The 115,343-nt window shown below is 58.8% G+C and carries 102 protein-coding genes and 1 other RNA gene (2 of these 103 cut by a window edge); 74 read left to right on the top strand and 29 right to left on the bottom strand.

The window, feature by feature from the left end:
- From ACRCJM_RS03350 to dnaE, 18 genes are all read left to right on the top strand, one after another.
- Window positions 1-155, top strand: partial view of a peptidoglycan D,D-transpeptidase FtsI family protein gene (locus ACRCJM_RS03350; protein ID WP_431463797.1) — the final stretch only. The gene continues 1,699 nt to the left of window position 1, outside the view; the window shows 155 of its 1,854 coding nt (coding positions 1,700-1,854); its start codon lies off the left edge, out of view; the stop codon is at window positions 153-155.
- A gap of 69 nt (window positions 156-224) precedes the next feature.
- Window positions 225-1,919: a UDP-N-acetylmuramoyl-L-alanyl-D-glutamate--2,6-diaminopimelate ligase gene (locus ACRCJM_RS03345; RefSeq protein ID WP_431463796.1), complete on the top strand. Its 1,695-nt coding sequence runs from the start codon at window positions 225-227 to the stop codon at window positions 1,917-1,919.
- A gap of 15 nt (window positions 1,920-1,934) precedes the next feature.
- On the top strand, window positions 1,935-3,530 hold the full coding sequence (locus ACRCJM_RS03340) for a UDP-N-acetylmuramoyl-tripeptide--D-alanyl-D-alanine ligase (protein ID WP_431463795.1): 1,596 nt from the start codon (window positions 1,935-1,937) through the stop codon (window positions 3,528-3,530).
- Between the two features lie 21 nt (window positions 3,531-3,551).
- Window positions 3,552-4,670, top strand: a complete 1,119-nt coding sequence (gene mraY / locus ACRCJM_RS03335) for a phospho-N-acetylmuramoyl-pentapeptide-transferase (RefSeq protein WP_431463794.1) — start codon at window positions 3,552-3,554, stop codon at window positions 4,668-4,670.
- Window positions 4,670-6,205, top strand: coding sequence for a UDP-N-acetylmuramoyl-L-alanine--D-glutamate ligase (murD, locus tag ACRCJM_RS03330; RefSeq protein ID WP_431463793.1), 1,536 nt, complete (start codon window positions 4,670-4,672; stop codon window positions 6,203-6,205). The genes mraY and murD overlap by 1 nt, the downstream gene beginning before the upstream one ends.
- Window positions 6,206-6,319: 114 nt before the next feature.
- Window positions 6,320-8,101: an FtsW/RodA/SpoVE family cell cycle protein gene (locus ACRCJM_RS03325; protein ID WP_431463792.1), complete on the top strand. Its 1,782-nt coding sequence runs from the start codon at window positions 6,320-6,322 to the stop codon at window positions 8,099-8,101.
- A gap of 102 nt (window positions 8,102-8,203) precedes the next feature.
- A complete protein-coding gene (murG, locus tag ACRCJM_RS03320; protein ID WP_431463791.1) occupies window positions 8,204-9,301 on the top strand; it encodes an undecaprenyldiphospho-muramoylpentapeptide beta-N-acetylglucosaminyltransferase in 1,098 nt (365 codons plus the stop codon).
- The gene (gene murC / locus ACRCJM_RS03315) at window positions 9,298-10,788 is read left to right on the top strand and encodes a UDP-N-acetylmuramate--L-alanine ligase (protein ID WP_431463790.1); all 1,491 of its coding nucleotides are present in this window, start codon (window positions 9,298-9,300) and stop codon (window positions 10,786-10,788) included. The genes murG and murC overlap by 4 nt, the downstream gene beginning before the upstream one ends.
- A complete protein-coding gene (locus ACRCJM_RS03310; RefSeq protein WP_377126336.1) occupies window positions 10,788-11,681 on the top strand; it encodes a cell division protein FtsQ/DivIB in 894 nt (297 codons plus the stop codon). The genes murC and ACRCJM_RS03310 overlap by 1 nt, the downstream gene beginning before the upstream one ends.
- Window positions 11,682-11,876: 195 nt before the next feature.
- Complete coding sequence (ftsZ, locus tag ACRCJM_RS03305) at window positions 11,877-13,085, top strand: cell division protein FtsZ (RefSeq protein WP_237185432.1); 1,209 nt, start codon at window positions 11,877-11,879, stop codon at window positions 13,083-13,085.
- Window positions 13,086-13,208: 123 nt separating this feature from the next.
- Window positions 13,209-14,045, top strand: a complete 837-nt coding sequence (locus ACRCJM_RS03300) for a polyphenol oxidase family protein (RefSeq protein ID WP_431463789.1) — start codon at window positions 13,209-13,211, stop codon at window positions 14,043-14,045.
- Window positions 14,046-14,074: 29 nt separating this feature from the next.
- Complete coding sequence (locus ACRCJM_RS03295; protein ID WP_431463788.1) at window positions 14,075-14,887, top strand: YggS family pyridoxal phosphate-dependent enzyme; 813 nt, start codon at window positions 14,075-14,077, stop codon at window positions 14,885-14,887.
- A 375-nt stretch (window positions 14,888-15,262) separates the two neighbouring features.
- On the top strand, window positions 15,263-15,760 hold the full coding sequence (locus tag ACRCJM_RS03290) for a cell division protein SepF (protein WP_431463845.1): 498 nt from the start codon (window positions 15,263-15,265) through the stop codon (window positions 15,758-15,760).
- Between the two features lie 6 nt (window positions 15,761-15,766).
- A complete protein-coding gene (locus ACRCJM_RS03285; protein WP_431463787.1) occupies window positions 15,767-16,069 on the top strand; it encodes a YggT family protein in 303 nt (100 codons plus the stop codon).
- A 305-nt stretch (window positions 16,070-16,374) separates the two neighbouring features.
- Window positions 16,375-17,067 carry a DivIVA domain-containing protein gene (locus tag ACRCJM_RS03280; protein WP_431463786.1) on the top strand — a complete coding sequence of 231 codons (693 nt, stop codon included), beginning with the start codon at window positions 16,375-16,377 and terminating at the stop codon, window positions 17,065-17,067.
- Between the two features lie 160 nt (window positions 17,068-17,227).
- A complete protein-coding gene (gene lspA / locus ACRCJM_RS03275; RefSeq protein ID WP_431463785.1) occupies window positions 17,228-17,800 on the top strand; it encodes a signal peptidase II in 573 nt (190 codons plus the stop codon).
- Window positions 17,800-18,753, top strand: a complete 954-nt coding sequence (locus ACRCJM_RS03270; RefSeq protein WP_431463784.1) for an RluA family pseudouridine synthase — start codon at window positions 17,800-17,802, stop codon at window positions 18,751-18,753. The genes lspA and ACRCJM_RS03270 overlap by 1 nt, the downstream gene beginning before the upstream one ends.
- 26 nt (window positions 18,754-18,779) lie before the next feature.
- The gene (gene dnaE, locus ACRCJM_RS03265; RefSeq protein WP_237185425.1) at window positions 18,780-22,316 is read left to right on the top strand and encodes a DNA polymerase III subunit alpha; all 3,537 of its coding nucleotides are present in this window, start codon (window positions 18,780-18,782) and stop codon (window positions 22,314-22,316) included.
- Window positions 22,317-22,415: 99 nt separating this feature from the next.
- Here dnaE and ACRCJM_RS03260 read toward each other — a convergent pair whose 3' ends face one another.
- The gene (locus ACRCJM_RS03260) at window positions 22,416-22,844 is read right to left on the bottom strand and encodes a winged helix-turn-helix transcriptional regulator (RefSeq protein ID WP_431463783.1); all 429 of its coding nucleotides are present in this window, start codon (window positions 22,842-22,844) and stop codon (window positions 22,416-22,418) included.
- A gap of 121 nt (window positions 22,845-22,965) precedes the next feature.
- Between ACRCJM_RS03260 and ACRCJM_RS03255 the strand changes: the two genes are divergently transcribed.
- The 5 genes from ACRCJM_RS03255 to nrdR all read left to right on the top strand — a co-directional run bounded on the left by ACRCJM_RS03255 (window position 22,966) and on the right by nrdR (window position 26,631).
- Entirely contained in the window at window positions 22,966-23,574 is a 609-nt protein-coding gene (locus tag ACRCJM_RS03255; protein WP_431463782.1) for an NAD(P)-dependent oxidoreductase, read from the top strand.
- A 31-nt stretch (window positions 23,575-23,605) separates the two neighbouring features.
- Window positions 23,606-24,208 carry a DsbA family protein gene (locus tag ACRCJM_RS03250; RefSeq protein WP_431463781.1) on the top strand — a complete coding sequence of 201 codons (603 nt, stop codon included), beginning with the start codon at window positions 23,606-23,608 and terminating at the stop codon, window positions 24,206-24,208.
- An 83-nt stretch (window positions 24,209-24,291) separates the two neighbouring features.
- A complete protein-coding gene (locus ACRCJM_RS03245; protein ID WP_237185421.1) occupies window positions 24,292-24,726 on the top strand; it encodes an MmcQ/YjbR family DNA-binding protein in 435 nt (144 codons plus the stop codon).
- Window positions 24,727-24,762: 36 nt separating this feature from the next.
- A complete protein-coding gene (gene hisD / locus ACRCJM_RS03240) occupies window positions 24,763-26,133 on the top strand; it encodes a histidinol dehydrogenase (RefSeq protein ID WP_431463780.1) in 1,371 nt (456 codons plus the stop codon).
- 21 nt (window positions 26,134-26,154) lie between these two features.
- Window positions 26,155-26,631, top strand: a complete 477-nt coding sequence (gene nrdR, locus ACRCJM_RS03235) for a transcriptional regulator NrdR (protein WP_135011358.1) — start codon at window positions 26,155-26,157, stop codon at window positions 26,629-26,631.
- A gap of 91 nt (window positions 26,632-26,722) precedes the next feature.
- On the opposite strand, the gene ppgK is transcribed toward nrdR, so the two are convergent.
- The gene (ppgK, locus tag ACRCJM_RS03230) at window positions 26,723-27,568 is read right to left on the bottom strand and encodes a polyphosphate--glucose phosphotransferase (protein ID WP_185173136.1); all 846 of its coding nucleotides are present in this window, start codon (window positions 27,566-27,568) and stop codon (window positions 26,723-26,725) included.
- 26 nt (window positions 27,569-27,594) lie between these two features.
- Window positions 27,595-28,500 (bottom strand): type I methionyl aminopeptidase, encoded by a 906-nt coding sequence (map, locus tag ACRCJM_RS03225; protein WP_237195367.1) that lies wholly within the window; start codon window positions 28,498-28,500, stop codon window positions 27,595-27,597.
- Window positions 28,501-28,623: 123 nt separating this feature from the next.
- On the opposite strand from map, the gene ACRCJM_RS03220 reads away from it, so the two are divergent.
- Window positions 28,624-28,824, top strand: coding sequence for an SPOR domain-containing protein (locus ACRCJM_RS03220; protein ID WP_237195370.1), 201 nt, complete (start codon window positions 28,624-28,626; stop codon window positions 28,822-28,824).
- A gap of 169 nt (window positions 28,825-28,993) precedes the next feature.
- Here the strand turns inward: ACRCJM_RS03220 and panB are convergent, their stop codons facing one another.
- On the bottom strand, window positions 28,994-29,878 hold the full coding sequence (gene panB, locus ACRCJM_RS03215; protein WP_431463779.1) for a 3-methyl-2-oxobutanoate hydroxymethyltransferase: 885 nt from the start codon (window positions 29,876-29,878) through the stop codon (window positions 28,994-28,996).
- 216 nt (window positions 29,879-30,094) lie between these two features.
- On the opposite strand from panB, the gene glnA (ACRCJM_RS03210) reads away from it, so the two are divergent.
- Complete coding sequence (gene glnA / locus ACRCJM_RS03210; protein WP_237185416.1) at window positions 30,095-31,438, top strand: type I glutamate--ammonia ligase; 1,344 nt, start codon at window positions 30,095-30,097, stop codon at window positions 31,436-31,438.
- A gap of 69 nt (window positions 31,439-31,507) precedes the next feature.
- Complete coding sequence (locus ACRCJM_RS03205; RefSeq protein WP_431463778.1) at window positions 31,508-34,678, top strand: bifunctional [glutamine synthetase] adenylyltransferase/[glutamine synthetase]-adenylyl-L-tyrosine phosphorylase; 3,171 nt, start codon at window positions 31,508-31,510, stop codon at window positions 34,676-34,678.
- Window positions 34,679-34,693: 15 nt separating this feature from the next.
- On the opposite strand, the gene budA is transcribed toward ACRCJM_RS03205, so the two are convergent.
- Both budA and glnA (ACRCJM_RS03195) read right to left on the bottom strand, forming a co-directional pair.
- Window positions 34,694-35,446, bottom strand: a complete 753-nt coding sequence (gene budA, locus ACRCJM_RS03200) for an acetolactate decarboxylase (protein ID WP_431463777.1) — start codon at window positions 35,444-35,446, stop codon at window positions 34,694-34,696.
- A gap of 109 nt (window positions 35,447-35,555) precedes the next feature.
- Entirely contained in the window at window positions 35,556-36,980 is a 1,425-nt protein-coding gene (glnA, locus tag ACRCJM_RS03195) for a type I glutamate--ammonia ligase (protein WP_237205045.1), read from the bottom strand.
- A gap of 286 nt (window positions 36,981-37,266) precedes the next feature.
- Here glnA (ACRCJM_RS03195) and ACRCJM_RS03190 point away from each other — a divergent pair, with 286 nt between their 5' ends.
- Window positions 37,267-37,728 (top strand): RDD family protein, encoded by a 462-nt coding sequence (locus tag ACRCJM_RS03190; protein WP_185173129.1) that lies wholly within the window; start codon window positions 37,267-37,269, stop codon window positions 37,726-37,728.
- 12 nt (window positions 37,729-37,740) lie between these two features.
- Window positions 37,741-38,442: a hypothetical protein gene (locus ACRCJM_RS03185; RefSeq protein ID WP_431463776.1), complete on the top strand. Its 702-nt coding sequence runs from the start codon at window positions 37,741-37,743 to the stop codon at window positions 38,440-38,442.
- 66 nt (window positions 38,443-38,508) lie between these two features.
- Here the strand turns inward: ACRCJM_RS03185 and ACRCJM_RS03180 are convergent, their stop codons facing one another.
- From ACRCJM_RS03180 to lipB, 3 genes are all read right to left on the bottom strand, one after another.
- Window positions 38,509-39,258: a DUF4191 domain-containing protein gene (locus tag ACRCJM_RS03180; RefSeq protein WP_431463775.1), complete on the bottom strand. Its 750-nt coding sequence runs from the start codon at window positions 39,256-39,258 to the stop codon at window positions 38,509-38,511.
- Between the two features lie 126 nt (window positions 39,259-39,384).
- Window positions 39,385-40,392 carry a lipoyl synthase gene (gene lipA, locus ACRCJM_RS03175; protein ID WP_185173127.1) on the bottom strand — a complete coding sequence of 336 codons (1,008 nt, stop codon included), beginning with the start codon at window positions 40,390-40,392 and terminating at the stop codon, window positions 39,385-39,387.
- A 67-nt stretch (window positions 40,393-40,459) separates the two neighbouring features.
- Window positions 40,460-41,137 carry a lipoyl(octanoyl) transferase LipB gene (gene lipB / locus ACRCJM_RS03170; RefSeq protein ID WP_431463774.1) on the bottom strand — a complete coding sequence of 226 codons (678 nt, stop codon included), beginning with the start codon at window positions 41,135-41,137 and terminating at the stop codon, window positions 40,460-40,462.
- Between the two features lie 195 nt (window positions 41,138-41,332).
- Between lipB and ACRCJM_RS03165 the strand changes: the two genes are divergently transcribed.
- Window positions 41,333-43,000 (top strand): protein kinase, encoded by a 1,668-nt coding sequence (locus ACRCJM_RS03165; protein ID WP_431463773.1) that lies wholly within the window; start codon window positions 41,333-41,335, stop codon window positions 42,998-43,000.
- A 92-nt stretch (window positions 43,001-43,092) separates the two neighbouring features.
- On the opposite strand, the gene ACRCJM_RS03160 is transcribed toward ACRCJM_RS03165, so the two are convergent.
- The 4 genes from ACRCJM_RS03160 to ACRCJM_RS03145 form a co-directional block, all read right to left on the bottom strand.
- Entirely contained in the window at window positions 43,093-43,476 is a 384-nt protein-coding gene (locus ACRCJM_RS03160; RefSeq protein ID WP_135011345.1) for a hypothetical protein, read from the bottom strand.
- 160 nt (window positions 43,477-43,636) lie between these two features.
- Window positions 43,637-45,331: a 2-oxoglutarate dehydrogenase, E2 component, dihydrolipoamide succinyltransferase gene (gene sucB, locus ACRCJM_RS03155; protein ID WP_431463772.1), complete on the bottom strand. Its 1,695-nt coding sequence runs from the start codon at window positions 45,329-45,331 to the stop codon at window positions 43,637-43,639.
- A gap of 99 nt (window positions 45,332-45,430) precedes the next feature.
- Window positions 45,431-46,825 carry a dihydrolipoyl dehydrogenase gene (gene lpdA, locus ACRCJM_RS03150; protein ID WP_431463771.1) on the bottom strand — a complete coding sequence of 465 codons (1,395 nt, stop codon included), beginning with the start codon at window positions 46,823-46,825 and terminating at the stop codon, window positions 45,431-45,433.
- Between the two features lie 177 nt (window positions 46,826-47,002).
- Window positions 47,003-48,517 (bottom strand): leucyl aminopeptidase, encoded by a 1,515-nt coding sequence (locus tag ACRCJM_RS03145; protein ID WP_431463770.1) that lies wholly within the window; start codon window positions 48,515-48,517, stop codon window positions 47,003-47,005.
- Between the two features lie 294 nt (window positions 48,518-48,811).
- Here ACRCJM_RS03145 and ACRCJM_RS03140 point away from each other — a divergent pair, with 294 nt between their 5' ends.
- The 3 genes from ACRCJM_RS03140 to ACRCJM_RS03130 all read left to right on the top strand — a co-directional run bounded on the left by ACRCJM_RS03140 (window position 48,812) and on the right by ACRCJM_RS03130 (window position 52,994).
- A complete protein-coding gene (locus tag ACRCJM_RS03140) occupies window positions 48,812-49,777 on the top strand; it encodes a proteasome assembly chaperone family protein (RefSeq protein ID WP_431463769.1) in 966 nt (321 codons plus the stop codon).
- Between the two features lie 221 nt (window positions 49,778-49,998).
- Window positions 49,999-51,405, top strand: coding sequence for a DUF4192 family protein (locus ACRCJM_RS03135; RefSeq protein ID WP_431463768.1), 1,407 nt, complete (start codon window positions 49,999-50,001; stop codon window positions 51,403-51,405).
- A gap of 188 nt (window positions 51,406-51,593) precedes the next feature.
- On the top strand, window positions 51,594-52,994 hold the full coding sequence (locus ACRCJM_RS03130; RefSeq protein WP_272878322.1) for an RNA polymerase sigma factor: 1,401 nt from the start codon (window positions 51,594-51,596) through the stop codon (window positions 52,992-52,994).
- 124 nt (window positions 52,995-53,118) lie between these two features.
- On the opposite strand, the gene ACRCJM_RS03125 is transcribed toward ACRCJM_RS03130, so the two are convergent.
- Both ACRCJM_RS03125 and ACRCJM_RS03120 read right to left on the bottom strand, forming a co-directional pair.
- The gene (locus ACRCJM_RS03125) at window positions 53,119-53,622 is read right to left on the bottom strand and encodes an Rv3235 family protein (protein ID WP_237223063.1); all 504 of its coding nucleotides are present in this window, start codon (window positions 53,620-53,622) and stop codon (window positions 53,119-53,121) included.
- A gap of 20 nt (window positions 53,623-53,642) precedes the next feature.
- The gene (locus tag ACRCJM_RS03120) at window positions 53,643-54,392 is read right to left on the bottom strand and encodes a LysM peptidoglycan-binding domain-containing protein (protein WP_237198443.1); all 750 of its coding nucleotides are present in this window, start codon (window positions 54,390-54,392) and stop codon (window positions 53,643-53,645) included.
- Between the two features lie 212 nt (window positions 54,393-54,604).
- Here ACRCJM_RS03120 and ACRCJM_RS03115 point away from each other — a divergent pair, with 212 nt between their 5' ends.
- Window positions 54,605-55,162 (top strand): hypothetical protein, encoded by a 558-nt coding sequence (locus tag ACRCJM_RS03115; protein WP_237207165.1) that lies wholly within the window; start codon window positions 54,605-54,607, stop codon window positions 55,160-55,162.
- A gap of 10 nt (window positions 55,163-55,172) precedes the next feature.
- On the opposite strand, the gene ACRCJM_RS03110 is transcribed toward ACRCJM_RS03115, so the two are convergent.
- Window positions 55,173-55,403: a helix-turn-helix domain-containing protein gene (locus ACRCJM_RS03110; protein ID WP_135011335.1), complete on the bottom strand. Its 231-nt coding sequence runs from the start codon at window positions 55,401-55,403 to the stop codon at window positions 55,173-55,175.
- Window positions 55,404-55,616: 213 nt separating this feature from the next.
- On the opposite strand from ACRCJM_RS03110, the gene ACRCJM_RS03105 reads away from it, so the two are divergent.
- The 3 genes from ACRCJM_RS03105 to ACRCJM_RS03095 are packed head-to-tail and all read left to right on the top strand — an operon-like array spanning window position 55,617 to window position 59,219.
- Window positions 55,617-56,264: an SAF domain-containing protein gene (locus ACRCJM_RS03105; RefSeq protein WP_431463767.1), complete on the top strand. Its 648-nt coding sequence runs from the start codon at window positions 55,617-55,619 to the stop codon at window positions 56,262-56,264.
- Complete coding sequence (locus ACRCJM_RS03100; protein ID WP_431463766.1) at window positions 56,264-57,646, top strand: AAA family ATPase; 1,383 nt, start codon at window positions 56,264-56,266, stop codon at window positions 57,644-57,646. Before ACRCJM_RS03105 ends, ACRCJM_RS03100 begins: the two co-directional genes overlap by 1 nt.
- Before the next feature lie 31 nt (window positions 57,647-57,677).
- Window positions 57,678-59,219: a sensor histidine kinase gene (locus ACRCJM_RS03095; protein WP_272878829.1), complete on the top strand. Its 1,542-nt coding sequence runs from the start codon at window positions 57,678-57,680 to the stop codon at window positions 59,217-59,219.
- Window positions 59,220-59,303: 84 nt separating this feature from the next.
- Here the strand turns inward: ACRCJM_RS03095 and ACRCJM_RS03090 are convergent, their stop codons facing one another.
- Complete coding sequence (locus tag ACRCJM_RS03090; protein WP_135013289.1) at window positions 59,304-59,552, bottom strand: WhiB family transcriptional regulator; 249 nt, start codon at window positions 59,550-59,552, stop codon at window positions 59,304-59,306.
- 287 nt (window positions 59,553-59,839) lie between these two features.
- Between ACRCJM_RS03090 and ACRCJM_RS03085 the strand changes: the two genes are divergently transcribed.
- Window positions 59,840-60,223, top strand: coding sequence for a hypothetical protein (locus ACRCJM_RS03085; protein ID WP_377126150.1), 384 nt, complete (start codon window positions 59,840-59,842; stop codon window positions 60,221-60,223).
- A 4-nt stretch (window positions 60,224-60,227) separates the two neighbouring features.
- Here the strand turns inward: ACRCJM_RS03085 and ACRCJM_RS03080 are convergent, their stop codons facing one another.
- Window positions 60,228-63,938 carry an FtsK/SpoIIIE domain-containing protein gene (locus ACRCJM_RS03080; RefSeq protein ID WP_431463765.1) on the bottom strand — a complete coding sequence of 1,237 codons (3,711 nt, stop codon included), beginning with the start codon at window positions 63,936-63,938 and terminating at the stop codon, window positions 60,228-60,230.
- Window positions 63,939-64,276: 338 nt separating this feature from the next.
- On the opposite strand from ACRCJM_RS03080, the gene glf reads away from it, so the two are divergent.
- The 15 genes from glf (at window position 64,277) to ssrA (ending at window position 76,904) form a co-directional block, all read left to right on the top strand.
- The gene (gene glf / locus ACRCJM_RS03075) at window positions 64,277-65,464 is read left to right on the top strand and encodes a UDP-galactopyranose mutase (protein WP_431463764.1); all 1,188 of its coding nucleotides are present in this window, start codon (window positions 64,277-64,279) and stop codon (window positions 65,462-65,464) included.
- 18 nt (window positions 65,465-65,482) lie between these two features.
- Entirely contained in the window at window positions 65,483-67,486 is a 2,004-nt protein-coding gene (locus tag ACRCJM_RS03070) for a glycosyltransferase (protein ID WP_431463763.1), read from the top strand.
- Window positions 67,483-68,364 (top strand): ABC transporter permease, encoded by an 882-nt coding sequence (locus ACRCJM_RS03065; protein ID WP_237207159.1) that lies wholly within the window; start codon window positions 67,483-67,485, stop codon window positions 68,362-68,364. The genes ACRCJM_RS03070 and ACRCJM_RS03065 overlap by 4 nt, the downstream gene beginning before the upstream one ends.
- A gap of 5 nt (window positions 68,365-68,369) precedes the next feature.
- Window positions 68,370-69,146 (top strand): ABC transporter ATP-binding protein, encoded by a 777-nt coding sequence (locus tag ACRCJM_RS03060; RefSeq protein WP_431463762.1) that lies wholly within the window; start codon window positions 68,370-68,372, stop codon window positions 69,144-69,146.
- Between the two features lie 315 nt (window positions 69,147-69,461).
- Window positions 69,462-70,706, top strand: coding sequence for a CpaF family protein (locus tag ACRCJM_RS03055; RefSeq protein WP_135013296.1), 1,245 nt, complete (start codon window positions 69,462-69,464; stop codon window positions 70,704-70,706).
- On the top strand, window positions 70,703-71,557 hold the full coding sequence (locus ACRCJM_RS03050) for a type II secretion system F family protein (RefSeq protein ID WP_237199760.1): 855 nt from the start codon (window positions 70,703-70,705) through the stop codon (window positions 71,555-71,557). Before ACRCJM_RS03055 ends, ACRCJM_RS03050 begins: the two co-directional genes overlap by 4 nt.
- Window positions 71,554-72,489 carry a type II secretion system F family protein gene (locus tag ACRCJM_RS03045; RefSeq protein ID WP_237199759.1) on the top strand — a complete coding sequence of 312 codons (936 nt, stop codon included), beginning with the start codon at window positions 71,554-71,556 and terminating at the stop codon, window positions 72,487-72,489. The genes ACRCJM_RS03050 and ACRCJM_RS03045 overlap by 4 nt, the downstream gene beginning before the upstream one ends.
- Window positions 72,490-72,552: 63 nt before the next feature.
- Window positions 72,553-72,750: a hypothetical protein gene (locus ACRCJM_RS03040; protein WP_237185563.1), complete on the top strand. Its 198-nt coding sequence runs from the start codon at window positions 72,553-72,555 to the stop codon at window positions 72,748-72,750.
- A gap of 9 nt (window positions 72,751-72,759) precedes the next feature.
- On the top strand, window positions 72,760-73,146 hold the full coding sequence (locus tag ACRCJM_RS03035; RefSeq protein ID WP_431463761.1) for a TadE/TadG family type IV pilus assembly protein: 387 nt from the start codon (window positions 72,760-72,762) through the stop codon (window positions 73,144-73,146).
- The gene (locus tag ACRCJM_RS03030; protein WP_431463760.1) at window positions 73,127-73,585 is read left to right on the top strand and encodes a pilus assembly protein TadE; all 459 of its coding nucleotides are present in this window, start codon (window positions 73,127-73,129) and stop codon (window positions 73,583-73,585) included. The genes ACRCJM_RS03035 and ACRCJM_RS03030 overlap by 20 nt, the downstream gene beginning before the upstream one ends.
- Window positions 73,582-74,073, top strand: coding sequence for a pilus assembly protein TadG-related protein (locus ACRCJM_RS03025; protein ID WP_431463759.1), 492 nt, complete (start codon window positions 73,582-73,584; stop codon window positions 74,071-74,073). Before ACRCJM_RS03030 ends, ACRCJM_RS03025 begins: the two co-directional genes overlap by 4 nt.
- Before the next feature lie 81 nt (window positions 74,074-74,154).
- The gene (gene prfB / locus ACRCJM_RS03020; RefSeq protein ID WP_431463758.1) at window positions 74,155-75,279 is read left to right on the top strand and encodes a peptide chain release factor 2; all 1,125 of its coding nucleotides are present in this window, start codon (window positions 74,155-74,157) and stop codon (window positions 75,277-75,279) included.
- On the top strand, window positions 75,276-75,770 hold the full coding sequence (smpB, locus tag ACRCJM_RS03015; RefSeq protein WP_135012007.1) for an SsrA-binding protein SmpB: 495 nt from the start codon (window positions 75,276-75,278) through the stop codon (window positions 75,768-75,770). The genes prfB and smpB overlap by 4 nt, the downstream gene beginning before the upstream one ends.
- Window positions 75,771-75,796: 26 nt before the next feature.
- The gene (locus tag ACRCJM_RS03010; protein ID WP_237185387.1) at window positions 75,797-76,378 is read left to right on the top strand and encodes a DUF4190 domain-containing protein; all 582 of its coding nucleotides are present in this window, start codon (window positions 75,797-75,799) and stop codon (window positions 76,376-76,378) included.
- 150 nt (window positions 76,379-76,528) lie between these two features.
- Window positions 76,529-76,904, top strand: a transfer-messenger RNA (tmRNA) gene (gene ssrA / locus ACRCJM_RS03005).
- A gap of 64 nt (window positions 76,905-76,968) precedes the next feature.
- Here the strand turns inward: ssrA and ACRCJM_RS03000 are convergent.
- Window positions 76,969-78,345: an MFS transporter gene (locus ACRCJM_RS03000; RefSeq protein ID WP_377129599.1), complete on the bottom strand. Its 1,377-nt coding sequence runs from the start codon at window positions 78,343-78,345 to the stop codon at window positions 76,969-76,971.
- 478 nt (window positions 78,346-78,823) lie between these two features.
- On the opposite strand from ACRCJM_RS03000, the gene ACRCJM_RS02995 reads away from it, so the two are divergent.
- From ACRCJM_RS02995 to ACRCJM_RS02970, 6 genes are all read left to right on the top strand, one after another.
- Window positions 78,824-79,693 carry a PucR family transcriptional regulator gene (locus ACRCJM_RS02995; RefSeq protein ID WP_431463757.1) on the top strand — a complete coding sequence of 290 codons (870 nt, stop codon included), beginning with the start codon at window positions 78,824-78,826 and terminating at the stop codon, window positions 79,691-79,693.
- A gap of 167 nt (window positions 79,694-79,860) precedes the next feature.
- Entirely contained in the window at window positions 79,861-80,352 is a 492-nt protein-coding gene (locus ACRCJM_RS02990; RefSeq protein WP_431463756.1) for an aromatic ring-opening dioxygenase LigA, read from the top strand.
- Between the two features lie 158 nt (window positions 80,353-80,510).
- Window positions 80,511-81,032, top strand: coding sequence for a DUF4190 domain-containing protein (locus ACRCJM_RS02985; RefSeq protein ID WP_431463755.1), 522 nt, complete (start codon window positions 80,511-80,513; stop codon window positions 81,030-81,032).
- Between the two features lie 137 nt (window positions 81,033-81,169).
- Complete coding sequence (locus tag ACRCJM_RS02980) at window positions 81,170-83,998, top strand: GNAT family N-acetyltransferase (RefSeq protein WP_431463754.1); 2,829 nt, start codon at window positions 81,170-81,172, stop codon at window positions 83,996-83,998.
- A 72-nt stretch (window positions 83,999-84,070) separates the two neighbouring features.
- A complete protein-coding gene (locus tag ACRCJM_RS02975) occupies window positions 84,071-84,694 on the top strand; it encodes a DUF5998 family protein (protein WP_431463753.1) in 624 nt (207 codons plus the stop codon).
- Window position 84,695: 1 nt separating this feature from the next.
- A complete protein-coding gene (locus tag ACRCJM_RS02970; protein WP_431463752.1) occupies window positions 84,696-85,928 on the top strand; it encodes an alkaline phosphatase family protein in 1,233 nt (410 codons plus the stop codon).
- Window positions 85,929-85,961: 33 nt separating this feature from the next.
- Here the strand turns inward: ACRCJM_RS02970 and ACRCJM_RS02965 are convergent, their stop codons facing one another.
- Together ACRCJM_RS02965 and sepH are read right to left on the bottom strand one after the other, a co-directional pair.
- Window positions 85,962-86,957 carry a hypothetical protein gene (locus ACRCJM_RS02965; protein WP_431463751.1) on the bottom strand — a complete coding sequence of 332 codons (996 nt, stop codon included), beginning with the start codon at window positions 86,955-86,957 and terminating at the stop codon, window positions 85,962-85,964.
- 253 nt (window positions 86,958-87,210) lie between these two features.
- The gene (sepH, locus tag ACRCJM_RS02960; RefSeq protein ID WP_431463750.1) at window positions 87,211-88,545 is read right to left on the bottom strand and encodes a septation protein SepH; all 1,335 of its coding nucleotides are present in this window, start codon (window positions 88,543-88,545) and stop codon (window positions 87,211-87,213) included.
- Between the two features lie 424 nt (window positions 88,546-88,969).
- Between sepH and ACRCJM_RS02955 the strand changes: the two genes are divergently transcribed.
- Window positions 88,970-89,269, top strand: coding sequence for a DUF4193 domain-containing protein (locus ACRCJM_RS02955; protein WP_083091691.1), 300 nt, complete (start codon window positions 88,970-88,972; stop codon window positions 89,267-89,269).
- A 111-nt stretch (window positions 89,270-89,380) separates the two neighbouring features.
- On the opposite strand, the gene ACRCJM_RS02950 is transcribed toward ACRCJM_RS02955, so the two are convergent.
- A complete protein-coding gene (locus ACRCJM_RS02950; protein WP_431463749.1) occupies window positions 89,381-89,848 on the bottom strand; it encodes a DUF3093 domain-containing protein in 468 nt (155 codons plus the stop codon).
- 133 nt (window positions 89,849-89,981) lie between these two features.
- Between ACRCJM_RS02950 and dut the strand changes: the two genes are divergently transcribed.
- From dut to ACRCJM_RS02935, 3 genes are read left to right on the top strand one after another with little or no spacing between them, the layout of a single operon-like run.
- A complete protein-coding gene (gene dut, locus ACRCJM_RS02945; RefSeq protein ID WP_237199541.1) occupies window positions 89,982-90,425 on the top strand; it encodes a dUTP diphosphatase in 444 nt (147 codons plus the stop codon).
- Between the two features lie 34 nt (window positions 90,426-90,459).
- Entirely contained in the window at window positions 90,460-91,290 is an 831-nt protein-coding gene (locus ACRCJM_RS02940) for a DUF3710 domain-containing protein (protein ID WP_431463748.1), read from the top strand.
- Between the two features lie 5 nt (window positions 91,291-91,295).
- Window positions 91,296-91,832, top strand: a complete 537-nt coding sequence (locus tag ACRCJM_RS02935; RefSeq protein ID WP_237211986.1) for an asparaginase — start codon at window positions 91,296-91,298, stop codon at window positions 91,830-91,832.
- 81 nt (window positions 91,833-91,913) lie between these two features.
- On the opposite strand, the gene ACRCJM_RS02930 is transcribed toward ACRCJM_RS02935, so the two are convergent.
- Both ACRCJM_RS02930 and ACRCJM_RS02925 read right to left on the bottom strand, forming a co-directional pair.
- Entirely contained in the window at window positions 91,914-92,567 is a 654-nt protein-coding gene (locus ACRCJM_RS02930; protein WP_237185374.1) for a potassium channel family protein, read from the bottom strand.
- A complete protein-coding gene (locus ACRCJM_RS02925; protein WP_237199538.1) occupies window positions 92,558-93,250 on the bottom strand; it encodes a potassium channel family protein in 693 nt (230 codons plus the stop codon). The genes ACRCJM_RS02930 and ACRCJM_RS02925 overlap by 10 nt, the downstream gene beginning before the upstream one ends.
- Before the next feature lie 188 nt (window positions 93,251-93,438).
- Here ACRCJM_RS02925 and ACRCJM_RS02920 point away from each other — a divergent pair, with 188 nt between their 5' ends.
- The 6 genes from ACRCJM_RS02920 to ACRCJM_RS02895 all read left to right on the top strand — a co-directional run bounded on the left by ACRCJM_RS02920 (window position 93,439) and on the right by ACRCJM_RS02895 (window position 99,748).
- The gene (locus tag ACRCJM_RS02920; protein WP_431463747.1) at window positions 93,439-95,391 is read left to right on the top strand and encodes an APC family permease; all 1,953 of its coding nucleotides are present in this window, start codon (window positions 93,439-93,441) and stop codon (window positions 95,389-95,391) included.
- Between the two features lie 34 nt (window positions 95,392-95,425).
- Window positions 95,426-96,880 (top strand): class I SAM-dependent RNA methyltransferase, encoded by a 1,455-nt coding sequence (locus ACRCJM_RS02915; protein WP_431463746.1) that lies wholly within the window; start codon window positions 95,426-95,428, stop codon window positions 96,878-96,880.
- Window positions 96,881-97,384: 504 nt separating this feature from the next.
- Window positions 97,385-97,567 carry a hypothetical protein gene (locus ACRCJM_RS02910; RefSeq protein WP_431463745.1) on the top strand — a complete coding sequence of 61 codons (183 nt, stop codon included), beginning with the start codon at window positions 97,385-97,387 and terminating at the stop codon, window positions 97,565-97,567.
- Window positions 97,568-98,338 carry a hypothetical protein gene (locus ACRCJM_RS02905; RefSeq protein WP_431463744.1) on the top strand — a complete coding sequence of 257 codons (771 nt, stop codon included), beginning with the start codon at window positions 97,568-97,570 and terminating at the stop codon, window positions 98,336-98,338. It begins immediately after the preceding gene.
- Between the two features lie 33 nt (window positions 98,339-98,371).
- The gene (locus ACRCJM_RS02900) at window positions 98,372-99,337 is read left to right on the top strand and encodes a DUF4365 domain-containing protein (protein WP_431463743.1); all 966 of its coding nucleotides are present in this window, start codon (window positions 98,372-98,374) and stop codon (window positions 99,335-99,337) included.
- 12 nt (window positions 99,338-99,349) lie between these two features.
- Entirely contained in the window at window positions 99,350-99,748 is a 399-nt protein-coding gene (locus tag ACRCJM_RS02895) for a hypothetical protein (RefSeq protein ID WP_431463742.1), read from the top strand.
- Window positions 99,749-99,994: 246 nt separating this feature from the next.
- Here ACRCJM_RS02895 and ACRCJM_RS02890 read toward each other — a convergent pair whose 3' ends face one another.
- The 4 genes from ACRCJM_RS02890 to ACRCJM_RS02875 all read right to left on the bottom strand — a co-directional run bounded on the left by ACRCJM_RS02890 (window position 99,995) and on the right by ACRCJM_RS02875 (window position 102,114).
- Window positions 99,995-100,789 carry a dihydrodipicolinate synthase family protein gene (locus tag ACRCJM_RS02890; RefSeq protein ID WP_431463741.1) on the bottom strand — a complete coding sequence of 265 codons (795 nt, stop codon included), beginning with the start codon at window positions 100,787-100,789 and terminating at the stop codon, window positions 99,995-99,997.
- A gap of 107 nt (window positions 100,790-100,896) precedes the next feature.
- Complete coding sequence (locus ACRCJM_RS02885; protein ID WP_431463740.1) at window positions 100,897-101,490, bottom strand: hypothetical protein; 594 nt, start codon at window positions 101,488-101,490, stop codon at window positions 100,897-100,899.
- Complete coding sequence (locus tag ACRCJM_RS02880; RefSeq protein WP_431463739.1) at window positions 101,487-101,723, bottom strand: helix-turn-helix domain-containing protein; 237 nt, start codon at window positions 101,721-101,723, stop codon at window positions 101,487-101,489. Before ACRCJM_RS02880 ends, ACRCJM_RS02885 begins: the two co-directional genes overlap by 4 nt.
- A gap of 193 nt (window positions 101,724-101,916) precedes the next feature.
- A complete protein-coding gene (locus tag ACRCJM_RS02875; RefSeq protein WP_237189203.1) occupies window positions 101,917-102,114 on the bottom strand; it encodes a DUF7455 domain-containing protein in 198 nt (65 codons plus the stop codon).
- A 223-nt stretch (window positions 102,115-102,337) separates the two neighbouring features.
- On the opposite strand from ACRCJM_RS02875, the gene ACRCJM_RS02870 reads away from it, so the two are divergent.
- From ACRCJM_RS02870 to ACRCJM_RS02845, 6 genes are all read left to right on the top strand, one after another.
- Window positions 102,338-104,431, top strand: coding sequence for a DNA gyrase/topoisomerase IV subunit B (locus ACRCJM_RS02870; RefSeq protein WP_431463738.1), 2,094 nt, complete (start codon window positions 102,338-102,340; stop codon window positions 104,429-104,431).
- An 86-nt stretch (window positions 104,432-104,517) separates the two neighbouring features.
- Complete coding sequence (locus tag ACRCJM_RS02865; RefSeq protein WP_431463737.1) at window positions 104,518-105,534, top strand: malate dehydrogenase; 1,017 nt, start codon at window positions 104,518-104,520, stop codon at window positions 105,532-105,534.
- Between the two features lie 284 nt (window positions 105,535-105,818).
- Window positions 105,819-107,390 (top strand): cytochrome ubiquinol oxidase subunit I, encoded by a 1,572-nt coding sequence (locus ACRCJM_RS02860; protein ID WP_431463736.1) that lies wholly within the window; start codon window positions 105,819-105,821, stop codon window positions 107,388-107,390.
- Window positions 107,391-107,407: 17 nt separating this feature from the next.
- Entirely contained in the window at window positions 107,408-108,487 is a 1,080-nt protein-coding gene (cydB, locus tag ACRCJM_RS02855; RefSeq protein ID WP_431463735.1) for a cytochrome d ubiquinol oxidase subunit II, read from the top strand.
- Window positions 108,488-108,670: 183 nt separating this feature from the next.
- Entirely contained in the window at window positions 108,671-112,372 is a 3,702-nt protein-coding gene (gene cydC, locus ACRCJM_RS02850; RefSeq protein ID WP_431463734.1) for a thiol reductant ABC exporter subunit CydC, read from the top strand.
- Between the two features lie 230 nt (window positions 112,373-112,602).
- Window positions 112,603-113,100 (top strand): hypothetical protein, encoded by a 498-nt coding sequence (locus ACRCJM_RS02845; RefSeq protein ID WP_431463733.1) that lies wholly within the window; start codon window positions 112,603-112,605, stop codon window positions 113,098-113,100.
- Between the two features lie 189 nt (window positions 113,101-113,289).
- Here ACRCJM_RS02845 and ACRCJM_RS02840 read toward each other — a convergent pair whose 3' ends face one another.
- On the bottom strand, window positions 113,290-115,343 hold the 3' portion of the coding sequence (locus tag ACRCJM_RS02840) for a DNA gyrase/topoisomerase IV subunit A (protein WP_431463732.1). It continues 514 nt past the right edge of the window; 2,054 of the gene's 2,568 nt are visible here — the last part of the coding sequence; its start codon lies off the right edge, out of view; the stop codon is at window positions 113,290-113,292.

Below are 115,343 nucleotides of genomic sequence, written 5' to 3'. Positions count from 1 at the left end.
CGAAAACCACGGCATCGGCTGTTGGCCTGGCAAATACCACAGCCCAGTTTGCAGAAATTATGGAGAAAACCCTGCACATCTATAATGTGCCCCGCTCCACAACGGAGCCGCAGGAGACCCCTAAATTCGCTGAGGGACATGACGAAAACGGCTAAAGTAGACCCTATTAGCACTCGCGCCACACCGCGCACCTTAACATAGACCGCCCATTGGAGGGAAAGCCCGTGACACAAAACCGAGCACTTGATGGCAGCGCCCAGACGCTGCGCCCCCGCCAGGTTACCGAGCGCACCTGCGCTGAGGTTGCCGACTGGCTGGCCGAGGTGGGGTTAGGAGCGCAGCTGGTGCAGGCGTCCGTCCGCCCCATCACGGGTATCACCATGGACTCTCGCGAGGTGCAGCCCGGCGACCTCTACGTTGCCCTGGGCGGAGCTAAGGTGCACGGGGCTACCTTCCTGCCCGCAGCTGTTGAGCTGGGAGCGTCCGCCCTGCTGACCGATGAAGCGGGCCTTGAGATTGTGCGCGAGCTGGGGCTCCCAGAGGGGCTGGGCCTTGTAACCACCGACCAGGTACGGGCCGCTGTGGGGCCGCTCTCTGCCCGCATCTACGCCTCCCAGCCCAGCAGCGGGGGAGCGCCCCGTCTCCTTGCGGTGACCGGCACCAACGGCAAGACCACCACCACCTACATGACCAACTCGATCATGCAGGCCCTGGGCCACACCACCGGCCTGATTGGAACTATTGAGATTCTTGCCGGCGGGCAGGCTATTCCCTCTAAGCTCACCACCCCTGAGTCCCCCCACGTGCACTCCCTCATTGCCCTGATGCGCGAGCAGGGTATTACCAGCGCCGCGATGGAGGTGTCATCGCATGCCCTGGACTACCGCCGCGTCGATGGCATTCGCTATGACGTTGCGGGCTTTACCAACCTCACTCAGGACCACCTGGACCTGCACGGCACCATGGAAAGCTACTTTGATTCCAAGGCCGAGCTCTTCACCCCGGCCCGTACCCGTCGCGCCGTTATCACTGCCGATGACCACTGGGGTCTTGACATGGCAAAGCGCGCGGTTCAGGCTTTGGGGGCCCGCGCTGTGGTTCGCCTCTTTACCAACTTCGGTGCCGGTTACGAGCCGGGGGAGGACGCTCTCACCTCCCTTGCTGCCCAGGACTGGGCCCTGGTGCAGGTAGAGCGCTCCGGTATTGGCCACTCCTTTACCCTGCGCCGTGGCGACGGTTTTGAACTGCCCAGCGCCACCTTGCTTCCAGCTGATTTCAATGTCTCGAACGCTGCGCTGGCCGCCGTGATGGTTTTTGAGAGCGCCCGCGACGGGCTAGAGCGCGAGCGCATCACCGAAGTGCTGGCTCGCACCGAGACCCTGACCCCCGTTGTGCCCGGTCGTATGCAGCTGATTTCCACCGAGCCCACCGCCCTGGTGGACTTCGCCCACAACCCCGATGCCCTGAAACGTGTGCTTGAAGCAATCGAGCCGGCAGATGAGGACGGCAAGATCATTATTGTTTTCGGTGCAACCGGTGAGCGTGACCAGACCAAGCGCCCCTTGATGGGCGAAATCGCCGCCACCTATGCCGATATCGTGGTAGTGACCGACGACGACCCCCATGGCGAAGACCCTGCCCCTATCCGCGAGGCTGTTGAGTCTGGTGCGCTCGCGGCTCTTGAAGCCGGGGCCCGCGCCCAGCGGGTGCTCAACATTGAGCCCCGCGCCGCTGCCATCGATGAAGCTATCGCCCTGGCTGGACCCAAGGACTCAATTCTGATTGCTGGCCGCGGCCACGAGGTAGCCCAGGACGTTGCCGGTACCGATATCGAGCTTGACGACCGTGTAGAGACCGCTCGCGCCCTGCAGGCTGCCGGTTTCAGCGTGCTCCCGGCCTATCAGAACCGCCAGAAGTAACCTAAAGGTAAACCTATGATTAAACTTTCAGCACTAGAGATTACAGAAGCTGTCAGCGGTACCCTGTTAGGGGTAGACGCTGCCGATTCTGCTGCTCTGACCTGCACTTCTGCTACTACAGACTCCCGCGAAGTTGACGCCGGCTGTCTCTTTATCGCTAAGCCCGGTGAGGTGACAGACGGCCATAACTTCCTGGCTGCAGCCTTCGAGCGGGGGGCTTCTTTGGCTCTTGTTGAACGCGAGGTTCAGGATGCTGACGGCCAGCTATACCCCTCAATTCTGGTCGACGACGTTGTGCTGGCTATGGGACGACTGGCCTCTTACATCGTGGCCCGCCTGCGTGAGCGCGGCGACGTGACGGTTGTGGGTATCACCGGTTCTGCGGGTAAGACCACTACCAAGGACCTACTGGCAGCTATCTTCGGTGCAGAGGGCAAGACCGTGGCCCCCATCGGGTCTTTCAACGGTGAAGTTGGTGTGCCGCTGACCGTCTTCCGGGCCGAGGAAGACACCCGGTACCTGGTCATTGAGATGGGCGCTGACCGGGTGGGTAACATCAAGTACCTGACCGACATGATTTCTCCGGATTTCGGCGTTGTGCTCAAGGTGGGCACCGCCCATGCCGGTGAGTTTGGCGGCGTCGATAACATCGAAGCGACCAAGGGCGAGATGGCCGAGGGCGTCCGCCTGGGACTGGGCCTGAACATCGATGATTATCGGGTGCGCCGTATGATCAACAGGGCCTCTACCCCTGTCACTTACTTTGGTGTGGAGGGCCGCGAAGCTGAGCTGACCCACACCAGCAACCCCGGGGTAGCAGAACACCGGATGACGGCGTCCAACCTCACCACCACCGATGAGGGCAAGCCGGCTTTTACCCTGACCTTCCCCGATGGGCAGGCCTATGAGATTAGCTCCCAGCTCATCGGCGAACACCACGTCTACAATCTGTTGGCGGCAGCCACCGTCGCATACCAGGCCGGTATCGCACCCGAACGCATCGCCCAGCAGCTCAACACTGCCGGGGCTGCCTCCAAATGGCGTATGCAGCGTACCGATCGCCCCGATGGCGTCATCGTTATCAACGACGCCTACAACGCCAATCCCGAGTCCATGACCGCTGCCCTACAGACCCTAGCCCAGCTAGGCCGTCTGCCCTCCACCAACCGCACCTGGGCCGTCCTAGGTGCCATGCTGGAACTGGGCGACCAGACCCTGACCGAACACGACCGTATCGGTCAGCTAGCCGTACGCCTCAACATCTCCAAACTCATTGCCGTTGGCGATATTGCCAAGCCCATCTACAACACCGCCCACCTTGAAGGTTCCTGGGGCAATGAAGCAACCTGGGTTTCCAGCACCGACGAAGCCTTCGAACTCCTGCGCGGCGCCCTAGAGCCGGGCGATATCGTCCTTTTCAAGTCCTCAAACGGGGCTGGCCTGGGCCTTCTCGGCCAAAAAGTTGCTGACTATGAGGGCAACCTCACCCACACTGAAGGTGATAGTGGGCAATCACAGCCCTGGTTAAGTGCCGGTGACTTTGTTCAGGCACTAAACTCAGACAGTGGCGCCCAGCCCGATGCTGCCGCCAAGACCACAGATAACTCATAACCGGGAAGGCACAGACACCACATGATTTCCATCCTGTTGGCTGCCGCTTTCGGCTTGATCATCTCGATCACCGGAACCCCGCTCTACACCAAATGGTTGGTGAAGCAGCAGTTCGGCCAGTTCATTCGCGAAGACGGCCCCACCTCACACCAGACCAAGCGGGGCACCCCCACCATGGGCGGTGTCATGATGATGGCAGCAACCGTCCTCGGTTTCTTCCTGGCGCTGGGTCTCTCCGCCCTGCTCACCGGGACTAGCCTGGCTCCGTCCGCCTCGGTTCTTTTGGCTATGTTCCTCATGCTGGGTATGGCTGGCGTTGGCTTCATCGACGACTTCCAGAAGATTTGGAAGAAGCAGAGTGAGGGCCTGACTCCCAAGGGTAAGATTGTGCTCCAGGGGCTCATCGGTACACTCTTTGCGGTTGGTGCGCTGCTGATTAAGGACGAGCGGGGCTGGTCAGCTGCCTCCTTCAACCTCTCCTTCACCCGCGATATCTCCTGGCTGGATTTGGCCTTTGCCGGGCCTGTGGTGGGTATTATCCTCTTCATCATCTGGGCCAACCTGATTGCCACCGCCACCACTAACGCCGTGAACCTGACCGATGGGCTGGACGGTCTGGCCACCGGTGCAGCCATTATGGTTTTCAGCGGCTACCTACTGATTTCTATGTGGCAGCAGCAGCACCTGTGCGCCCCCGGCTCCCTGGATAACGTCTGCTACGAGGTTCCTGACTCAGGCCAGATGGCTATGCTGGCAGCCTCCCTGATTGGTGCCCTGATCGGCTTCCTCTGGTGGAACACATCACCGGCTACTATCTTCATGGGCGATACCGGTTCCTTAGGTTTGGGCGGTGCCCTGGCGGCCTTCGCCATCATCACCCGCACCCAGATGCTTCTGCCGATTATCGCAGGCCTCTTCGTGATGATTGCCCTCTCCGTCATTATTCAGGTGGGCTACTTCAAGATGAGCGGGGGCAAGCGCGTCTTCCGCATGGCCCCCCTGCAGCACCACTTTGAGCTCAAGGGCTGGACCGAAGTCAACGTGGTCATCCGCTTCTGGATTCTCGCTGGCCTGTTTGTGGCTATCGCATTGGGCATCTTCTACGGTGACTGGCTACTAAGCAACGGAGGTGTTTTCTAATGCAGGCAAGTAACGCAAACCCCGTCTACGGTTATGAGCGTCTGGAAGCGCTGACCAGCTGGGAGTCTGACTGGGCCGGTCTGCGCGTGGTCGTAGCTGGCCTGGGTATCTCTGGTTTCTCAGCCGCTGACACCCTGATTGAGCTGGGTGCCCGCGTGGTCGTGGTGGACGGTAACGATAACGAAGTTACTCGTGGTAAGGCCGATACTCTCAAGATTGTGGGTGCGGCTGGTTCGGTGCTGGGCGCCGGAGCCATGGACGCCCTGCCCCTGGTCGAGGGGCAGCCCGCTGACCTTGTGGTCACCTCACCCGGCCTAGCCCCCACCATCGGCATTCTGGCCGATGCGGTAGCCCAGAAGATTCAAATCTGGGGCGATGTAGAGCTAGCCTGGCGCCTGCGCCAGCGCGAAGGACGCAAGGTCGCCCCCTGGCTGGCCATTACCGGCACCAACGGCAAGACCACCACCGTAGGCATGACCGAATCTATCCTGCAGACCGCAGGCTACAAGGCCATTGCCGTGGGTAACGTCGGCACCCCCATCCTGGATGCCCTACGCGACCCCGTTGACTACGATTTCTTTGCCGTTGAGCTCTCAAGCTTCCAGCTGCACTGGACCTACTCCATGTCACCCCTGGCGTCCGTTGTGCTCAACGTGGCAGAAGACCACGTTGACTGGCACGCGGGCTATGATAACTACCTGGCCGATAAGGCCCGTATCTACGAAAACACTCAGGTCGCCTGCATCTTCAACGCTAACTACCCAGAAATCGTGCAGATGGTAGAAGAGGCGGACGTCGTTGAGGGCGCTCGCGCCATCGGCTTTTGGGCAGACACGCCCGGTCTTTCCATGCTGGGGGTCATCGATGGCCTCCTCATCGACCGGGCCTTCCTTGACGACCGCCGCAACCAGGCCCTGGAAGTGGCTGAGGTAGCAGACACCGGCCAGCTTCCGACCAAGCACACCGTCGAGAACGCCCTGGTTGCCGCAGCCCTAACTCGCGCTGCCGGTATTGAACCGGAACAGGTCAAGGCCGGTTTGCAGAACTACGAGCCCGGTGCCCACCGTATCCAGCTGGTAGCCAATACCCACGGGGTGCTCTGGGTCAACGACTCTAAGGCCACCAACCCCCACGCAGCCAACGCTTCTCTGGCCTCCTTCAGCCCCGTCATCTGGGTAGCCGGCGGCCTGTCGAAGGGCGTGACCTACGACGAGCTGGTTGCTGAACACAAGGACCGCCTCAAGGCCGTGGTCATGATTGGCACCGACACCGCAGCCCTGGTATCTGCCCTGGCTGAGCAGGCCCCTGATGTGCCGGTCTACAAGATCAGCGAGAGCTCCCTTCTGGCCGATGCCAGAGACGGACGAGCCGTTATGAAACTGGCGGTCGCCAAGGCCCACGAGATTTCGGAACAGAACGATACCGTGCTCATGGCCCCTGCAGCAGCCTCAATGGATCAGTTCACCTCGTACGCAGAGCGCGGCAACGCCTTCATCGACGCGGTGGCCGACCTGGTCAATCAGATCAATTCCTAAAACCTATCTGTGCGGAGGGCGGGCAATCAGTAGCTACTGGTTCCCACCCTCCCTCACCTTTAACCGCACCTACGGTGGGGCGTCCTCACCCGAGAGAAGAGAAGCGAAAAGACTATGAGCCTGGCAGCAGAACCCCGGTCACAGCAGCGTCCTGGCTTGATTCGGCGTGCGTGGGAGAAGTCCCGAACCACCTGGGAGAACGCCCAGGTACGTTTGGGCTCTATGGTGTTGACCGACGTACCGATTGTGCTGGTAGTGACCGCCACCGTGCTCACCCTCTTTGGTGTGATGATGGTGCTCTCTGCCTCAAGCGTGGAGCAGATTTCATCGGGCGCAGGTGCCTTCAGCCAGGCCCGCTCCCAGGGTATGTTCGCGGTACTGGGTCTCGTTTCAATGGTGCTCGTGGGTTATCTGGTGCCGGTCACCTGGTACCGACGGCCCTGGGCAGTGCACTCCCTGCTGGGAATCGCAGCCCTGCTGCTCATCGCCGTAATTTTTGTGGGTACCACCGTCAACGGTAACCGTAACTGGATCAACATCGCAGGTTTCTCGATCCAGCCTTCAGAGTTCGCCAAGCCCATCATGATTCTCTGGCTGGCCTCGGTCTACTCCCGTCAGGGGCACATCGACCGCGGGACCCTGGCCCAGACCTCCTACAAGGGGCTCGTTCCTGCCTTCTTAGGCTTTGGCCTGATTGTCACCCTGATCCTGGCAGGCCACGACGTGGGCACGGTGCTCATCTACGCCCTCTTCTTCAGCGCAATCTTCCTGGCAGCCCGCCCCTCCCGCGGGCTAGTGACGATTAGTGCGGGCCTGGGTGCTCTGGCCGCCATCATGATGGTAGCCATCAGCCCCAACCGCATCGAGCGCCTCTTTAACACTTTTGCTTTCTGGCGCGACTGCGTTGAGGCGACCTGCGACCAGGCCAACTCTGGCCTGGCAGCGCTCGCTACCGGTGGCCTCTGGGGTGTGGGCCTGGGCCAGTCCCGGCAGAAGTACAACTACCTGCCTGAGGCCCACAACGACTATATTTTCGCGGTGGTCGGTGAAGAACTGGGCCTGATCGGTGCTATTGCCGTGCTGCTACTCTACGCAGCCCTGATCTACTGCGCTATGCGCATCCTGCTGCGCTCCTCTGACCTCTTTATCCGCTACGCCACCATTGGCATCATCACCTGGATCGCCGGCCAGGCTCTGCTCAACATCGCTATGGTGGTAGGGCTGATGCCCGTCATCGGTGTGCCCCTGCCCTTTATTTCTGCCGGTGGTTCCGCCCTGGTGTCGTCACTGACCGGTATCGGAATTCTGATCGCTTTTGCCCGGCAGACCCCCCTTAACCCGATTGTGGGGGAGCGTACCGGCATTGCCAATAGTAAGATGCAAAAGGACGCCGCCCGTCGCGTTGCCCTGGCCCGTATCGCTGAACGGGAGCAGGCTGTTATCGCAGCTGACCCAGACGGCACCGGCTGGACTCTTGATAAGCTCACCACCCGCCTGGGTGCCCTCGTCGATGGGCGTGGCTCTGCCCAACCTGCGGCGTCCGCCCCTCAACGCGCCCAGGGGGGTGCGCGCACCGTTCGTCCCTCGGCAGCTACCGCGCGTCCGTCCGCCCAGACCGTCCGCCGGTCAAGCCCCCTGTCAGCTGAAGCCAGCGCCGAGGCCGCTATGGCCCGACGTTCCAGCTCGGCCAGCGGAGCCCGCCCCTCTGCGAGCGTGCAGCAGGCTCACACCCGCACCACTGCGGCTCAGCCCAAGCACCCTGCCCGCCCGGCTGCGCCCGCCACCGCAGCTAAGCCGCAGACCACCGAGCCGCAAGCTCCTGCCCCCAAGGAGCAAAAACTGCCCGCTGGCCTGCGCACTATCCGCAAAGCCCGCAAGCTCCCCGAGGAGCACTAAGGGGGGGGTAAGGTGGCTCACGGCCAGGGGGCTCAAGATGTGTCTGTGGCCCAATCCGCGTAAACTAAGGGGCGAAACAGAACACTAAGGGAGTGAAACCTGATGACCCACGCACCCACTGTCGTGCTGGCAGGCGGCGGCACAGCCGGGCATATTAACCCCATGCTGGCTATCGCCCGAGCCCTGCAGGAGCGCGAGCCTGACGTCACCATCATGACCGTCGGCACTGAAAACAGCATGGAGGCCCGGCTCGTACCGGCAGCGGGCTACGACATCAGCTTTATCCCTAAAGTGCCCTTCCCCCGTCGCCCCAACCTGGACGCCATCAAGTTCCCCAGCCGGTTCCGGGCCTCGCTCAAGCAGGCCGAGAAGATTCTGACCGACACCGGGGCGGACGTCCTGGTGGGCGTGGGCGGTTACGTGTGCACCCCCATGTACCTGGCAGCCCGTAAGCTGGGCGTGCCCGTAGTAATTCATGAGGCCAACGCCAAGCCCGGCCTCGCCAACAAGGTGGGTGCGAAGAATGCAGCCCTGGTAGCTACCGCCTTCCCAGATACCCCAATTGCTGGCGCCCGCACCGTGGGTATGCCTATGCGCCAGAACATCGCCGACCTCGACCGCGCCTCTGAACAGGGCGCTGCCCGGGAGCGTCTGGGCCTTGACCCGGCTCTGCCCACCCTGGTGGTCACCGGTGGGTCTCTGGGAGCCTTGAGCCTTAACCGGGCAGTTGCCGAAATCATCGACGAGATTGGCCCGGCAGGCTACCAGCTACTGCACATCACTGGCCGTGACAAGGCGGTTAAGGACGAGTCTGGCCAGCTCCGCTCCGCCCCCGGCTACCAGCAGGTTGAGTTCATTACCTCTATGGAAGATGTCTACGCGGCTGCTGACCTTATGATTGTGCGCTCTGGTGCGGCAACCGTCAGCGAGGTCGCTGCCGTGGGCCTACCGGCTATCTTTGTTCCCCTACCCATCGGCAACGGCGAGCAGGCACTCAACGCCCGCTCTCTGGTGGCTGCCGGGGCAGCCCTGCTGGTTGACGACTCCGATTTCACCGCTAGCTGGTTCCGCCAGAATGTACCGGCCCTGCTGGCAGACACCGATAAACTTACCGACATGGCAGAAAAGTCCTACCGGCACGGCATCCGCGATGCTGCGCAGGTTATGGCAGACGAAGTACTGAAGGCGGCCCGCGTATGAGCACCTCACTAATGGATCTTTCAATCGACCTTCCCGCACCCCTCAACCCTCCCTTCCCCGAGCGTCCGGCCCTGGCCGACCTGGGCCGGGTGCATTTTGTGGGTATTGGCGGGGCCGGCATGTCGGCTATCGCCCGGCTGATGCTGCGCGCTGGCATGACCGTGAGCGGGTCTGACCAGGCTGAGAGCGCCGCTGTAGATAGCCTGCGAGAGCTGGGTGCCCGGGTATCGGTGCCCCAGGCTGTCGAGAATATCGAGGGCATCGATACCGTGGTGATTTCAACCGCGATTCGCGAAGATAACCCCGAACTCGCTGCTGCCCGGGCCCGCGGCCTGCGCGTGATGCACCGCTCTGAAGCTCTGGCGGCGACCATGCGCGACTCCAAGGTGATCGCGGTTGCCGGTACCCACGGCAAGACCACCACCTCATCCATGATTTCGGTGATGCTAGACGGCCTGGGGCTGGACCCCTCTTTTGCGGTCGGCTCTACCATCGCCGGCTATAACACCAACGCCCACCTGGGGGCGTCCGGCCCGAACTCCTGGTTCGTGGCTGAAGCCGATGAATCCGACGGCTCTTTTGTGCGCTACCGCCCCGAGATTGCGGTTATTACCAACGCTGAGCCCGACCACCTGGACTTCTACGGCACGAACGAGCGGGTCTTCGAGGCCTTCAACCGCTTTATCGCCTCTATGGCGCCCGGCGGTGTCTTCGTGACCTGCTCTGACGATGCCGGTGCCGCCACCCTCGCTGCTCAGGCCGCGGACGCCGGTGTGCAGGTTGTCACCTATGGTGAGGGGGAGGGTGCTATGGTTCGCCTGACCGGTATCACCTCTGAAGGAACCGACTGCTCTTCAAACCTGGTCTGGGACTTCACCGTAGGCGGCCAGCAGTTCGCGGGGCAGATTACCCTGACCCTGCCGGTACCCGGCATTCATAACCAGCTCAACGCTACGGCGTCCTTTGTCTGTGCCCTGCTGGCAGGTGCCAGCCCCGAAGAGGCTGTGAAGGCGCTGGCCCACTTCTCGGGTACTGACCGCCGCTTTACCCTGCGCGGTGAAGCTGCCGGGGTCAAGGTCTTTGATGACTATGCCCATCACCCCACCGAAGTACACCGCGCCCTGGAAACCGGCCGTACGGTCGCTGCCGGGCATAACCTCTACGTGATTTTCCAGCCCCACCTCTTCTCCCGCACCAAGGAGTTCGCTACCGAGTTCGCTGAATCGCTGTCTCAGGCTGATCGTAGTTACGTGCTCGATATCTACCCTGCCCGCGAGAAGCCCATGGAGGGGGTGACCAGCCATCTCATTACCGAGGCCGGTTTCTCCGAGGTGCACTACGCTGAGAGCACCGACCAGGCGATTGACGCTGTCGTAGTCGCCGCCCTGCCCGGCGATATCATCATGACGGTTGGTGCCGGTGACGTGACCGCCCTGGGCCGGGTGCTGGTAGAGAAGCTTTCTGCCCGTGAAGGTGCTGCGCTCTAGTGGCCGATGAAAAGAAGCCCCGTATTCGCCTGAACTCCGCTAAGGTGAGCCAGCTACCAGAGGCTGGCGATAACCTGGTGGATATCTCTGAAAACAGCCGTTTTGCCCAGTGGCGCCAGGCCCAGGAAGAGGAGCGGCAGAGCGGGCAGAGCGAGCCTCAGAGTCTGCCTTCTGCTCCCGTGCAGCTGCGCCCCAAGCGTCGGGCAGCCGGTAGCTGGAAGAAGTGGGCCTACGGGGCGGGCGCTCTGGTGCTCGCTACCCTGATTTTTGTGGGGGTTGTTTTCTTCTCGCCCCTGCTGGCTACCCGGACGATTACGGTAGAAGGCGCTTCTTTGCTGGATGAGGCTACTGTGCAGCAGCAGCTGAGCCAGCTCCAGGGGGTGCCCATGACCCGCATTAGCGAGTCTGAGGTTGCTTCTCTGATTGGTAACGAGAACGTACTCTACGGGGTGACCCTGCAGGCGAATCCGCCCCACGAGCTGGTAGTGCAGTTGCATGAGCGGGTGCCCGTGGCTGTGGTGGAGAACGAGGGTAGCTTCGTGCTGGTCGACAATGAGGGTGTGCAGCTGGGCACTGCAGCGTCGGTTGAGGACGCCGGCGTTCCGCTGGTTGCCGGAGGTCTGGATATTCTGGGATCGGCTGCTTTTAGTACCGTAACCGGTGTGCTGGCGGCCCTGCCGACCTCGATTTTGTCTCAGGTATCTGAGGCTAAGGCTGACTCTGCATCAACCATTACCCTAGAAATGGTGGACGGGACGCAGGTAGTCTGGGGAACCCCGGAAGACAGCGACCTTAAAGCTAAGGTTCTAGTCCAGCTTATGGACTCGGTGGGCAGCCAGCAGGCCGTAGAAACCTACGATGTCTCAAGCCCCCTCGTCCCCACCGTAAAATAGTTTCAACTTCTACCTGAAGTTCCTTCTTGACCTTGATATTTTCTGAGAAAAATAAGGTCATGGGTGAAACGAGGGCGACATTGCAAGGTGAAGTTGATACTCTTTCATTGATTGAAACAATAGGTTTACTCCAATCTCAACTTTCACTCTAAGGTTGAGTTGGTTTGAAACAAGGCACAAATTAGTAGGGAATCCATGGATACAGCAACTCCCCAGAACTACCTGGCAGTCATTAAGGTCGTCGGTATCGGCGGCGGTGGCGTCAACGCTGTCAACCGCATGATTGAGGTTGGTCTGCGTGGCGTTGAATTCATTGCGATCAACACCGACGCCCAGGCTCTGCTCATGTCTGATGCAGACGTCAAGCTCGACGTAGGTCGCGAACTGACCCGCGGCCTGGGCGCAGGCGCTAACCCCGACGTTGGACGCCAGGCAGCAGAAGACCACGAACAGGAAATCGAAGAGGTACTTAAGGGTGCCGACATGGTCTTCGTGACCGCAGGTGAAGGTGGTGGCACCGGTACCGGTGGCGCTCCCGTCGTTGCCCGCATCGCTCGTTCTCTGGGCGCACTGACCATCGGTGTTGTTACCCGTCCCTTCACCTTCGAAGGTCGTCGCCGCTCCAACCAGGCAGAGACCGGCATCGCCGCACTGCGCGACGAGGTCGACACCCTAATTGTTATCCCCAACGACCGACTGCTCTCCATCTCAGACCGCAACGTCTCCATGCTCGACGCCTTCAAGTCAGCAGACCAGGTTCTGCTTTCCGGTGTCCAGGGCATCACCGACCTGATCACCACCCCCGGCCTGATCAACCTCGACTTCGCAGACGTCAAGTCCGTCATGCAGGGTGCAGGTTCAGCTCTCATGGGTATCGGCTCAGCCTCCGGTGAAGACCGCGCCGTCAAGGCAGCCGAACTGGCTATCGCCTCACCCCTGCTGGAAGCATCCATCGACGGTGCTCATGGCGTCCTGCTCTCCATCCAGGGTGGTTCAGACCTGGGCCTCTTCGAAATCAACGAAGCTGCCCGCCTGGTTCAGGAAGTTGCCCACCCCGACGCCAACATCATCTTCGGTGCCGTCATCGACGACGCTCTGGGTGACGAGGCTCGCGTGACCGTTATTGCCGCAGGCTTTGACTCGGTCAACCCCGAAACCAACTCCAACAACACCAACCCCGCCGCTAACCAGGCTGCTCGTACCCAGCAGAACTTCGGTGGCGCTTCAGCAGCTCCCGCCGCAGGCGCTGGCTTCGGTTCAGCACCCGCAGCAGGTAACAGCTGGAACAAGGGCGGCAATGACGTTCCCACCAACGCCGGCTTCGACGTTGACCTGCCCCCCGTTGTTGAGGACTCCCAGTCAGCACGTCGTGACACCCTCGATGTGCCCGACTTCCTGAAGTAAAAACTTCAGACCCACACCCTAGACGGAAAACTACCCGTCTAAAGGCCGAGAGGGGGTGAAAGCTAGATCTAGCTTTCACCCCTTCAGCATTTCCCGCACTTTTTCGAAAGGTAGGCAAGGCCCATGGGCGACGCTCTTTTCTCCCACCGGCTAGTAACCCTGGCGAATGGTGCCCGGGTCAATGTAGCCTTCACATCGGCTGCTGCCGGTAACCTGGGTCTGCACGTGGGCGATGACCTTGACCAGACCCTGGCCCACCGGCAGACCCTTGAAGAAGCGCTGCTGGGGGAAGGCGCGTCCTGCGGCTTTACCTACCTCAACCAGGTGCACGGCACCGTGGTCTTTGATGCGGACGCCTCAGACCGGCTTAGCACCGAAACCGAGAAGGATCTTAACCCTCAAGAGATTCTCGATACTGCACCGGTCGCCGATGCTGCCGTCTCTTGTGAGGGGCGGCCCCTGGCCATTATGGTGGCTGACTGCATTCCCTTGGTCTTTGTGGGGGAGCACGCTGTAACGGGCCAGCCGGTCTTGGGCGTGGCCCACGCCGGGCGGCGGGGCCTGCTCGATGGAGTGATTCAACGCCAGGTTGAGGCCATGGCACAGAACGGTGCCGAGAATATTCAGGCCTGGATTGGCCCCTCAATCTGCGGACGCTGCTACGAGGTTCCTGAGGCCATGCGGCAGGAATCTGCTGAGCTGATTCCTCAGGTCTATTCCAGCACCTCCTGGGGTACCCCCGGCCTTGACCTGCCTGCTGGGGCCCGCGCCGTCCTCGCTTCGCTGCCGCAGGTAACCCGCGTGCATAGCGACCTTGCGGCCTGTACCTTTGAACATGAGCACCTCTTCTCGCACCGCGGCCATACCCAGAAGCAGGAGCCTGCCGGGCGCATAGCTGGCCTGGTCTGGGTAGAAGCTGGCCCTTTGGCCACTGAGGTGCCCTGCCCCTCCCACCTGTAACCCAGATGCCCGCTCTAAGGAATGAAAATATGACCCTGACCTACAGCCCCGAACGCCGTGCAGAACTGAGCGAGCGCCTGTCTGAAGTGCAGGCCCGCATTCAGGACGCTGCGGAAGATATGAGCGGCGCCCGATCTGCCTCGTCCCCCCTGCCCGAGCTGATTGTGGTTACTAAGTTTTTCCCGGCCTCAGATGCCGCCGCCCTGTACGATTCGGGTGTGCGCGCTGTGGGCGAGAACCGCGACCAAGAGGCCGCTGGCAAGGCTCGTGAGTTGGCCGCTTACACGGGCAGCGATGACCCGCTGCGCTGGTCCTTTATCGGCCAGTTGCAGACCAACAAGGCTAAGTCTGTGGTGCAGTACGCGCACGAGGTGCAGTCGGTTGACCGCCCCCAGCTTGCCGATGCCCTCTCTAAGGCCTACGTCAATCGCGTGGCCCGCTATGAGAACGGCGAGGCGGACGCCCCGGCAGCACTGGCACAGGGTGGTCTGCGCTGCCTTATCCAGGTAGGGCTCGATACCACCGTTGAAGCTACCGCCGGGCAGGCTGCCCTGGGCGCGCGCGGGGGAGTAGACCCCACCGAGATTTTGGCCCTTGCCGACCATATTAGCTCCCTGCCGGGCCTCACCCTGGGCGGGCTCATGGCGGTTGCCCCGCTGGGGCAGGACGCCGCAGTCGCCTTTGAGAGACTGCACGGCTACTCCCAGCAGCTGTTGGAACACTACCCCGAGGCCACCACTATCTCAGCGGGTATGAGCCACGACCTGGCTGAGGCCATACGCTGGGGAGCTACCTCGGTGCGGGTTGGCTCCTCGATTATGGGATCCCGCCCGGCCCACTAAGGGCAGACGCTCATAATTCACCGGGAATACTGAAGTTTCCCTTGGGCTTGTCTTCGAGAAAGACAGGCAACTTTTTGGTACCGTAAAAGGTTGATAGGAACAGAGGTTTGTAAGCCCCGTCAACCGGCGGACAGGCTACTCAAAGGGAGGGTAAAAATGGCTCGCACACTACACCAGGCAATGGCCTACCTGGGCCTTGGCCAGGTTGAAGATGAAGCCCAGCACACAGATCGGCCCCAGCGCCGCCCAGAGACGATTTATGAAGAAACCGTTTTTGAGGCAGATGATCAGTACGATGACTACACCGATGAGCTAGCTCCTGCCGAAGGTCGCGCTCACATCTCATCAACTGCTGACCGTGACATCCTGCTGGGAATTACCCCCGATGCTTCCCGCCGTCCGTCCGCTCCCGAAGCAGGTTCCGGCAGCGTTTCTGTAGCCGAGGCTGACGACCAGCTTCTTGAGCAGGCCGAAAGCACCAGCACCGACTGGGACTTCCCCGGTACCCGCCAGCAGGCACCTAGCTATACCTCAACCGCCCTGACCCCCTCCTTCTCCGAAGAAAGCAGCGAAGAATTGCGCCGTATCACCACCATTCACCCCCGCTCCTACAACGACGCCAAGATTATCGGTGAGTCCTTCCGTGAGAACATCCCCGTGATTATGAATGTCACCGACATGGGCGATACCGACGCCAAGCGTCTCATCGACTTCTCTGCCGGCCTGGCTTTTGCCCTGAACGGCCACATCGAGCGCGTGACCGACAAGGTCTTCCTGCTGACCCCCGCTAACCTTGAGGTTCTCGGTGCTGAGGGTACCGAGGTTCCGGTAGCTCTGGACAGCGACGACGTCACCCCCTTCAACCAGGCCTAAACCGCAGTGGGCTATCTCTTTGCACTGCTGGCCATCGCGGCCTACCTGCTGATTGTTGTGTTCATGATTCGCCTGGTGCTCGACTGGGTGCAGATGTTTGCCCGCTACTGGCGGCCCAAGGGTCTAGTGCTGGTAATTGCATCGTTTGTGTATGCGGTCACTGACCCGCCCATGAATGCTGCCCGCCGCCTAATTAAACCCATTAACCTGGGCGGTATCTCCCTGGATCTGGGCTTCATGATTCTGTTGATGGCTCTTTGGTTTGCTTATTCTATGCTGACCAGTCTGGCATATAACCTTTCAGTGTAGTGCCGGTGGTGCGGACGCCTGCCCGTGGGTGAGTGCTTCCCCTGGCTTTTGGAGCCTGCTCGTCAGTAGGCTGGGAATTGTCCCCTCAAGTGGTGACGTGACCAGTGGCTCACACATAACTCGCTCTAGAGTGTTGCGTAGTGCCCCTTTGCCAGGTAATTTTGTGTTGTAGTAAATAGGGGACTACCCGAACTTTTAGCGCGCTGAAAGTTCGAGCTTCATGCGCCTGACTCCAGCACATACTGCGCACCGGGAACACTACGGGCCAAAGCATAAAGATTTTTAGAAAATAGAGGTGAATGATCGTGGCACTCACGCCTGAGGAAGTAATCAATAAGCGCTTCCAGCCGACTAAGTTCAAGGAAGGCTACAACCCTGAAGAGGTTGACGATTTCCTTGACGAGATTGTCATTGAACTGCGTCGTCTGAACGCCGAGAATGCTAGCCTCAAGCGCCAGCTTGAAGAGGCAGAGGCGAAGATTTCACTGGCTCCTGCCCAGCAGCAGGGCGGTGCCCTGGCCGAGGCTGAAATCGTCGTTGATTCTCAGCCCGCTGCGGCAACTCCTGCTCCGGCAGTAGCACCTGCCGCCGCTGAGCCCACTCTGTCACCCTCTAGCGCCACCGGCCTGCTGGCTATGGCCCAGAAGGTTCACGATGACTACGTCTTCGAGGGCAAGCGCGAGCGTGAACGCCTGATTACCGAAGGTCGTGACGAAGCCGCCAAGCTTGTTTCTGAAGCTGAGCAGAAGTCGACCCAGGTGCTTGGCGATCTGGAAAAGACCAAGAGCGACCTCGAGGTTTCTGTTGCCAAGCTGCGTTCCTTCGAGAACCAGTACCGCACTTCCCTGCGCGATTACCTGAACAAGCAGCTGACCACCCTCGAAGAGACCCCCGCTCTTGAACCCAAGGCTGAGGGCGCTCCCGCCGCAGCGGCAGCACAGTCCCAGGGCTTCGGCGCGTTTGGCCAGCGTAACGGGGTTTTCAGCAACAACTCCTAGGCTTTCCTAGTGTTTAGGCGGTAGCCTCAATACGCTCAGGCGGCTCCTCGGTAAGAGGGGCCGCCTGAGATGTTTAAGATACCGCCCCGCGGTACCGGCTGGGTGCCGAACGCGATAAGCTGGTGTGTGCAGTTTTTGATGTTTGAAGGCAGGGAGTACGGTGGCTAAAACCCAGCAGGAGGGCACAGTTTTGGTGCCGGTTCGTACGATTTCTGGGGTGGCTAAGGCCCTGCTAGCCCTGGCCCTCTTTGCCCTGGTATACGGGGCTGACCAGTGGGTCAAGCACCTGGTAGAGACCACCATGACCGTGGGGCAGACCATCACCGTGATCGACGGCTTGCTTTGGCGGCGTTATTACCTGAACCCGGGTGCCGCTTTCTCTATGGGTGAGGGGTCGACCTGGTTATTTACCCTGATCTCAACGGTGGGCGCCCTGGTGGCGCTGACCCTGGTGGTGCGGGCTAAGACCCTACCCTGGGTTATTCTGCTGGCAACTCTGGCAGGGGGCATTGTGGGCAACCTGCACGACCGCCTCTTCCGGGAACCTGGCTTCGGCATCGGGCATGTGGTCGATTATATTTCTGTACCGAATTTTGCGATTTTTAATATTGCCGATGCCGCTATCTGTGTATCAATGGCGGCGATTGTTCTGCTGACTTTTCTGGGCTACCGCATGGACGGTCAGCGTGAAGTACGATCCGATAAGGCAAAGAAGAACGAGGTGGGGGTCTAGTGTCTCAGAAGATTGAACTGACATTTGTGGTAGGAGCCGACCAGGCCGGTACCCGGCTTGATGCCCTGCTCGCTGAGCTGAGCGGCCAGTCGCGCACAACGGTGAGTAGCTGGGTTAAGGACGGCGAGGTTCAGCTTCTCGATGCCAAGGGCAGGGGAGTGAAGGCTAAGGCTTCGTCCAAACTGCTTGAGGGAATGACCGTGCAGGCTGCGGGCGCCCCGCCGCGTGATCTAACGCAGATTGAGGCTGAGCAGGTTGATGGCTTTTCGATTGTCTACCAGGATGACGACATCGTGGTGGTTGATAAGCCCACCGGTGTTGCTGCCCACCCGTCGATGGGCTGGCACGGCCCTACGGTTGTCGGGGCGCTGAAGCACGCAGGGATTGATATTGCCACCAGCGGTGCTGCTGAGCGTCAGGGGATTGTGCATCGCTTAGACGTAGGCACCTCGGGGCTGATGGTTGTGACCAAGAACGAGCGAGCCTACTCGGTCATGAAGAACGCCTTCAAGGACCGCACCGTCACCAAGGTCTACCACACCCTGGTGCAGGGGCTACCCGACCCGCTCAAGGGCACTATTGATGCCCCCATCGGCCGCCACCCCGGCAGCGAATGGAAGTTCGCGGTCAACGAGGACGGTAAGACGGCCATTACCCACTATGAAGTACTTGAAGCCTTTGGCCCGGCTTCCTTGGTTGAAGTACACCTTGAGACCGGCCGCACCCACCAGATTCGTGTGCATTTCTCGGCCTTGCGTCACCCCTGCACCGGTGACCTGACCTACGGGGCCGACCCCACTCTGAGCGCCCACCTGGGGCTGACCCGTCAGTGGCTGCATGCCCACCGGCTGGGCTTCACCCACCCCACCAGCGGCGAGCAGGTGGAGTTCGAAAGCCCCTACACCCCTGACCTTCAGTACGCTCTCGATACCCTGCGTGAGGGCAACTTCTAGAGCCCGACGCTAAGGACGCAACCCGCATGGCTAACACCGACTTCACCCACCTGCACGTGCACACCGAGTACTCCATGCTCGATGGTGCTGCCCGTCTAACCGACCTCTTTGAGCACTCGAAGCAGCTGGGCATGAATGCCCTGGCAACCACCGACCACGGCTTCCTCTTTGGTGCCTTCGATTTCTGGAACAAGGCCAATAACGCCGGGGTTAAACCCATTATCGGTGTGGAGGCCTACCTGACCCCGGGTACTGCCCGTCAGGACCGCACCCGCGTGAAATTTGGTGAGGGCGGGCGCGATGACGTCTCCGGTGGTGGTGCTTATACCCATATGACCATGTGGGCAGAGAACACCCAGGGCATGCATAACCTGTTCCGGGCGTCCTCTCTGGCTTCGCTTGAAGGGCACTTCTATAAGCCGCGTATGGACCGGGAGCTACTCCAGACCTACGGTAAGGGCCTAATCGCCACCACCGGCTGCCCCTCGGGTGAGGTGCAGACCCGCCTGCGCCTGGGCCAATACAAGGAGGCCATGCAGGCAGCCAGCGACTTCCGCGACATCTTCGGCAAGGAAAACTTCTACTGCGAGCTCATGGACCACGGGCTTGATATCGAGAAGAACGTCATGGCCGACCTGCTCAAGCTGGCCAAAGAACTGAACCTTCCCCTGGTTGCCACCAACGACCTGCACTACACCCACGCAGAGGACGCCAAGGCCCACGCCGCGCTGCTGTGCGTGCAGTCAGGCTCCACCCTGCAGGACCCCAAGCGCTTCAAGTTCGATGCCGATAACTTCTACCTCAAGTCGCCGGCTGAGATGCGCGAGCTCTTCCGCGACTACCCCGAGGCCTGCAACAACACCATGGAAATCGCCGAGCGCTGCTCCGTGGAGTTCAATACCAAGGCCAACTACATGCCCAACTTCCCCGTGCCCGAGGGCGAAAACGAGGAATCCTGGTTCGTCAAAGAGGTTGAGCGCGGCCTGCACTACCGCTTCCCCAAGGGTGTGCCCGATGAGGTGCGCAAACAGGCCGAGTACGAGGTGGGCATCATCTCGCAGATGGGCTTCCCCGGCTACTTCCTGGTGGTTGCTGACTTTATCAACTGGGCCAAGGAGAACGGCATCCGTGTGGGCCCGGGTCGTGGCTCGGGTGCAGGTTCCATGGTTGCCTACGCCATGCGTATTACCGACCTGAACCCGCTGGAACACGACCTGATCTTCGAACGCTTCCTCAACCCCGACCGCGTCTCCATGCCCGACTTCGACGTGGACTTCGATGATCGCCGCCGTTCTGAAGTGATTCACTATGTGACCGAGAAGTACGGCGAAGACAAGGTGGCAATGATCGTCACCTACGGCACCATCAAGGCTAAGCAGGCCCTCAAGGACTCCTCTCGCGTGCTGGGCTACCCCTTCTCCACCGGCGAGCGCCTGACCAAGGCCATGCCCGAGGACGTCATGGGCAAGAACATTGCCCTGGCCAACGTCTACAACCCCGAGGACAAGCGCTATAACGACGCCCAGGAGCTGCGAGACCTCATCGAGTCTGATGCCGATGCTTCGAAGGTCTTTGAGACCGCGAAGGGTATCGAGGGTCTGAAGCGCCAGTGGGGCGTGCACGCGGCGGGCGTCATCATGTCGAGCCACGACCTGATTGACGTTATCCCCATCATGCGCCGTGAGCAGGACGGCCAGGTTATCACCCAGTTCGATTACCCCACCTGTGAAGGGCTAGGGCTCATTAAGATGGACTTCTTGGGCCTGCGCAACCTGACCATCATCTCGGATGCGATTGAGAACATTAAGCTCAACCGCGGCGAAGACCTGGACCTTGAAACCCTGGAACTGGATGACGCCGAGTCCTATAAGCTCCTGGCTCGCGGTGATACTCTGGGTGTCTTCCAGCTCGATGGTGGGCCCATGCGCCAGCTTCTCAAGCTCATGCAGCCTGACCACTTTGAGCACATCTCAGCGGTCTTGGCGCTCTACCGCCCCGGTCCCATGGGTGCGAACTCCCACACCAACTACGCCCTGCGTAAGAACGGTCTGCAGGAGGTCACCCCCATCCACCCGGAGCTCGAAGAGCCCCTGGCGGAGATTCTCGATACCACCTACGGCCTGATCGTGTATCAGGAGCAGGTTATGGCGATTGCCCAGAAGGTCGCTAACTACTCCCTGGGTGAGGCAGATATTTTGCGTCGCGCTATGGGTAAGAAGAAGAAGGAGGAGCTGGATAAGCAGTATGCCACCTTCCACCAGGGCATGCTCGATAACGGCTACTCCGAAGGGGCGGTGAAGGCCCTCTGGGATATTCTGCTACCCTTCTCTGACTACGCCTTTAACAAGGCCCACACGGCGGCCTACGGTCTGGTTTCCTACTGGACGGCCTACCTGAAGGCCCACTACCCCCAGGAGTACATGGCAGCGCTGCTGACCTCGGTGGGCGATGACAAGGACAAGCTCGCCCTCTACCTGAACGAGTGCCGCCACATGAAGATTACGGTGCTGCCGCCCGATGTGAACGAGTCGGCCCTGAACTTCACCCCTGTGGGCGACGATATCCGCTTCGGCATGGGCGCTATCCGTAACGTGGGTGCCAACGTGGTCTCTGCTATGGTCGATGCCCGCGAAGAAAAGGGCCGCTACGAGAACTTCAACGACTTCCTGGCCAAGGTGCCGATTGTCGTCTGTAACAAGCGCACCGTGGACTCCCTCATCAAGGCCGGTGCCTTTGACTCGCTGGGGCACGACCGGCGTCCGCTTTCCATGATTCACGAAGAGGCTATCGACGCGACCGTCTCGGTTAAGCGTCAGGAGGCTGCCGGTCAGTTCGACCTCTTCGGCGGGCTGGGGCTGGACGACGATAACCCGGCGAACGAGCTGGCGGTACAGATTCCGGACGTCCCCGAGTGGGAGAAGCGCGATAAGCTCAACTTTGAGCGCGAGATGCTGGGCCTCTACGTCTCTGACCACCCCCTACGCGGTCTCGAAGATGCCCTTGATGCGCTGTCAGACTCTACGATTCAGGGGCTGGTCTCTGAGGATTCGGTCAAGCCTGATGGGGCGATCGTAACTATCGCGGGCATGATCACTAGCGTCTCCCGCCGTATCGCGAAGAACTCGGGCAACCCCTACGCCCGTATCGAGATGGAAGACCGCACCGGTTCTATCGAGGTCATGTTCTTTGGCCGCGCCTATGAGCCGATTGCCGGTGTGCTGGCCGAAGACCTGATTTGTACCATCAAGGGCCGCCTGCAGCGCCGTGATGACGGGTCGGTGACCCTGAGCGCCCAGGAGCTGAATATCCCCGAGATTTCAGCAGACGGCACTGGCGGTCCGGTCACTATCGCTATTCCCGAGTACAAGGCGACCGAGGAGACCCTGGGCCAGCTGCGCGATATTTTGCGGAATCACAAGGGTGAATCAGAGGTGCGCATCGCGATGACCACCCGCACCAAGCGCCTGCTTATTAGGCTAGGTGCAGACCTTCGGGTCAACCCCAACCCGGCCCTCTTTGGTGATCTTAAGGTGCTGTTGGGCCCGGCCTGCCTGGACCTCTAGGTAGCTAAGAAGCACCGGATGTGCCGCCTGTTATCGAGCGGGGGAGTAAGACTCCTTCGCTCGGAATCGGGCGGCACATTCTTTGTTAAAGGGTGTTTGTTAGAGAGCCTGGGCGGCGTCGTAGCGCTCGCGGTTGGCCTGCACCTCTTCCAGGTGGGTTTCTGCCCAGAGGCGGACGGCGGTGAGCGGCTCAACGGTGGTCAGCCCCAGGTCGGTGAGCTGGTAGTCCACGCGCGGGGGAACGCTGGCGGTGATGTGTCGGGTGAGTAGCCCATCGCGTTCCATGGAGCGTAGGGTCTCGGTGAGAACCTTGGGGGAGATGCCCTGGATGGTGGTTTTGAGGTCCTTGAATCGTACCGGCGCACCGTCTGCCAGTACGGTGACAATCAGGGGAGTCCAGCGGTCGGTGAGATGGCGCAGTACGGTGCGTGAGGGGCAGTTCTGGTCGAGGACGTTGGCGGGCAGCTGCTCTGCTGCCGGCTGGGAGGTGGGGCGGACGTCCGCGCTGACCTGGGTCGATGATGCCACGGTGGGCCTTTCTGAAAGTTTTTTTAAAAATCTTCTAATAGTTACCTTGAGGTAATTGGTTTCTAAAACATACTATAGAACTGTTCGATACAGAAAACCAACTCTTCAAGGAGAAAACCCCATGAACATCTCAGTGATCGGCGCAGCAGGTATGGTCGGCTCAGCAATCGTTGCAGAAGCACAGAACCGCGGCCACCAGGTAACCAGCTACACCCGCAGCGGCTCAGCAGGCACCCTGCCCCTCGACCTGGCCAACACCGAGGCCCTGGTAGAGGTCATCAACTCATCCGAGGCAACCGTCATCTCCGTTGCTAGCCGCGACGACTACTCCGCAGCTATCGCCGCCCACCGCGCCCTCATCGCAGCAGCCCCCACCGGCCGCTTCCTGGTTGTTGGCGGTGCCGGTTCCCTGAATGCCGGGGAAGGCCTGCTGCTGGAGAGCCCCGACTTCCCCGAAGAGTACCTGCCCGAAGCCAAGACCTTCGCTGAGATTCTGGGCGACTACCGTGCAGCGTCCGACCTGAACTGGACCGTCCTGGCCCCCTCACCCATGATCGCCCCCGGTGCTCGCACCGGTGACTACCGCACTGAGCTAGATGTACCCGCCGGCATGTTCGTCTCAACCCAGGATTTCGCCGTCGCCACCATTGACGAAATCGAAAACCCTGCCCATGTTGGCACCCGTTTCACCGTCGCCTCCGCCGACGAAGCTGCAGCCCAGGGCAAGTAGGCTAGCAGGCGCGAGAAGGGAGAGGAACGGTATGCGCGAACTCGTTTATGTGCTCGATACCTACTGCGGCTGGTGCTACGGCTTTGGTCCGACCGTGCGGGAGCTGGCGGCTGACCCAGAGGTAAGCCTAACTGTGCGTCACGGTGCTCTTTTCACCGGCGACCGCAGCGTCCCCATCGGCCAGTACGGCCATATCCCCGCCGCTAATGCGCGTATTTCGGCCCTGATCGGGGTGGAATTTGGGCAGGGCTACGAGGCTATGCTGGCGGAAGGGTCAACCGTCATGGACTCGAACGACGCTGCCCGCGGGCTCATGGCCCTGCGCCAGGTAGCAGGTGAAGACCGCGCCCTGGAAGCTGTCTCGGCCCTGCAGGCCGCTTTCTACGGGGAGGGGCTGAGCCTCTCGAACGAGGCTGCCTATGATTTTGCCGCTGAGCGCCTAGGTGTGGATGCTGAGTCCGTCCGGGTGGCCCTGAAGGACGCGGACGTCGCTGCCCGCGCCGCTGCCGAGCAGCAGCAGGTGCTGGGGCTGGGCGTGGACCATTACCCCACTCTGTTGGCGGTAACCGAGCGCGGCCTGGTCGAGGTAGGCTCACCGACGGCGAGCGCAGCTGAGATCAAGGCTGCCCTGTAAGGTCGCTGCCATCGGAAAAGTGCATGTGCCGTTGCTTTTTGCAGCGGCACTTGCACTTTAACGGGGGTACTAAACTGGGGTCCATGCCCCTTTCCACCTCCCGCGCCCTCTACGAGGCGGCGTCCGCGTCCGCCCTGGCTCTGCCCGCAACCGAGCTCTACCGCTTCACCTCCCGCAGCGACGCCGAAGCTGCCCGCGTGGGCGGCAAGTGGTTCATGGTGCTAGCTGAGAAGGACGGCACCCAGCTGGTCAACCTCAAAGCCCACCCCGCCGACGTTGCAGCTATCATCGAAACCCACCCGGCGGCGTGCCCTGCCTGGCATATGAACAAAACCCACTGGTACAGTCTCGTACCCCACCCAGATGTGGCTGGTGAGCTGCTAGCCGAGCTCATCGCGGAGTCCTATCTCACCGTGGTTGAGTCCCTGCCTGCTCGTAAGCGTTCGCCCGGCTGGCAGGCCGTGGCAGAAAAACTCAAGGCGGCAGAATCTCACCAGCCGGAAAACCCACTAGCCTAACCCGCTGCGGCTTGACGGCCGCGTTAAAATCAAAGAGTGAGCACAACAGACAGCACCCAGAACTCAACTGCATCTGCAGACTTCACCCTGCGCACCATCGACCTGCGCGGCAGCAACCACTCCTACGCAGAGTTGCGCCGTATCGTCCCGCGCCAGACCACAGAGTTCGTGGGCAATGCGCTCACCACCGTGCACGAAATCCTCGAGAACGTACAGGACCGCGGCGCTGACTACCTGCGAGAACTCTCCGCCCGTTTCGATGGAGTAGAGCAGGGCGCCCTGCGCGTACCGCAGAGCGCTATCGACCGGGCGGTCGAGAACCTTGACCCGGGCGTCCGCAAGGGCCTAGAAATCGCCATCGAGCGCACCCGCGCTTTTGCCGCCGCCCAGCGCCCCGCCGATCAGACCATCGAAGTTGCCCCCGGGGCCGTCCTCACCAACCGCTGGACCCCCGTGCGCCGCGCCGGCGTGTACGTGCCTGGCGGCCTGGCTGTCTACCCCTCATCGGTCATCATGAACACTGTACCCGCCCAGGCAGCGGGCGTCGGCTCTATCGTGCTCTGCACCCCGCCCCAAAAAGAATTCGACGGCCTGCCCCACCCCACCATCCTGGGTGCAGCCGGGCTGCTGGGCATTACCGAAGTCTGGGCCATCGGCGGCGCCGGTGCCCTGGGTGCTATGGCCTACGGACTGGATGACGCCGGTGAGGTTCTTGAACCCGTCGACACCATCACCGGCCCCGGCAACATCTTTGTCGCCATGGCCAAGCGGGCCCTGCAGGGCGTCGTGGGTGTGGACGGCGAGGCTGGAACCACCGAAATCGCCGTCATCGCCGACGACACCGCCAACCCCGACTACGTTGCCGCCGACCTGATCTCCCAGGCCGAACACGACCCCAACGCCGGGTCCGTCCTCATTACTCACAGCCCAACCCTCGCCGCCGCCGTGCAGGACGCCATCAACCAACGAGCAACTGCGACCAAACACAGCGAGCGCGTGGCCACTGCCCTGACCGGCCCCCAGTCCGGCGTGGTGCTCACCGACAGCCTCGAAGCCTCAATCGCGGTAGCCGACGCCTACGCAGCAGAGCACCTCGAAATCCATACCGAGAAGGCAGAAGAGGTGGCCGGTCGGGTGCGCAACGCCGGTGCTATCTTCATTGGCCCCTACTCCCCGGTGCCCCTGGGCGACTACGCGGCCGGCTCCAACCACGTCCTGCCCACCGGCGGTTCAGCTGCCTACGCATCGGGGCTGAACACCACCGTCTTTATGAAGGCTGTTCAGCTCATCAACTACAGCGAAGGTGCCCTGGCTGAAATTGGCGATGCCATTGTTGCTGTTGCCCAGGACGAAGACCTACCCGCCCACGGTGAAGCCATCACCGCGCGTACCGGCCAGACCAAATAAGGTACCCACCGGAGGAACCACATGAACTGCCCCTTCTGCCGTAATTCCACCTCAAAGGTAGTTGACTCGCGCACTACCGACGACAACTCAGCAATTCGCCGCCGCCGCCAGTGCAGCAACTGCGGCAAGCGGTTCACCACCGTCGAAACCACAGCTGTTTCGGTAATCAAGAGAAGCGGCGTGACCGAACCCTTTGACCGGGCCAAGATTGTCTCTGGCGTGCGTAAGGCCTGCCAGGGGCGCCCCGTGGGGGAGGACGACCTGGCTAAGCTAGCGCAGGAAGTCGAAGAGGCGATTCGTGCGAAGGGTATTGCTGAGATCGACGCCCATGAGGTAGGGCTGTCTATTCTTGAGCCCCTGTCTAAGCTTGATACCGTAGCTTACCTGCGTTTTGCTAGCGTCTATCAGGCTTTTGAGTCGCTCGATGACTTTGAGCGGGCTATCGCAGCGCTGCGCGAGGCGGGGGCGGACGAGGGGGAGCAGCCTACCCTGCTCTAGCTCCAGAAAAAAGGACGCCGCCCACCCACCTTCTGCCTTACGGCAAGAAAGGTGCGCGGGCGGCGTCCTTATTTTTAGGAGCTAGCGGCGCCTAGCCCTGGGCGGCGGCGCGGCGCTCGTGTTCGCTGGGGTGGCCAGCAGCCCACAGGGCAGCACCCACAATGCCAGCGTTGTTCCGCAGCTGGGCCATGACCATGGGGGTGCGGATTTCATCCTCAAAGTAGGGCATGAACTTCTCGGGGTTCTTCGAGATGCCACCGCCGATGATGAACAGGTCGGGGGAGAAGAGGAACTCCACGTGGGAGAAGTAGCGCTGCAGACGCTTACCGTACTTCTTCCAGGACAGCTCGTGAATTTCACGGGCACGGGCTGATGCACGAGATTCGGCGTTGTGGCCGTCAATCTCAAGGTGACCCAGCTCGGTGTTCGGAATCAGCTGGCCGTTGATAATGAGGGCTGAACCGATACCGGTGCCCAGAGTAATCACGGCAATCAGGCCGTCCTTGTCCTTACCCTGGCCGTAGGTAGCCTCGGCCAGGCCGGCAGCGTCCGCGTCGTTCAGGGCGTAGACGGTACGTCCGCCCAGGGCCTCGCTCATGATGCCCTCAAGGTCAGCACCAATCCAGGACTCGTGCACATTCGCAGCAGAAAGGGTAACGCCGTTCTTCACGATGGCGGGGAAGTCGATACCGATAGCCGCATCGGGCAGGGGAGCAAGCTCACGGCCCTGCAGCTCATCAACGATTTCACGGACCACAGATGCGCAGGCCTCGGGGGTGGCAGGCTGCGGGGTGGGGATGCGGAAGCGCTCGCCCACCAGCTGGCCGGTGCGGATATCAACGATACCGCCCTTCATACCGGTGCCTCCGATATCGATACCGATAACCAGGTCAGCTGCGGTAGGTGCCGGGACCTCGGGGGTGACTGCGTCAGTCATGAGCGCTCCTTTGAGAGTGATGGTGTTTAGGGCAGGGTAAGGATGTCCACGCCGTCGGCGGTGACAACCATGGTGTGTTCAAACTGGGCGGTACGCTTGCGATCGCGGGTGACGACGGTCCAGTCGTCCTCCCACATATCCCATTCGATGGTGCCCAGGGTGAGCATGGGTTCGATGGTGAAAATCATGCCCTCTTCGATGACGGTGTTGTAGGCAGGGGCCGCATCGTAGTGGGGGATAATCAGGCCGGAGTGGAATTCACGGCCCACACCGTGACCGGTAAAGTCACGCACCACGCCGTAGCCAAAGCGGGCGGCGTACTTTTCGATGACGCGCCCGATGACGTTGATTTCGCGGCCGGGGCGTACCGCCTTCATGGCGCGGTTCAGGGCCTCTTCGGTGCGCTCAACCAGCAGGCGGGACTCTTCGTCCACATCCCCAACGAGCAGGGTGCGGTTGGTGTCACCGTGCATATCGTGCAGGTAGGCGGTTACGTCGAGGTTGAGAATATCGCCGTCTTCAAGCACGGTGGAGTCGGGGATACCGTGGCAGATGACCTCGTTCAGCGAGGTACATACGCTCTTGGTGAAGCCGCGGTAGTCAACGGTTGAGGGGTAGGCCCCGTGGTCGCAGATGTATTCGTGCACCAAGACGTCGATGTCGTTGGTGGTGGTGCCGGGAACAGCGATCTTTTCAGCTTCAACGATGGCTCCGGCGGCAATTTTGCCGGCCGCCCGCACCTTTTCTACTTCTTCGGGGGTGTAGAAGTTTGAGCCCTGACCCTCATTGGCTTCGGGCTTGCCCACGTATTCGGGGCGGACGATGTGCGCCGGTACCGGGCGCATGGGGGCTACAACGCCGGGCGTCAGGTTACCCACGGGGGCTTTACCCGGCTCAGCGGGGAGGTTGTGGCTGTTAGATGATGTCGACATGCCTTCTAGCTTATCCGCTGCGCACCGGCTGGCCCGCCTAGGAGCGTTGCCAAAAGCTGTATCTTTTGCCTAACCGGGCGTAAAGTGGTGCGTGCAACATCAATCAACTACAAAGGAGACCCTGTGTCACTGAACGACTACACCCCCGGCCCCCACGACACCCAGTACTGGTACAACCTGAGCACCGGCCAGGTCGAAGAGGGCCAGCAGTCCAAAATCACCGAGCTCTGGGGCCCCTTCGCTACCCGTGAAGAAGCAGAGCATGCCATGGAGAAGGCGAAGAAGCGCAACGAAGAATGGGACGAGGGTAAGGACGCCTGGTAGGGAAGGAATTTTTCACTAGCGTTGAGAAAGCTGACCCGGGCTCGCAGCGAAGCTGATGGCTCGGGGCTGGCGTGAATCACGTGTGAGCGCTAGCGAACCCGTGAGAGGGTCGGCAGCGAGCGCGAGCCCCGGGTTAGCTACCTCCCCAACTCTTGGCAACGCAGAATTTTTAACTGTCGAACCTGTGTTCCGCTGCCGGGTAGGCGCCTGAGCGCACGTCTGACCGGTAGGCGGCTGCTCCTTCGAACAGAGTGTCGTAGAGGTTGGCGTACTGCTTGACGAAGCGGGCCATCTTGCCCTGCCGCAGCCCGAAAGCGTCCTGCCAGACGAGCACCTGCCCACTGACGTCCGCGCCCGCCCCGATACCGATGATGGGGATGCGCACTGAGGCGTCGATGTCGGCGGCAACGTCGGAGCGGGTCATTTCCATGAGCAGGCAGAAGGCACCGGCTTCTTCGAGAGCCAGGGCTGTGTCTTTGAGCGCCTGACCGCCGTCGCGGCCCTGCACCCGGTAGCCGCCGAGGGCGTGTTCAGACTGGGGTGTGAAGCCGATGTGAGCCATCACGGGTATGCCCGCTGCAACCATGGCGCGCACGTGGTCTACGTGGTGGGCGGTGGCTTCCATCTTGACAGCGTGCGCTCCGCCTTCTTTCATGAAGCGCACGGCGGTTGCTACGGCCTGGACGGGGGATTGCTCGTAGGAGCCAAAGGGCAGGTCAGCGACGACCATAGCCCGCTTGGCTGCGGTAGAAACAGCTTTGACCAGGGGGATCATCTCGTCAACGGTAATGGTGAGGGTTGATTCGTGCCCCAGCACATTGTTGCCCGCAGAGTCGCCAATGAGCAGCAGTTCGATGCCGGCCCGGTCGAAGATGGTGGCGGTCAGGGCGTCGTAGCTGGTGAGCATGGCGAACTTTTCACCGGCGTCCTTGGCCTGCTGCAGGTGCACGGTGCGCACCTTTTTGACGGCGAGGACGCTTGCCTCAGCGTCCTGAGGAGTGCTGGCGGGGGTGGGGTTTGAGGACCCGTAGGGTGCTGTTTCTTCGTTGAGCATGCTTTAACTCTAGTAGCCTGCAGGCGCACCGCAACCGGAGCGGGCCCGCTTTATCTCAGTCGGTGAAAGAAATGTTTAAAACACGTTACTGTTACCGGGGTCAGAGCGTGCCAGGTGGGCACGCAAGGCGGTTACGTTCTAGAGTTGATGCTAAGGATTCGTTTGCCCGCCCACCGGGGTGCGGGCACCACCTTTAGACATGAACGGATAGGTCACATGGATCGTCAGCAAGAATTCGTTTTGCGCACCATCGAAGAGCGCAACGTGCGTTTCGTCCGCCTCTGGTTTACCGATGTGGTGGGCCAGCTTAAGTCTGTTGCTATTGCACCGGCTGAAGTTGAGAGCGCCTTTGACGAGGGCATCGGTTTTGACGGTTCATCGATTGAAGGTCTGTCCCGCGTCTACGAGTCAGATATGCTGCTGCAGCCTGACCCCTCTACCTTCCAGGTGCTGCCCTGGCGCGGGGATGAAGAGCCGACCTCCCGTATGTTCTGCGATATTCTCACCCCCGACGGGGAGCCTAGTGCCTCAGATACCCGCGGCGTGCTCAAGAACGTGCTGTCTAAGGCAGCGGGTATGGGCTTTACCTGCTACACCTCACCCGAAATTGAGTTTTACCTGCTCAAGTCAAAGGAACTGGGCCCCAGCGGCTTCCCCGAACCGGTCGACTCCGAAAGCTACTTTGACCACACTCCCGGCGGCGTGGTGCAGGACTTCCGCCGCAAGGCAGTGACCACCCTGGAAGAAATCGGCATCTCGGTGGAGTTCTCCCACCACGAGACCGGCCCCGGCCAGAACGAAATCGACCTGCGCCACGCCGATGCCCTGCAGACCGCCGATAACATCATGAGCTTCCGCACCGTGATCAAGGAAGTCGCCCTCTCCCAGGGTATCTACGCCACCTTCATGCCCAAGCCCTTCACCGAGCACGCAGGCTCCGGCATGCACACCCACTTCTCCCTCTTCGAGGGCGACACCAACGCTTTCTTTGAGGCAGGGGCTGAGTACCAGCTCTCCCGCACCGCCAAGCACTTTATTGCCGGCGTCCTGCGCCACGCCCCCGAGTTCACCTCGGTCACTAACCAGTTCGTCAACTCCTACAAGCGTCTGTGGGGCGGCGGTGAGGCCCCCTCCTACGTCTCCTGGGGTCACAACAACCGCTCCGCCCTGGTTCGGGTTCCCCTCTACAAGCCCAACAAGATGCAGTCAGCCCGTATGGAGTACCGCGGCATCGACTCAGCTGCCAACCCCTACCTGGCCTACGCCGTCATCCTGGCAGCTGGCCTCAAGGGCATCGAAAACGAGTACGAGCTGCCCAGCGCCGCCGTCACCGAAGACATCTCAGCGATGACCAGCGCAGAACGCCGCGCCATGGGCTACCACGCCCTGCCGTCCTCTCTGCACGACGCCATCCACCGTACCGAAGAATCAGAGTTCATGGCCGAAACCCTCGGCGAGCAGGTCTTTGAGCAGTTCCTGCGCAACAAGCGCCGCGACTGGAACGCCTTCCGCGCCGAAGTAACCCCCTACGAACTCAAGAACAATCTCGGTATCCTCTAGTGCCCGTATGCAGGCGCAACACCACAGGCGGTGTTGCGCCTGCTGTAATTAATACCCAAGGAGACAGCGGTGACCCAGACCCCGCAGAACGAAACCCCCGAAGAAGCTGCCCGCCGCGCTGAAGAAGAACGCAAGGCCCAGGTGCGTCTGCTGAGCGAGATGGCATCGCTGGGGTTCTACGATGCGGCTAAAAGCGCCCGCTGGCTTGCCTCCCGGGAGCTCGAAGGTCTAGACCGCGCCAAACTGTTTGAGGGCCTGCGCCTAGCCCCTTCTCCCGATATCGCGCTTCCTGCCCTGGTCAGACTCATTGAACGCGCCCCCAAGGTGGCGCAGCTAGCTGCGCGGGGAGCGGACGCCGAGGCCCTCTACCGCTTACTGGGCGGCTCCGAGGCGCTGGGGGAGTTCTTGGTTCGCCACCCCGAGCACGCAGACCTGCTAGAGATTGACCCTAGGGCTTTTGACGGCCAAGATTTTCCCGTCTCGCTACTGCCCGAGACCGACGGAGAATACCTCACCCCTATCGCTCCGCTCGATACCGTCTACCGCCGCGACCTGCTAACGGCTGTGGGAGCCGACCCGGCTGCGTCCGCCCCGGTCGCCCAGCTCACCGGCAAAGAAGCCTACACTGCCCTGCGCGTTGCCTACCGCCGTCACCTGACCGAACTCGCGATCTACGACCTCACCAGCTTCGCACCGGTACAGTTCATGCCCACCGTTGGCCGTCTTCTGGCAGACCTGGCCGCAGCTGCCCTCGAAGGGGCCCTGGCAATCGCCCGCGCCGAAGTAGCCCAGAACCGCAGCGAACAGACCGTAGCCGCTGTAGAACTTGCCATTATCGGCATGGGCAAATGCGGTGCCCGCGAACTCAACTACATATCAGATGTGGACGTGGTCTACGCTGTCGCCCACAAGCCCCTGGCCGACCTGCCCGAAGATTTTGCCCCCCTCGACGAAAATACCCTGACCCAGATCGGTACCGAGCTGGTCATGGCCCTCTCCAAGGCCATCATGGCCCCGGCCCCCGAACCAGCCCTCTGGGAAGTCGACGCCAACCTGCGCCCCGAAGGTAAGGACGGCGCCCTGGTACGCACCGTGGAGTCCTACACCACCTACTACAAGCGGTGGGCCGAAAACTGGGAATTCCAGGCCCTGCTCAAAGCCCGCCCCATCGCAGGTACCCCCGAGCTGGGCGTCCGCTGGGCCCGAGCCATGCGCCCCTTCATCTGGGAATCTGCCGCCCGCGATTCCTTTGTAGAGTCAGTGCAGGCCATGCGCCAACGCGTCACCGACAACATCCCCGCCGCCGACGTCGACCGACAAATCAAGCTCGGCCCCGGAGGCCTGCGCGACGTAGAATTCACCGTTCAGCTTCTGCAGCTCGTGCACGGCCGCACCGATGAGAGCGTCCGCACCCAGAGCACCACCGACTCCATCGCAGCCCTCGCAAAAGCCAGCTACATCGGCCGCAAGGACGCCCACGACTTCGCAGATAACTACGCGACCCTGCGTGTGATGGAGCACCGCATCCAGCTGCTCTACATGCGCCGTACCCACCTGATGCCGGTCAAAGAAAACGACCGGCGCTCGCTAGCGCGCGCCATGAACTCTCCCCTGGCCCCCACCCAGCTGACCGAGCCAGAGATGCTCAAACAGTGGGCCGGTATCAAACGTGCCGTGAAATCCCTGCATGAGCGCCTCTTCTTCCGTCCGCTGCTAGCCGCCGTTGCCCACCTCTCCAAAGACGAAGTGGCCCTCACCCCGCAGGCAGCGCAAGACCGCCTGGCAGCCCTGGGCTACAAGGACCCCCGCCGCGCCATGGGCCACATCGAAGCCCTCACCAAGGGTCTACGCCGCTCAGCCGAAATCCAGCGCACCCTCATGCCCGTGCTTCTCGGCTGGTTCGCCAAGGGCGTGGACCCGGACGCCGGCCTGCTCGGCTTCCGCCGCGTCAGCGAGTCCCTGGGCGGCACCCCCTGGTACCTGCGAATGCTCCGCGACTCACCGGCCGCAGCAGAGCGCCTCTGCACCCTGCTGGCGTCCTCCCGCTTCATCACCGACCTGCTCGAAGATACCCCCGAACCTATCGCCTGGCTCGACCGCACCGAAGACCTCAAACCCCGCGCCACCGACGTCATCATCGGCGAACTGCGCTCCCAGCTCACTCGCCACACTGACTCAGCCGAAGCGATCCGCGCCGTCCGCATGATGCGCCGCCGCGAAATTCTCCGCCTCGCCATGGGCGAAGCGCTCGGCATCAACAGCAACGCAGAAGTAGCCCACGGCCTATCCGACATCGACCGGGGCGCCATCCAGTCGGCTCTTGCCATTGCCGAACGAGAAACCTACATCGATGGCCGCACCCCGCTCACCGACGTAGCGGTCATCGCCATGGGCCGCCAGGGCGGGGCCGAAATTGGCTACGGCTCAGACTCCGACCTTATGTACGTGCACATACCGCGCGACGGAGCCGACGAAAAAGCCGCCCAAACCGAAGCCACCGACCTGATCAACCGCATGGTCGCCCTGCTCAAACAACCCACCACCCCGCCGATCCGCGCCGAAAAAGTGCTCGAAATCGACGCTGACCTGCGCCCCGAAGGCAAAGCTGGAGCCATGGTGCGCTCGCTGGAATCCTTCCGCGAATACTACGAGCGCTGGGCAGACACCTGGGAGTTCCAGGCCCTGCTGCGAGCCCGCCCCTTCGCGGGATCCGAATACGTAGGGGCAGCTTTTATCGAGCTCATCGACCCCTACCGGTACCCCACCACCTTCCCCGCGGAGAAGGTCACCGAAATCCGCCGGATGAAGGCCCGGGTCGAAACCGAACGTATGCCCCGCGGCGCCGATAAGACCCGCCAGCTCAAACTGGGTAGAGGCGGGCTGACGGACGTCGAGTGGCTGGTCCAGCTCCTACAGCTGCAGCACGCCCACCGGGTCGAGGGCATGCGCACCACCTCCACCCTCAAGGCCCTGGACGCCGCTGTGCAGGCAGGGCTGGTCGATGAACGGGATGCCACCCTGCTCTCATCAGCCTGGAAACTGGCCTCCAAGATACGCGGCCTGAACGTGCTCCGTACCGGCCGCGCCTCGGACACCCTGACGACCACCCGCTCAGACCTTGAAGCTATCGCCCGCTGGTGTGGCTATGCCCCCCACTCTGCGCGCGTCCTCGAAGATGACTACCTGCGCATCACCCGCCAGGCCCGGGCCGTCTACGAAAAGCTGTTTTACCCGGGGTAGAGATTAGCCGTTTACCTAGTGCTTCTCAGCCTTTGAAATCTGGTCTGCCAGGTCTTCAGGCGATAGGTCTGCGTTCGAGAAGGCTTCGTTCAGGGGCAGGTGTAGGCGCAGGCCGGTGCCGGGGCAGATTTCCACGTGGGCGCTGCGCAGCTTGAAGTCGACCACATGCCCGCCGCGGGTGCGCTCGTCGTCGATGAAGTGGGCATGGCAGCCGGGCACACCGATACCCTGCTCGTAGATGGGAGTGCGGAAGCCCACGATGGTGCCGGGTACATTGTCGAACTGGACGATGTCTTCACCCTCTACGGCGTCTACCATCTTGGGGTAGGGCTTCTCCTGTTTCTTGACGGTGCGGGTGCGTACCCACTCGAAGTCGCCCACAATCTTGATGGCGTACATGTAGTTATCTGACAGGGTGAAGTTATCCAGTACCTGGCTAGCTGAGGTGCGCAGCAGGTTGGTGGGGAGTTCGCGCTTGATGGCGGGCACGAAGTTAGTGATGACGGCAAAGGGGGTCTTCTGGTCGAGCGAGGCGAGCGAGATGGAGCCGTCGTAGCGCATCTGGTAGCAGGTGCCGTCAAGCACGATCATTTCCCCGTCGAGGCCGTCGAAGGTGCCCACGCCGAAGTTTCCGTGGCCCAGTAGTTCACCGATGGTCATATCCCCGTCGTAGATGCCGTCGAGAAGCTGGCTCATCAGGCCGGTTTGGAAGACCTCGTTGCGGTAGATGGTGCTGCGGCCTTCAAGAATGGAGCTTTGGGGGCTCATGGGTCTCTCCTTGAGTAAGCGGGGGTGGTGCGCAAAAGCCGCGCTGCGGCGTCCTTGCGGTGCGGACGCCAGCGCGGCTTTGTGCTTGTGAATGTCAGTTTACCGGGGCTTAGACGCCGTAGTACATCTGGTATTCGAGGGGGTGGGGGACCAGCAGCAGGGGAGCGAGCTCGTTGCTGCGCTTGTAGTCGATCCAGGCTGAGATGAGGTCTTCGGTGAAGACGTCGCCTGCCAGCAGGAAGTCGTGGTCCTTTTCGAGGGCGTCAAGGGCTTCTTCAAGGTTGGCGGGTGCCTTCTTGATGTCTGCTGCTTCTTCGGCGGGCAGCTCGTAGAGGTCCTTGTCGATGGGTGCAGGGGGTTCGATGCGGTTGCGGATACCGTCCAGACCTGCCATGAGCTGGGCTGCGAAAGCCAGGTAGGGGTTGGAGGAGGGGTCGGGTGCGCGGAACTCGAGGCGCTTTGCCTTGGGGTTGGTGCCGGTAATGGGGATGCGGATGCCAGCGGAACGGTTGCCCTGGGAGTAGACCATGTTGATGGGGGCTTCGTAACCGGGAACCAGGCGCTTGTAGGAGTTGACGGTGGGGTTGGTGAAGGCCAGAACTGATGAGGAGTGCTCAATCAGACCGCCGATGTACCAGCGGGCGACGTCTGAGAGGCCTGCGTAGCCGCGCTCGTCGTAGAAGAGGGGCTCGCCGTCCTGCCAGAGTGACTGGTGGCAGTGCATGCCTGAGCCGTTGTCGCCGAAGACGGGCTTGGGCATGAAGGTGACGGTCTTGCCCCACTGGTCAGCGGTGTTCTTGATGACGTACTTGAACTTGAGCAGGTCGTCTGCTGCCTGGGTGAGGGTGGAGAACTTGTAGTTGATCTCAGCCTGGCCGGGGGCGCCTACTTCGTGGTGGGAGCGCTCTACTTCGAGGCCTACCTCGTCGAGGGCTACGCACATGGCGTCACGCAGGTCAGCCTGCTTGTCGACGGGGGAAACGGGGAAGTAGCCGCCCTTGGTGAGGGTCTTGTTACCGAGGTTGCCGCCCTCTTCCTTGCGGCCGGAGTTCCAGGGTGCCTCGTCTGAGTCGATCTTGAAGAAGACTGACTGGGGGGTAACTTCGTGCTGGACGTTTTCGAAGACGAAGAATTCTGCTTCTGATGCGAAGAAGGCGGTGTCGGCGATGCCGGTTGACTTCAGGTATTCTTCGGCGCGTTCGGCGACGCCGCGGGGGTCGCGGTGGTAGGACTCGCCGGTGCGGGGGTTGACGATGGAGCCGGTAACGACCAGGGTCTTCTCAAGGCGGAAGGGGTCAACGTAGCAGCTGGTGACGTCGGGGATCAGCTGCATGTCTGATTCGGCGATGCCCTGGAAGCCGCGGATTGAGGAGCCGTCGAACATCTGGCCTACGGTGAAGAAGTCTTCGTCGATAGCCTTAGCGGGCAGGTTGAAGTGCTGCTGTACGCCGGGCAGGTCGCAGAAGCGGATGTCAACGAACTTGATGTCTTCGTTCTTGATGAAGTCGAGGACTTCCTGTGCGGTAGTGAACATGGTCGTTTGTTCTCCTTGAGTTGTTTTCGACCCATGGGTGCCCGGTTGGGTGGGCTCCCTCGCTGTTGTTTCTAGCCTAGGGTGTATTTTTTGCCCTAAAGTATCGCTTTTGTTTCGCGTGTGTAACGTACCGGCGCTTGAGTTGCGTTGGTGTTACGTGGGTTTGGGTGGCTAGGTTCCCCTTTTCTAGTGTAGGTGGTTTGGGGTCAGGTTTCTCAGAGGGTAGGACGCCTGCGCCCGGTTTTCTTGGGGCGGAAAGGGGGTAGGAGCCGGTAAGGTTAGTTGGGTGGTTACGAGAAGAGATTTAGGTTCTTGGATAGAGGGGGCTCCTACCGACCAGGAGTACCCCGGGCAGAATATGGGCAGGCCGCGGTCGGGGCGGGGTGCTATCGCTCGCCCGGTGCGCCGTTTGCTGGCCTTTTGGATTGACTGGCTGCTCATTGAGGGCATGTTTTTTGTGCTGGGGCAGACGGTTTTTCCGGGCGTGAATACCGCTGTGCTTGATGTTGCCCAGCTGGTTATTTTCTGGCTCTATATGGTTGCTGCTGTCGGTTTTATGGGGCATACGGTGGGGCATTTTGCCCTCGGTATGCAGGTACAGCGACTTGATGGTAAGCCCGCTGGCTGGCTGACCGCTCTGATTCGCCAGTCTATGGTCATGCTGGTGCTGCCCGTTGTCATTATGGATGCCGACCAGCGCGGCCTGCACGACCGGGCCCGCCATACTATTTTGGTGATGATTCGATAAATGAAAGACGATATGACGAACCCTACCGGCGAAGAGCCGCCGAAAGAGAACGACCCGGCGCTGCCCTCCTTTCTGACCCAGCCCAGACCAATCGACAAGGTCTTGCTGAGCCTACTCGCCTTCATGACCATTTTCTCGATGGTCATGATTCCCCTGCGACCTAATCTGCTGGTCAACGCACCCTGGCTGGTTTCTTTGCTGACCGGTTCAGGGCTGGGGCTGCTGATTACCGCAGCCCAGAACCAGGGAGCTGCCCTCATGCTGGCAGCCCTGACCGCAGCTGCTGCCGCCAGCCACATCAAGTTCATGGCGGTCTACTTCTTTATGGGGAAGCACTGGGGGCAGGATTTCATCACCTGGCTGTTCGCCAACCACACCCCCCTGTGGTGGCGCAAACTTGAGGGGTTTGTTGAGAAGCACCTCTTTCTGAGTCTGCTGCTGGGCTTTATCCCTTTCTCACCGATTCCGGCGACGATTCTGGTGGCTATCGCCGGTATCCGTAAACTCAAGGGCTGGATGATTGGTCTTTACATCTACCTGCTGGCTGTGGTTAACAAACTTTTTTACCTCTACCTGGGTCTGCGTTTCGGCGAGGGTATTCAACCCACTCTTGAAACCATTGACCGCTACATGATGCAGATAACCCTGGCTCTGATCGCCTACGTCTTCATCATGAACTGGTGGCGCGGTTCTAAAAAGCAGTCAGTAGAGTAATACTTTTGCAGAGATAAAAAAGGGGGCCCGCTCAACCTTGGTTGAGGGGCCCCCAATGTTTGAGGCTTAGCGCATGCCCTTGCGGTCGGGGCGCATACGCATGGGGTCAATACCCTTAGGAATAGCATTCAGCATGTTGTTGTGCTTGGACAGCGAATCAATGCGGTTAGCTACCTGGTGCATTTCCTGCTGGGTGAGCTTCTTGGGCAGCTTGTTCATGGTCTTGGTGAGCTGCTTGAGTTCAACCTGGCCGTCAGCGTGCCCGGTGTTGATGACGGTTACGGGAACGGTCGGTACGATCTTGGAGTACTTGAGCTTTTCCTTCTGGACCAGGCCGTTGACGCGGCCGGTGGGGCCTTCGGTCACCAGGACGATGCCGGGGCGGCCGATGGCGCGGAAGACGACGTCCTGGGACTTGTTAGCGGCAACGGGCTGCTGCTCGAAAATCCAACCGCGGCGCAGGGTTGAAAGAGCTGCACCGGAGCGACCGGGCTGGCCTTCCAGCTGGGCGAAAGCTGCCTTTTCTGCCCGGCGGGAGAGCACCATGACAGAGAAAAGAATGCCCAGGGGGATACCGATGAGAAGGAAGGTAATCCAGTTGTTGAGCAGCAGGCCGATCAGCAGGAAGACCAGGACGGTGCCAAAGAAGACCAGAGCAAGAATCCAGGGGATGTTGGGGTCCTGCTCGCGGGTCATAGCATAGACCTGCTTCATCTGAGCAAACATGCCGGGGCCGCGCTTGGCGCGGCGCTCTTCGCGAGCCTTCTTCTTTTCTTCGCGGGTCTGTGCGCGGGTGCTGCCACGGGATTCAGCCACTGTGTTTCCTTCGTGAGTCGATTCTGGGCGGGCGGGTGCGATACGCGCCCTAACTTACCTATTCTATACGGCAAGCGCCCACCGATGAAACCGGTGGGCGCTTGAAACCCTAGGGGGTAGCGTCCTTTAGGCCCCTGCTGCTACCAGGGAGCTAGCCTCCTGCATAGCAAAGCCTGAGTCGTCGATATGCGACAGGTGCTCAGGGATTTCGCGTCCCTGCTTCTTCATGGCACGGGCCCAGAGCTTACCGGCCCGGTAGGACGAGCGCACCATGGGACCTGCCATTACACCGGCAAAGCCAATCTCTTCGGCCATCTTTGAGAGCTCAACGAACTCGGCGGGCTTGACCCAACGCTCGATGGGATGGAAGAGGGGGCCCGGGCGCAGGTACTGGGTGAGGGTAATCAGGTCGCAGCCGGCATCGTGCAGATCGCAGAGGGCCTCGTAGACCTCTTCGTTGGTTTCACCCATGCCCAGGATCAGGTTGGACTTGGTAATCAGACCGGCTTCCTTGCCCTGGGTGATGACGTCCAGGGAGCGCTCGTAGCGGAAGGCGGGGCGAATCTGACGGAAGATACGCGGGACGGTCTCAAGGTTGTGGGCGAAGACCTCGGGGGCTGCATCGATGACCTGCTGCACGTCCTCTTCCTTACCCTTGAAGTCGGGGATCAGGATTTCGACGCCGGTGTTGGGGGAAACGCGGTGAATCTGGCGGATGGTTTCGGCATAAAGCCAGGCGCCGCCGTCCTCAAGATCGTCACGGGCTACACCGGTGACGGTGGCGTAGCGCAGGCCCATCTTCTTGACGTTGAGGGCCACCTTAAGGGGCTCGGTGCGGTCAATAGCAACGGGCTTACCGGTGTCGATCATGCAGAAGTCGCAGCGACGGGTGCACTCTGAACCGCCAATCAGGTAGGTTGCTTCGCGGTCTTCCCAGCACTCGTAGATGTTGGGGCAGCCGGCCTCTTCACACACGGTGTGAAGGCCAGAGCCTCGGGCTAGATCAACCATTTCTTTGTATTCGGGGCCAACCTTGGCCTTGGTTTTGATCCATGAGGGCTTCTTCTCGATGGGGACCTCTGCATTGCGGGCTTCAACGCGAAGTAGCTTGCGGCCTTCTGGCTGGGCGCTCATGAGGTGGGGTTCTCCTTTGGTGGTAAACCTGTGGTGGGTGTGCTGGCGGCTTCTGCCGGGGAGCGGTTTATGCGCTGGGGGCCGGTGTGAAGTCGGCGGCGAGCTGGTCGGCGTAACGGGCCAGCTCTTCTTCTACTCGGTCAACAATATCGGCGGGGGTTATATTCCGGCCGAGTTGTTCGCTAATGGTGGTGACGCCCGCATCGGTGATGCCGCAGGGGATAAAGGCGCCGAAGGGGTCGGTGGGGTTATTGCAGTTGATGGAGAAGCCGTGCATGGTGGTGTTCTTTGCAACGCGGATGCCGATAGCTGCAATTTTTTTATCTTGCACCAGGGCGCCATCGCCTAGCACCCAAACGCCTGAGCGCCCCTCGACTCGCTGGCAGGTGATGCCCAGGTCGGTCAGGACGTTGATGAGCACCTCTTCGAGTACCCGCACGTAGCGGACGACGTCGATGGGCTCGGGCAGCTGCACGATAGGGTAGCCAACCAGCTGGCCGGGGCCGTGCCAGGTGAGCTTACCGCCGCGGTCAATTTTGATGACGGGCACGCGGTTATCGGCCGGGTATTCGTGGTCTTCGGTGCGCTTACCGGCGGTAATGACTTCTTCGTGTTCCAGCAGTAGGACGGTATTTTGCCGGACGCCGGTGGCGACTTCTTCGTGGACGGTGCGCTGGTAGTCCAGCGCGGAGGTGTATTCCACATAGTCGGGGGCAAGCCCGACCCGTTCAAACAAAAGTGCCATACCTTCTAGGGTAGCCCTTTTGACGGTGGGGCGAAAATATTCAGGGAGACTCTGGCCGTCTGAACCCGGGATGTGGTGCTGTGACGCTAGATGACGTTTTTATCCACAGGGCACCTTCATGCAGTTGACTAGCGTAAATGCTAGCCCTGTGGATACTCCCGGCGGTGGCTCTATCAGATGGTGTATAGCTAAAGCATGAGTACCCCCACAGACCTACCCCAGCCGACCCGGGCGTCCGCACCGCCTGAACCAGAAAACGACCAGGCCCTGCCGATACCCGGTAACCTGCCCGACGTAACCCCGCGCTACCGCCTTGAAAGCGGAGCCCACCACAGCACCTGGATCGTGGACTGCGGCTACCAAAGTGCCGCCCACCTTGAGGTGCAGGCGGGCCCCTACACCCTGACTCAGATCACCGGCGATGCAGAAGCTAGTGCGAAATCCGCAGAACGGCTGTGTTCCCTCACCCCTCACCCCGCAGTGCTGAGGGTCGATGCTGTGACCTCATCGCAGGACTCCTACCATATCTGGTATGAACCTGCTGAGGCTGGCACTCTCGCCGACTATTGCCGAGCCAAGGGAAAACTGCCCCTGGGGCAGGTAACCACCGTTGCCAGAGCCCTCACCCAGGCGCTGGGTTACCTCCACGAACAGGGCTTTGCCTATTCTGAGCTAGCGGCCCGCCACTGCGTTTTCACCGTGCGGGGCGAGCTGAAACTCCTTGCCCCCGATATTGATACCCGCCCACTGGCGTCCGCGGTACAGAAGAGCCGGCAGGCAGATGACATCGCAGCCTGCGCCGCCCTGCTGTGGCTCTGCCTCACCGGGGAAGAGCCTAAGGCCATGCGTCTGAGGGCTCCCCTGAACCTGGCTGTACCCCAGGCCAGCGACGCCCTTGCCCAGACCCTTGAGGACGCTATCGACTCTCGTGCCCAGCAGCCCCAGCTGACTGATCTGCTAGCACTTATTGAGCTGGCTGCTGATCCTGAGCCTCTTGAACTTCACCTCAGCGCCCACCAGAGCGTGCGTCCCCGTCTTCCTGCCTACAGGCAGCCTGCGCCAGTAGAGCCCCGCCGGGCGGTGAAACAACGCCGTCAGATGTACGGGAAACTGCCCGATGTATCGCGGGGGAGCAAGGCGTCTCAAGGCGGGCTGCCCCGTATCAGGAGGAAGGGCAAAGGGGTCGGACGACTACCGGTAGGGCAGCATCTGCGGGAGCGCTGGGCTATGAGCGGTGCTATCCTGATAGGTTTTCTCGCCATAGCCGGGGCCGGGTACCAGCTGTTCTTATCAGAGCCCCAGCAGGACTCAGCTACCCCGGTATCGGCTGAGGCAGCGGTTGAGACAGCGGGCTCTCTTCCTGCTCTTACGCCGTCAGGGGCAGATCAGCAGCACGCTGGTGAAAGGCAGCAGGAAGAGGTCGAGCAAGACCAGGCAGTAGCCCTAGAACCCAGTGATGATGACGTAGCTCTTCTCGCAGCAGAGCTCGTAGCCGCCCGGAGCCGGGTACTTGCCTCTGGGGAAACTACGGAAATAGGTGATTACGCGGTTTTAGGCTCACCCTTGGCTGAAGCCGACAGCCAGCTATTGGCAAGTGAAGGCGCGGCCGCTCTAGCCGATATGAGCACAGAACTGGTGGACATCAGCGAGATCACGGCAACCGAGAACGGCTACAGGCTCCTGGTTACGGTGCAAGCGACCGGCTACAGCCCCGCAGGTAGTGATCGGGAACTGGCTGTGCAGGGTATAAGTCGGCACGATGGTAGGGTGCTTCAACGCGTGGAGCTGATTCTTCAAGCCGAGGGCGGAACCTACCTGCTGACCGAGGCACAGCCCCTGCCCCTAGACCCGTCCGCCCTCTAGCACCTACAGCCCTGCCGCTATATAGACCAGGGGCGGTGCACCAAACCGGTACACCGCCCCTGGGAGTAAGAACCTAGGTGTTCTTGCCTTGATTAGATCTGGGGGTACTGCATGAAAACAGCGATAGCGATATTGATCAGAGCCAGGCCACCAACAGTATGGGCCAGGGCTACGTTCTTACCGTTTTCAGGGGTGCCCAGGGCGCGGGCAGCCTTGTACTTCTTCTGACCCATAAAGGCCGCTACAGCGATAACTAGGGCAATCACCATCTTGATGCCAATCATCATGTGGTTCAGAGTCATGTTCTGTGACATCTGGATGAAGTAGAGAGCAAAACCGGTAACGACCTGCAGCAGGGCCGCGTGGAACTGACCGGGCAGAACGATGCCCTGCTTAAAGGTGCCTAGCCACAGGCCGAAAACCATTGCGGCACCAACGATGTGCAAGAAAAGAAGAATTGAAAATGCGATAGCCATAATGACAAGTCTACGTAATACCTGTTTGTTTAGCGACAGTTCGCCACTAAAACCGGTGTGGGGGTGACCACGCGAGCCCCCTAGTAGATAGAAAAGTGCCCCGCTAACTTCTGCCAGCGGGGCACTCGAGAGCCTAGTTCAGAGAACTAAGACCTGTGGTTTAGAGACCAACCTCAGCTTCGAAAGCTGCTTCTTCAAGACGCTGCTTGAGGAAGGCCAGGAAGCGGCCAGCGTCTGCACCGTCTACAACGCGGTGGTCGTAGGTCAGTGAGAAGTAGGCCAGTGAGCGGATAGCGATAACATCGTTACCTTCGGCATCCTGGATAACAGCAGGACGCTTGTTGGTGGAGCCGATGCCCAGAATCGCTACGTTGGGCTGGTTGATGATCGGGGTGAAGAAGACACCGCCGGTCTGGCCAGTGGAGGAGATGGTGAAGGTTGAACCTGACAGCTCCTCGGGGCCGACCTGGCCGTCACGAGCGCGCTTGGCAACGTCGTTGATCTTCTTTGCGATACCTGCGATGTTGAGGTCGCCGGCGTCCTTGACAACGGGAACGAGCAGACCCTTGGGGGTGTCAACTGCCAGGCCGATGTTCTCGGAACCGTGGTAGGTGATTTCCTTGAAGTCATCGCTCATGGAGGAGTTGAACTGGGGGAACTGCTGCAGAGCTTCGGTGACTGCCTTGGTGAAGAAGGGCAGGAAGGTGAGCTTGGTGCCCTCGCGAGCCTCGAAGCCGGCCTTAGCCTTGTTGCGCAGAGCAACCAGACGGGTCAGGTCGATTTCCTGGACGGTGGTCAGCTGAGCTGAAACAGCCAGTGACTCAACCATGCGCTTAGCAACGGTCTGGCGGATGCGGGGAGCCTTTTCGGTGGTGCCGCGCTTTGAAGACGCTGCAGCCTTGGGGGCTTCCTTCTTGGCAGGAGCTGCGGTTGCGGGAGCTTCAGTAGCGGAGGCTGATGCTACGGGAGCAGCGCCCTTCTTAGCTTCAGCAGCAGCCAGGACGTCCTGCTTGCGGATGCGGCCGCCAACACCGGTGCCCTTGATGGTGGACAGATCGATGCCTTCCTGCTTGGCCAGCTTGCGGACCAGGGGAGTGACGTAGGCTTCGCCGTTGTCGCCGGAGGGCAGTTCAACAGCGGGAGCTTCGGCAGCTTCGTTGGTGGAGGAAACAGCGGGTGCTTCTTCCTTCTTTTCCTCAGCTGCGGGTGCTTCTTCCTTCTTCTCTTCTGCGGGAGCAGAAGCGGCTGAAGCGTCACCGATGATAGCCAGAACCTGGCCGACCTCGGCATCCTCGTCTTCCTGGATGCGGATTTCGAGCAGGGTACCGGCTACGGGTGAGGGAACCTCGGTGTCGACCTTGTCGGTGGAAACCTCTACGAGGGGCTCGTCAACAGCAACTTCTTCGCCAACTTCCTTGAGCCAGCGGGTGATGGTGCCTTCGGTGACGGACTCGCCCAGGGCGGGCAGGGTAACCTCGGTGCCAGAAGCTGATCCTGAGGACGCGGGTGCGGCAACGGGTGCCTCTTCCTTCTTTTCCTCAGCGGCGGGAGCTTCTTCCTTCTCTTCAGCCTTGGGAGCTTCTGCAGCGGGGGCATCGTCAGATGAGCCTGCGCCGGAGCCGTCGCCAATAACGATGAGGGGAGCGCCGACCTCGACGTCCTCGTCCTCTTCAACGAGAATCTTCTCAACAACACCGGCTACGGGTGAGGGAACTTCGGTGTCGACCTTGTCGGTGGAAACCTCAACGATGGGCTGGTCAACCTCAACGGTTTCGCCAACCTCAACGAGCCAGCGGGTAACGGTACCCTCGGTTACGGATTCGCCCAGTGCGGGCAGTTCTACGGTGGTGGACATAGTCCTTCGTGCTCTCCTTGTGAGTGATAAAAATCTGTAGGGGGTAGGCGCTGACCCTATAACCAGGGTCAGGGCCAGCGCCTACCGCAGGGGCTTGTCTTAGCCGTGCAGGGGTGCGCCTGCCAGAGCCATTGCAGCCTCGCCCAGGGATTCGTTCTGGGTGGGGTGGGCGTGGATGAACTGGGCGACGTCCTCGGGGAAGGCCTCCCAGACAACCCACATCTGGGCCTCACCAATCTGTTCGCCCATGCGCTTACCAACAGCGTGAACGCCGATGATGGGGCCGTTCTTCTCGCGGACGACCTTGACCAGACCGCCGGTGCCCAGGATGGAGGACTTGCCGTTGCCAGCCAGGTTGTACTCAGCAACCTCAACGTTTTCCTTGCCGAACTTCTCTTCAGCCTTGGGCTGGGAGTAGCCGATGGAGGCGATCTCAGGCTCGCAGAAGGTGACCTTGGGGATGTTGATGTCTTCAACAACCTGGGGGTTGAGGCCTGCGATTTCTTCGGCGACGAAGCGGCCCTGCTGGTAGCCGCGGTGGGCCAGCTGGACGCCGGGGACGATGTCGCCGATAGCGTAGATGTTGCCAACGCCGGTGTGCAGGCGCTCGTTGGTGATAACGAAGCCGCGGTCCATGGTCAGGCCCTGCTCGTCGTAGCCAAAGCCCTCGGTGTTGGGGCCACGGCCGACAGCAACAAGAACGATGTCTGCCTCGAAGACGGTGCCGTCTTCAAGGGTGACCTTGGTGCCGTTGGCGTCCTGTTCAACGGTCTTGAAGAACTTGCCCAGTGAGGACTTGATGCCGCGCTTCTTGAATTCGCGCTCAACGACCTTGATGATGGAGGGGTCTTCGTTGGGGACCAGGTGGGGCAGGCCCTCGATGATGGTGACCTCTACGCCCATGGAGTTCCACATGGAGGCGAACTCGGAGCCGATGACGCCGCCGCCCAGAACGATAGCGCTCTTGGGCAGGTAGTCCATCTGCAGGGCTTCGGTGGAGGTGAGCACGCGGTCACGAATCTCGATGCCGAAAGTCTTGGAGACAGAACCGGATGCCAGGATGATGTGCTTGCCCTTGTATTCGGTGCCAGCGACGGTGATGGTGTCCTTGCCGGTGAGCTTGCCTTCGCCCTCGATAACGGTGACCTTCTTCATCTTGAGAAGGCCGGTCAGGCCCTTGAACTTGCCGGCGACGATGCCGTCCTTGTAGTCACGAACCTTAGCCATGTCGATGGACTCGAGGGTGGTGTTTACACCGTACTTTGAAGCGTGCTGAGCCTCAGAAGCGAGTTCTGCAGCGTGCAGGTAAGCCTTGGTGGGGATGCAACCGGTGTGCAGGCAGGTGCCGCCCAGGTTGCTCTTTTCGATCAGACCTACGGTGAAGCCCAGCTGTACCGCGCGCAGAGCTGCGGAGTAACCGGCGCTACCGCCACCGAGGATGAGGATATCGAATTCTGTTGTTGCCGAGTCGGCCACGTTGACGCTCCCTTGCATGGGTCGCGGAGGCCTAAGCCCCCTTATGTACTGTCGTTTTCTAGCTTATCCCTTGAATGCGTCCGCCTGCCACTATTGGCAGGTGTTTTATTGCTCGGGTGGGCATGATTACACCCCGTTACCTGCTAGAACGCGGGCAACGGGGTGCAAATGTAAAAGTTCCCTGGAAAGTAAGGTTTAGGCGTAGGCCTCGATGAACTTAATCAGGGTGGCGATGGAGTGGCCGGTGCCTTCCTTAGGAGTAAAGCCGTAGGGGCCTTCCTCGTTGAAGGAGGGGCCTGCGAAGTCCAGGTGGGCCCAGGGAATCTTTGCGCCGTCCTTTTCGCCCACGAATTCTTCGAGGAACTGGCCTGCTACCAGCATGCCACCGTAGCGGGAGCCGATGTTCTGCAGATCGGCGACGGGGGACTTGAGGCTCTTGCGCAGGTGCTCGGGCATGGGCATGGGCCAGTAGTCTTCGCCGGCTTCGGTAGCTGCTTCAACAACCTGTTGGCGGACGGTATCGTTGCCCATGACTGCTGCGGTGCGCACTCCCAGGGCGATGAGCTGGGCACCGGTCAGGGTTGCGATGTCGAGAAGGACGTCGGGCTCACCCTCGGATGCCAGGGCCAGGCCGTCTGCCATGACCAGGCGGCCTTCGGCGTCGGTATTCATGACTTCAACGGTGTGACCGCTGCGCATGGTCAGCACATCTTCGGGGCGAATGGAGTTGCCACCGGGCATGTTCTCGGCCAGGCAGAGGTAGCCGTGTACGGCAACCGGCAGGTTGAGCTCAGAAGCTGCTGCCACGACGTTGAGGACGGTTGCGGCACCTGCCATGTCGGACTTCATGGTGGTCATGGATCCGGCGGGCTTGAGCGAAATGCCACCGGTGTCGAAGGTGATGCCCTTGCCCACAATGGCGACGGTCTTTTCGGCCTTTTCGGGAGTGTACTTGACCTCTACCAGGCGGGGCTTGCGCTCTGACCCCTGGCCGACACCCGCGATGCCGCCGAAGCCTTCGGCGACCAGTTCTTCGTAGTCCCAGACCTTGGTTTCAACATTTTCAAGGCCCTCTACGCGGGCAAGGGCACGCTCTGCGAAGGTTTCGGGGTAGAGATGGGAGGGTGGAGTGTTGACCAGGCGGCGGGTATGGTCAACGGCCTCACCCAGAATGAGAGCCCGAGTCAGGGCACCTTCTGCCTCAGCGGGGGCTACATCGGTGACAATGAGAACCTCGGCGACGGGAGCCTTGACCGAATCGGCAGTCTTAGCCCGCAGCTGGGTATCGGCAAAAGCGCCGTAGGCGGCGCCTTCTGCGATAGCTGCTACTTCTTCAACGGACTCTGCGCCAAGGGCGAGGGCTACGGTTTCTACACCGGCAAGCTGGCGGACGGCTGAGCCCGCTGCGTAGCGCAGGGCAACACGGTGGGCAGCGGCGTCTTCCTTCTGAGAGCCTAGGCCGATGAGGGCAACGACGTCGGCGCCCGCCTCGTCGAAGCCGGGAAGCCGAACGAGCTCGTCCTGCCCGCCGCTGACGCCCAAATCTTCCAAAATAGCCTCAAGGCCCTCGGCGGTTTCGGCATCGAGGGGGTTAGCGGCCAGTGAGGGGCCTTCCTTGCCGGAATACACACCGAGCACCAGCACATCGGCCTCAAGGGCTTCAAGGTCGGGGGCGGTTGCAGAGAATGACAGATCGTGAGAATCGCTCACAGAAATCTCCCTTCGCAGTAGATATAAGAGGGGCAGCCGCGCTCTAGGGCAACTGCAGTATCGTCTATAAGCCTAGGCCTAAAAGCCCCGCGAATGTAATCTGCGCAACGCCCCTTACGGCTAAATCACCGTAGAGCGAACAGGCAGAGGGGGCAGGGTGAGAATTACGGCCTTGGAAGGAATAGTTCTGCATATTCCAAGCGTTATACCTGCGACATTAGGCTACACAGTGGCTACACCCTGGAGTACTATAGAGACTCACAGAAGACGGGAAGAAAGAAGGGGGCTAGGAAGATGACGCAGGAAGATCGGCTGTATATAGCTCACGCCGGGGCGTTTGAAAACGACCGATTGAGAGGTCTGCCCCTCGTCATTGCCCTCTCGCACCCCCAGGACGCCGGTGGTACCGCGGGGCACCTGGGTGAAGTGCTTCTGCATGAACTTGATAATGTGCCGGTCATCGAGTTTGATGCTGACCGCCTGCATGACTACCGGTCACGCAAGCCCCGCATTACCTTCAAAAAAGACCACTACACCAACCCCGTACTTCCCGAACTCAAGCTGTACGCGGTAGAAGACCGCCTGGGCAAGCCTTTCTTGTTGCTGACCGGTGCTGAGCCCGATTTGCTGTGGCAGCGGTTTACAGCCGATGTGGTGGATATTGCCCAGCGTCTTGAGGTATCGGTAGCCCTGTCTGTGACCGGTTTCCCCATGCCGGTGCCGCATACCCGCCCTATCCCTGTGACGGCGCACGGGTCTCGTAAGGACCTGACGGTCGGTATTTCCTCCTTCCAGCCCGAGGCTCTGGTGCCGGGGTCGGTATCGAGCCTGCTGGAGGTGCGCCTGACCGAGGCCGGCATTGGAACGGCCGGTTTCGCAGTGAACGTGCCGCAGTACCTGTCGGAGTCGGAGCTGCCCCAGACCGCTCTTGTCGCTATGGAGCACCTGTCGCTGGCCGCTAAGCTGAGCCTGCCCTCGGATCGCCTGCGTGAGCTGTCTGAGAATGTTCAGCTACAGATTGACGAGCAGGCTAGCGCTAGCCCTGAAATTCAGATGATGATTCAGCGCCTCGAAGAGTCCTATGACGCGAACGCCGCCCAGGGGTTCGGTAGTCTCCCCCTCTCTGAGCGTGCCGCTGGTCGGGTACCGAGCCGGGATGAAATCGGTGATGAGGTAGAGGCCTTTTTGGCTCAGCTCGACCATAACACTCGGGATGCGGACGGCGACGGCCCCCGCGGCCTGGGCCCCTCCGGTTCCTAAACCGGCCCGGGCCGGGCTCCGCGGTGAAGCTACCTGTGGAAACCCGCTTTAAGAGCGTCATAGATGCGTCACAGGTTCACCGATTTATGGGAAGCATGCGCTCCGTAAGGGCTTGATTATTTCTTTTGACATGGGCGGACGCCGGGTGCCCGGTGGATGGAGAATATCCACAGATCTGGTTGAGCTCGTCTTAGGTACTCTTCTCTATCAGCCTGGTAGGTATGACAGAGATTCACCACACCCCAGAAGAGCCCACCGTTGCCTACCTCAGCTCGGAGCGTGACGTCCTTGCCCTTGCCCTGCACCTTTTAGGCTACTGGCCTGAAAAGTCCATTATGCTCTTGGCCCTGAGCAACGGGGGGGCAGGGCCCCTGCTACGCGTTGATATGCCGGAGGTTTCCGACGTAGCCCCGGACGATTTTCTCACCTACCTCTTCGACACTTTCCCTACCCACACCCCTACCGGTGACCCTATTACCAGTGCCTTCTTACTGCTCTTTTCAGAGGGGGCAGCTTCAGGAGAGGTGGATGTCTCGACTGAAAGAACTTTCCTCGACGCAGCCCAGCTCTACACACAGGCAGCGCCAATCCACGCAACGAGCCACGGGTTGAACCTACTCGATGTACTTGCTGTTGGGCAGGAAGCCTACTGGGCTGTAAATCCGGCTGAGGGGAAGCTGGCGCCCGCAGGTTTCTTAGAAGAGGTGCTCACAAGCCCGCTGTATACCGAACTGGTAGCTCGGGGGTCGCTTGTTGCGGGCAATTCCCATGAAGCGCAGGTACTAAAGAGCCGCACAGCACTGGAAACTGCGGACCCTGAAAGCCAAGAACACTGGCAGGTTTATGCAGAAGCCTATAACGCCTTCTACATAGAAGAGAAGCAAAAACAAAGCCCCCAAGAAGCCCACCAAATCGCTGCTGAACTAGAGCTGTGGGAGCAGGCTATAAGTGCTGTCTCGTCTTTATTTGATGGGGCGAATGGCGGTAAGGGACTATACGCCGGGACGCTAGCCGACACTATACGAGCTGAGGTGATTCCCGATGCTGCCGGCTTCCTTATCGCTTCTCTCGATAGCTTTGCTACCCTTCAGCTCGTGATTTTTCAGGCCTGCCGTACTCTCCAGGACTCCCTAGCAGCGCTGAAGGCTCTAGAAGAAGGCAGCGAAGAATTGGGGCTGAATAAGCTGCCCGCAGGCGATAGAGTTCTGCCTCTACCGTCGACTCTGCACCGTTATAGGCTTGACCATCTCAGTCAGCCTGAATCGTGTGTACGCGAGCAGATAAACAATGTGGAAGATAGCCTGAAAGAGATGGCCGAAACCATCTTTGGTGTAGTCCCCACCCCACCAGACTGGAGACGCCTGGAAGCTTTGGGTTACCTTGCAGCGGTGATGGAAAGTTCCGCTACAGGAAAAGCCGAGGCTGCCCTGCTGGCCACACAATCATGGATAAGGTGGATGCGAGGAAGCTCCACAGAGGCTTTCCATCTGCTGGAAGCTATCGATACCACCTATCGTGATGGGGGCTCTCTACCTCTGAACTATCTCTTGAGCGTCAGCGCCTTCCCTGCCTGGCTTACTCTGCCCGGTGGAGCCCCAGAGACCTACGTGACCAAGAACAGCAGATAAGCGGCCGTGCCTTCTTCGCTAGAAAACCTAAAACATGTCATACTTGACTATTGACCCCGCTCTAAGTGTCTCTCAAAAATACAGCTTTCTATCGGGAATATAAGCCCCCACCCGGGCGTTATACTCTCCGAAAGATACCCTGGAAACTGTATTGTGTGAATTGATCACTTGACAGGGTCTTAGGTGTTTTGACCGCGAACACCGCATCACACTCGCTACGGTCAACTAGCTCAGAAAGGTTTTCTGTGTCACCAGCCGCACGCAAGAAAGCAGCCAGCGAAACCGCTGCAACCAAAGCCACCGCTAAAAAAACCTCAACTCGCGCCAAAGCAAAAAAGGCTGACGAGGCAGCAGACGCCGTAGAAGCAGACGACGAAGAAAGCGCCGCACCTCAGCGAGCCCCTAAGAAGACCGCAGCTAAGAAGGCTGCCCCCAAGAAGAGCCGCAAGGCTAAGGACGAGGGCGACGATTTCGCCAACGACGATATCGACCTGGACGACGAAGATCTCGACGCCGACGACATCGAAGATGTCGATGAAGATGACGACGAAGACGAGGCAGATTCTGTCACCAAGGAAGAGAAGAAAGAGGCCGAAGCTGTAGCAGCTAAGGGTTCTGGCTTCGTCCTGACCAACAACGATGAAGACGATGCCCCCGCCGTCCGCGTTGTGACCCCCGGTGCTACCGCAGACCCCGTCAAGGACTACCTCAAGCAGATCGGTAAGGTTGCCCTGCTGAACGCTGAGCAGGAAGTCGACCTAGCTATGCGTATTGAGGCCGGCCTCTACGCCGAGCACAAGCTCAAAGAGAACCCCGATATGGACCCGCAGCTCAAGAAGGAACTGCGCTGGGTAATTCACGATGGCCGTCGCGCCAAGAACCACCTGCTGGAAGCCAACCTGCGTCTGGTGGTCTCCCTGGCCAAGCGCTACACCGGCCGCGGTATGCTCTTCCTCGACCTGATTCAGGAAGGTAACCTGGGCCTGATTCGTGCTGTTGAGAAGTTCGACTACTCAAAGGGCTTCAAGTTCTCAACCTACGCAACCTGGTGGATCCGTCAGGCTATCACCCGTGCAATGGCTGACCAGGCCCGCACCATCCGCATCCCCGTGCACATGGTTGAAGTTATCAACAAGCTGGCCCGCGTCCAGCGTCAGATGCTGCAGGATCTGGGTCGCGAACCCACCCCTGAAGAGCTCGCTAAGGAACTCGATATGACCCCTGAAAAGGTCATCGAGGTTCAGAAGTACGGCCGTGAGCCGATCTCCCTGCACACTCCTCTGGGCGAGGACGGCGACTCTGAGTTTGGCGACCTGATTGAGGACTCCGAAGCAGTAGTACCTGCCGATGCTGTCTCATTCACCCTGCTCCAGGAGCAGCTGCACTCGGTGCTTGATACCCTCTCTGAGCGCGAAGCAGGCGTGGTTGCTATGCGCTTTGGTATGACCGACGGTCAGCCCAAGACCCTTGATGAAATCGGCAAGGTCTACGGCGTTACCCGCGAACGTATCCGCCAGATTGAATCAAAGACTATGTCTAAGCTCCGTCACCCCAGCCGTTCTCAGGTTCTGCGTGACTACCTAGACTAAAAACCGAACTGCTGTAGTTTCGGTACAGGCGGGTGCCCTTGAGCCTTCTAGCTCGAGGGACACCCGCCTTTTTGATGGGGTGGGTTGGCATAAGAGAAGGTGGGAGTTGCTAAATATCTGGGAGTTATGCGATGGCGAGGGTGGCGATTTTCCAGTTGCCCCGTTTGCGTTCTGCCCGTAGAGCTACGGCCCGGGTGCGGACGTCGTCGGTCACCAGCAAACTCATTTCATAGGCAGTCTCAGCAACTTTCTGGACGATGATACGTCGCGGGCGGATTACAGCAGGCGGCTTGCTGGGGTAAGGGGCCTGGGGGTAATGACGCTGTCGGTAGCGAATGGCGGCTTTTGCCTGTTCAAGCTGCTTTTCTAGGGTGCGGTAGCAGCCGGCTGTCATCCAGGGAGCTAGATGGTGCTGAGGCCTGCGCCCCATGAAAACTTCGATGGCAGCGGTACCAATGCGAACCCCCAGTTGCTCAAGGGCCTGCTCTTCTTGATCGATAAAGGAGAGGCTGACAGCGGGTTCTGCTGGCTGACCCTTTTCAAAGTAGGGTGCATATTTTTCGGCGTATTCGGTAGCTTCGACGATGATGTATTTGCGGTCATCACGTTCTGGGAAAGCGGTTTTCATGGTGTGCTCCTTTGCAAAACCTAGTGGGGTAGGGTAATCGTCTGACCTGGGAAAATCAGGGTGTCCAGGGTGGGAATGGTCTTTTGGTTGAGTTGCCAGATAGTGTGCACGAGCGCTAGCACTTCAGCGCCTGAAGCATCGGGGGCCAGGTGGTCTTCTGCGATACTCCATAGCGAGTCGCCCGGGGCTACGGTATAGGTGGTAGCTGCTACGTCTTCTGAAAAGTCCGGCTGCACGCGGGTGCCACCCCCGAAGAGGGGTGAAATGGGCTGGTAGCTCTTTGTCGTAACGGGAAGAACCTTCACTGTTGCTCGTTCCTGGGTTTGTTCTGGGGAAAAGAGGGGCGAAGTAGCAGAGGCTAGGGTGGAGTCAGCTGATAATGCCTCGACGTCGTGGTTAATTTGAGAAGCCTGAGGGAATAGGGGTGAGTTTGTCTCGCTGTTGTGAACTCTAGCTGTTACCGAGATAGCTTGCTCAGAGGGTAGGGCATAGGCCTGGGTGGGGGCCAAAGCTCCCAGACCTAAAGAAGCTCCCGCAAGTGTTTTGAGGAGTCCCGGGGCCCATACCGGAAGTTGTATGTGCAGGGGAGAACGTCGGGCGCGAGCTAGGGCGCTGTAGTAGAAGACTAAACCAGCTAGCCACCAGAGGGCGATGCAGAGACAAAGCAGGCCAGCGATAGCGCAGACTAGCAGGCTCATCCAGGTGCCCGGGCTACGAGAAGTGATTCCTAGGTCTTGATTCCCTTCGCTCAGAAGTGAGTGAAGTAGCATGCCTGAGGCGCCAGCTCCGCCCAGTGCTAGGAGGGGAATTAGATTGGCTGTACATAGGGCAAAAAATCGCGATGCCACTTCTTTCACCTCAAATCATGTCATTTGATGTAGTTTGATGATTTATGCATCATATTACTTCCCTTTGCGATGGATTCAAGAGGCTTGTAGCAAATTTTTTCAATAAATTTTCCTTGGCGGGGTATCCTCAGTGCATGGCACACCTAGATTTGCTCTTCCGCGATTACGAAATCCAGATGGAAGCACAAAAACACCGAGATTACGAGGCAGATGCTCGCGAGCTCCGCCAGATAGAGCTTTCTCGCGTCACCGTGGCCGACCGTTTGGCAGCCCAGCTTGGGCAGCTGCTGACTATTCACGGGTCTACTGGAGATATTTGGCGGGGGAGACTGGAGACTTTGGGGCTGGGGTGGCTTCAGCTAGAAACGGACGCCGGCGGCCTCATTCTTCCGCTTGCGCACCTTCTTTACTGGGAAGGTGGAAACCACCAGGCCGTGGGCGAAGCTCATGAAGTGTCTCGCAAACTCACGCTGGGATCTGCCCTACGGGCCCTCAGCGCTGCCCAACGTGATATCCATATTTATCATGCAGGAGGAACCGGTCTCACCAGTGCAGGTAAAGTGTGGGCAGTTGGTGCTGACTACTGTGAAATCGTGGGGCAGCAGGCACACAAAGAGGACGCCCGCGGAACTCGGGGAGCTCCACGCTGCGTCCTCTTCACCTCAATTGCCGCTATCAGGGTAGCGGGATAAACAGTCTGTTTTAGGAGATATCGGCTCGTTCGGCCTGCTCGGCCCGAATGGCTTCTTCGGTCATCGCATAGCGCTCGCTGATATATGCTTCGAGCATGCTCTTTTCAACCCGCCACTGGTTTCTGCCGCCAATCTGGATGGCCTTCAGTTCCCCTGAGCGTACCAGGGCGCGAGTTTGGCTGGGGGATATATTGAGAATTTCACCGACGTCGGTCAGGGTGAGAAAGCGCTGTTCAACCATGTCTGGTTCCTTCTGAAACGGGGGAGTAGGTGGGGGGATCCTTTGCTTTAGTTTAGTGCATTTTGAACTACCTTGATAGAAGAAGCAAGGCCTGTGGATAACTTGCTTGATTTTGCGTAACCTTGGTCAAAAATACGTGCAATCTTTGAAATTGATGTTCTGATTAGGGAAACTGCTGTCAACGAGGAAAACTTCCTGACTCAAAGAGGTGTCATGATGGCTCAAGAAAATCTTGCTCCCCGTTTCAGAAAGCCGGGGTTCCGCGACCCTAAGCTACTGGCGGGCGTCCTAATTATTCTTCTCTCGGTTCTGGGCGTCGTCGGCCTTATCCGAGCTACCAACCAGACTCAGCCCTACTATGTTGCCAGTAAAGATATCGGTATCGGCGAAAAAATTACCACCGATAACGTGACAACTGCCCAGGTCAAGCTAGATGAATCAGCAGGTCTCTACCTTTCGGCGGAGCAAGTAATCGCTGACGGGTCGGTAGCTACCCGTCCGCTAGCTGCGGGGGAGCTTCTCTCACCCCGGTCGCTGTCCACCGAGGTAAGCGACGGGCGCAGGCTCGTTACCCTGCTACTTGATCAGTACGCGGTAGCCGAATATGTTCCTGGCAATCGGGTCGATATTTGGGTTGCCTACAAAACAGAGGGGGCCAACTCGTACGGTGATCCCGTGGTCATCGCAGAATCAGCCGAGGTGCATTCTGTAACGGCCCAAGAATCTGTGATTGGAGGAACCGGCCGTTCGGCTGTTGAGTTGTGGGTAAACCAGGACGTCCTGCCCACAGTCCTCGGTGCCACCAGCAAGGGAGCGGTCATCAGCCTGGTTCCGTCGGCCTACGCACCGGGAGGGAACTAATGCAGGTTCCTATCGTTGTTGTTGGCGATGAGGGCGGACGTTTCGTTTCAGCCATTGAGTCTCAACGTGGCCAGGTGAGCGTGGTCAGGCACGTGCACGATATCGGTGAAATGCTGGGACTTGCCCAAAGCGGCCTTGCCCGCGCTGTGCTGATCGTGACCGGGGGAGAAGAACTCACCCTTTCCATGGTTAAATCTCTGCACCACCTTGAGGTGGCAGTGTGTCTTGTCAATGACCAGGGAACCCAGCCACCTATAGAAGGCATCCACCCGATTGATTCTCTAGCCGATACCGCAGAGATCGTTAGCGAGATCGAAAAGGCCGTCGATACCCTGCTGAATTCAGAGCAGACCGGTGAGCAGGCCAACCAGGCTCAGCACGAGGAGCCTGCCCTCTCTGCCCCGGCTCAAAGTCACCCCACAAGGGGTGACGAAAAGCAGGACGCTCCTGCCCCCTCACCTGCGGAAGGGAAGATAGTAGCGGTGTGGGGCCCCTACGGTTCCCCTGGACGCACTACCGTGGCCATCAACCTGGCAGCAGCCTACGCAGAAACAGGGTACTCGGTTTGCTTGGTGGACGCAGATACCTACGGGGCGTCCGTGGGAGCTGTTCTAGGCCTTACTGATGACTACTCAAGCCTCGCCCAACTCTGCCACCACGCAGACCGTGGAGGCATAACCCAGCAACAGCTCAAAGAACTTACCCACACCGTCTCGCACCGCTCCCACTACTTCGACATCATCACCGGCATCAACCGACCAGATCGCTGGGTAGAGGTACGCTCAAACGCTCTCGACCTCGTACTCGATACACTGGTTTCAACATACGACCTGGTAGTTATCGATACCTCTTTCTGCCTTGAAGAAGACCCAGCCCTAAGCTTTGACGGTTTGACTCCCCAACGAAACGACGCAACCCTGACCAGCCTGGCGCGAGCTGACCACCTGATAGCTCTTGGCCTAGCAGACCTTGTGGGCGTACCGCGTCTTATCAAAGCCTACGACACCCTTAGCCAGGTACTTGGGCCAGCCCTTGATCAAAGAATCAGCATTGTCTTCAACCGCGTCCGCACCGAGGCCCTAGGCCCATCTGCCCAGGCAGCCCTCGAACACTCCTGGGAGCGATTCGGCCCCAGCCTGCCCATAGCAGCCCAGCTACCAGAAGACAGCCCAAGCGCTGATAAAGCCCGCCTAGCAGGAACAACAATTCTTGAAGTAGCCCCACAAACAGAACTGGCCCGCCAGCTACAGGCGCTCGCCGACACCAGCCGAAATACCCTAGGGATCGGAAAACCTGCCCCATCACTAGCGCCCCCTCCGAGCCCGAGCATGGTAGAAAAGAAGAAGCCCTGGGTGCGATTTACCCGCCGCCCCCGCTCCTAACCCACCCCGCCCAGACCACCAGGAGGCCCCCTTGTCACTCACTGAAATCCTCATGCGCACCGGCGCTTACGGGCCGGGCGATATCGAGTGGCTCCACCTGCTCACTAACGAGTGGCAAATCATTGCAGATACCGGCTACTGCGACCTCATGCTCTGGGCGCCCCAAGCCGACACCATCGAGGGCTACTTCTCCCTGTCCCAGCCGCTGCCGGCGTCCGCTGGGTTCATCAACCTCGCCCAGATTCGCCCCTCCACCACCCACACGGTTTTTCACACCGACTGGGTCGGCAAAGAGCTCGACCCGGCCCTCTGCGAGCGGGCGGTCGCAAGCTGGAACAGCCAAACCCCCAAGACCCTCAATGACGAGCACAACCTCACCGATATCGTCCTTGATACCGAGTTCATTCCGCTAATACGCAATGACAGACCCGTAGCCCTCTTGTCGGTCCACCGCGAGAGCCTGGGTACCCGAAAGCGCCAGAAAGCGGAGAGGGTCTACCGCGACGTCTCCCACCATCTTCTACAGATGGTCTCGCGCGGTGCCTGGCCCGAGTTCTCCGCCCCTGTTGGAACGGCCCACGGCAACCCCCGTGTGAGCGACGGCTTGGTCATGCTCGATACGGACGGACGGGTCACCTACGCTTCACCTAATGCTCTGTCTATCTACAAGCGTCTCAACTACGCAGGTGACATGCTCGGTGCGAGCCTACTCGATATCACCCGGGCCCTGCTACCTGCCGGTGAGAAGGCGGACGAAACCCTACCCCTGGTCCTTACCGGGCGCATGCCCTGGCGCGCAGAAATCAAAGCCAACCGCAAAAACGTCACCTTCCGTGCCATCCCCCTGCGCCATTTTTCACGTCTGGGTGAAGAACGCTACGGGGCCCTGCTACTCTGCCGCGACGTCACCGAGCTGCGTCGCCGAGAGCAAGAAATGATGTCGAAAGACGCTACTATCCGCGAAATCCACCACCGGGTCAAAAACAATCTCCAAACAGTCTCAGCCCTGCTTCGCCTGCAATCGAGACGCATGACCACCCCCGAAGCGAAGGAAGGCCTGGAACAGGCGATGCGCCGTGTCTCCACTATCGCGCTGGTACACGATGCCCTCTCCCAGGGGCTAACTCAGGACGTAGACTTCGATGACCTCATTAGCCGACAGTTTAGGCTTGCTGCCGAGCTTGCCTCGCCAGGGCAGCACGTTGCCACCCGGATCGAGGGATCTTTCGGGAAGCTACCCAGCCAAATCGCCACCCCTCTTGCCCTCGTTATTAATGAGGTTGTGGCTAACGCGGTAGAACACGGTTTAGCTGGAGAAACCGGTACCGTGACCCTCGGTTGCCAGCATCGCTACTCAGAAGGGCAAGAGCACAGCATTATCGTGACGGTTCAAGATAGCGGCCCCGGAATCAGCGCCGAAAAAATTAGAGAGCTAGAGGGAACTGGCAGCGGAACCGGTCTAGGGACTCAAATTGTTAAAACCCTGGTAGCCAGCGAGCTCAACGGTACTATTCACTGGAGTCTTGCTCCTGAAGGCGGAACACTGGTGACAATTGAAGCTGCCATCGTGTAACTAGAAGGAAGGCCGCATAAAAAAGGAGGGGCGAACCGGTACACCGGTTCGCCCCTCCTAAAGAACACTTACATGAAGTTGCTACTATGAGGCCCTGCGGGCTCGGGCAGCACGTCGCTTCATAGCGCGACGCTCATCTTCACTCATACCGCCCCACACACCAGAATCCTGGCCTGTTTCGATAGCCCACTGCAGGCAGGTATCCATCACAGTGCAGCTGCGGCAGACATTCTTAGCTTCTTCGATCTGAAGAAGGGCGGGCCCGGTGTTTCCTACGGGGAAAAAGAGTTCAGGGTCTTTCTCAAGACAAGCAGCACGGCTACGCCAATCCATTAGCATGCTCTCCTATAGGGTTTACCGGATTAAAGCTGAGGCAAAGTAGCTCAGCAACTAACAAAAAAATCTGGCCCCTTTCCTAGAAGGAGCCAAACTTGAACCTCAATAACTTTCCCACGATATGGGGCGTCATACAAGGGGGTTGTGAGCGAAAATCTGCTTGCAGTGCTGAGGTAAATGTCACAGGCGGGTGCGTAAAGGGGTGCCGGGGTGAGAGGTGACACTCCCGGGTGCCTATTCTAGATAGGAGACCCTTTCTTCGTACATAGAGAAATGAGATAGACGTGGCTTCTTCCAGCGTTTCAGCCCTTCCAGTTCCCGTGAAAATCTTGGTCGGGCTGAGCCTCCTTCAGGCCCTGTATCTAGTGGTTACTGCTCTCATCGGGACTTTCGCTTCTGCCGATATTGGGGGAGCGTCAGTTATTGCCTCCTTTTATTTCATTATTGCTCTGGCTCTCGCCGTGGGCGCTGTTGCCGTGTGGAAGGCGCAGCGGTTTGGGCAACCTCTCGTGCTTGTTTGGCAACTCTTCGCGGTCATCATCGGCGTTCAAACTACTCTGGGTGGAGATTACCTGGTAGGGCTAGCAACGGTAGGCATAAGCGGAGCTGTCATCCTGCTACTTTTTACCCGCTCTACTCTTGAGCATCTGGCTCCTTCCTCCCGGTAACCTGTTAGTCGGGTAAGGCTGCCTGAAAAGCCGTAATAGTTGCGTGATCAATCATGACTCCCCGCCCTGCCGGGAGCTGGCCGTAAGTTTTAAGGTCAAGGGGGAGAGGTACGCCCGGGTAGAAGGACATGTCTGCGGAGCTATGCGGGGTAAGGACGATACCCGTAGAGGTACCGCTGAGGGCAGCAAGAATCGGTGAGCTACTCCACCGTGGCCAGGGTGTGTAGGTCACGACAACAGACCCAAACTTTTCTTTCTGGGCTAGTATCGTCTGCTGTATATCGTGGCTGAGCTTATCAAGGTCGTCGATGAGCAGAATGGGGCGGAGCCCCAGGCTCTCGCTCCGTGCAAGAGCTTGACTGATATCTTCTGCTGCGGTGCCGGTATCTGATGAAATAACAATGAAGAAATGCTCAGGATTAGCTTGGACGAGGGTCGTAAGTAGGCTCGTTTTTCCGGATCCCCTCGGGCCGCTGACGCTGATAAATCCACCTCGCAAAGGCGGGGTAAAGGCTACCGAGCCGTCCCTGAGTACACCGCAGGCGAGTGCGCCGGTGTGGGGCTTGGCTGCTGACGGGAGGGAGCTGACCGGGGAGTGCAAGGGGAGCGGACGCCAGGAAAGCCAGTATCTGTGGGAGTCGCTTAACAGGTGGTTAGGGCCTTGCCGAGCACCGGTCTTTGGGGCAGCTAGCGGAGCGCTGAGCTCTGTCCAAGCAAGTGTGCCTGCCTGTACTTTTCCTTCTGAGGAGTCGTAGATAACCTTTCCTTCTATCGCAAACTGCCCGCTGCCCGGCAGGGTGTAATCCCTAGTGTGGGTACGAAGAGGGTCATTCTCAACAGCTGCTCGAGTCATGAAGGTGTGCTCAAAGATATGCTGGTACTTACCTCGTACACCTGTTACTGAAGTGCAGAAAACCTGAACTGTTGGGTGATCACCCAAGTTGAGAATCTGTTGCAGGTGAGCTTCTGCAGCCGGGTACCGTTGGAGCGTATCTAGCAGTGTTTCTAGCGTATCTATGATGAGGAGCTGGCCCGGTCCTGGGGCTTCTGTGCAGCAGGCTAGAAGGTGCTGAAGATAGTTGGAATCCTGGTAGGTAAAGACGTCAAACTGTTCTGCGTATTCCTTGCCCCAGCTGCGTATCTCTCGTGCGCGCTGTTCTGACGGCGTAAGACATAATACGGCGTACCCTTGAGTGAGAGCTTGAAGGAGGGTTACCCGAAGCGCAGGTATCCACTCGTTGCTGCCTCCCTGTACTAAAATTGGGCCATCTTCCGCCGACCAGATAAAGGGGGCTTGAAACCCTAGTTCTGCTATCTCGTACTGGCCGAGCAATAAGGTAAAGGGGCCAGCAGACTCCGGCAAATCTGTATGGCAAGGAGCTGAGAGTGATGCCGGAATTGGCTGATAGGTCGGTAGCTGATGTGCATTCTGGTAGGCCTGGTAGATAGCCGTATTGGTGGTATCGAGTTCTGCATCGCTCAGAGCCTGGCAATCGGTGGGCTCCTGAGAACCAGGCAAATCGAGCACAAAACGTGCTCGGCATCGTCCTTGGTGCTCTTGCCTGTAAAGTCCCGTAATTAAAGGAGCTTGAAACTCAACCATCTCATTATCTGCACTCCGTAGAAGGCCCCGCCCCGGGAAGCTAGCAGAGATATGAGAAGCTTCTTCCGAGCCTAGAACATTGAAAGATTCCTGGGCAGAACTTACTCTAAGGCACATCACTGTTGAGATATTTGCCCTGATATCGGGAGAAATTGCTCCCTGCGGGCGCTGGGTAGCTAGGACGAGGTGGTAACCCAGCGACCTGCCAATCGTAGCTATCTTCATCATTTCGCTCATAATGTCTGGGTAATCATCGACAAGCATGCGAAACTCATCGATGCAGATAATTAGCTCCGGAAAATCAGGCGCTGTGCGGGCGTTTCTGCAGAGGTCGATATAATCGTCATAGGAACTGACGCCCAACTGCTTCCAGACCTGTTTGCGGTGGGTAAGGTCTGCCCGCAAGAACTTCATAGTGCGCATTAGCTGAGACGCGTCAAGGTCAGAGATGAGCGAAACACAATGGGGTAGAGACGCTAGAGGGCCTAAACCAGCACCACCTTTGAAATCTATGAGGACGAAGGAAAGACGCTGAGGCGGGTAGCTGAGGGCTGCAGACCATAGCAGGGAACGAAGAAGCTGGGACTTACCTGAACCTGTAGTCCCTGCACAGAGAAAATGCGGGCCATGATGCACAAGGCCGAGTTTTAGGTCATCGTTACTTTCACAGGCTAGCCCCGCATACAGAAAGATCTCTTCTGCCCATAGATTCCCCGGCTGGTTACCCTCCGGTAGCTCAGGGAGAGCATAAGCAGGTAGTTGAGAAGTATTCGTTGCTGCAACGCTAACTCTCTGGAGAAGAGAGGATGTAGTGACTCTTCCCCAACTCGCCAGGAGAGCACAGTAACGCTCTTCGCTGATTCCGTCTAAAACGACGTCATGCCAGCTCGTTGACTGAGAAAAGAGCTCTGCAGGCTCTTTATGAAGCCCTTTGTTGGCTAAGGGAAAGGGGAGAAGCTGTGGAGGTAAGGACGGCGGCAGATAGGAGCACACCAAAAAACCTGTTTCTAAACTACTGAGCTCTGCAAGAGACACCGTGCACACGTTTGCTGCTGCAAGAAGCGGGTCAATGAGACGCAAAAACCAAGTAGCCTCCTGCTCCTGAACAAGAAGGTAGACCGGCTGATTCTGAGCCAAGAGCTGGCAGAGGGCTAAACGCTGGGTCGAAAGAGGAAGCCCAGAGACTAGGGGCGCAAGTTCTTCTACGCTTATGACATAAGGGGCTCCCTGGACTTCAGGGAGGCTCCTTAGCTCACGTTGCTTGCCTCTAATTCGTACTGGCCGGGTGCCGCGTCCTATCACGATGCCTGTATCAGCATCAACCTGGTCAGCCCCGCGGTAGCGGGCTATAGCGTCCTCTTCCTCCCGAGCAAGCTGCGTTATCTGACGGCGCACAGAGGATCTTTCGCGCCCCTGAGAAAAAGCGTGAAGTCCCATTAAGAGTGAGGACCCACAGGCCATGAGAAGAACAAGCCACAGCTGGGTCAACCAGGCAATCAGAAGGCCCACAATGAGAGGTAGAACCATCGTTGCTACCAGTAGCAGCTTGGACTTAGGGGCGGGAGCATCAATGTCTTGAACTACCGGGTCACGAAAGAGGGGAGCGCGGTACTCATACTGGTCAAGCACAAGGACGCTCCCACCCAGAATAAATTTTTCCCCTACCTCAAGTTTGCGGTGGGAGCCCTCATCCGAGAAATACACACCGCTAGCCGTCACCTCTAGGAAGCCCTCAATCGGTGCAAGCGCTGGGTCGTCGATTGTGAGCAGGGAGGCCTGCCTACCAATTTCCCAGCTACCTCGAGACAGCGGAAACTGAGAATGAGAATCTGGCCCGTGCACCACACGTAAGGTAAACAGGGCCTTCTCCTCTGGGAAAGGAAGAACTGTTGCATGAGATGCAAGGGGCAGCACCGTGAGCTGGGCACCACTAGTCCAGGGAGCCTGGCCGGGAGTAAGCTCCCTGATATCTTGCCCCTGAACACCCCAACTGAAATTATCGCTACCCCACACATTAGAGAGTTCTCGGTAGATATCTACTCCAGTTGTGCCGGGCGAATAATCAAACTCCACTGTTCGGTAAGATCCCGCCGGTGGCTGCTGGACGCGCACTAAAAGCTTCATAAAGCTACCTAAGTTCTGGAGACCTGCCATTGCAAGGGCACAAAACGGAAAAACAAACTCTCACCATTGTTTTTCTGTCTTTCCGCGAAAAAAGTTGAGGTTCCTCTGCACACAGCACTAGCACAGGGGAAGACCGGGGAATAATCACACGATCTTTACAGCCTGTTAGCGGGTAGTAGCCGACTATATCCGGTACTTTTGTTATTAACTGTGTTTACCTTGCGCGCAAGGAACACACCGAAGTTAAGCTTCTACGCTGTAGTAGCAGAGCACGGTTGCCAGACTCCCCACGATAGCTGTGCAACCCCTAACAAGGAGTAAGTTAAGTGAACGCTGATCTCGTAGTCGTAGGCTCTGGCCTCTTTGGCCTCACCATTGCAGAGCAAGCTGCTACCCAGCTTGGCCTCAAGGTAGCCCTGCTCGACCGCCGTCATCACATCGGCGGTAACGCATACAGCGAAAACGAAGAGAAGACAGGAATCGAAGTTCACCGCTACGGCGCCCACCTCTTCCACACCTCTAACGAACGCGTCTGGGAATACGTCAACCGCTTCACCGGCTTCACCAACTACACCCACCGCGTTTACACCAACCACAACGGTATCGTGTACCCCATGCCCATCAACCTGGGCACTATCAACCAGTTCTTCAACGCCGCCTACTCACCGGCAGAAGCCAAGGCCCTGATCCAGGAGCAGGCCGGTGAACTCGCAGGAACCGACCCCAAGGACCTGAACGACAAGGGGATTTCCCTCATCGGGCGTCCGCTCTACGAAGCCTTCATCAAGCACTACACCGCAAAGCAGTGGCAGACCGACCCCGCTGACCTGCCCGCGTCCATCATTTCCCGCCTGCCCGTGCGCTACAACTACGACAACCGCTACTTCAACGACAAGTACGAAGGCCTGCCCGTCGACGGCTACACCGCCTGGCTTGAGCGCATGGCAGCCCACCCCAACATCGAAGTTCACCTCAACACCGACTTCTTCGAAGAAGGCCACGAGTACTCACGTTCCAAGGTTCTCGGCCAGGTCCCCGTTGTCTATACCGGCCCCGTAGACCGCTACTTCGACTACGCCGAAGGTGACCTCTCCTGGCGTACCATCGACCTCGAAGAAGAAGTCCTTGACATCGAAGACTTCCAGGGCTGCTCGGTCATGAACTACCCCGACGCAACCCACCCCTTCACCCGCATCCACGAGTTCCGCCACTTCCACCCCGAGCGTGACTACACCAAGGACGCTACCGTCATTCACCGCGAATACTCACGCTTCGCAGAAAAGGGCGACGAACCCTACTACCCCATCAACACCGGCGCTGACCGCGAAATGCTCCTCAAGTACCGCGAACTCGCTGGCGGAGAGCAGAACGTGCTCTTCGGCGGACGCCTGGGCACCTACAAGTACCTTGACATGCACATGGCTATCGGTGCTGCACTCTCCATGTTCGACAACAAGCTCCGCCCCCACTTCGAAAAGGGCGAAAAGCTGGTATCTGGCGGAATCGAGGCCTAAAGAATGAGCGTGAAAAATATGGCTGATATGAAAACACTTCAGCGGGTAATCCTTCCTGAAGCAGTCCAAACTGACGTCATACCTCTGTACATCGACAGCGGTAGCGCAACCGGCGTGCAACTTCCCACTCGTCTGGATGGAGACGCGGCCAAAACCATCGAGAAGGCGGCCGCCCAGCAAGAGCTAAAAAACGAAAACGCAGCAGGACCTGTAGCTACCACTTCTGATGTTCTAGGTCGTCGTTCAACCCACCTAGCAGCAGGTAAAACTGTTTCATTTGGAACCTACTTCAATGCTTTCCCCGCTTCGTACTGGAGACGGTGGACTGATTTGAAATCAGTGACCCTGAGAATCACCACTGAAGGTGCGGGCATGGTCGTGGTTTATAAATCGAATGCCCGTGGCGTAATTCAACGTGTTGATGCCAAAGTACTTGAAGGCGCAGAAACAGTAACTTTCGACCTGACGCTAGCTCCTTTTGGAGATGGCGGCTGGTACTGGTTTGACCTTACTGCTACCAAGAGCGACCTCACCCTGGTTGAAGCGGACTGGCTTGGTGATATTCAGCCACGCCTGGGAGAGGCTGGCGGTAAAGCTACTGTACAGATTACAACTATGAATAAGGTACAGTACTGCATCGACAACATTCGTTCTCTGGGCAATAACCTTGATGCTCTCGAGACTGTTAAAGAGATTCTGATTGTTGACCAAGGTACCGAGAAGGTGCAGGACCACCCGGACTTTGAAGAAGTAGTTGCTCCTCTTGCGGGTAAGTTCCGCATCATTAATCAGGCAAACTTGGGCGGTTCTGGTGGCTTCGCTCGCGGCATGTTTGAGTCAGTAAACAATGGTTCAGATTACGTCATGCTGCTGGACGACGACGTCGTCGTTGAACCCGAGTCGATTCTGCGTCTCATCACTTTTGCTGATTACTGTAAGAACCCCACTATCGTCGGTGGTCATATGTTTGATATGTACGACCGTTCGGTTCTGCACGCCTTCGGCGAAGTTGTAAACCCCTGGCGTACCTTTTACGATAAACCGCACGAAGACATGTCGCTTGGTCACGACCTCGGTAGAAATAACCTGCGTAGCACCCACTGGATGCACCGTCGAGTAGACGTTGACTATAACGGCTGGTGGATGTGCCTTATCCCGACCGAAGTTATCAATAAGATTGGGCTATCCCTTCCCCTGTTCCTGAAGTGGGATGACGCTGAGTACGGTCTTCGCGCTAAGGAAGCAGGAATCGCGACTGTATCATTCCCAGGCGCAGCTTTGTGGCACGTATCGTGGCAGGATAAGGACGACTCCGTCGGCTGGCAGGCTTACTTCCACGAACGTAATCGACTCATCACGGCTTTAATTCATTCTCCCTTTGAAAAGGGCGGATCAGTTTTACGCGAGTCGCTCTTCTTAGATGTTAAGCATGCTCTCTCCATGCAGTACTACACCGAAGAAGGCCGTCTCATGGCTATCGAAGACCTGCTGTCTGGCCCTACGCACCTGCACCCTTCGCTCAGTGAGCGCTTACCCATAATCCGCGGTAAGGTGAAGGATTTCAAGGACGCCCAGCTCAAGTCGAACCTCGATGACTACCCGCAGCCTAAGACAACTAAACCTCCGTTCAAGGGGCGCCGTAACTTTAGTTCGCCTGGCTACCAGAAACTGATTCCTTGGACTATTTCTACCGTGGGACGTCAGCTCTTTAAGCCTGTTGATGATCTGGCAAAAACAAATCCTCAGATTCAGCTGAACTACTCAGAAAATCGTTGGTGGACTGTTTCCAAGTTCGATTCGCTTCTTGTCACTAACGCAGAAGGCACCGGTGTCTTCTGGTATCAGCGTGATCCCAAAAAGCTGCGCGAAAATTTGGCTCGTGCTTCGAAACTGCATGCACAGCTCTTTAAAAACTGGGCTGATTTGCGAAACCAGTACCGCTCTGCTGCTGCTGAAGTAGCATCCTATGATGCCTGGGCTAAAACCTTCCAGAAGCATACGGAGTCTGAGCTGACCCGATGAATAAACAAGTAACTCACCCTCTTTCCCCTCCTGGTCGCGGTAGGGGGCTCCGTGATGTCTTTCAAAATCGTTACCTTCTAAGGCTACTTGTCGATAAAGAAATTCAGGTTCGCTACCGCGGATCTGTCTTGGGTATCCTCTGGTCGTACATCAAGCCGGGGGTACAGTTTGGCGTCTTCTATATTGCGATGGGATTATTCCTAGGCCTTGAAAGAGGCATGCAGAACTACGCTATCTATCTGTTCTCTGGAATGATCGTTATTAACTTCTTCTCTGAAGGGTTCAGTAACGGTGCCAAGGCAATGGTCGTGAATGGGGCACTTATTAAGAAGATTTATCTTCCGAGAGAACTCTTTTCAGTCTCTACGATCTGGGTAGCTTTAATTCACTTTGTGCCCCAGATTGTGGTGCTGCTGATAGCTTGTTTTTTTGCTGGGTGGAGTCCTGATCTGAAGCAATTAGGTGCTGCGGTTGTTGCCATGATGATCATTATGGTTTTCTCAGCAGGACTAGGCCTCATTTTCGGCGTAGCCAATGTGTTCTTCCGGGACTCGGAAAACATTGTGGATATGCTCTTGATGGTTGCCACATGGTTCTCACCCGTGCTGTATTCGTGGACTATGGTGCGAGATACTCTGTACTCGTGGGTTATCACTGTTTATCTGATGAACCCTCTTACCGTTGCTGTTGAGCTCTTCCACTATGCTTTCTGGATGCCTACCCTGTCTGAAGAGGCTTTGGCTCTACCTACCTCGCAGATTCCTCCGCATCTTCTTACCCTGTGGGTACCTGTTGCCCTGGGTGTTTCTCTCGTGACCCTGTTCCTCGGTGACTTACTCTTCCGTAAGCTAGAGGGCAACTTCGCCCAGGAGCTCTGATTTACGTGGATATCAAGAAGTTTGATTTACCACCCGTGGCAGATAATGCTCCTGTGGTTATCAAGGTTGAGTCTCTAGTGAAGCGCTTTGTGCTGCGCCATACTCGGTCGATGAAGGAGGCCTTTGTCTGGCTGATGAAGGGCCGTAAGGGAGATCTGAACGAGAAGTTCAATGCTCTTAACGGGGTTTCCCTGGACATCCGCGAAGGCGAGCGCGTTGCCCTGCTGGGCTATAACGGTTCGGGTAAATCTACCCTGCTCAAGCTGATTTCGGGTGTGATGCACCCGGATGAGGGCAGGGTATTGACCGGCGGACGCATCGCTGGGCTTATCGAGGTTGGAGCAGGTTTCCACCCCGATTTGACCGGGCGTGACAACGTATACCTGAACGCGGCCATCCTTGGTATGAGCAAGGAACAGATTGAAGCAAAATTTGATGAAATTGTTGAATTCTCTGAAATTGGCAACTTTATCGATACCGAGGTTAAGTTCTACTCGTCGGGTATGTACCTGCGACTGGCTTTTGCTGTAGCTGTTCATACTGATCCGGAGATTTTCTTAGTGGATGAGATTCTGGCTGTGGGTGATGAACCTTTCCAGAAGAAATGTATCGCTAAGATTCGAGATCTGAGTGCTGAAGGGAAAACCCTGGTTGTGGTGAGCCATGACCTTGATTTGGTGGCAAAGATCTGTGAACGCGGAGTGGTCCTGGATCATGGCTCTAAGCAGTTCGAAGGCCCTATTGACGAAGCGATTGAATTTATGAGGGCAAAATCCCACTAAGGAAGCCTTCCCCAAAAATGCCCACAAGCTAGATAGCTTGTGGGTATTTTTGTGCGTTGTTACTAGTCAGTAACTAGTTGTGTGTCAAAACATTACGTTTATCCATAGTAGGTTTGAGGCGCTGTGGAAAAACTCTAGTCTTCATGCGTTATGGCTTGTCAGGTGCAACTTCATTGCATTCTTGTTGGCCGGGTAAGGGTATGCGGGGCACGGTTATCCACAGGGTGGCCCTGGGGTGTTTGATTGTTTTGCCTAATCAACTGTATCTTGTTTGGTAATTCATCGACTGATCGCAATGGAGCGTAAGGGGGACAGATGTCTATAGCGCAAGCAGAAGAACTGGTTGAAGCAGACGTGCGCGACTTGATTCGCCGAAGCAGTATCGACCCGCTCGTACAGCAGGTGGAAGCTAAGGAGCTCATCCAGCAGGCCATCGCTGAGTACGAGCGCCAGATGCTACGGGGTGTAGTACCGCGACTTGAGAACGCTGACTCCCTGATCAGCTCCCTTTTCGACAAGGTATGCGGCTTTGGCGAGATTCAGCAGTACCTTGATGATAGTTCTGTTGAAGAGATTTGGATTAATGCTCCGGACGAGATTTTTGTGGCTCGTGCTGGAGAGTCTGAGCTCACCGGGCTTACCCTGAGCGAGGAACAGATTCGTGCGCTGGTAGAGCGTATGCTCAAGACCTCGGGACGACGCCTTGATTTGAGCACACCTTTTGTCGACAGCTCCTTGCCGGACGGTTCTAGGCTCCATGTAGCTATTCCTGATGTGACCCGCCGTCATTGGGCCATCAATATCCGTAAGTTTATTGCGCGAGCAACTCGTTTGAGCGATTTGGTTAAGCTGGGGTCTCTCAGCTTAGATGCGGCAAAGTTTTTAGATGCAGCCGTGGCTAGCGGGTTAAATTGCCTGGTCTCTGGTGCTACTCAGGCTGGTAAAACAACCATGTTGAACTGTCTGTCAGCATCTATTGGTATGCGGGAGCGTGTTATCACCTGTGAGGAGATTTTTGAGCTCAAAATTCCTCTCCGCGATGTTGTGAATTTGCAGTGCCGTCAGCCCAACCTGGAAGGCCACGGCGAGATTCCGCTCCGGCGCCTAGTGAAAGAGGCTTTGCGCATGAGGCCCGACCGCCTCATCATTGGTGAGGTGCGCGAAGCTGAGTCTCTTGATATGCTCATTGCGCTCAATTCCGGGCTCCCAGGGCTTTGTACTATTCACGCTAACTCAGCTCGCGATGCAATCACGAAGATGTGTACCCTTCCCCTCTTGGCCGGTGACAACATTTCGAGTTCGTTTGTCGTCCCCACCGTGGCTTCTTGCTTTGATTTAGTGGTTCACTGCGACCGTAATCTGCGGGGCAAACGGCAGGTGCGAGAGATTCTTGCCGTTGGTAACCGGGTCGAAAACGGGGTGATTGAAACCAGCACACTGTTTAGACGAGAAGGCGATCAGCTGGTATGTGTTGCTTCTGAGGTGCCTTCGCCTGAGAAATTTATTCGTGCTGGCTACGCCCCTGAGACCCTTCTTAACTGCGAGGGGGCACTAGCATGAGTGCTTTATTCGGGCTGATGTTTGGTATCGGCGCGCTCTTAATCTATATGTCCTTTTGGGAGCTCCCCGCTAAGGAGAAAAAAGAACGAAAAGCCCCAGCGATACAACAGCTGCTGCGCCAGGCAGACCTAGAAAAGTTCACGGTAGCTATGTTTTATATGGTTTCTGCTGTAGCTGCTCTTGTTGCAATGGTGCTGACCTTCGCGTTGACCTCACTGGTTCCTCTGGCTGCCCTCGCTGCGGGCGTTGGGTTCTTTAGTCCTCGGCTAGTGGTTAAGCATCGTGCCGCTCAGCGGCAGGCCCAGTTGCGGGATTTATGGCCGGATGCGGTGGACCATCTGCGGTCAGCAATCCGTGCAGGTTTGTCGCTTCCGGACGCTCTCATGCAGCTTCAGTACCGGGGGCCGGAGCCCCTGCGTCCGGCTTTTACTAGTTTTGCTTCAGACTACCGTGCTAGCGGTGAGTTCCTTCCAGCTCTCAATCGTCTTAAAGACCGCTTGAGTGACCCCACCGCTGACAACATCATTGAGGCTCTCAAAGTTACTCGTGAGGTGGGTGGAACTGATTTAGGTCGTCTTCTGGGGACCTTGAGTACTTTCCTCCGCGAGAATAGCAGGACACGCTCTGAACTTGAGGCTCGACAGTCGTGGACGGTTAATGCTGCCCGCCTTGCCTGTGTTGCTCCCTGGGTTGTCCTGGGCCTTATGGCTACCCAGCCGAGCACGATCAGAATTTATAACAGTTTTGCGGGTTTCCTAGTGTTAGCGAGCGGCCTAGCCCTGACCGTCATCGCCTACAGGCTGATGATGCGTATCGGTGCTCTACCGGAAGAGAAGAGGGTGCTGGCATGAACTTTTCCCTTCTCCTCGGCCTTTTCCTAGCGGCAGGAATCTGGCTGGTACTTTCGAGTATCTGGACCCAGCGCCGCGAGAGCTTTGCAGACCGTATAGCGCCTCAGCTTCGTGCGGCGGAGCTTAAAAAGAACCGCCCGGACACACCGTATAGCACGCTACCTGAAGGTATTTACGGGGCGAGCGCTGCCCTCCTTGCACCGTGGGTTGAAAAGCTGTACCGGAGTCTTGGTAAGTCTAGCTTTGATACGGTGGCCCTCGAAAAACGACTTACCCAGCTAGGTGGGAATCTGACAACCGCAGAGTACCGGGTGCAACAGGTGCTCTGGAGTCTCTTGGCAGCTACTCTCTGTATTTGTTTGGTGGCTGTGGGGCTCGCCCAAGGGACGGTAAGTTTTGTGCCGGGAGTCCTGCTGATTGTTCTGGGCGCCTGTGCTGGCTTCCTTGCACGCGACTATTGGCTGTCTCAGCAGATCGCGAAACGGGAGAAAGCCATGCTGGCTGAATTTCCTGCTTTGGCAGAGCTCATGGCCCTATCTGTTACCGCTGGGGAATCTGCCATCGGGTCGCTTGAACGGGTGGTGCGGAGTTCGCAGGGAGAGCTTTCTCGCGAGTTCCAAACTATTCTCGCGATGACTCGTTCCGGGGAGTCCCTTGTGGTCGCTCTGCAAAGTTTTTCGCAGCGTACCTCGGTAGCAGCCCTATCCCGTTTTGTGGATGGCCTGGTCGTAGCTATCGAGCGTGGCACGCCCCTGGCAGATGTCTTGCGGGCTCAGGCCCAGGACGTCCGCGATAACGCTAAACGAGAGCTCATGGAAACTGCGGGAAAGAAAGAAATCGGGATGATGGCCCCCGTCGTTTTTCTGATACTTCCGCTCACCGTATTGTTTGCGATGTTTCCTGGCCTTTCCCTACTGAATCTTAACTTCTAAACCCGCCCGCTTGGGCACCTTCTATCACACTCATATTCAAAGGAGAATCCCATGAAGAAGTTCATGACCGACACCTACCTCAAGGCCCTTCTCACTATCTTTGCGCCTCTGACAAGCCAGGACGACCCTGAGCGCGGGGACGTGCCTGGCTGGGTAATGATCACGATGATGTCGGCTATCCTCGTGGCCGCTATCTTGGTGGTTGCCCAGGACGCCCTCGTCAACATGTTCAATAACGCAATGGCAATGATTAACCGCTAGGAGAGCCACATGAGAGCTGTGCCCCCTGAGAAGGAGAGAGGTAATGCAACGGCGGAGTTCGTGATGGTATCTGCCTTAGTTGTCATACTTTTTCTAGGCGTTTTACAGGTTGCTTTCGCGCTGTTCACCCGTAACGTGCTGCAGGACGCTGTATCTCAGGGGGCCCGCTATGGGGCCATGCTCGATAAAACACCGGCTGACGGAGAAGAACGCACCCACGAGTTGCTGTATTCGGTGCTGCCTTCCCACTACTCAGCAACGATTAGCAGTTCTGTTACCCAGTGGCAGGGGGCGGACGCCGTGCAGGTCACCGTGGTTGCCCCGGTGCCCCTCATCGGTCCCTTTGGGGTAGCTGCCCAGTGGGAGGTGAGTGGTCATGCTGTGGTTCAGCGATAAACGCGGTGATAGAGCCGTAGATACGCGAGAGGCAGACGACCCTGAGCAGGGCAGTGCTCTTGTTGAGTTTATTGGACTGGGTGCCCTGTTGATGGTGCCCACGGTCTATTTTCTGTTATCAGTCTTTTCGATGCAGTCGGCTGCTTTTGCAGCTTCTAACGCTAGTGCCCATGCGTTGCAGGTGATTCAGTTTTTGCCACCGGAGCAGCGTACCCAATCTGCTGTGCAAGCGGTTGCCGCTTTGACGGCTAGCGACTTTGGTTTAGAGGCCGAAACCATTACTGCCACGCTGAGCTGCGAGGACGTCTGCGCCCAGGGCGAGCGAATGACGGTAGATGTCACTGTCGAGGTTGGGCTGCCTCTGGTGCCCTGGCCAGGGGCACCGACTCTTGCCACTATGACCTCACAGGCTGTGAGTTGGGGAGGGAACTACTCATGACACAGATTAGACAGACCCAGCTTCAGCGGAGGCCGTGCCATGAGGCCACCGAGCGCGACGCTGAGCGGGGAAGCGTCCTCCCACTCATCGTGGGGTTGTGCCTGGTACTTCTGCTGGTTGCTTCCACCGTCGTTGGAGTAAGCTCCGTCTACCTCGAAAGACAGCGCCTCCAGGCTCTAGCCGACCAAGCAGCGACGTCTGCCGCTCAGCGCATTGAGGGCATCACAGCGGTAGGGGAGGCCCAGGCCCAGGTGACTCTCACCAGCGCCGGGGTGCAGGCGTCCGCTCATACCTTTCTGCAAGAAAGCGGTGCTGGCACCGACTTTTCCCACCTGACCTTAAACCCCGCAACCGGGGCGTCGGGAAACAACACTGCGGTTATCGTCCTTTCTGCCAGGGCCCACCCGCCCTTACTCTCCGTTGTGCTACCTGACGGCGTCGATATCACCGTTACCGGCCGGGCGCGCGTCATCACCACCCAAGATTAGAATAGAAGGGCTCTGCCCCGTCAGCGCAAAACAGGGGCAAAATCGGGCGCTTACCATCGTTTTCAGCTAGGGTTAATAGTCATGGCTACTTTAGATTTTTCTGCCCAGATCAAAACCCTGCGCTCAACCTACGCCTCCATCGAAGAGGTCAGCGACGTTGAGCAGCTGCGCGCTACCATCGCAGAACTCTCTGAAGCAGCCGGCGCCCCCGACCTTTGGGACGACCCCGACGCCGCCCAAAAGGTCACCTCCCAGCTCTCCCTCAAACAGGCCGAACTCGATAAGCTCGTCAAACTAAGCCAGGCCATCGACGACCTTGAGGTCATGGTAGAACTCGCCGACGAAGAGGGCGATGCTGACACCCTTGCCGAAGCAGAAACCGAACTGCAGGCTATCGAAAAGCGCCTAGCAGAGCTCGAAGTAATCACCCTGCTCTCGGGTGAGTACGATCAGCGCGACGCCGTCGTGACCATCCGAGCAGGAGCCGGTGGCGTGGATGCCGCCGACTTCGCAGAGATGCTTCTGCGCATGTACCTGCGCTGGGCCGAGAAAAACGGCTTCGACACCACGGTGATGGATACCTCCTACGCCGAAGAAGCCGGCCTCAAATCAGCAACCTTTGAGGTCAAAGCCCCCTACGCCTTTGGGCGCCTATCTATCGAAGCGGGAACCCATCGTCTGGTGCGCATCTCTCCCTTCAACAGCCAGGGCAAACGCATGACGTCCTTCGCTGCGGTGGAAGTCATCCCCCTCATCGAGCAGACCGACCACATCGAAATCCCCGAGTCCGAACTCAAAATCGATGTATTCCGCTCCTCAGGGCCCGGCGGTCAGTCCGTGAACACCACGGACTCCGCCGTCCGTATGACCCACATCCCCACCGGCATCGTGGTCTCCATGCAGAACGAAAAGTCCCAGCTACAAAACCGAGCCGCAGCACTGCGCGTCCTGCAATCCCGCCTTCTCCTGCTCCGCAAAGAGCAAGAGGACGCCAAAAAGAAGGAACTTGCCGGTGACGTCAAAGCCTCCTGGGGTGACCAGATGCGATCCTACGTGCTCAACCCCTACCAGATGGTCAAAGACCTGCGAACCAACTATGAAGAGGGAAACCCCAGCGCCGTATTCGACGGTGCGCTCGACGGTTTCATCGACGCCGGCGTGCGGTGGCGCGCAGCAGAACGACAGAAAAGAAAGAACGAAGAATAATCGTGGCTAAGAAAAAAGTAACGAAAGAAGACCCGAATAACCACACCATAGCGTCCAACCGCCGCGCTCGCCATAACTACAACATCGTAGAAACCTGGGAGGCAGGGCTGGTGCTCATGGGCACCGAGGTTAAATCCCTGCGCGATGGGGGAGCCTCAATTACCGACGGCTTCTGCCAGATGTACGGCAATGAGCTGTGGCTAGAGGGCATCCATATCGCTGAATACGGGCGCGGCTCCTGGACCAACCACGCAGCCCGTCGCCGCCGTAAACTGCTCATGCACCGCAGCGAAATCAATAAGATCGCTCAGAAGCTCAAGGAAAGCGGCTACACCGTCGTGCCCCTCAAGCTCTATTTCAGCAAGGGGCGAGCCAAGGTAGAAATTGCCCTGGCCACCGGTAAACGCGACTACGACAAGCGCCAGGCCCTGCGTGAGCGCCAGGACAACCTCGAAGCCCAGCGCGCTATGCGCTATAAGAACCTGGGCTAGCCTAACAACCTACTCGAAGGAGAGAAATGACCACCGGAAACAACAAGGAAAACCCCTACGGCGATTACGTGCCCGGGCAGTACAGCTCAGGTTCCACAGAGCAGGGAAACGGGGACTATAGCCAGCAGGCTAACAGTGCTTCCTCACAGCCTAACTACACACAGCCCAACTACTCACAGCCTACCTACGGCCAAGCAGATTACAGCCAGCAGCCTGCCAGCTACCCGTCCTACGGGTATGACGCTTACGGCCAGCAGGTAGCCTCAGCACCTAAGGGCCTAGCCATTACGTCGCTGATTCTAGGTATCCTATCTTTCCTGAGCGGCTGGGTCATTCTAGGCGGTATTTTGGGTATCGTTGGCTTGGTGCTGGGCATCGTTGCCCTGCGTAAGACCAAGACCGGTGGCGGCGGCAAGGGTCTGGCTATCACCGGCATCGTATTTAGCTCCCTGGGCATTCTTATTTCCCTGGCAATGTTGGTGTTCTTCGGCTGGATTTTCTCAGCCTTCGGTGAGTGTATGGCCTACTCTCAGGACGAGGTTCTCATGGAACAGTGCATTAACCAGCAGCTGGGCCTTGACGTCACAGATTCAAGCAGCAACGTCTAATCAACCTGCCAGCTGGCTCTTTACAGCATGGAGAGCCAGCTGGTAGACTGGTACATCCGAGCTAATTGGGCCGGTGTCTTTCACCGATGAGTTGCGACTCGAAAGAGCACTGGAAAACGCTTAGCTTGGCGTTCTTTGATACAAGAATATGGGGATGATCGGTTTCGACGATGTGAGTTGAGATGGATGAAGCGTGCCGAGGACGCAGGGTTATCTCGTTAACGCCCTCTGCAAAAAAATAAGTGCAGAATCTAAGCGCACTGACTTCGCACTCGCTGCCTAATAATCCCAGCGATGCAGTCTGGTAGCCTGAGCTTGCCTTTGGCTCAGCCCCTACCATCAGTTTAAAAGGCCACTGCTGCCCGTCCTTGTCGTAGGGCCGGGTGGGACTTTTATACGGCTAGGTTAGGCCTTGTAAGTGTTTGCGCAAGCAAGGTAGCCGAAAACACCGCTTTCGCAAACTGCGCACGGAGAAGACCCGTTGACGCCACATCGGACCGGGGTTCGATTCCCCGCATCTCCACAGTATTGAGGCCCTCCGCCCGGGTAATCCGGGCGGAGGGCCTTTTCTGTGTCTCTACGAGTTGGCGTTACTTCTTAGGCTCGACCGTGGGGATAGATGAAGTAGCAACCTTCTCCATGAGGTCAGCATCGGCGTCACGAACCCGCTGATAGTTTTTCTGGGTAGTGAAAGCTGCAGCTAGGAAGGAAAGGACCGCGCAACCGATGAAGAAGTACATGGGCGAGGTAATGTCGCCTGTTGCGTTGACCAGGTAGGTGGCGATGAAGGGCGCGGAGCCGCCGAAGACTGCAACGGGAATATTGTAGCCCATGGAAATACCGGTGGCGCGAATGGACGTGGGAATCAGGTCGCTCATCACCGCGTAGGGGGTTGAAGAGTAGAGGCCAAAGAGCACGCAAATTACCATAAAGGGCAGGAAGATTTCGGACGGCGTTGAGCCGGGGGCCGTGGTGAAGTACCAGTAGAGCGCGGGGATGGTGAGCGCAGAGGTTGCCATGAGGAACCAGCGCCGGCCGAAAACGTCGGTAATCAGGCCGCCCAGGGGCATGAGGGAGGCCGCCGTTAGACCGCCGATAGTGATGAACCAGAAACGGGTATTAGCTGAGAATCCTAGGTCCTTGACGAAGTAGGTGGAGGAGTAGGTCAAAATAAGGTAGAACATGCTTGCCAACAGGGCAATGGAGCCTGCGACAAGGGTGATGTTGAGTTTCCACTGGAAGGTGGCGCGGATGGGGCGCTTCTCTTGATGGCCTGATTCTGAAATTGCCTCAAACTGGGCTGTGTCTTCAAGGCGGGAGCGGATAAAGGCAGCGATAAGGCCGAGTGGGCCTGCAATGATGAAGGGGATGCGCCAGCCGTATTCCTGCATGGCAGCATCGCCCAGGATTGAGGCAAGGCCGTTGGCTACGATGGAGCCCAGAATAAGGCCTGAGACTGCGATGGTCATGAGCAGAGAGGTAGCTAGGCCGCGACGTTCGGGGCCTCCATATTCGGCAACGTAGGAGGTGACGGTGCCGATTTCACCGCCCGCGGAGAGCCCCTGAAGGCAGCGAGCCAGAATAAGTAGAGCGGGGGCTACAAAACCGATGGCTTCGTAGGTGGGGAGCAGGCCAATCACGAAGGTGGAGCCCGACATAAGGAACATGACCAGGGCCATGGTATTTTTGCGTCCGATGCGGTCACCGAGCGGGCCGAAGACGAAGCCACCGAGGGGCCTCATAAAGAAAGAAAGTGCAAAGGTTGCGAAGGATGCGAGCAGGGCTACGGCTGGTGTGTTGGCTGAGAAGAAAGCAGCGCCTACGTAGATAGCGACAAAGCCGTAGACACCGTAGTCGTACCATTCGATGAGGTGCCCGGCGACGGCCCCGATAAAGGCTTTGCGCTTTTGCTTTGTGGTACGTACCGGCTGCATCACCTTTTCTGCTTTGAAGATTGCTTCTGTCATCTTTGGTTCCCTTGGTGTTGTTTGTGTGGACGCCCCCGGTGCGGTAGGCGTTGCACTAACACTAATAATGTGATTTACATCATGGCAATGTAGGTTTTTTCATTACATGTTGTTCCGGTGTGTAATTTTCTACAATAGTGATATGCGTGAGATACCTTACATTAGCTTGGATGTTTTACTGCGAACTCTGGTTGTGGAAAAGGATGCCCTGGTGGTGAGTGCTGTAAGAGCTGTTGTTGATGAGCTCTCGGAGTACCGGGCAGTGCCACGTGAAGAGCTGGTTGATAGCGTGGCAGGGGTTTTTGATGCGGCGATAATGTGCCAAGAAAGTTCTACTCCTGTAGATGAAGTCTTGGATGGTGGGCGTGAAAGGGTCTATGAGGTGGCTCCTCGCCGAAAGGTGCAGGGGGTTTCTCTAGCCTCTGTGTTGAGGGCGCACCGCCTTGCTCTATCTGCTACCCAGCGAAGATTTGTGCAGATGGCTGAGCGTTCTGGCTTGCCTTTTGAAAAACGCCTGGAGTCCATGGGGATTATGTGGGAGGTGGGTGAGTGGTTCATGGTTCAGGCGGCGCGCGACTATGAACCTGCCCTGTTGAGCGACACCGAGCGGAGAAAGGTTGAAAAACGCGACTTTCTAACTCGTCTTGTGCAGGGAACTTTGGAGGCGGTGGACGAAGAGCGCCTGGCTAGTCGCCTGGGGCTGCCCGGGGAGCTGGAATATCAGGTAGTTCTGGGTCGGGAGATCTCCCCGATTACATGGGCTGCTGAGGTTGAGAACGCTTTTTCGGATGCTCTTGCCCCGGCTGTAGCCGATGCGGTTGAGGGGTGCCTGGTGGGGGTGCTTCCAGCCCTTGAGGGGGCGGACGCTGCTGCCTCCCGAGCGAGTGAACGGCAGGATCTTCGGGGTGGAGTTCTGGCTCTTGGGTGCCCCGTGCGTATTGGAAAACTTGCAGAATCGCTGGAAGAAGCACGAATCGTCTTGGCTTCGTTAGAACCGGGCAGCGTAGGGTGCTTTGATGTGCGTAGCCGGGGCTGGCGCCTAGCGGTTGCGTGTGCTCCCTGGCTGGGGGATGTTGTGGGACAGGGGTTATTGGCGCCTTTGTGGGAGAATCGCGGCGGCGGTGAAGCCCTGCTGATGTATGTGTGGGCGTTTTTGGAGCATGGCCGTAGTTATCGTGATGCTGCCCAGGCTCTCTATATCCACGAGAATACTTTGCGGAATAAGGTCGCGAAATTTGAGCAGATCACCGGCCGTAGTCTGAATGAAATTGATACCTGTATCGAACTAATGTGGCTGCGGCACGATATGGCCCTAAAGGGCACTCTCAGTGTAGGTGATTCAGTCTAAAGCACCTTATCAATAAGGTTATGTGGACTATTTTAAGTGAATATTAAGAGGTTTTATGCGAAGTGGAATAAGGGGGTGGTGGACGATAAAATAATACATAGTTATAAAACATTGCTGAAGATTCAGCAGTGGACAATATTCACCCACTACCTCTTGAGAGGCCTACCATGTCACGCCTTGCCGGGCTTGTATCGATTCTTGCCGCCATCGTCATGCTGATTGGAGGTGCCACCGTGTGGGTTACAGTTAGCAACCAGCTCGCAGAAGAGCGCATTAGCGTACCTGCCGATTCTGAATTTATGGGCGGCGCCTTTGCCGGTAAGGATGTTAAAGGCCCCCTGACTGCTTACGCTCAGGCAGAAACCATTCGCCAGCATGCCACCGCAGGTGCTGAAGGTACCGTTTACGAAGGAAAAACCTATGCCGAGCTGGGTGCCATGGTGCGCGAAGCTCAAGAGACTGGCGATGAAACACTGGCAGAAGAACTTCAGACCCGCCGCAACCTGGTGATGGACGCTTCTTTCTTGCGCGCTTCTCTCTTCACCTCGGTTGTTTCCTTTGGTGTATCAGCCCTGGTCATGGGACTGGGAGTTGTGCTTGGTTTTATTGGTGCCGCCCTGCTCAAAATTGCTCCGAAAAAGGTAGCTGTTACCGCCTAGTTCTCTGAGTAGCAGCAAGTTCCAGCCCCGTTTCTTCGCCTCTATGCGGTGAGTAGAAGCGGGGCTGTTGCCTAGATTACGAGGTGACGGTACTGGTAAGCTGACCATAAGATAAGGCCCAGTAGCGGGCCAATGATTTTAGGAAGAAAGAGGACGCCGTGAGCACCCAGCCCCCGCTTACCCCCCAGTCGCAAGCACCCGCGGGCACAGGCGTCCTTCTGCCTCCTGTTCTGGACTACGAAACCCCGGGGGAGCCTGCCCAGTACCGGGTGCCAGGCGCCCACCGCCGCCCCTATGGAGAAATGGTGCGGGATAAGCGAGGCCGTGGCTACTACCAGGCGGTCATGGCTCTATCGGTGGGCGTGGCGAGCTGGCTTGTAGTGCTCATGGCGGGCGTTTTTGCCCTGCTAGCTCTCATTCCTGCGGTGGCAGCTATCGTGCTGGGTATCAAAGCCTTACACGCTCGCAAACGTAACCCGCGCACCCGCTTTCATGGGCAGACAGCCGGTATGGCCTGGGGCGGTATTGCCCTGGGCATTCTCTGCATCCCGGTGGCGGTCTTCTTCTACTTCATGGCGAGCTGGTTCCTGAACGGGGCCGAAACCGCAAACTGCGAAATCACCCACGCCGGGGACGAAGAGGCTATCACCCGCTGTATCGAGAGCAACACCAGCTACTAAAAATGAGTGGGAGCCTGCAGCGACTCTTATTCTTCCACTAATCATCGAGAGGGCCCATCGCAACCATGGGGCTGTGAGCTCCACCTCAATCGCGTTATGATGGGGGAAAGCGCCCCCAGCATGCCCAGGAGCACCCCGTGACTGAATCAGAAGCACCCGCAGGCCGCTACGAGCAGGACGGCCACGCCCCCCGTTTCACCCCAGCAGATCCGGCTCACCCTACGACCGCCGAAATTCCCTTCATCTACCCGGCCCACTGGGAGGCGGACGTCGTCCTGCGCGACGGAGCCACTGCCAACCTGCGCCCCGTCGTCCCTACCGACCGGGCAGCCCTCGAAAAAATGTACGCGGGCCAGTCTGAACGCACTATCTACCTGCGTTTCTTCACCCACAAGCCCACCCTGAGCGACAAAGAACTGACCCGGTTCACCACGGTGGATCACAATAACCGGGTCGCCTTCGTCATCATGCTGGGCGATGAAATGATCGGCATCGGCCGCTACGACCGCACCCACAACCCCACCGAGGCCGAAGTGGCCTTCATGATTTCCGATGCCCACCAGGGGCGCGGCATCGGGTCAATCCTGCTAGAACACCTTGCAGCAGCAGCTAACGAACGCGGTATCGACAGGTTCAGCGCCGAAGTCCTGCCGCAGAACCGCAAAATGCTCAATGTCTTCACCGATGCGGGCTACGAGATTTCCCGCGAATTTGAAGACGGCCTGGTCATGGTCTACTTCAACATCGACCCCACCGACCGCTCCCGCGGCGTGATGGAAGCCCGCGAACACCGTGCCGAAGCCAAATCTATCGCCGAGCTCCTTGCCCCAGACACCGTTGCCGTGATCGGTACAGCACCCCGCTGGGAAGCCAACGGCCACAAGGTCATTAAAACCCTGGTTGCAGGTGGATTCACCGGAACCCTCTACGGCGTCAACGAGAATCAGCTACCTGCCGGTGAGGTGCCCATTTACCCCAGCATCGGTGAAGTACCGGCCCGTGTAGATTTAGCTATTATCGCCGTCCCCATCGCCGAGGTAGCCGCAGCCGTAGAAGCCTGCGGCGAGGCGGGCGTCCGCGGCGTCCTCATCTACACCTCCGGCTACGCGGACGACGGGGCCCGCGGCCGCGCCCGCCAAAAAGCCCTGGTGAAATCAGCACGTAGCCACGGTATGCGCGTCATCGGCCCTGCCTCCTTCGGCCTGCTGAACAATAACCCTGGCGTCCGCCTTGACGCCACCATCAGCGCCCAGGACCCCAAGCCCGGCGCCCTGGGTCTTTTTAGCCAGTCCTCAGCTATCGGCGCCATGTTCTCTAACACCGCCGTCAAGCGCAATATCGGTGTATCGTCCCTGGTCTCTGCGGGCAACCGCGCAGATGTGTCGGGTAACGACATCATGCAGTACTGGGAAGATGACGAAGCAACCCGCGTCTGTGCCCTCTACCTTGAATCTATCGGTAACCCCCGAAAGTTCTCCCGTATCGCCCGTAGGCTCTCCCGCGTCAAGCCCGTGCTCGTGGCCAAGAACGCTGTGACCGGCCAGCAGCTCCCTCCCGGGCATTCGGGGCGGACCTCCATCGCCCCCACCGAAGCCCTGGATGCCATGTTCAAGCAGGCCGGAGTTATCAGTGCCGAAACCTTCGACCAGGTGCTCGACGTTGCCCAGGTGCTGGTCTCCCAGCCCCTTCCCGCTGGGCGGCGCGTGGCTATCCTCTCCAACGCCTCAGCCCTGGGACAGATTATCGCCGACAAGTCCGAGGCCCTGAACATCGATGTGCGGGTGACCGAGTCCATGCTGAGGCTCACCGATGACGGGATCGACGGGCTAGAGGTGCTTGAAGACGTGGCAACCAGCGCCCTCGAAGCATCAGATATTGATGCGGCTATCGGAGTCTTCCTCACCGGTGACTCTATCGACCCCAAGGACGTTGCCCGCGTCCTTTACCGTGCAGGCAAGCGTACCGGAAAACCCGTGGTTGCTGCCTTCCCCGGCACGCTCAGCTTTGATGCCGCCCTTCGCGGAATCTGGGAAGACCCGGATGAGCGGACGCCCGCCCCGGCAGAGGGGGACACAGCGGGGGAGAGCGCCCCCCTCCTGCAAGAAGGGCTGCCCTGCTTTGAGTCACCGGGGGCTTCTATCCTGGCTTTGGCAAGCGTCATGGACTATGTGGAGTGGCGCGAGAAAGAAACCGGGGTTCTGGCTACTCCCGAGAACGTCAGCCCCAAGGCTGCGGCCGCTGACATTGCCCAGCACCTGACCCAGGTGAGCGGTGAGAACCTGCTCGATGTACCAGCTTCTGCCACCGAAGAACTCCTTGCCCACTACGGCATTAGCCTGCTGCCCGAGTACGGTTTTGACACCGCAGAAGAAGCCGTTGAGGCCGCTGCCCGGGCAGGCGGCTACCCGGTCGTTTTGAAAACAACTGACGACTTCCTGCGCCACCGCATAGACCTGGGCGGTGTGCGCCTGGGCATCGAAAGCGACACCGAACTCATCAGCGAAGTAGCCCAAATGCACCGCGTGCTCGAACCCTACGGCAGGTTCGACCTCACCGTGCAGAAACAGGCCCCGGCCGGCCAAACAGCGGTACTCACCGGCATCGAAGACCCCCTGATTGGCCCCGTGGTCTCCTTCGGCATGGCCGGGGACGCCACCAGTCTGCTGGAAGACTGGGCCCACCGCATCCCACCGCTGACCGAACGGGATGTCTACAAGATGGTGCGCTCGCCCAAGGCAGCAGCCAAGCTCTTTGCCGACGGCGACCTGCCCCAGGTGCGGGTTGACCTGCTCGAAGACCTCTGCGCCCGGGTAGCCCTGATGAAAGACAACCACCCCGAGATTGCCTACCTTGAGTTCAACCCCGTCCTGCTCTCACAAGAAACCCTCACGGTGGTGGGCGCCAAGATACGCCTGGGCAACCCCCAGCAGCGCACCGATTCTGCCCGCCGAACCATGAGCAGCTAAGTGTAACCTAGCCATGACCTAAGATGGAAGGTAGACCTACAGGCCAGATACACCCTAGAAAGAGACGAGACGATGAACCTCAGCGCAGCCGAAGCCCTCACCAGGGATATTCAGCAGGCAGGCTTTTACCCTGAGCTCGTCCTCGATACGGTCGATGAAGCCCTGGCGGGGCTGGTACCTACCTCGCACCTGGTTCAGGTAGAGACCCACTTTGACCAGAACGAGGTGCACCGCCACATTACGGTGCTGGTGCTGGCCGGTCAGATGCTCCTGGTTGCCCACCTAGATGACCAGAACCTCGACGAAAGCGGCCAGCAGGTTCTTGCCCACGTGTCGGTTGAGACCCTGCACGTGAGCCGTATTCGAACCCTGACCATCAGTTACACCTACCCGCAGCCCCAGCACTACCAGGCCGGTAGCCTCGTCTCAGAAGTCTCGATGCTGATTGCCTGGACGGGCTCCCAGCGCCTTGATGTGCAACCGGCAGACTGCCCCGACCCCGCCTGCGACGCCGACCACGGCTACACCGGTATGGGCCCGCGGGAAGACATGCTCCTGCGCGTGAGCGCCCCGGCCGACGGGGAAGAGGCTACCACCCAGGCTAGGAGCTTCGCCCGCGCTCTGCGCTCTGCCCATATGGCGGCTATGAACCAGGTTGCCGCCCCAGCAGGCGGCTCCGCGCAGGCAGGAGCCTAAGATGAGCGTCCTGACCGATTACTGCGGTAACGCCCTACCCACCGAACCCGGCTATGGCGGCAACAATCTAGCCGATCTCTTCGAATCCTGCGGCACCCTGGTCGCCCAGGGGTCTATCACCCCCGACCCGCACCCCCTGCACGGGGCAGGGCGTCATGACCTGCTCGGCCTGGCAGACCGCCTGCGCGCCGCCGGGGTTGACCCTACCCGCTACCGTAGCGTTTGTCTGGTCATGGTCGATGGTCTGGGGCAGAGCCTACTGAGTACCTATGGCTCCTACGCCCCCTTCCTGAAGAAGGCCACCCAGCTTGGCCCGATTCACTCGGCCGTCCCCTCAACCACGGTAGCTTCACTCAGCAGCCTGGGAACAGCGACCCCGCCGGGCTACCACGGCATGGCGGGGTACGAGGTGAAAAATCCGGCTACCGGGGCCGTCATGAACCAGCTGTCGGGTTGGGACAAAGCCGTCGACCCCCACCAGTGGCAGCCCCACCCCACCGTCTTTGAGCGCTACCAGAACCACCTGGATGTAGCGACAGTATCGCTGAGCAAGTATGCGGGCACCGGCCTGAGCGAGGCTGGCCTGCGGGGCGGACGCTTCGTGCACGCAGCCGGGTACGCCGCCCGAACCACCCTGGCCGCTAGCCTGCTAAATTCCCGTAAGCCGTCCCTGGTCTACCTCTACTGGGGGGAAATCGATCAGGCCGGGCACAAGTTCGGTACCCGGTCTGACCAGTGGCTAGAGCAGCTTGAAGAGCTCAACCTCGCGCTGAAATCGCTGGCCCGCAGACTGCCCCCGCACGTGCTACTACTGGTGACGGCAGATCACGGCATGGTCGATATCGCCCCTGAGAACCGCATCGACTACTCGGGCGATACGGCTCTGCTGGATAACATTGAGCTGACGGCGGGCGAACCCCGCATGGTGCAGCTCTACTTGAAAGACCCCAGCGCTTCTGCCCGCCAGGACGCCCTGGGCCGGTGGGCTGAGGCTTGGGGAGAACAGGCCTGGGTCTTTGACTCAGAAGAACTCTTTGAAGCCGGCTATTTTGGCCAGCCGATAACCGACGAGGCTCGCCGCCGTATCGGCGATATTATCGTGGCTGCCCGCGAACCTATCGCCCTCTACGACATGCGGCACTACAAGCCCCACGCCCTGCAGATGGTGGGCCAGCACGGGTCTCTCACACTTGAGGAAACTCAGGTGCCCCTGCTGATGCTACCCACCGGCTAGAACCGGTGCGGACGTTTCCCCCACCGCGTGGGGTTAGGAGCCAGTGGCTGCCGCTGCGGTAGGAGCCACGGCGTTTCCCTCATCTGCGGGAGTTAAGGGGACACTCGCTGCGCTACCTTCGTCCGTAGCTGAAGTTTCGACGGAGCGATCAGGTTCGTCAGCAGGAGTAGCGTCACCGGGAGCTACAACTTCACCCGGGTCATTAGCTACCTGGGTTGGCTCAAGAACTAGGGTTTCCTCTGCCACCGGAGTCTCATCTTCGGTACTGTCGAGAGTTGGTTCCAGCGCTGAAGGCTCGGGGATTTGCTCAACTGCAGGAACTTCTTCAGTCGGCGCATATAGAACGCTACCGGGGGCTACCGGCTCTTCGGTGCCGCCGTCTTGTTCTGTGACAGTCGGCGCCTTGGTGTTAAAACTAGGAACGGGTGCCGCCGTTGAACTTTCTGCAGCCGCTGAGCTGGTCTCTGCTACCGTGGGTGCCGGGGTCGCCTCTACCGTGGTTTGTTGAGAGCTTTCGTCGTTGAGGGGTAGTAAGAAAGCTGCGACTAGGGCGATAGCGGCTGCCGTGAGCACCGCGGAACCTACAAAAAAGACCTTTGACCCGGTCTTGCGTTCTTCCTGCTCATCTTCCGCATGACGGGGGTTCAGCTGATCACGTTCAGCTGCTGCGGCCGCCGCTGCGGCAAGAGCCGCCTGCCTGCGGGCCTCTTCTGCCCGTTCAGCTTCTTTAGCTGCGGCCTTTTCGGCAGCCCTGTCTGCCCGTCGTTCTTCTCGGGTGAGTTTCTCAACGACGTCGCCGTTGCGCATGAGGCCAAAGGCCAGAGAGTCGTCGTCCGTATCCACAACAGTACGGGTGCTCCCGCTATCTTCAGTCACGTACTCGTAACCGTTAGCTAGCGGCATAGCTTCGGTTGCATCATCGGTAGCGCCCTCGGCAGCGGGGGAAGGGAAAGCTTCTGTGGCGTCGTCGGCGGTGGTGGGCTTCTGGTCTTTAGAATGTGGTGACTGGTGGGAACGGGGCGTGGTCACGGTTTCCTTATCAAGTATTTATAAGCCCTTTACCCGTCTGCGAAAGGGGCGCGACATGGGCTGGTGCGGTGAAAATAAGAGAGATTACTGTATCTAGTGTACGCGCTGAAAGCTTGCCGGTGCTGTGGTGCCTCTAACGAAAATGCTGGCGGTGCAGGGCAACCCCCTTCCGCTTCTCGTCAGACGGTAAGGCCCCGCGTTCTACCTAGACAGGCGGACGCGGGGCCATAACCTACACCGGATAACGGTGGCTCTATCGGCGCTGGTTGCCGAAGATGATGTCATCCCAGCTCGGTACGCTCGTGCGCTTAGCCCGGCTCGACTTGGGCTGCTGGGTCTTAGGCTCTTCGACCTGCTCGGCCTGAGCCTCAGGGGCATCTTCTGCAGTCTCGGCGAGGGGGGCCTCAGCCTCCTGGATATCGTCTTCCCCCTTAGGCTCCACAGCGACATGAGAGCCCTCAGCTTCCTGGACCTGCTCATCAGGCAGGGCGCCCTGAGCACTTGAAGTCTCGGCGGGCAGGGGAGCTTCCTCAAGAGCTACCGGAGCTTCGGCGCCCATCTCGGTAGCCTCCTCAGGTACCTGCTGCTCTACGGTATTTTCACTAGCGGTATTTTCGCTAGCGGCAGTCTGCTGCTGGGCTGCTTCTTCGGCTACCGGCGCAGCAGGTTCTTCGGCTTCAGGGGCAGGTTCGGCCTGCACCTCGGCCGCGGGGGCGGGGCGGGAGCTACGGCGGGCACGTTCGAGCAGGTCAGCTAGCTTGCGCTCGCTGGCAGGGTCAAAGGAGCGGACGCCGCGGCGGGCGGTGAGCTCATCGAGCAGCTCGTTCTGTTCCTTCTGCTCGGGGATGCTCACGCGGGCGATGCGGGGCTCAGCAACCTGAACACCAACGGTGGCAGGAGCAGCCTGCTCGGGAATGTCGCTTGCAGCCTCGTCCTGGGGCGCCGCTGCCTGCTTGGCCGGGCCCGGAATGGGGGCATCGTGGGAGTGGTCGCGGCCCATGAGGAAGTAGGCGGCTTCGTTTGAAGCGTAGATACTCTGGTTGGCAGGGTTGAAGTTCCACCGAGCGGGGAACATGACGCCGCGGGGCAGGTTAGCCTGGGCGTCCTCGCCTAGCTCTACATCGACAGACACGGTCCACTGGCCTGACTCCTGCTGCCAGGTGCTCCACTCCATCGGGGCTTGGGAGAAGTCGAAGCGTTCAGATACAGCTTCGATGTGCTGATTGAGGCTCTGAGCAGTTCCACCCTGGCCGGGGGCAGGGGAGATGACCACGGTACGGGCTGTCTGGATGATGTTGGCGCGTTCAGCGACGATGGGCCACTCGTAGCGGCGCACGCGCTCCGGCTCCCACCCTGACTCTGCGGCAATCTCTTCAACCGTTGCACCCTGGCGGAAGCGGGTCTGGATATCGCGGGGGCCAAAGGCTCCGCTAGCGCTGCCGCCGCGCAGGGGGCTGATACGGCGGGCGCGGGCAATGCTCTGCCGTAGGTTCTGGTCGATGGGCAAGAGGTAGGTTGCGCTGTCAGATGATTCGAGGACGAGGTTTTCACCGTCGTCGTGAATGCCAGCAAGTCGCAGTTCTCGCACTGCTCGGTCTCCTTAGATGGGGCCGGGCACCGCCTCAGCAGAGAGGGGTGCTCACTTCAATCTTTACACTTACTTGAAAGACTACCGGCTCAAGCTGTGCTTGAAAGCTAAAGTAGCTGGGGGCAGGAGAGAAGTTTTGAAAAAACCCGGTTTTTCAAGGGTTTTTCGCTCAAGTTCAGCAAGAGCTTGAAATATTTTTCTGCTCCCGTATCAGCCCTGTCTGAGCCATTGTGACTCGCTGAGAGAGAACATGAAGTTTGCACTTGCATTATCGGGGGCAATGGTGAACAATTCTACCCGTCACCTCAACACAGTCGTAGACCCTGACGAGCGCAGAGTTGGTCGACACCAAGACCGAGGTGCAGGTACCCCAGACCAGACAGAGGGGGTATCTACCCTTCGCACACTTAATACGGAGAAAACCATGGCAACCGATTACGATGCACCTCGCAAGCAGGATGAAGAGAGCAAGGACCAGTCCTTTGAGGAGCTGCGTTCACGCCCCTCAGAAATGCAGTCAGGTGCAGTGGATGAGGACGAAAACGCAGCGGCCGAAAGTTTTGAGCTGCCCGGTGCTGACCTCTCCAATGAAGAGCTGAATGTTGTGGTGCTCCCTGCACAGGACGACGAGTTCACCTGTGCTTCTTGCTTCCTGGTGCGTCATCGCTCCCAGATTGCTCGCGAAGAGGGCGATCTCAAGTTCTGCATCGAGTGCGAGAGCTAAAGACTAAGAAACTTCAAAAGTAAGAGGGCGGGCCCGCGTTATATAACGCGGGCCCGCCCTCGTATCGCATAGAGATGATGCCTGCCAGGTGCTTAGCAGCCTTTGGGCGTCTTAGTCTTCTTCGGGCAGACCCTCATTCAGGATGGCGGCAATTTTTTCTGGGTGGCGGGAGGACGCAATCCAGTAGGGGGTGGGGTCAGCCGGGTCAGTAATCTGAACACGAATGACCGAGGTAATCCACCCGCGGAAACACATGTAGGCGCGGCCATCGAGGGCCGGGCCGGTAGCGAGGCGGGCATCTTCACCTCGGAAGGCGTAGGCTCGACCAACATAGTCACGTTCGATACGGGCCCTACCGAAGCGTACAGTGGTCTCGGTAATTTCGATGGTGGGGGAGCTGCCGTAGAGTATTCCGCCGACCAGCAGGAACATCACGATACCGGCAACGATGCCAGCGGTGATATTAATCGGTGCGCCGACCAGGAAAGAGGCTAGGCCAACGCCCAGGCAGCCTATCCACAGGCCGATTCCGGGGGCCAGACGTTCACGGTACAGCACGGTGGGGGCGGTAGCAGGCATAGCTTCCTTCGACGAGGGACAAGTTGTGAAGTATGAGCCGGGGCAAACCCGGTGCACAGGTTCTAGTCTAAGGGGTTTTGGCGCCCGATGTGGGCGGCACCGGAGCGCTTAAGCCGGTACAGTAAAGAGGGTGATGAACCAGCTTAAGATTGATATCAAGATGCTCGATGAGGGAATTGAGCCCCCCGCCTACGCCCAGCCCGGGGACGCCGGTGCTGATTTGCGCTCTCGCGTGGACCTCACCCTGCAACCGGGTGAGCGGGCCCTGGTGCCGACCGGCGTGGCGATTGCCCTGCCTGAGGGGTATGTGGGTCTGGTGCACCCCCGTTCGGGTCTGGCTGCTAAGCACGGCATTACGATTGTGAACGCACCGGGCACCGTTGATTCCGGGTATCGGGGTGAGCTTATGGTCTGCCTGCTCAATACCGACCGGGAGCAGGCTTTTGAGATTCAGCGCGGTGACCGCATTGCCCAGCTGGTTATTCAGCGGTTTGAGTCGGCTACTTTTAATGTGGTGGAGAGTTTGAGCGAAACCGAGCGTGGAACTGCCGGGTTCGGTTCAACGGGCGTACAGTAAGAGCAGGAGATAGGCGAGGGCCGAAGGAGGCACTATGTTTGGTTTTGGTAAGAAAAAGAATGGCGCGGACGCCGCGACTGAGCGTGAGCAGGGCGCAGAAGCTGCCGCTGTAGAGAGCGACGAGAAGGAAACCGCCGCTGAAGAGGCACCTGCTGAGGCTGCCCAGATCGGCACCCAGCAACCTGTCGCGCAGGAGGAGCCTGCGGCGTCCTTCGTAGAATTTACCCGTGATAACGGCCCCTTTGACATTACCGAGCAGCGCACCGGCTCTAGCTACATCGACCTGGGTGGCCTGCTGGTCAAGAGTAACCCCGGGCTGAACTTGCGCCTTGAGGCGGACCAGAAGACCCAGCAGGTTATCGCGGTGACCCTGCAGCTGGGCGAGGGCACCTTGCAGGTTCAGGCTTTTGCGGCTCCTAAGAGTCGCGGTATCTGGGATGAGATCCGTAAGGAACTGTCTGAGAGCGTGCGCCGCCAGGGTGGCCAGGTTGATATCAATGACGGCCCCTTCGGGCGTCAGCTGATCTCTCGCGTGCCCGCTGAGCTTCCCGACGGACGCAAGGGCTTCCGTATTGCCCGCTTTGTGGGTGTGGACGGGCCCCGCTGGTTCGTCCGCGGTGTCTTCTCGGGCAAGGCCGTGCTACCCGGTGAGAGCGCTACTGCCCTTGAAGAGGTCTTCCGCACCATCGTGGTCAACCGTGGTTCTGACCCCATGCCCCCGCGCGATCTTTTGCCCATGCGCGTACCCCAGAACATTCAGGACGCCGCCGCCGCCCAGGCCGCTGCCGCAGCGGCTGCCCAGGCTGAGAAGAAGCCCACTGTTGAGGTGCCCCGTCGCGGCCCCGAAATCACTGAAATTGGCTAGCGCCCATGCCTGAGACTGAGTCTCCTTTTACCCAGCAGCGGGCCGCCGGGCCGGTGACCCGTCTGGAAGAGTACCCCGAGCGTTTTCGTGCCAGGGCCGCCGGGCGGGTAACCCGCGTGCATATGTCGCATGTGGGGGCTAACCCCCGGTTCGAGGTGACCTTGCTGGTCGATAAGTCTAAGCCCCTGCCCCCGGCCAAGACCCACCCCATGACGGGTATGCCCATTGCAGAGACCGGTGAAGATCTTGATGACACCACCGATGTGAGCACCACCGAAGACACCTCAACCGGTCAGATTTCTGTGCTGGATGAGGAGACCGGCTTCACCACCCGGTTTAGCGTCAACCGGGCGGCTCCCCGGGTGCTCTACCCGGAGTTCCCGCCCCTGAGCCCAGGTACGGTGCTGACCCTGATTTGGCAGGGCCAGCGTCAGGTGCCGGGTATAGAGGCAGGTGGCTATCTTCGGGTTTCGGGCATGCTGAGCACCCGCGAGAAGCCCCTCATGTACAACCCGCGCTACGAGATTGTTCCGGCCCTCTAGTAGCAGGCACAAGGACGCCGGCCCCACCTTCTTTATCGAAGGTGGGGCCGGCGTCCTTTTTACTGATAAGCAGGAAGAAGGCTAGCTGAAGAGGGCGCGGATGTCGTCCTCACCGGTGGGGGTGGTGATGAAGAAGAGCTCGTCGCCGCCCTCAATCACGTCGTCGCCGCTGGGGGTAATCGGTACCCCGTCACGCAGGATAGCGGTAAGGGTGGTCTCGTAGGGCCACTGAACGTTATCGACGGTATGACCAATAATCGGGTGGTCGGTGGGCACGGTGTATTCGACCAGGGTGGCGCTGCCGGTCTTGAGGGTCAGCAGGCGCACGACGTCGCCCACCTCAACGGCCTCTTCCACCAGAGCGGTCATGAGGCGGGGTGTAGAAACCGCAACGTCCACGCCCCAGGAGTCGTCGAAGAGCCATTCATTTTTGGGGTTGTTCACGCGGGCCACGGTGCGGGGTACCCCGAACTCGCTGCGGGCCAGCAGCGATACCACCAGGTTGGTTTTATCGTCGCCCGAGGCTGCCACAATGACGTCCGCGTTCTCGGGCTTGGCCTGGCGCAGGACGGACAGCTCGCAGGCGTCCCCAATCACCCAGTGGGCGTGCTGAATGTCGCTGCGGGAAATCGCCTCGGGCTTGATGTCGATAATGGTGACCGTGTGGCCGTGAGAAAGCAGCTCGCGGGCGCTTGATGAGCCCACCGAGCCAGCACCGATGATGATTACTTCCATTCCAGATCCCCCTCAGCATTGCGTGCCGGGGGAGCACCCAGCACCCTGGCAATGTCGTTGATGTCTTCGGTGCGCATCATGGCGTGCACCGTATCGCCCTGCTGGTAGGAGGTCTCCTTGGTGGGGAGCATACCCTCCCCAAACCGGGTCAGGTAGGCCACGCGCACACCGGCAGCCTGCTCAATCTCCGTCAGGGCATGCCCAGCCCAGTCCTCGTGCAACTGCAGCTCACCGAGCATCAGACGTCCCGAAGCCTCACGAAAATCACCGGCCATAGCCTGCTCCGGCAAAATGCGGCGCAGCACCTGGTCGGTCGACCAGCGCACCGCAGCCACCGTAGGAATACCCAGACGCTGGTAGAACTCAGCCCGGTTGGGGTCGTAGATACGGGCCACCACGTGCTGCACCCCAAAGGTCTCACGGGCCACACGAGAGGCAATAATATTGGAGTTATCGCCAGAAGACACCGCAGCAAAAGCGTAGGCGTGCTCAATACCGGCCCGCTTGAGGGTCTCGCGATCAAAGCCCACACCGGTCACCTTCTTACCCGCAAAATCCTTGCGCAACCTGCGGAAAGACCGGTCATCCTGATCGATCACAGCAACCGAATGACCCGCATCTTCTAGGGTATGGGCCAGCATAACGCCCACACGACCAGCACCCATAATCACAAAATGGGGCACTTAGCACCTCACGAAACCACGACGGAAACAAACATAAACCCCGCACAGCAGGGTTGCCTCTAGTCTACGCCCGGCGGCCCCACCACCCAACCGGCGCGCCATAGCCGCGCGGAGGCGTCCTGACCCACGAGCAAAATGTGGTGTGTATAGCTGTGTTTTCCCCGCTCTACCGACTACGGTTAGAGCCTGTGAGAAATATTAGGAGCGCGGCCACCCGCCTGATTTTTGGTGCCCCCGTCACCAGCAGGCACGCCAAGAAGGGCAACCTGCCCAAACGCCGTGCCCTACCCCTGTTCGGGGCGGACGGGTTCTCGTCGGTTGCCTATGCCCCCGACGAAATTTTGCTGACCCTGCTCCTGGCCGGCCACGGTGCCCTAGCCTACTCACCCCTGGTGGGGCTGGGCATTGCCCTGATTCTGCTGGTTGTGGTGGGTGCCTACCGCTATAACATCCAGCATGTGGGGGAGCACGGCGACTTCGCCCTGGTGCGCCAGAACCTGGGGATAACCGCCGCTATCGTGCTGGGCGCTGCCCTGATGGTTGACTTTATGCTCACGGTTGCGGTGTCGCTGTCTTCTGCTGCCCAGTACCTTGAGTCGATTACCCCGGTACTGCTGGGGCATCAGCGGCTGATTGCCTGTTTCCTCATTGCTCTGGTGACCTTTATCTGCCTGCGCGGCCTCAAGGTGATGCTGCGGGTGTCGCACCTTCCCTCTTATGTCTTTTTGGTTCTGCTTGCGGTAACCGTGGCCTGCGGTCTCATTGCGGACGCCACCGGGCAGCTCGGGCGCGCGGTATCGGCTGAGTATACGGTGGTGGTACCTGACGGTGCTGCCGAGGTGCTGACCACCCAGCTCGGTGTTGGCCTGCTGTTGGTGAGGGCTTTTGCCTCGGGTTCTGTGGCGCTGACCGGGGTAAACACCGTCAGTAACGCCGTGAAGGCCTTTGCGCCGCCGCGTCAGCGCAACGCTGCCACCAGCCTGATGGTGATTGGCGGCCTGTCTGCCCTGTCCCTGCTGGGGGTGCTCTACCTGGCCCGGCAAACCGGGGTGGTCAGCGTCCTTGACCCAGCTCAGGGGCTGCTGATCAACGGGCAGCCCGCGGGCGAAGACTTCCACCAGGTACCCGTGCTCCTGCAAATTACCGATGCTATTTTTGGCCTGCCCTTAGCCAGTATCCTGCTAGGTACTGCCACCATCGGAGTGCTGATGGTCGCAGCCATGACGGCCTTCACCGGCTTCCCCATGCTCGCTACCACCATTGCGGCCAAACAGTACCTACCAGTACATCTGTCGGCCCGAAGCTCAGCCTCCCTCTACGCCAACGGTGTGCTGGCCCTGGGCGTTAGCTCCATGCTGCTAGTTGCTATCGTCGGGCCCAACGTGCATGCCCTGGTACAGATGTATATCGTGGGCGTCTTTACCGCTATGACCCTCACCCAGTACGCGGTGCTTCGCAACCGCTGGCGGGCCCAGCGCATCACCCTCGACACCAAAAAACGCCGCACCCTCTGGCGCGATATCGGAATCAGCGCCATCGGTACCGGGGCCTCGGTCACGGTGCTCGTCGTGATTATCCTTACCAAGTTCACCCACGGTGCCTGGTTCACCGTACTCCTCACACTTCTTCTGACCTGGCTCATGATAAAAACCAACACACACTACAGCGCCATCGACCGGCAGCTGGCTCTCTCAGCCGACCCCGACCAACTGGCCGCAGACCGGGCCCTGCCCTCACGCGTCCACGCCCTCATCTATGTCGAGCGGGTGCGCAAACCTGTGCTCCGAGCCCTGGCCTACGCGCGAGCTTCCCGCCCTTCCTCCATCGAGGCTCTGGTGGTGAATGTCGATGAAGCCCGCACCCGCGAAAACATCGACACCTGGGAAGCCCTCGAACTGCCCGTCGACCTGACCGTGCTCGACTCGCCCTACCGCAACCCGTCCGCCAGCGTGCTGGACTACGTGCAGCATATGCGCCAAAAATCCCCCCGCGACGTGCTGGTGGTCTACCTGCCCGAATATGTGGTGCCCCACTGGTGGCAGGGCATCTTCCACCGCCGCACCGTGCACAAACTCAAAGCCCGCCTGCGCCACGAACCCGGTGTGGTCGTTGCCTCCGTACCCTGGCAAATTGACTGCTAACACCCACCCAAGCCCTACCCCAAGCGAGAATCACATGACCACTCTTCCCACCTCCCCCGAACCCGCTATCGGTGACCTCCTAGAACTCACCCCCGAACGCCCCGCCCACGGTGGTGCCCTGGTTGCCCGGGCGGGGGAGCGGGTCATCTTCGTCCGCCACGGCGTCGTGGGGGAGACCGCCACAGCCCGCATCACCGGCCGCGGCCCCAAAGGCCGCTTCTTCTTCGCAGACGTCGTCTCAGTGGATGCCCCCTCACCGCAGCGCCGCCCCCACCCCTGGGCACCTGCGGACGCGCTCGCGTCCGCCCAGCCTCTCGGCGGTATGGAATACGGCCACCTGGATCTTGCCACCCAGCGGGCCTATAAGCAGCAGATTGTGACCGAACAGCTGGTGCGCCTGGGCGGTGTGCCCGCTAACCACCCGCTACTGGCTAACCTGCTGGTCCATGCTCTACCCGGCGATGAGCAGGGGCTGCACTGGCGCACCCGAGTGCATTTTGCGGTGGAGCGCGAGAGCCAGCAGATCGCCATGTTCCCGCACTCTAGCTCGGTGCCTGTACCAGTCACGGGCTTCCCCCTGGCCGATGAGCGCATCGAGGCCTTAGAGCTGCACCGGCTCAAACTAGCCGGTATTACCCGGGTTGATGTGGCGGTTTCCGCCACCGATATGGTGGCCGTGGTCTTTACCGTATCTGCCCGCACCACGCCTGCCGAGGTTGCCGCGGATATTGAGGCCCAGGCCCGATCCTTGTGGGGTTCTCTAGAAGAGCGCATGATCACCCTGGTCTTTACTCCCGAGAAAAAGGGCGGACGCCGCCGCGGCACCAAACCCGCCGACATCATCGCCGGGGCCGCCACCCCCAACCTGCTGGAGACAGCCACCGTCTACGCCCAGGACTTCTACTGGAACGTGGGCGCCACCGGCTTCTGGCAGATCCACCGGGCCGCCCCCGAGGTGCTGGGTAACGCTGTGCTTGAAGCTGCCCGCCTGTCGCAGGGCATGACGGTCTACGACCTCTACGCCGGTGCCGGCTTCTTCACCGCGCTCGCGGCGGACGCCGTGGGGGACAGGGGCACGGTTTTGTCGGTCGAGGGATCTCCCGTGACCAGCCGCAATGCGTCTGAGAACTTTGGTGACGAGGGGCCCTCCCGCACCCACAGATCTGAGCGGACGCGCGTGCGCGTCGAACGCGGGGACGTCGGGCAGGTGCTTGAGCAGGTTTCTGCAGACGTGTCTGCTGGGCGCTTTGCCGCCCCGGACGTCGTCATTTGCGACCCTTCGCGTGAGGGCGCTGGCCGGGCAGTGATGGAACAGGTTTCTGCCCTGGCCCCCCAGCGGATTGTCTATGTGGCCTGCGACCCGGCTGCCCTGGGCCGCGATACCGGCTACCTGCGGGCAGCAGGCTGGCGGCTGGAGTCGGTTGAAGCGTTTGATATGTACCCCAACACCCACCACGTTGAGTGCGTTGGACTGCTCGTAAAAGCCTAGAAACCTTTGAACGAAAGGGATGTTGAAAAGCCTTGAAACCAAGGCTTTTGTATTGAGGTGGGGAAGTATCAGAGTAACTACCTCAATTGAGGTAATTAAGTTGCTGGGGGATTTGAGAGAGATTTATTTTTGTAGACACAAGGTGGGGGTTGTGGGGTAAGGAGTATGAGGGAATAGATGTCCCCCGCTCTGTGATTTTTATATTAGAGTTCTTAACTGAGAACAGTGATTTGTTTGATGGTAAGTGGGAGAAATCTTAACAGAGAACTGATTACTTGATAGGTGCTACAGTATGACCTTAAGTGATCTGTTTAAGCAAGAACAGATAGATTTCAACATTTCTGAGAGACTCCTCTATCAGAATAGAGCTTGATGGAGAAATCACCGTTCGATTCCTGGAAGGAACAGAGGGAGACATAAAGAGAGAAAGGCTGTAACGACGGTGGGAAGCCATTGTGGTTACAGCTTTTTACGTTTTTGGTAAAATAAATCATATCAGAAAAGGTGGGAGTTATAGAAATAATTATGGAGAAAGAGACTTTTCGTGAGAGATTAAAGAGTTCTGAGTTGGAGGAAGCGATTTTGCCTATTTTTGATTTCTTTGAGCCATTTATCCATCAGGAATCAAAATTTAATGAGAGTGAAGATAAAAATTACTCTGTAGAATCAGTATTGGAGTGTTATTAAATGTTGGTTGAACAGAACATCAGGGGGAGCATCTCAGTTTTACGTAAAAAAGTTAGTTCAGAAGATTATGTAGCTATGAGAAGTTTTGTGTTGTCTCTTCATCAAAATACAATTCAATTTTTAACAAATGAGAAATGCAGGTCCAGAGTAAAATGGAAAAAGCTTTTAAATTCCTATATAGACGTTTCGAGATTTTTTAGAAAAAGAAAAATACAGCTTCTTCAGGACGGATTTCCTGTTGAGGGTCAACAAATAGTTTTAGCGATGAGGTTGATAGATCCACAAGACGATAATATTAAGGCAGATGATAAAATTCAAAATATATGTAATTTGTTTATGAATGATCCGACTATAATAGTTGTTCCTATTCATGGGTGTTCTACTGATGTATTTAGAACAATTTTGGATAGATTTCCATTACTGAATATTATCCGTTTAGTGGGCCATATATATACAAAACCTAACGGGGAGATATTGCTTTCTTTTGTAGACTCAAACATGATTTTTATAAAATTTAGAAATTGGATTTCTAACCATAGATTTTCTTGTTCGTTTCTTAATTGTCGTTCAAGTTTAGAATTTGCATTGGGTTCACCTTTACAAAAGTCAAACTTTTCTATCCTGCATAGTGGTCAAGTTGTATCGAGCATAGCATATGATTTTTCGGAACATTTCTATACAGTGATTTCAAGTGGTGGAGATTTTAAAGGTGCCTGGCAAGCAGCTGTTAAAAATTGTACCGAGTCCCCATTCAATTACTTGTGCTGTTAATACGTTTAGTTATATAGAGAGGTAGATAGTGATATGGCTAGTAATACTGAGAGGATTGGCATACATCAGTGTGGATTAATTGCAGAAAGAAATAGTTGGATGTTTAGAGAACAGCCAGTTAATGACATAGGTATAGATGCTCATATGGAATTTGTTGTAGACGGTAAGCCAAGGCAACACCTTGCATTACAAATCAAGTCAGGAGCAAGTTGGTTTAGGGAGAAAAAGGATAACTGCATCATTTTTAGAAATATAAATGAGAGGCAGTACAATTATTGGACGATGAATTCTCTTCCGTGTATAATTGTTTTATTTAATCCTGATGATGGTATGTGTATTTGGCAAGAATTAACTCCTAAAACAATTGGAAAAACTAAAGAAGGAGAAGGCAAAGGCTATTATGTGAAAGTTCCTATAAATCAAGTTTTTTTGGATGAACAATCAAATAATCTTCTTCTTTCTTATACTAACTTACCTCAGCATATTCAAAACTATAACTTTTTACTGTCTCAGAAAAAATTTATGGAAATTATTCAAAATGGAGGTGAAGTTAAATTACATTCAACAGAGTGGGTAAATAAGTCGAGTGGTAGAGGAGAAATAAAGTTAATTGTTAACGAAGGTAATGGTATAATTGAATATGCGTATCCATATTGGTTCCCATATACTTCCTATATCGATGTTTTTCCACAATTATTTCCATGGGCAGATTTTTCTGTTGATGAAGAATTTTTCGAAGAAAGTGATTGTGAATTATGGAAACAGTATCACTGTTATTATGATAGAGAAGTCAATTCATGGCTAGTAGTAGGAGACACATTTGAGGAATTTCGTCAAAAATTAAATCCAATGCGATTCATTGATCACGCTGGAGAAGTTGCGGAGTATATGTTAGTCCTTAGTTTAAATGAGTTGGGTCAGTCATTCTTAAATTTAGAACAATTTATATCTGAGAATAGACCATACGCTAAAGCAAGACCAGAATCAAAAGAAAAATAGAGGAACTTTTCTATGAAGAAACTTAAACTTAATAGTGGTATCAAACTAGAGAAGACCATTGACGGGTATCGACTAAATCCTACTGAGAAATATGTGATTAATCTAGAAGATGAAATGGAATTTTCTATCTCAACATTACAATCAGCTCATATGCTTGGTTTCCCGCCAGCATTTAAAAATTGGCATGCATGGCTTTTTGAAAATGGTTTTAGTGTAGAAAGTCCAAATCCAACAAATAAGTTTGTCGAAAAGTTCTATGGTGTTGAACCTCTTTGGAAAACTCCATATTCAATGGGGATAGTCGTACGAGCAGAGGATGATGATGATTATTACATTGTTATGGAATGTAGTAGAGAAAATAAAGGTTTTAAACACACGCAAATAATTCTTACTTTGGGTGGGTGCATATAAAATAAGATTAAAATTTCTAACACAACATTCCGTTCCACAGTATAATTCCAACATAACTTTCACCCGTTTCGTTTATTAGTATAGAAGCAAGCTCCCAGTACACGTCGAAGCGGTGGTAGCGGTTAGCCGGTACGGGGCATAATGGTTCCCCGGAAAAGACCAGATAACTCAGAAAAGACCAGAAAATCAGAAAAACCCACCTGGTTCGTGGGTTTTTCTGATTTAAATGGTACCTACTGGCGGAGGTTAGCTATCTGCACCGAGTGGGAGACGGCAGGAACCAAGGCTATGGCCTGTGACCAACGGCAATTCTGCTTTGAGGCGAGGAAGAACCTGGTGGCTGTACAGCTCTGTAAGTTGGGTGTGTAAAGGTTCTGGGCAGGGGCCATCTGATTGTACGAGAAGAGTCTCGAACCAGGTCTTAACCTCTTGCGGGTAGAGGTTGCCACCAATAGATGAGAGCCTGGAACACCCAGCTTGAATGCTGTCGGAGAGACCAACCTCGCCCCCTGCATAGAGAGGAAGGTGGGGCAGCATCTCGCTGATTGTCTTTATCTGTGTTGGGCCAGCCGCCTCTTTAATCCCTGCTAGGTTGGGCAGGTCCGATAACTTTTCAAGGGTCTCAGGGGCCAGATTGAAGCCGGTTCGGGCTGGGTTGTTGTAGAGCACGATTGGCTTGTTGGTATGGTCTGCAACTTTGCGGACGTAGTAGGTAGCTTCATTTTGGCTGGGGCGTATATAGGGTGGGAAGCCCAAGACAATGCCTGTTATATGTGCTGCTTCTTGGAGTTCTTTGACCAGCTGCGTGGTGTCTCTGAGGCGGACACTAGCTGCCCCAAAGAGAAGTTCGAACCCTTGAGGCGTTGTTAGATTACCTAATGCGGCAAGGAGTTCCAGCTTTTCAGCAGGAGAAAGACTGTGCTGCTCTCCTGTACTTCCGCAGACCATCACAGAGTTTATATCTTTGCTGATGAGCCACCCTATGTGTTTCAGGGGGGCTGCTGTTTCGAGAGCTTCATTGGCGGCAAAGGCTGTGGGCACGGCGATATGAAAGGCTTCTTTAAGCGTGGGAGGATCCTTGGCGAGGGTCTGTTAGGGGTTGGCGCTGTGGTGCTCAGTTAGGTGAAGTTGGTGGTAAAAAGTCGTTTCTAGATGGTTCCGTCTGAGTCTTCTTGCAGAGTTATTCCTCGTCGTAGGGCTCCCTCAATAAAGAACAGGGTGGCAATAAAGAGAACTGTTATTAGACCCTGATCGGACATAAAAGTTGGTTCCCACTCAAGTTTGCTAAGCCCAGCAGATTTTTCTATTCCGCGGGCGGTCAAATCGGTGAGTAGGGAGTACCCAAGCATTCCGACCAGCAATACAATGGGAGCAACCCGAAGGCGGTTCAGCGCCCTGAGCGTGAAATCTGCCTTGCGGTAAAAAGACTTAGCGACCTGATGAAGAAGTACAGCTACACAAAGGTACATGAGGAACTTCCAAGCAAAAGCTGACCAAGCCAGAATCTGGGTGCCTGTGCTCAGCCCCTCCGAGCTGACCCAGTAGGTACCACCCTCTAGCTCAGGGTTGTAGCGGTGAAGAGAGCTAGGAATTCCATGCTCGGGCCACTGCACAAAGGCAACATAAAGAATAAGAACTACAGCAAAAGCTGTATAGATCGTCGCAACTGAGAACTGGTGTTCAGCAGGCTGAGGCTTGCTGTTGTCGGCTGTAAGACCAAAATATTTTGATAGAGCTTTCATGAGTCTTTTCCTTCGTCCTTGTAGGTAAAGATGTCACCAGGGGTGCAGTTGAGTACCCGGCAGAGGGCAGTGAGGGTGGTAAACCGGACGGCGCGGGCGCGGTTATTTTTCAGTATGGAAAGATTCGCAACAGAGATTCCAACGTGATGTGAGAGGTCCACCAGGCTCATGTTGCGCTCTTCCAGGAGCTTATCTAAGTGGCAGGTGATGCTGTGTTCTTCTTCTGATGCCATAGGGTCCTTTGCTGCGGTGAGTCATATTGATTATCAATATGGCCCTATCGTTTCATATTGAAAATCGATATGCAAGGCTTCTTTGGGCCCAATACGAAAAAGAAAAGACCATTTAAATCAGAAAAACCCACCTAGTTCGTGGGTTTTTCTGAAGTAGATGGTACCTACCCTGCGGGGCGGGGCGGAGCAGGCGTTAGCTGAGGCGGTCGGTCTGGTCGTCCCACTCGACAGCTACAGCGCGCAGGGCCTCCTCCTTAGCACGAGCGTGGTGGCCGCAGAAGAGCAGGTCCAAACCTGACTCCATCACCACACGCACATAGGCCTGGGCGCCGCAGGCATCGCACCGGTCAGCAGCTGTCAGTTCGCGGCGGGTCTCAAGAGTTGCACTCACGATAGGCTCCTTTCAAAAGCTTTCTTTCTTACCCTCCATACAACCACCGACCGGGCCGCCCCGCACGTCCTTTCGCCCACAGCGCTAAACCCCTGGCGTCAGCCCAAACCGACGCCGGGCGTCCGCACCGCCACAACTCAGGCACCGTAGCACCAAGCCCCGCCAACCCGAACACATGTACTAGACTAGATAGGCGTCCCGTCCATACCTGCAGGAGAGTTTCGTGGCAGCAAACAACTACACCGCCCGCAACCTATCGGTGCTCGAAGGCCTCGAAGCCGTGCGCAAACGCCCCGGCATGTATATTGGCTCCACCGACTCGCGCGGCCTCATGCACTGCCTCTGGGAAATCATCGACAACTCGGTCGACGAAGCCCTGGCAGGGTTCGGCCAGTCTATCCAGGTGATTCTCTACAAGGACGGCTCGGTTGAGGTACAGGACGACGGCCGCGGCGTACCCACCGACATTGAACCCCGCACCGGCCTCTCCGGCGTTGAGGTGGTCTACACCAAGCTGCACGCCGGCGGTAAGTTCGGCGGTGGCTCCTACAACGCTTCGGGCGGTCTACACGGTGTAGGTGCCTCGGTTGTGAACGCCCTGTCCTCCCGTCTGGATGTGCAGGTAGACCGAGGTGGCAAAACCTACCAGATGAGCTTCCGTCACGGTGTTCCCGGCATCTTCGATGACGCCCGCACTCCCAAACCCGACGCCCCCTTCACCGCCTCATCCGATGCCCTGCAGGTAGTGGGTAAGGCTAAGCGCGGGGTCACCGGCACCCGCGTGCGCTACTGGGCCGACCCCATGATTTTCACTCCGGACGCCCGGTTCAGCTACGAGAACCTGGCAGCCCGAGCCCGCCAGACCGCCTTCCTCATTCCCGGTCTGCGGATTGCCGTGCGCGATGAGCGTCGCCTGCCCGGCACACCCGGCGAGTTCGAGACCCACGAAGAGGTCTTCCAGCACGATGGTGGTATCTCTGAGTTCGTGGACTACCTTGCCCACGACCAGGCCGTGACCGACATCTGGCGTTTCACCGGCACCGATACCTTTACCGAGACTGTCCCCGTGCTCGATGCCGAGGGGCACTCCCAGCTGACCGAAGTGGAGCGCGAGTGCGAGGTTGATGTTGCCCTGCGCTGGGGTACCGGCTACGAAACCAAGCTGCGCACCTTCGTTAACATCATCGCCACCCCCAAGGGCGGCACTCACCAGACCGGCTTTGAGCAGGGCCTGCTCAAGACCTTCCGCAAGCACATTGCCGATAATGCGCGAAAGTTCAAGGCGGGCACAGACAAGATTGAGAAGGACGACGTGCTGGCAGGGCTTACTGCCGTGCTTACCGTGCGCCTGGCTGAGCCCCAGTTTGAGGGCCAGACCAAGGAGATTCTGGGTACCCCGGCGGTGCGGCAGATCGTCTCCAAGGTGGTTGCCAAGCAGCTAGCTGCCAAGCTGACCTCTACTGCCCGGGGGGAGAAGACCCAGGCAGCGGCTGTTTCTGAGAAGGTTGTTGCCGAGATGAAGTCGCGTATCTCAGCGCGAGTTCACAAGGAAACCCAGCGCCGTAAGAACGCCCTGGAAACCTCCTCCATGCCCACCAAGCTGGTGGACTGCAGGTCTACCGATGTTGAGAAGTCTGAGCTCTTTATCGTCGAGGGTGACTCGGCGCTGGGCACAGCCCGCCTAGCGCGGTCCTCTACCTACCAGGCCCTTTTGCCTATTCGTGGCAAGATTCTGAACGTGCAGAAGGCCTCCCTGACCGACATGCTGGCCAACGCCGAGTGCGCCGCCATTATTCAGGTTATTGGGGCTGGCTCTGGCCGCACCTTCGACCTGGAGCAGAAGCGCTACAACAAGATCATCATGATGACGGACGCGGACGTGGACGGTGCCCACATCCGCACCCTGCTGCTGACCCTCTTCTACCGTTACATGCGGCCGCTGGTTGAGGCAGGCCACGTTTACGCTGCCGTACCGCCCCTCCATCGGGTTGAGGTGGTCAACCGGGGTAAGGCTAATGAGATGGTCTACACCTATTCTGAGAAGGAGCTCCACGAGCTCTTGGATAGGCTGGAAGCTGAGGGCAAGAGCTATAAGGAGCCAATCCAGCGCTATAAGGGTCTGGGTGAGATGGACGCCGACCAGTTGGCTGAGACCACTATGGACCCCCGTCATCGGATGCTCCGCCGGGTGCGAGTGGAGGACGCCGAGGCTGCCGAACGGGCCTTTACCCTGCTGATGGGCTCAGAGGTTGCCCCGCGTAAGGATTTCATTATTCGCGGTGCGACCAAGCTGGACCACACAGCAATCGATGCCTAACAACAATCAACTGGGCTGCGATTTGCGATATGCAGGTGCGGCGTGCCGGAGTCTGTGCGACCTAGCAACTGGGTAAAATGTTGCCCATGACACATGCAAAGAAGCACCCTGTTACTGTCACCGTGACCGGCGCAGCCGGCCAGATTGGTTATGCCAGTCTCTTCCGCATCGCGGCGGGGGAGATGCTGGGGGCTGATACCCCCGTCCGCCTGCGTCTACTCGAAATACCCGCCGGACTCAAAGCCGCTGAAGGCACCGCCATGGAACTTGCAGACTGCGCCTTCCCCCTGCTTGAATCGGTTGACATTACCGATGACCCCACCGTCGGCTTTGAAGGCAGTAACATTGCCCTGCTGATTGGTTCCCGCCCCCGCACCAAGGGCATGGAACGAGCCGACCTGCTCGAAGCTAACGGCGGTATTTTCTCTGTGCAAGGGAAAGCCATCAATGACCATGCCGCTGATGACGTCAAAGTGGCTGTCGTGGGCAACCCGGCTAATACCAACGCCCTCATTGCCGCCTCCCACGCACCGGACGTCCCCTTAGAACGCTTCACCGCTCTGACCCGCCTTGACCATCACCGCGCGGTTGCTCAGCTGGCTGCTGCAACCGGTGCGTCCGTACCCGAGATTGACGGCATTACTATCTGGGGCAACCACTCAGCCAGCCAGTACCCCGACCTTTTCCACGCCACCGTCGGCGGCCGCCCGGCCCTGGATGCTCTTGCAGAAAAGAATCTGGGTCAGGCCTGGATCGAAGAAACCTTCATCCCCACCGTCGCCCAGCGCGGAGCTGAAATTATCGCGGTGCGCGGTGGGTCTTCCGTCGCCTCCGCTGCCCACGCCGCCCTAGCCCATGTGCGCGACTGGGTCCTGGGTACGGGGGAGCGGACCACCTCAATGGCAGTGCCATCCGATGGATCCTACGGTGTGCCCGAGGGGATCATCAGCTCCTTCCCGGTCAGGTGTTCAGCAGGTGGATATGAGATTGTTCACGGTTTAGAGCACTCGGATTTTGCCCGCCAGCGCATTGCCGCCTCTGTAGCAGAGCTGGTTGAAGAGAAGGACGCCGTCGCCCAGCTTGGTCTGCTCGGCCCCCGTTAAACTCGCTGCCCCGGTGTGACTAGACAAAGTGTCACTAACTGGGCACTCGGTGTAAAAACCGGCAGAGACTCCCGCACAACCCCAGTAGGGTAGCGGGAGTCTTAGCGTTTAAGTGACCTTTAGTGAACCGTCAAATCACCTGGTGAAGGGGTCAAAACTACCCTAAGGGCACGCTCATACAAGCCCGCTATCCTAGAGCACAACACAACCGCACCGTTGCGCCGGGCAGTCGGCAGAGATGCCAGCCCGCAGACGGTGTTTCACTTTAACTCTCAAGGATGTCAATGGATCCCCTCGAACTAGCGCGGTGGCAATTCGGTATCACCACCGTCTACCACTTCATGATGGTTCCGCTGACCCTGGGCCTGGGCGCCGTCGTATCTGGCTTCTACATCGCCTATGTGCGAACCAAGAAGCACGAATACAAGCGCATGACCAAGTTCTGGGGCAAGCTCTACCTCATCAACTTCATCATGGGCGTTGCAACCGGCCTCGTCCAAGAATTCCAGTTCGGCATGGCCTGGAGCGAATACTCCCGTTTCGTCGGCGACGTCTTCGGTGCACCTCTGGCCATGGAAGGTCTGCTGGCCTTCTTCGTCGAGTCCACCTTCCTAGGCCTCTTCATCTTTGGTTGGGACAAGCTGGCTCCCAAGGTACACGCAGCCTGCCTGGTTATTGCAGTTGCGGCCTCCTGGCTCTCGGCCTACTTCATCATCGTGGCTAACTCCTGGATGCAGCACCCCGTAGGTGTTGAAATGATCGACGGCCGCCCCGTCATGACCGACGTCTGGGCCGTGCTCACCAACAACACCGCCCTGGTGGCCTACCCCCACGCTATCTTTGGTGCCCTCCAGGTAGCCGGTGGCTTCCTGGTCGGTATCGCCTGGTACAAGCTCTGGAAGCGTCGCCGCGATGGCATCGACACTATCGGTGAGGACGGCAAGGTTATCGTCGGTGAAACCACCGAAGGTGCCCGCGACAAGACCGACTTCAAGGTATGGTTCAAGTCCCTGCGCATTGGCGCTATCGTTGGCCTCCTGGCCTTCGTGGGTACTGCCTTCACTGGCCACCACCAGGCCCAGCTCATGATTGAGCAGCAGCCCATGAAGATGGCAGCGGCAGAAGCAGCCTGCCACGACGGTACCGGTTTCTCCGTTCTCTCCCTGTCCTCACCGGGTGCCCAGAACTGTGACGAGGTGCAGGCTGTTATTGAAATCCCCGGTCTGCTCTCCTTCCTGGCCTACAACAACTTCACCACCGACGTCCCCGGCATCACCACCCTGCTGCCCCAGTACGAGGAAACCTACGGCACCACTATCCCCGATAACCCCGAACTCTACGGGGAACGGGCCGGAACCGAGGTTGAATACCTGCCCCTCATGGAAGTGACCTACTACGGCTTCCGCGGCATGATCACCTTCGGCGGCATCAGCGCCCTCTCCTTCCTCTACGTTTTGTGGGTGACCCGTAAGAAGGGCGAAGGTACGGTTCCTGAGGCCAAATGGATCTCCAACCTGGCAATCGCGGGTATCCTAGCCCCTTTCGGCGCTAACGCCACCGGCTGGATCTTTACCGAAATGGGCCGCCAGCCTTTCGTCGTTGCCCCCAACCCCGATGGCAACCCCGCCATCATGATGTTCACCGCCGCCGCTGTCTCGCCCGGTGTCTCCGGCTACGAGATCCTTTTCTCACTGATTTCACTGGGTCTGGTCTACGGTGTGCTCATGATCGTTGAGGTCTACCTGCTGGCCAAGTACGTTAAGGCCGGTGTGGCAGCGGCTATGCCCGAGTTGGTTGAAGATCCACACGATACCGACGAGAAGAACGACCGCGACGTGCTCGCGTTCGCCTACTAAGAAAGGGGCTTACACACATGTTTGAGCTTTTTGCTGATCAGCCTCTTCTGCCGACCCTCTGGTTCGCCGTCATTGGCTTCTTCTGGGTGGGCTATATCATCCTCGACGGCTTCGACCTGGGCGTAGGCATGCTCATGAGCAGAATCTTCGCCAAAAACGAGAAAGAACGCCGTCTGCTGCTGAACACCATCGGCCCTGTTTGGGACGGTAACGAGGTCTGGGTTGTTACCGCTGGCGCAGCCACCTTCGCAGCCTTCCCGCTCTGGTACGCCTCCCTCTTCTCAGCCCTCTACATCCCGCTGACCCTGGCCCTGCTGGCCCTGATTTTCCGCGCTGTTGCTATCGAGTACCGCGGTAAGAAGGACTCTGAGCGCTGGATCGCCGGCTGGACGCTTGCCATCTCGCTGGGCTCTTTCTTCATCGCCTTCCTGATCGGTGCCCTGCTGGCTTTGACCTCCACCGGCCTGCCCATCAACGCAAACGGTGACCGTGTGGGCGGTGCCTTCGCCTGGCTAACTCCCGCTGTCTTTATGGGCGGCCTGGCCATGGTCGGTGTTTCCCTGGTCATGGGTCTTGCCTTCATCGCGCTGAAGACCGACGGCGAGGTGCGCCACCGTGCCGGTGCTGCCCTGGTCAAGTTCTCACCCCTGCTGGTGCTCCCGGTTGTCGTCTGGGTCGTTTACATGCAGGTGACCACCGGTAACGGCATCTCCTACGCCCTGACCGTCCTTGCCGTGCTGGCTCTTGCCGCTGCCTGGTTCTTTGCCAGCCGCAGGAGCGAGGGTAAGGCCTTCTCCGGCTTTGCGGTATTTGTGGGCTTCGGCGTCCTGGCCATCTTCCTGGCCCTATACCCCAACGTCCTGCCCTCAACCCTCGATGAGGCCTACAACCTCACTATCGCCAACGCGTCGAGCTCCGAATACACCCTGCGCGTGATGAGCTGGGTCGGTCTCTTCGGCATCCCGATTCTGCTCGTCTACCAGAGCTGGACCTACTGGGTCTTCCGCAAGCGCCTGCGCGTTGAGAGCATCCCCGATGCCCACGACGCCACCGAACTGGCCACCCGCGCCACTCGTGCAAGCGCCCACAACGCCTAGCAGCTAGCACACGGCGTAGAGATGAAAGGACGTCGGGAGCAGCTCCCGGCGTCCTTTCGCCTACCTTGAGAGGCAGTGTGCTGACACCCACTGCCCAGCTACCGACATCGGGGTCTACCCCACCCAGAAGTTCCCACTAGAATAGTGAACAAACTATTCGCGGCACCAAGGACACTATCGAGAATGACCGCTCCCACAACGAGCAAGCGGCCCCCGCTGGGGCCCCACGCCAAGAGAAACCTCACCGTTTTTGCCGTGCTCACCGCACTCAAAACCCTGGCGCTCATTGTCTTTGCCGCGGTGCTGGGCACCGCCATCACCCTGCTAGCCCGCATGACCTACGCGGTGCTCTACGAGGGGAAAACCTACGAGTCTGCCCACGCCGAGCAGCTTGCCGTCTTCGCCGGTAACGGCCAGGCCCAGCTCACCGGTATCTTCTTTGCCGCCCCCTTCATGCAGCCGGGCCTGCTGTCCCTGGCAGTCACCGGCGTCATTGCGCTTTTGGTGCGCGCAGCCGCCGACTGGTCCCTGGGCTTCTACGCCCAGCAGGCAGCGGTAGGTGCCAAAACCACTATCCGCCGCAAACTCATCCGCCGCGTCCTTGCCACCGGCGGTATCGACACCCCCGACGGCACCGGTGCCACCGCCGTCCTGCTCTCCCGCGGCCTTAACGCCCTGGATGACTACTACACCAAAACCCTCACCGCCTTTGTCTCCACGGCCGTAGTACCCACCCTGCTACTGATTTTCATCGCCTTCTACGACTGGGTCTCAGCCCTGGTCATCATCTGCACCCTGCCGCTGATCCCCCTCTTCATGGTGCTCATCGGCCGAACCACAGCAGAAGACACCGCCCGCGCCCAGCGCGACCTACTGCGCCTCTCAGACCACATCGTCGAACTGGTCAAGGGCCTGCCCGTGCTGGTGGGCCTGGGGCGCTCGCGGGCTCAGTCCAAGGCGCTGGGCGATCTGGGGGAGCGATACCGCAAGGCCACCATGTACACCCTGCGCTCGGCCTTCCTCTCATCGCTGGCCCTGGAACTGATTACCACCATCTCGGTGGCCCTGGTAGCGGTGCTGATTGGCCTGCGCCTGGTGGAGGGAAACCTGGGGCTCGACGTCGCCCTCTTCGCCCTGCTGCTGGCCCCCGAGTGCTACCAGCCCCTGCGCGATGTGGGTACCGCCTACCACCAGTCTGAGGACGGCGTGGCAGCCCTCCGCCGCGCCGAGGCCATCATCGACCAGCCCATTCCCCACGCCACCGTCGCCCCCGGCGGCGACCGCATCTCGGTGCGCCAGCTCTCTGTCGCCTACCCGGGCCGCGACCGCACCCTTACCGGCGTGAGCTTTACCCTGCGCCACGGAACCACCACCGCAATCACCGGGCCTTCCGGCTGCGGCAAAACCACCCTGCTCTCGGTACTGGGCGGAGCCTTGCGCAACGACCTGGTACCCACCGGCACCACCGAACCGGTGCACGTCTCCGGCCTGGTATCTGGCACCGGCTCCACCGTCTGGATTAGCCAGTCACCCACCTTCATCGCCCCCACCGCCCTGGCAGAGGTCGCCCTCTACGCCACCGTAACCCGCGGCGAAGGTGCCCTCGAAGGCATCAACTACGCCTCAACCCTGCTCGATGATTCCGTTGCCTTCACCGCTGAGGACCGCGACTACTTCACCTCCTTCCTGCACTCCGTAGGGCTGGCTGACCTCGCCGACCTGCCGCCGGAAGCCCTCTCAGCTGGCCAGATGCGCCGCCTTGCTATTGCCCGCGCCCTGGCCCGCGTTGCCACACTGCAGGCCCAGGAAGAACGCGTCACCGTACTGATTGACGAACCCACTGCCCACCTTGATCCTGTTTCAGCGGCCAAGGTGAATGTCGCCCTAGCTGCCCTGCAGGAAACCGGCGCAACCCTGATTATCGTCACCCACGACACCGCCCTGGCTGCCGCCACTAACAACCTGCTCCAGGCGACCTCAAAGCCCCACGGCGTTACCTGGGAGCTCACCGCCCAGAACGCCGATGGGCTGGGCGGCTACGCTCTTGCGACCCTGGCGGACGCCGTCGCCACCGGCGAGCTCGAAGACTCGGCCCCCGTCCAGGCTGCTGCAAGCTCAACCGAACAGGCGGCAGAGCCAGCCGCGGCGGGCGTCCTAAAGACCCTGCGTCACTTGGGGGAGCTCACCGGCATCCGCAAGCGCGATATGGCCCTGCCTATCCTGCTATCGGTACTCACCGTGGTCTTTGCTGTCAGCCTTACCGCGCTTTCTGGCTGGCTCATTGTGCGCGCCGCTGAGCAGCCCGCGATGATGTACCTGCTGGTAGCCGTTACCGGTGTCCGCTTCTTCGGCCTGGGCAGGGCGACCTCCCGCTACGCCGAACGTCTTCGCACCCACAACCTGGTGCTGGGGGCAGCTAACACCCTGCGCGTGCGCGCCTGGGATGCTGCCGGACGTACCGTCCTGTCGGTGCGCTCCCTGCTGCGAGGGGATAAGATCCTTGACCGACTGGTCGGCGACATCGACGAGCTGCGCGACGCTATCCCGCGCGTCATCTTGCCGGTTGCCGCCCACCTGATCGTGATGCTGCTGGTGCTGGGCGTGACCGCCTGGGCCACCCCGCAGGCCCTGCTGCCGGTCGTCATTGCAGTTCTTATCTCTACCTTCGTGATTCCGGCAGTGGTGCTGCGTGCGGACGAGCGCGCGGACGCCGTTGCCCGCCGGGAAACCTCTGCCATGCTCCGCCTGGGCGTCTCGGCCCTGGATGCTGCTACTGACCTGCACAATAATGGCCTTGACCAGACCGTTGCCCTGGCTGTTTCCCGCCAGGACGGCTATGCCCAGGCCTCCCGCCTCAAGAGCTCCCGCGCTATCGGCGTGGGCCAGGGCCTGATGGTCGTTACCTGGTGGGGTGCGGCTCTGGCTGTGATTGCCAGCGTCTGGCCTGCCGTTGAAGCTGGGGAGGTTACCGCGCCGACCGCAGCTATCGTCATTTTGATGATGACCGCCCTGTTTGAGACCACCGCAGCCCACCTGGACGCCGTTCGTGGCTGGCCCGCCTTCGCTGCCCTGGTTGCCCGTACCCGCGCTAACTTTGAGACCGTGGACGCTACTGCCGCAGTTGAGGGGCAGGACGCCGGTACGGGCGAGATCCGAGATATTCTTGGGGATCCCGGTATCGGGGCTAAGAACCGGGCAGCGCATAAGTCCATCACCCTGGAGCTGGATTCGCTGGCAACCCGCTGGCCCGATATGGAGCAGCCTGTCTTTACCGGCCTGTCAGCGTCTGTATCGTCGGGGCAGTGGCTGGGTATTACCGGACCCTCGGGCTCGGGCAAGACAACGGCTCTGGCTACCCTGCTGGGCTTCTTGCCTGTTGAGCAGGGGCAGATTCGGGTGAACGGTCATGCCTTTGATGCCCAGTCTTTGCGCGGGTACGCGGCCTGGTGCCCCCAGTCTGCCTATATCTTTGAGTCCACTATCGCTAATAACCTGGCGATTGCCCGTTCGGCGGACGAGCGCCCCACCGATGAAGAGATGTACGAGGTGCTTGACCGGGTAGGGCTGGGCGATTTTGTGCGCTCCCTGCCTGCTGGCCTGCAGACCCTGGTGGGGGCCGGTGGTTCTTATGTGTCGGGCGGTCAGCGTCAGCGCATCGCTATTGCCCGCACCCTGCTGGTTGATTCGCCCCTGCTGCTCATGGACGAGCCGACCGCCCACCTTGACGCCCCTGCCGCTGTTGCCCTGATCAATGAGGTAGCCCGCGGTACTAAGCGCGCCCCCGGCCAGAAGCTCAAGGGCAAGACCAAGCTGCCTGCGGTCGTCCTGGTTTCCCACCGTGCCGAAGACATTGCCGCCTGCGATACCGTGGTGAAGCTTCGATAGGTAAGAAGACAGAACCCCCTCCCGGCTTACCTGCACAAGGACGGCCCGGGAGGGGGTTTTCGTTTCTCAGGTGGGGCTGGCGCACGTTACTGCCGCTGGCCAATATCTAGGGGTAAGGCATCAGAGACGGAGTCAGGGGACCCTTGTTGGCTGTCTGGAAATTTGATACGGGGGGTATAGTGTGTTCTAAAAACCTGGTATCTATCGAGACAGACTACGGAAGGATTCCCATGCCTACTCGTCAAGAGCACAGCTACGTTGCGCCCCTGACCAAGAACTTCAAGCTCATCCTCTGGGGGCTCATAGTTTTTGAGCTGTTGAGCGTCACCCTGCCTATCATGATTTTTGGCCCAGCTGATCAGGACGGCAGCAGCCAGGGGCTTCACATTTCGGCGTTTGTGGGAGCTGCCGTAGCCCTGATCATTATTCCGATCATCTTCAGCAGTACCCGCATTGACCTGCTCGAAACCTCCATCAAAATCACCACCATGAAGTTCTTCTCGAAAGAACTACCCTACAGCGAGATTGAGAAGGCAGAAGTGGGGCCAGAAACCGGTCTGGCACAGGGGGCCGGTCTCAGAATCATGGGCGGAGGCAACACCGGCTACCTGACCGGCGGCCCCACCGTTACCTTTACCCTGACCAACGGTAGCCGGGTGACGGCGTCCGCTACCAACCCCGAACAGGTGGTTGCTGAGGTGAACTCCCGGCTGCGTTCAGCAGTGTAATGGAAGAAAGTAGCGGGCGCGCCCGTAACCGATTGCAGGGGAGGGGGTGTTGGTGTGCCTGCTGGCTCGGGGCTGGCGTGAATTGGGCGAGCGCCCCAGCGCGAGCCCAAGAGGGTCGGCAGGCACACCAACACTCCATTCCCCGCTAACCAGGTTTTAGGGTGAGGGCGCGCCCGCTACTTTGTCTTTTTAGAAGAGAGCATCCTCTTCAACCTGAACTTCAGGCTGACCGGCGGATTCTTCTGACACCGCTGATACAGGTGCGGGGGAGGTTAGGGCCTGGTAGTTGGGGCCGATAGCGTCGATGCTCTGGGCAAGCAGGACGCCGGAGCCATCGCGGGGGCCGAACTCGGTGGGCAGGGTGCGGGCAACACCGGCTGCTGAGACTGCCTTGGCGGGGCCGACACCCACCCAGGCTAGAGCCAGAGCGGTTTCTCCCTTGAGGAAGCGGTGGGCTCGCATGCCGCCGGTTGCGCGTCCCTTTTGCGGGAATTCGGTGAGTTCGGTGACTTTGGCGGTGGCTCCGTCTTCGCCGCCGTCGGTGATAGTGACGACTTGGGCGTCCGCGCCGGGAGCGGTGACGCCGAAGGCGATGAGTTTGTCGTCGTCGGCTACCTTCATGCCGGCCATGCCGCCGCCGGTGCGTCCTTGGGGGCGGACCTTGGCGGCGTCGAAGGTGAGGAGTTTGGCTTGTTCGGTGATGAAGGTGAGTAGGGCGTCGTTGGAGTCGCAGACCGAAACGCCCACCACGGCGTCCTTGGGCTTGAGTTTCATGATCTCAAACTCGGTGGCGTTGAGCGGGTAGTCGGGGTTGACTCGTTTGACGACGCCGCGTTCGGTGGCCAGGGCCAGGATGGCATTGAGCGGTGCTAGGCCGACGAGCTTTTCGCCGCGGGCTAGGGTGATGGCGTCCGCGGCTTTGACGCCACTGGCGGGCTGGGGGGTGCCGCCGGCTTCTTCGAGGACGGGTAGGTCGATGACGGGCACACGAATCAGGCGACCGCTTGAAGTTACCGCACCGATTTCGCCGCGGGCGCTGGTGGGCACGATGGAGAGGTAGGCGTCGTGTTTGATGCGTTTGCCCGGGTCGAGCAGGGTGGGGCGTTGGCCCTTGACGCCGCTGGTGCGCCCCAGCTGGCCCGAGGTGGAGAGCAGGACCCAGCAGGGGTCGTCCGCGATTTCCAGGGAGAGGCCGGCTTCTTTTTTGGCCTTGGAGGCGGACGCCGACAGGGCGGCCACCGCGTCGGCCAGCTCGTCCTTGGTGACGATTTTGGTGCGGCGGTCGGTGCCGTATTCGTCGGCGACCTGCTGTAGTTCTTCGGAGACGAGGGCGCGGAGTTTTACGTCGGAGCCGAGGATTTCTTCGAGGGAGGCGATTTCTGCCAAGAGTTCGTCGCGTTCGGCTTCAAGTTCGATGCGGGAGTACTTGGTGAGCTGGCGCAGGCGCAGTTCGAGAATGTGGTTGGCTTGTACCTCGCTCAGGTTGTAAATCTGCATGAGGCGCTCACGGGCCTGGGCGGTTTCGTCGGAGGAGCGGATAATCTGGATAACCTCGTCGATATCGACGATGGCTACCAGCAGGCCCTCGACCAGGTGCAGGCGGTCGCGGCGCTTGCCCAGGCGGTGGCTGGTGCGGCGGCGCACGACGTCCAGGCGGTGGTTGACGTAGACGTGCAGCAAATCGAGCAGGCCCAGGGTCTGGGGCTGGCCGTCCACCAGGGCTACGTTGTTGATGCCGAAGGAGTCTTCAAGCGGGGTGTGCTTGTAGAGGGCGGCGAGCACGGCCTTGGGGTTGAAGCCGTTCTTGATTTCTATGACCATACGCAGACCGTTTTTGCGGTCGGTCAGGTCAACGACGTCTGAGATACCCTGCAGCTTCTTGGAGTTGACGCCGTCCTTGATTTTTTCGATGACCTTTTCGGGGCCAACCAGGTAGGGCAGTTCGGTGACCACAATGCCCTGTTTGCGGGCGGTGACCTGTTCGATGGAGACCTTGGCGCGGGTCTTGAAGATGCCGCGGCCCTTTTCGTAGGCGTCCTTAATGCCGGAGGTGCCCACGATGGTGCCGCCGGAGGGCAGGTCGGGGCCGGGCACGAACTTCATGATGTCTTTGAGGGTGGCTTCGGGGTTATCGAGCAGGTGGCGGGCTGCTGCGATGACCTCGCGCAGGTTGTGGGGGGCCATGTTGGTGGCCATGCCGACGGCGATGCCGGCTGAGCCGTTGACCAGCAGGTTGGGGTAGG

It is taken from the genome of Rothia sp. L_38, assembly GCF_050689125.1.
Classification (GTDB): domain Bacteria; phylum Actinomycetota; class Actinomycetes; order Actinomycetales; family Micrococcaceae; genus Rothia.
Note: the sequence above shows the minus strand (reverse complement) of the source record. Positions and strands in the feature narration are given on the sequence as shown.

Coding starts and splice junctions, on each gene's coding strand:
- ACRCJM_RS03340 (WP_431463795.1), top strand. CDS start 1,935: ATGATTAAACTTTCAGCACTAGAGATTACAGAAGCTGTCAGCGGTACC.
- mraY (WP_431463794.1), top strand. CDS start 3,552: ATGATTTCCATCCTGTTGGCTGCCGCTTTCGGCTTGATCATCTCGATC.
- murD (WP_431463793.1), top strand. CDS start 4,670: ATGCAGGCAAGTAACGCAAACCCCGTCTACGGTTATGAGCGTCTGGAA.
- ACRCJM_RS03325 (WP_431463792.1), top strand. CDS start 6,320: ATGAGCCTGGCAGCAGAACCCCGGTCACAGCAGCGTCCTGGCTTGATT.
- murG (WP_431463791.1), top strand. CDS start 8,204: ATGACCCACGCACCCACTGTCGTGCTGGCAGGCGGCGGCACAGCCGGG.
- murC (WP_431463790.1), top strand. CDS start 9,298: ATGAGCACCTCACTAATGGATCTTTCAATCGACCTTCCCGCACCCCTC.
- ftsZ (WP_237185432.1), top strand. CDS start 11,877: ATGGATACAGCAACTCCCCAGAACTACCTGGCAGTCATTAAGGTCGTC.
- ACRCJM_RS03300 (WP_431463789.1), top strand. CDS start 13,209: ATGGGCGACGCTCTTTTCTCCCACCGGCTAGTAACCCTGGCGAATGGT.
- ACRCJM_RS03295 (WP_431463788.1), top strand. CDS start 14,075: ATGACCCTGACCTACAGCCCCGAACGCCGTGCAGAACTGAGCGAGCGC.
- dnaE (WP_237185425.1), top strand. CDS start 18,780: ATGGCTAACACCGACTTCACCCACCTGCACGTGCACACCGAGTACTCC.
- ACRCJM_RS03255 (WP_431463782.1), top strand. CDS start 22,966: ATGAACATCTCAGTGATCGGCGCAGCAGGTATGGTCGGCTCAGCAATC.
- ACRCJM_RS03250 (WP_431463781.1), top strand. CDS start 23,606: ATGCGCGAACTCGTTTATGTGCTCGATACCTACTGCGGCTGGTGCTAC.
- ACRCJM_RS03245 (WP_237185421.1), top strand. CDS start 24,292: ATGCCCCTTTCCACCTCCCGCGCCCTCTACGAGGCGGCGTCCGCGTCC.
- nrdR (WP_135011358.1), top strand. CDS start 26,155: ATGAACTGCCCCTTCTGCCGTAATTCCACCTCAAAGGTAGTTGACTCG.
- ppgK (WP_185173136.1), bottom strand. CDS start 27,568: ATGACTGACGCAGTCACCCCCGAGGTCCCGGCACCTACCGCAGCTGAC.
- map (WP_237195367.1), bottom strand. CDS start 28,500: ATGTCGACATCATCTAACAGCCACAACCTCCCCGCTGAGCCGGGTAAA.
- panB (WP_431463779.1), bottom strand. CDS start 29,878: ATGCTCAACGAAGAAACAGCACCCTACGGGTCCTCAAACCCCACCCCC.
- glnA (WP_237185416.1), top strand. CDS start 30,095: ATGGATCGTCAGCAAGAATTCGTTTTGCGCACCATCGAAGAGCGCAAC.
- budA (WP_431463777.1), bottom strand. CDS start 35,446: ATGAGCCCCCAAAGCTCCATTCTTGAAGGCCGCAGCACCATCTACCGC.
- glnA (WP_237205045.1), bottom strand. CDS start 36,980: ATGTTCACTACCGCACAGGAAGTCCTCGACTTCATCAAGAACGAAGAC.
- ACRCJM_RS03185 (WP_431463776.1), top strand. CDS start 37,741: ATGACGAACCCTACCGGCGAAGAGCCGCCGAAAGAGAACGACCCGGCG.
- lipA (WP_185173127.1), bottom strand. CDS start 40,392: ATGAGCGCCCAGCCAGAAGGCCGCAAGCTACTTCGCGTTGAAGCCCGC.
- lipB (WP_431463774.1), bottom strand. CDS start 41,137: ATGGCACTTTTGTTTGAACGGGTCGGGCTTGCCCCCGACTATGTGGAA.
- ACRCJM_RS03165 (WP_431463773.1), top strand. CDS start 41,333: ATGAGTACCCCCACAGACCTACCCCAGCCGACCCGGGCGTCCGCACCG.
- ACRCJM_RS03160 (WP_135011345.1), bottom strand. CDS start 43,476: ATGGCTATCGCATTTTCAATTCTTCTTTTCTTGCACATCGTTGGTGCC.
- sucB (WP_431463772.1), bottom strand. CDS start 45,331: ATGTCCACCACCGTAGAACTGCCCGCACTGGGCGAATCCGTAACCGAG.
- lpdA (WP_431463771.1), bottom strand. CDS start 46,825: ATGCAAGGGAGCGTCAACGTGGCCGACTCGGCAACAACAGAATTCGAT.
- ACRCJM_RS03140 (WP_431463769.1), top strand. CDS start 48,812: ATGACGCAGGAAGATCGGCTGTATATAGCTCACGCCGGGGCGTTTGAA.
- ACRCJM_RS03135 (WP_431463768.1), top strand. CDS start 49,999: ATGACAGAGATTCACCACACCCCAGAAGAGCCCACCGTTGCCTACCTC.
- ACRCJM_RS03125 (WP_237223063.1), bottom strand. CDS start 53,622: ATGAAAACCGCTTTCCCAGAACGTGATGACCGCAAATACATCATCGTC.
- ACRCJM_RS03120 (WP_237198443.1), bottom strand. CDS start 54,392: ATGCTACTTCACTCACTTCTGAGCGAAGGGAATCAAGACCTAGGAATC.
- ACRCJM_RS03115 (WP_237207165.1), top strand. CDS start 54,605: ATGGCACACCTAGATTTGCTCTTCCGCGATTACGAAATCCAGATGGAA.
- ACRCJM_RS03110 (WP_135011335.1), bottom strand. CDS start 55,403: ATGGTTGAACAGCGCTTTCTCACCCTGACCGACGTCGGTGAAATTCTC.
- ACRCJM_RS03105 (WP_431463767.1), top strand. CDS start 55,617: ATGATGGCTCAAGAAAATCTTGCTCCCCGTTTCAGAAAGCCGGGGTTC.
- ACRCJM_RS03100 (WP_431463766.1), top strand. CDS start 56,264: ATGCAGGTTCCTATCGTTGTTGTTGGCGATGAGGGCGGACGTTTCGTT.
- ACRCJM_RS03090 (WP_135013289.1), bottom strand. CDS start 59,552: ATGGATTGGCGTAGCCGTGCTGCTTGTCTTGAGAAAGACCCTGAACTC.
- ACRCJM_RS03070 (WP_431463763.1), top strand. CDS start 65,483: ATGGCTGATATGAAAACACTTCAGCGGGTAATCCTTCCTGAAGCAGTC.
- ACRCJM_RS03065 (WP_237207159.1), top strand. CDS start 67,483: ATGAATAAACAAGTAACTCACCCTCTTTCCCCTCCTGGTCGCGGTAGG.
- ACRCJM_RS03055 (WP_135013296.1), top strand. CDS start 69,462: ATGTCTATAGCGCAAGCAGAAGAACTGGTTGAAGCAGACGTGCGCGAC.
- ACRCJM_RS03050 (WP_237199760.1), top strand. CDS start 70,703: ATGAGTGCTTTATTCGGGCTGATGTTTGGTATCGGCGCGCTCTTAATC.
- ACRCJM_RS03045 (WP_237199759.1), top strand. CDS start 71,554: ATGAACTTTTCCCTTCTCCTCGGCCTTTTCCTAGCGGCAGGAATCTGG.
- ACRCJM_RS03040 (WP_237185563.1), top strand. CDS start 72,553: ATGACCGACACCTACCTCAAGGCCCTTCTCACTATCTTTGCGCCTCTG.
- ACRCJM_RS03035 (WP_431463761.1), top strand. CDS start 72,760: ATGAGAGCTGTGCCCCCTGAGAAGGAGAGAGGTAATGCAACGGCGGAG.
- ACRCJM_RS03030 (WP_431463760.1), top strand. CDS start 73,127: ATGCTGTGGTTCAGCGATAAACGCGGTGATAGAGCCGTAGATACGCGA.
- ACRCJM_RS03025 (WP_431463759.1), top strand. CDS start 73,582: ATGACACAGATTAGACAGACCCAGCTTCAGCGGAGGCCGTGCCATGAG.
- prfB (WP_431463758.1), top strand. CDS start 74,155: ATGGCTACTTTAGATTTTTCTGCCCAGATCAAAACCCTGCGCTCAACC.
- ACRCJM_RS03010 (WP_237185387.1), top strand. CDS start 75,797: ATGACCACCGGAAACAACAAGGAAAACCCCTACGGCGATTACGTGCCC.
- ACRCJM_RS03000 (WP_377129599.1), bottom strand. CDS start 78,345: ATGACAGAAGCAATCTTCAAAGCAGAAAAGGTGATGCAGCCGGTACGT.
- ACRCJM_RS02995 (WP_431463757.1), top strand. CDS start 78,824: ATGGCTGAGCGTTCTGGCTTGCCTTTTGAAAAACGCCTGGAGTCCATG.
- ACRCJM_RS02990 (WP_431463756.1), top strand. CDS start 79,861: ATGTCACGCCTTGCCGGGCTTGTATCGATTCTTGCCGCCATCGTCATG.
- ACRCJM_RS02975 (WP_431463753.1), top strand. CDS start 84,071: ATGAACCTCAGCGCAGCCGAAGCCCTCACCAGGGATATTCAGCAGGCA.
- ACRCJM_RS02970 (WP_431463752.1), top strand. CDS start 84,696: ATGAGCGTCCTGACCGATTACTGCGGTAACGCCCTACCCACCGAACCC.
- ACRCJM_RS02955 (WP_083091691.1), top strand. CDS start 88,970: ATGGCAACCGATTACGATGCACCTCGCAAGCAGGATGAAGAGAGCAAG.
- ACRCJM_RS02950 (WP_431463749.1), bottom strand. CDS start 89,848: ATGCCTGCTACCGCCCCCACCGTGCTGTACCGTGAACGTCTGGCCCCC.
- dut (WP_237199541.1), top strand. CDS start 89,982: ATGAACCAGCTTAAGATTGATATCAAGATGCTCGATGAGGGAATTGAG.
- ACRCJM_RS02940 (WP_431463748.1), top strand. CDS start 90,460: ATGTTTGGTTTTGGTAAGAAAAAGAATGGCGCGGACGCCGCGACTGAG.
- ACRCJM_RS02935 (WP_237211986.1), top strand. CDS start 91,296: ATGCCTGAGACTGAGTCTCCTTTTACCCAGCAGCGGGCCGCCGGGCCG.
- ACRCJM_RS02930 (WP_237185374.1), bottom strand. CDS start 92,567: ATGGAAGTAATCATCATCGGTGCTGGCTCGGTGGGCTCATCAAGCGCC.
- ACRCJM_RS02915 (WP_431463746.1), top strand. CDS start 95,426: ATGACCACTCTTCCCACCTCCCCCGAACCCGCTATCGGTGACCTCCTA.
- ACRCJM_RS02905 (WP_431463744.1), top strand. CDS start 97,568: ATGTTGGTTGAACAGAACATCAGGGGGAGCATCTCAGTTTTACGTAAA.
- ACRCJM_RS02900 (WP_431463743.1), top strand. CDS start 98,372: ATGGCTAGTAATACTGAGAGGATTGGCATACATCAGTGTGGATTAATT.
- ACRCJM_RS02895 (WP_431463742.1), top strand. CDS start 99,350: ATGAAGAAACTTAAACTTAATAGTGGTATCAAACTAGAGAAGACCATT.
- ACRCJM_RS02885 (WP_431463740.1), bottom strand. CDS start 101,490: ATGAAAGCTCTATCAAAATATTTTGGTCTTACAGCCGACAACAGCAAG.
- ACRCJM_RS02880 (WP_431463739.1), bottom strand. CDS start 101,723: ATGGCATCAGAAGAAGAACACAGCATCACCTGCCACTTAGATAAGCTC.
- ACRCJM_RS02865 (WP_431463737.1), top strand. CDS start 104,518: ATGACACATGCAAAGAAGCACCCTGTTACTGTCACCGTGACCGGCGCA.
- ACRCJM_RS02860 (WP_431463736.1), top strand. CDS start 105,819: ATGGATCCCCTCGAACTAGCGCGGTGGCAATTCGGTATCACCACCGTC.
- cydB (WP_431463735.1), top strand. CDS start 107,408: ATGTTTGAGCTTTTTGCTGATCAGCCTCTTCTGCCGACCCTCTGGTTC.
- cydC (WP_431463734.1), top strand. CDS start 108,671: ATGACCGCTCCCACAACGAGCAAGCGGCCCCCGCTGGGGCCCCACGCC.
- ACRCJM_RS02845 (WP_431463733.1), top strand. CDS start 112,603: ATGCCTACTCGTCAAGAGCACAGCTACGTTGCGCCCCTGACCAAGAAC.